The organism is Psychrobacter sp. AOP7-B1-25, from assembly GCF_052376195.1.
Taxonomy (GTDB): Bacteria; Pseudomonadota; Gammaproteobacteria; order Pseudomonadales; family Moraxellaceae; genus Psychrobacter.
Genome location: NZ_JBQSVK010000009.1, coordinates 1 through 115,343 on the forward strand (window position 1 = coordinate 1; position 115,343 = coordinate 115,343).

Sequence of the window (115,343 nt, forward strand, 5' to 3'; positions counted from 1 at the left end):
CCGCGGGCAACATGGACAGCATGATCAACCGTTATACCGCAGATCGCAAAATCCGTAGTGATGATGCTTACTCTCCTGGCAACGTGGCAAACAAACGCCCTGACCGTGCGGCTATCGTCTATAGCCAGCGCTGCCGTGAAGCCTACCCTGATGTGCCTATTATTTTGGGCGGTATTGAAGGTAGCTTACGCCGTATTGCTCATTATGATTACTGGTCGGACAAGGTGCGCCGTAGTATCTTGCTAGATGCGCGTGCCGATGTCTTACTATATGGTAATGCTGAGCGTGCTATCGTCGATGTGGTACATGGTCTGTCAAAAGGATATAGCTTCGAGCAAATGAGCAAGCTGCGTGGTACTTCTTACCTGTTGACACCGACTCGTCGCCATTGGCAAGCGGACATGACAGAAGTCGCCAGTAACGATGTCGATACTGTCGGCCGTGTCGATCCAATTATCAATCCTTACGTGATGACCGAGGATGTCGATCAATGCTCAATCGAGCAGGATAAACCATTAGACTCGCCTGTTGGGCAAGCCATGCCATCATCAATGTCATCACAGTATCAGGGTTTTGTCGCTGAACCAGTCACTGATAAAGTTATCAATGCCGAACAAGTAGATACCGATACCCAAGTAGTACAGATGCGCGGATTTGACAATGTTTTTGATAAGCCAAAGACCGCTCGTAAGCATAAGATCAAAATGCCACCACGTGAAGAGACGGTGATTCGTCTGCCTGATTATGAGCATGTTAAATCTGACCCTGTACTCTATGCCCATGCCAACCGCATCTTGCATCTAGAGACCAACCCGGGTAACGCGCGTGCGCTAGTACAGCGTCATAGTAGCGGTGCGGGTAACTCGCATACCTCAATTGATGTTTGGCTGAACCCACCACCGATTCCACTCTCAACTGAAGAGATGGATTATGTGTTTGACTTGCCGTATGCCCGTCTACCGCATCCAAGCTACGGTGACGCGCGCATCCCTGCTTATGACATGATTAAGTTTTCAGTCAATATTATGCGCGGCTGTTTTGGCGGTTGTACTTTCTGCTCAATTACCGAGCACGAAGGTCGTATTATTCAAAACCGCTCAGAAGACTCAATTTTGCGCGAAGTGGAAGCCATTCGTGATACCGCACCTAACTTTACAGGGGTTATCTCTGATCTTGGCGGACCAACAGCTAATATGTATCGCCTGAACTGTAAAGATGACACCATTGAGAAGAATTGTCGTAAGCCATCTTGCGTGTATCCTGATGTCTGCGAAAACCTGATCACCGATCACAGCAACTTGACCAAGCTGTATCGCAAAGCCCGTGACATCAAAGGCGTGAAAAAAATCCTGATTGCTTCAGGCTTACGTTATGACTTGGCAGTAAAAGATCCTGAATATGTCAAAGAGTTGGTTAGTCACCATGTCGGCGGTTACCTCAAGATTGCCCCTGAGCACTCAGAAGACAATGTACTGTCGAAAATGATGAAGCCTGGCATGGGCAGCTACGATCAATTCAAAGCCATGTTTGAGCAGTTCAGCCAGGAAGCAGGCAAAGAGCAATATCTGATTCCATACTTTATTGCTGCTCATCCGGGTACCAAAGATGAAGATATGATGAACCTTGCCCTATGGTTAAAGAGTCACGGCTACCGCGCCGACCAAGTACAGGCATTTTATCCAAGTCCAATGGCGACCGCGACCACCATGTATCACACGCACAAAGACCCATTGCATAAGGTCAGCCGTAGTGAAGGTGACATGGATATCGTCAAGTCTGGTAAGCAGCGAAAACTGCACAAAGCGTTCCTTCGCTATCATGATCCAAAAAACTGGGTACTGCTACGTAAAGCGCTGCAAGACATGGGCCGTAGCGACTTGATTGGTAAAAACCGTGGCTGCTTGATACCTCCATTTAATGCTCATCTAGAAGGCCGTGATGCAGCGCAAGACAGTTACCAGTCAGCGCGCAAAAAGAACAGCCGTCTTGGTAATGACTCAGTGAAGCGCAGTAACGGCTCGTCAAACCGCAATCCATCAGTGAAAGGTACAGCGGGTAAGAATACTGTCGGTAAAAACAGTAAGAAGAAAGTCAGCAAAGGCAACTTCCAGACGCAGCATACTGGTCTGCCACCGCGTAAAACCAAGTAGTATTCATAGTATAAAAATGCATGCTCAGCTTAGAGTATATGAAGCAGAATGTGTTAAGTAAACCAAAAAGCGCCTATCAGCCACTCGCTAATAGGCGCTTTTTTATGCGTCAAATCTCTACGCATAAAGCTTTATGGTCGCGGATTTCACGATGAACGTTGCTTACTTTTCATCATATTGCAAACTATAAGTTACATTAGACAGCGGTTGGGTAACGAAGCTAACAGGTAACAAACAATTTCTAACATTAAAATCGTTCCTTTTCGCTACTATAACCCTTATACGCTAAACGCATAATTAAGAACAAATAAACGACACCAGTGAAAAAATTCGGAGAGTACGATGAGAATGACAGCTAAGATTGCGACTACCCTACCAGTCCTTGCACTATTAAGCGCTTGTGCAACTACCGCCCCGATGAGCCAAGACACGACTGATACGCCAACTCCAGAAAGAGCAACCGCCGCCTACGATCGTATGGCTCCAGCACCATACACCTGTACTGACGACAGCAAAATCACGGCAAAGCAATCTATCAATAAAGAACAAGTCATGCTCAATGCTACTCTACCAAAAGTGCAATGGGCCGAGCAGCCAATCATCCTAAACGGTGAAGTAAAAGGCGAGGTCGCAAGCTATGTAAACGACTCAAACCCAGAAGTCGTTTACGCATGGCACATGAAAGGTGATAAAGGTATCTTTGCGATGAAATGGGCTGATGGTACAGAGTATCAAGTGAACTGCCAAATCTAATCAGCTAGAGATAAGCTCATCGTCTCAACAGACAAAAAGCAGTCATTAAATAGTGGCTGCTTTTTTATGCGTTTTCGTTCCATATGTATATAAAGATAGCTATAAAAAACAGTTCCAAGTAGATGGTTATATAGTCAGTTTAATATGATTTTGATATAAGGAAACCGAGTGCAAGTTATATATCAGTATGCTCAGCGAGGATGACGATGTAGCGGGTTTATATAGACTTGACTATATCGTTGATTCAATTTAAAAGTGGTACAAGGAAACCGAGTGCAGATGTAACTGTAATACTTCAAGCGAGGTTAGCACTGTCATTCTTTTATAGAGGATTGATGATATCAAAACTTGCCATCTGATGTATTTCGCTAGAGAAGCACAAAGAAAGCTGTCAAAATAGCAGCTAGGGCAAATCAATCATGATCGATAATCAAAAATCAAAAGGGTAACTCGATGGCAAAGCGTCTGATAAGTATGATGGTAATTGCAACAGCAAGCATGTGGGTGCTAACAGGTTGCGATAATGCTACCGATTCTGTCGATGCCACTGAGCAAGCTGCAGAGACAGCAACAGACGCATCAACGCCAACAGCCGATACCATAGACTGGTCACTGGTAGATAGTGGTGAAAAGCCAGCTGATCCTACCAACTATAAGTATCCGTTTGCCATCGATAGCCAAAACGTCCAAGATTATGCAGATTACTTCAAAGTGGATGCGGCGACCGCTCAGCATAATCTGACGGTGAGCATGGCAAGTAACGAAGCACTATCGAAAGCCTTGGATCAACTCAGCGAAACCTATGTCTCGCACGAATTAACTGATGGCAATGATATGACGCTTATCATTCATACCACGCCCGATGTCGCTGCCAGTCGCTATGATTATGTGCTGTCTGATGACTTTGCCAAAGGGTTGGTACTACCTATCGTGATTCAGCCAGACGGTAAGAAAGGTGACGTAGCAGCGCATGGTGAGATGGTGGAGTAGAAAGTTAATAGCGTGTGTTTTTATTTATATGACACACGCTACTGTTTTATTACGAAGTATGGCGGTAAGGATTGTTTGAGAGTTCGATTTTTATTTTTTTTCTACCTTTACTTTTGCAAAGCAATTTAGATAAATAAGGTTGATATTGAGTAGCGGCTGGTGCAATATATATTTTATCAAGATTGTCTCTTACATCCGCTTCATACTCAATATATAAAAACTTGCCAAACTCCATTTTCACTTTTTCATCGTCAAGCGAAGTCATATAAACCATACGGCACTCTTGCTCTTCTTGAAATGCTGAATGTTTGATAAGGTATTTCAGAGGTAAAAGAATTTCATTTAATAGAACTTCTATCTTACCTGACAAACTTGCATTTTTTTTCTCAATCTCAGCCACTTCTTCAGTAATAGTTCTATAATCACTTTGAAGGTCTATAAAGACACTTTTAAAATCTTCAGTTTTTTTATCAATAAAGCTTTTATAGCTTTTCCATTCGTGTTCAGCTTTACTTATCTGCTCACTTCCTATCTGCACAGACTCATCATTAAATTCCCGAAAAAAAGTTAGTCGATTACGCTGAGCTAAATGAACATAGTCGGAAGTAGGATCAAGATAAACACACCTCATTACTGGCTGCTTTTCTATTTTCTCTTCACTTAAATCAATTTCAGTTGCTTTTTCAAGTAAGTTAGAGCCAGTAATACTCGATCTATCTTCAAAAAGCACATATGACAATCCTCCGATAAAATTGTATTTTTGAAAAAAATCTTTTTCGAAAACTAAGCTAATTCCAGAAGCCTCTTTATTACCTTGCTTGCCATAGAGTCTGAATTGATTCAAGCTATCGTGATTAAAAGTGAAGCAACTAATAAAAGCATGTAAATTTTCATCAAATTGAGATTTATATGATAACTCCTTCTTGACTCCTTTTAGATAATTTAAAAGAAGTTTACCTTCACTAGGATCGTTTACATTATTTATAGTGTTCAGTCTAAATGAACTTGGAAGTTTTTTATTCTTATCATTAGCTAGTAGTAAATTGGTTGTGTCAGTCCCTGTGTAATGAGCTAGTTTACGCTCTACAGGTTTATCCTCAGTTAATCTGTGGCTAAAATCCACTTTGAGTATCTCTATAACCTTAGAAACATTAATAAGTAGTAATAACAAATTATTTCCAATACTATTGGTAGAATCATGCCTAATTAACCTACAAATTTTAGCCAAACAAAGTCTCTCGTATTGATACGCGTCTACAATTTTCTGGAGTGCATTTTCAGCCCTATCAATATTTTGATACTGTGTGTCTTCCATAGATACCGTACAGATATTATATTGAGCAAGATTGAATATTTCTAAGGAATTTTCAGATTTTATTCTTCCCCATATATCTAAAGCTTCATTAGTATTCCCTTTTCTATTTAACCTAACACCTAAGTTGAATTGTGCACGTTCATAGACCTCAGGGTCATCATTCTTTTCTATACTACTCCATGCCTTATCAGCATCTTCTTCATTACCTTCTTTGACGAGAAGATTGGCCATGTTGGATTTTGCCTTAGCATAAGCTTCCTTATTAGCATTTTGCTTAACATTATTCCAAGCTATTTTCGCTTCTTCAGCTCTACCTGCATCGGCTAATATAACGCCAATATTGTATTGTGCCCTAGCATATATGTCTGGAAAATCGTCCTCTCCTATTTTCGACCATATCTTTAGAGCTTCGCTAGTATTACCTTGTTCATCATAAACAGCAGCAATATTATATTGTGCTTTTTTATAATGTTCTCTATTGTCCTGAGGCTGAATTAAATTACTGACTCTAACAGCTTCATCCAAAAATCCATTCCTGTAGAATATTTCAGCCAGTTTTCTCTGAGCAAGTGAGAATTGCTCATCACTTTCACTCTCACGCGTCACTTTCATCAACTCTTCAATCTCTTTTCGAGCTGCTTCGTCTAGACCTTCCATGTCATCAATATTCATCATCTACGCCTTAACCATCGCCAAAAACTCATCTTCGCCCACCACTTTAACGCCCAGCTTTTCAGCCTTCGCCATTTTTGAGCCAGCTTTTTCACCTGCTAGTAATGCTGTGGTTTTTGCCGAGATGCTGCCTGAGACTTTTGCGCCAAGCGCTTGCAATTTGGCTTTGGCTTCATCACGCGCCATACTGCTCAGTGCGCCCGTAATCACCCACGTTTGACCATCAAGTGGCAGCCCTTCTGATGAAGTGGCTTCAACTTTGTCCCAATACACGCCCGCTTCTAGTAGTGAGTTAATCACCTCGATATTGTGCGGTGCGCGGAAAAACTCATAAGCAAGCTCGGCAGTAATGGTGCCCACATCAGGGGTTTTAATCAGAGTTTCGACACTGGCGGCCATCAGACTATCTAAGTCACCAAACTGCTGAGCAAAGTTTTGTGCCGTGCCCTCGCCTACACCGCGGATGCCAAGTGCATAAATAAAACGAGGCAACGTTGTATGCTTACTGGCTTCAATAGCATTGATGATATTCTGTACGGATTTTTCACCCAGTTTTTCAAAGGTAACCATTTCATCTGCATGATTGTGCAACTGATAGATATCAGCGACAGTTTTGACCAGACCATGCTCAAAGAAGCTAATGAGCCAACTTGCACCAAGTCCATCGATATCCATCGCACGACGTGAGACAAAATGAATAAGCGCCTCGGTCTGCTGCGCTGGGCAAAATAGTCCACCCGTACAGCGTGCCAATGCTTCATCTTCAGGCAGCACCACAGGAGAGTCGCAGACAGGACAAGTAGAGGGTAGCGTGACTGGTTCGCTATCAGCTGGGCGCTGATCGTGCCAGACACGAGTCACTTTTGGGATGACATCACCTGCCCGATGGACGCTGACCGTGTCACCTGCGCGCACATCTAAACGCTGAATCTCACCAAAGTTATGCAAAGTGACATTGCTGACAGTGACGCCGCCGACTTTTACAGGCTCAAGCTTACCGACTGGTGTTATCTGACCTGTACGTCCTACTTGCCACTCAATATCGTTGAGAAATGTCATCACCGTTTCGGCAGGGAATTTATAAGCAGTTGCCCAGCGTGGCTCGCGTGATAGGTAGCCAAGCTGCTGCTGTAACGCAAGGCTGTTGACCTTGATCACCATACCATCTATTTCAAATGGTAAATCGCTACGCCCTTCTATCACTGACTCATAATACGTCTGCGCGGTACGTGGATTTGCTACCACTTCTACAGCGCTGACCGTAAATCCAAGCTCGGTAAGCCATGCTAACGCCCCTGACTGTGTGTCGATATTCTCAGGCAAACCCTGATTGACCGAATAGCCATAGAATGCCAATGGACGACTGGCTGCTATCGCTGGATCTAGCTGACGTAAGCTACCAGCAGCAGCATTGCGCGGATTAGCAAAAGTTTTGCCCTCGTTCTCTTCTGCCAATCGATTAAGACGCTCAAACCCTGCTTTTGGCATCAATACTTCACCGCGCACTTCTAACAGTTCAATATCAGCAGCATCAGCTATCCATAGTGGCAAATTACGAATGGTTTTGGCATTTTGAGTGATATCCTCTCCTGTCTGCCCATCGCCGCGCGTGACTGCTTGGACAAATTTTCCGTGCTCATATTTCAGTGAAACTGCCAGTCCATCAAGCTTTAGCTCCATCTCGTACTCGGGATTTTGCTGCGAGTCACTGAGACGATCGTTGACGCGGCGCATGAAGGTATGTAGCTCGTCATAGTCGAAGACATTGCCCAGCGACAACATCGGAATATCATGCGTGACTTGTGTAAAGGCCGATAGCGGCATATCACCGACTTGATTGATTGGACTGTCTGGCTGTACCAAATCTGGGTATTCTTCTTCGATTTCAAGCAATGAGCGACGTAATTGATCGTACTCGCTGTCTTCTAATATCGGATTGTCGAGCACATAATAGGCATAGTTATGCGTTTTTAATGCTTCAATAAGTGCACGCATTTTCGAGACAATCTTTGTACTATTGTCTGTATTGCCATCGGTTGAACTAGATATGTTAGATGTCGCAGGTGCTTGGTTTTCTACTTGGGTAGATAGATTTTTGGAATTATTTGATAAGGTGGCGTCAGTCATAGTCGGTGTCTTTTTTGCAATTCAAGATGTCGATATGATAACAAGTTTGTAGGATACTCGGATAATATTTTGCAGAAACTAAAGGCCATTAAAAAAGGGCAAATAACGTTAATCGCTATTTGCCCTTTATATAACTTCTGATATTAATCAGCTTTTAACTTTCGTAGCTTGTAGCCTTTAAGCACCTAGCCCTCATAATCACGGACTTGGTTACGTAGTTGCTGCTTGTATTCAGGCGTGATTGGTTCATTCTCTTCATCAAGTATAATCGCGTCCAGATCGCTCGCCATCATATAAGCAATGCTCATCATACTATCAAAGCTGCGCACGGCTTGTGGATGTGGTAATGATAAGAATACGACGACACCGTTATAAGTGTTGGTCGCGACACTATGCGGATCAAATGGCGCGATACCGCTATCAGTGATACCCATCATGCTAAACCACAGCATACCTGTACCATCTTTTTGCTCATAGCGATGGAACATATTCATCGCGCCATAGCGTAGACCATATTTATCAATCAACGCTAGTAGGTCACGACCACGGATAATCGCCGCTGGACGGTCACGATATTGGTGCGGCAAGATAGTGATATTGATATTGTCTTTAGCATTAATCAGTGGGCCGTTTTGCGCGTCATCACCTGACTCTGATAGATGCTGATCCAATATGGGACTGTTGTCATCGAAGCTTGGCTCTTCTGCCGTATCGATGGTTGGCATCAGGCTATCAGTCGCTGACATTAGGCTAGAAAACGCATCGGGCTCTTGCTCGATATGCATCTGATCTGCGACTTCTACGAACTCAGTATTATCGGCGCGGCGTTGCTCTTCTTGCCAGCGCGCATAGTCAGCTTCATCGATACCATCATGATCGTCAGCTGCTACATAGTCACGCTCAGCCGTTAGTTGAGCATCAACGTTGGTATGCGCTTGCGTCAATGGATCCTCTTCAACGACGGCATCCAAATAACTACGATCAGGACCGATGCTCGTCTCGCCTGCGACTGTGTCATCAAGATCTGGTTGATCAACGATGTTGCGCTCGTGACGCGGTATGATCGGAATACCATTTTTATCATAATTGACCGCAGCAGCTTCGGTAGCACCGCGGCGCTTAAAGCTACGCATGACCATAAACAGCCCTGCGAGCACGATAAACGCGGCAATGGCAATCAATATAAACTGAATAACGGTCATGATAAATACATCCTAGTATATATAACAAAAGGGAATACACAAACGAGCATAAATGGCAATATTCTAGCATGGCTGACCTATATCGTCACCACATTGTGTACTTTATAACCAGTATGCTGGACTGAGGTCAAGCTTAATCGCATTTATGCCAATTGATTGATTATATTTGCATCGTGCTGATTCTCATAGTACTTTTGGTAACAACTATTTTATTCTTAGCTCTCTACGTAACGCGCGGCTTCATCAAGCGACACACTGACTAGAGTAGAAATGCCTGCACTTGGCATAGTTATGCCTTTTAGCTCATCAGCAATTTGCATCGTTAATTTATTATGACTGATAAAGATAAACTGTAAATCATCTGCTAGCTCATGAATAAGACTGGTAAAGCGCGCGACGTTGGCATCATCTAGCGGTGCATCAACCTCATCAAGCACACAGAACGGTGCAGGGTGCTGCTTAAATATCGCAAAAATCAAACTCAGCGCAGTAAGGGTTTTTTCACCGCCCGATAGTACTGCTAAACGACTATTACGCTTACCCTTCGGCTGTGCCATTAAGGTAAGCCCTGCCCGCCACTGTTCTGACTTTGGCGTATTGGCTGGCATCTCGTCAGTGTTCAACGTCAGACTAGCCTGTCCACCGCCAAAAACTTTGGCAAATAAATTGGCCAGTTCATTATTAACCGCATCAAGCGTCTGCATGAACAACGTCTTGGTCGTCTCATCAATAGAGGCAATCGCTTCCGTCAACGTCTGCATACTAGCGGCGATATCTGCTGTCTGCTGTGCGAGTGGTTCTAAACGTTCGTTTACCTCATCCAACTCTGCGACTGCTGCCAAATTGACTGGCCCAATCTTGCTCAACTGCTGAGTTAACTTGGCTTGCTCGGATTCCAGTTCAGCGATTTTGTCTGGACGGACGCGTCGATCATGAGCGATGAAATCTGCCAGCAGGTTTGAGACGCTCATGCTTTGTTGTGGTTGCTCTGCTTGCGCTTTATATTTATGACTTACTTGATAGTAGGCATCTAAAGCGCTTTGTGTGTGCGTACTGGCGTCTTCTAACCGTGCAGCACTCAGTGCCAGCTCAGTAGCATGACGGGCAAGCTCACTTTGCTGCGTTTGCAATGTATTTTGCAATTTATCAAGTGCTGTCTGCTGCTCAGCGTACTTTTGTTTCAGTGCTGTTAGCGCAGTATCACGCTCGGTCAATAGCACTTGCTGATCATCGCGTATTGTCTGTACAGACTGCAATGCTGCTTGTAGCTCTGGCAATTTAGCCTGCTGCTGCTCATGACGCGTCTGTAGGCTTTGCTCATTTTCTAACGACTTGTCATGTTGCTCAGTCGCACGAACTAAACTACTAACGCTATGCTCCAAGCGCGTCTCGTATTGCTGGATACGCAGTTGCAATGCTTGCCATGCGTCGTCATCAGCTTGACGGGCGCGGTTTAGCTCACTGCGCTCAGCTTGCAATTGCTGAGTTGTCGCTCGTGCCTCTGCTATTTGCGGAGTGAGTGTGGCGATCTCACTTTCGATATGCTGCTGCTCTTGCTCGAGGGTTTGTTGCTCTTGTGCCAGTTCTTGCTTTTCTTGCTCGAGCACTACTTTATCAGCGTTCAGACGTTGGCTATCTGCTTGCAAGCGCTCGACGTTGGCTCGCTCGGTCGTCAATTGCTGCTGGTATTTATGCTTATCACGGGTTAACTGCTCAGCTTGCGCACGCGTTTCTTCCAAGCTAACCATTAACGCATCATAATCGCGCTGATCTTTTGCAATAGATTTTTGCTGGTCTTGTATTTTGGTTTCCAGCTCATCAAGCAAGTCTTCTAACGCTTGTAAGCGCATACGCTGTTGCAGACGCTGCGTAAGGAATTGGCTATTGCCATCGTTCTGCTCGTCCTGTGCACTAGCAAATTTGCCTAAATTGATCGTTCCATGACGACTAATCAGCCAGCCATCTGCGGTAAGCAATATAGCGGACGGTGGCAATAACTTTAATACATCAATAAATGTGTCAATCTCAGGCTGCTGACTGATCTCAAACTGCGCCGTATATAGATAGCACTGCTGCCAAACCGCAAGCGTAGGTTGAATAATCAACTGCGCTAATGGCAATACTTTGTCAGCTATACCATTTGGCAATTCACTGATGAACGCATTTTCACTAGTATTACTTTGCGTAGCAGGTAACCATAAACTATGACCTGTCTCTACTAAAGCTTTATCTTTTGCACTAGTAGGTGTAGTTTGTGCGGTTTGATAAGCCAGTAAATCTGCAACGTCATGCTCAAGCGCTTGCCATAAGCTATTAGCTTGTTGAGAAATGCCGTTAGCGTCATTAAAGTCTGATTGCCTGGTTTGGTTAGCTTGTTGGTTAGCTTGTTGATTCGCTTGTTGGTTAGCAACCAGTACATGACTGTCTAACCATAATGCCAAGATACTATCGAGTAGCGGCGCATGCTCCTGTCCCTTCGCACTTAGCTCAATCTGCTCACGTAGCGTTACAATGGTTAATGGCTGATTATATATGCCATCGTTATTTGCATTATCTGTCGCGGTAACTTTCGACTTTTCTGATTGCTGCGGCGGCTGTGTAGGTTTCGGATGCAATATCTGATGCAGAGTATCGTACTCACCTGCTAGTAGTGCATGATGCTTTTCATCATTGCTCAACTCGCTCTGTTGTACGTTTAGTCTTTGCTGCAAACTATGCGCTTGCGGTTGTATCTCGGATAATCGTTCATCGACGGCTTCGCATTGACGCTCAATTTGCTGCAACTGCATGCTTAGCTCAGTGACTTGCTGTTCTAGTACTTGACTGAAGTCTTGCACCTTATCTGTCTTACTCACATTAGTACGGTCAGATGGTGCTATAGACTGCTGTAGTTGCTGCCACAGATTTTGCCAGTTTTGCTCGCGGCGTTGCCATTTATCATGACTTTGCTGATGGCGTTTTTGTGCTTGAGTGTTGATAGCTTGCTGCTGCTCAAACGAACGGGCTTTATCTTTTAAGCGTGACAGATTGTTTTGCGCTTCATGCCACGCGCGCTGCAATGGCTGCTCATTACGTTTATAGTCATCGCGCTTATCTGTCAGTTCAATAAGCTGCGGGCGTAATGCTTCTAGCGCTTGATTCTGCTCAGCTTGTTCAGACTGTAAACTCCCAATGTCAGCAAGTGATTGCTCGCGCTGCTGAGTCAAGCTAGTCAGTTGCTGCTCAATAGCGGTCAACTGTGATTTAGCATCACTTAGCTCATGTTCCGCTTGTTGATAGCCCAGCTGCTGCTGATAGTGAGCGCTTTGGGCGTCGTCTTTGAGCCATTGCTCTTGGTTGATACGAGCAGTGAGCTTGTCTTGCTGAGCTTTAAGCGTGTCGTAGTCAGCTTGAAGTGTCGATACCTCAGCGGCACTGCATTCATGCGCTACTTTCTGCTGCTGATGCGCTTGCTTAGCTTGATAGAGCTGCTGAATAGCGAGCTGCTGCTCGATATCAGCTAGCGTTAGAGCCAATTCTTCATAACGCTGCGCACTAGCTGCCTGTTTAGACAGTGTTTTCTGTTGGCGTAGTAGTTCGCTTTGCATATCGTGCAAGCGCGCTAGATTGTCTTTTGTCTTCTCTAACTTCTTTTGCGTCTCTCCACGGCGCGCTTGATAACGAGACACGCCTGCGGCCTCTTCGATAAACTCACGCAGCTGCACAGGACTAGACTCGACGATGCGCCCAATCATGCCTTGCTCAATCACCGCATAGCTACGCGCGCCCAGTCCTGTACCTAAAAACACATCGACCACATCACGGCGGCGACAACGCGTGCCATTGATAAAATAATCTGAGCGACCATCTTTATTTACCTGACGGCGAACAGACAGCTCTTGATACAAGTTAAATTCATGGCGAATGCCAGTCTGCTCATCTTGAGTATGCTCAAATGTCAGCTCAACACTGGCGACGCTTTTTGCTGTTTTGTCCTGCGTACCGGCGAAGATAACATCACTCATCGCCCCACCGCGTAACTGCTTGGCAGAGGTCTCGCCCAGCACCCAGCGGATGGCATCAATCACATTGGATTTGCCACAGCCATTCGGCCCGACGATGGCGGTGATACCATGACGAAAAGTAAAAGTGGTCGGATTGGCAAAGGATTTGAAGCCTGCCAGCTTTAGAGATTTTAAACGCATGAAGAGTCAATAAACTTAGCAAAAACAGGCGGCTATTCTACCTGAAATTGTACTGGTTTTTTAGGGTTAAACTGATAACTGCATAAACGATTTTGATTCGAGGCTTTGGTGGAACCCTCGTAGCAATTTTTGCTCCACTTGGCAGACATCATTTTCTGCTAAGTAGCGATTATTAAACTCTATAAAGGCTGACCAAGAGATACTTGCCACTTCTAAATGATCGACTATTTCTAACAGTTCTGTTCTTAATAGATATTGATACTTCCTTGGTCGTTTATGACATAGGGCAAGCTCCCGATCTACGAGCGTTTGCTTATTTTGCTTTAGCGCGTCACCGCCGATAAACAACAGCAAAAACTTTGCCCCTTTCTCGATAAAGCCCTTTTCTAATAAATGCTCATACATCAAACAGTACTTTAGGATTGGGTCTGGGTTTTTTCGGCCAGCGAGTTTTAACTCATTCGCTATCAATACATTCGCCTGATGGTTGTAGGCTAGATTGTCCATATACATTGCTTTTAGCTCTGTACTGTTTTCAAACATACCGCTATTACCATGTGTCGACCATGCCTCACTTGGCTCAAAGCTGATAAATTGCTGATAAAATAAGTTCAGATAAACATCACTGCACAAACTCAGAAAAATATCGAATTCTTTATTTAGGTAGTCTTCAGAAAAAAACTTAACGCGGCGAACGGCCTCTCTCGCATTACAGATACCCATCGTTTGCGTTGAATACGTCTCTAGCTGCTCAGTCTCATTCATTTTTGTATTGAGCTTTTTGATGACTGACTGCTCAATCTCTTCTATATTTTTATCCCTTACCTCTGGATGGGCCGCCCACTCAATGATTTGGCGTACGTATTGCTTTTTAGTGACACCTAAAATACGCTGCGGCTCCCATGCCAAAAACTCCACCATATTAGAGAGCCCAGTCGTCCATGATAACTGGTCTTTTAGATGATTCATTGATCCAAAAACTCGGCGATATTTTTCTGCAGCTTTCATACTAATAATGTCTCATGATTTGCATACTAATTTTATCAAAACTTATTTTCACTATAGAGCACCCAATCCACTCAGTAGCAATTGCACTCCAGCAAATATTAACAACACGCCAAACGCGCGCTTAAGCATCAGAGCAGGCAACACATGAGCCAGTTTGGCACCAACTTTTGCCATCGCAAAGCTGGCAACTGAAATAAATAAGAATCCTGTGACATGGACGAACCCTATCGTACCCTCAGGCAGATTGACCACGTCTTGACCGAACCAAGCAAACCCAGCAGCGCCAGCCAATGCAATCGGCAGACCGCACGCCGCTGATGTGCCGACCGATTGTTTTATTGGTAGTCCTGCCCAGTTCAAAAACGGTACGGTTAAGCTGCCGCCACCGATACCGAATATAGAGGACGCCATCCCAATGCCAGTACCAGCACCAAACTGAACGCCAGCCGATGGTAACGGTTTACCCACCTGTTCTTTATTAGAGAAGAACAGCATTTTTAAAGCGACCAATAACGCACCGAAACCGATGATAGCCTGTAGTGCTTGTCCATCAATCATATCCGCGATACCAGCGCCGACCAAACTCCCAATGACCAATCCAAGCGCCATCTTGCGCCATACTTCCCAGCGCACGCCGCCACGCTTGTTATGGGCAGTCAGTGAGCTGATCGAGGTCACAACGATGGTCGCCAGTGATGTCCCAATGGCCAAATGGGTGATTACTTCTGGCGAAAAGTCATAAGCGGTAAAAATCCAAACCAATGCGGGCACGATAATCATGCCACCGCCAACGCCAAACAAGCCCGCGCTGACACCCGCAAACGCGCCTGCAATCACAAACCACACATATAACATCATAGAACGAACCTTTTATAATACTGGCTGGCGCTATAGTACTCGCTTAGGCCTGCTTAATTGTATTTGCCAAATTTCAGCGTGACCTTTATGCTGTTTATTCGGTACTGTTTGACCAAAGCAATCGCTCAGTATATCAAAGTTTCCTTTAACCACATCGACTAAACTTATGCCGCCACTCACTAGTTTTTCTACCTATTTATCCGAGCTCAATCACCGTCATGTGGCTAGTAGCGCCTCGACCAATAGTGAGCTAATAGAAGCCTTACAAAACGGCTCGTTAGATGTCGCAACCGTACACGTTTTGACAGCGGAAACCCAAAGCGCAGGTCGTGGTCAGCATGGCCGCTCATGGCAATCACCGCGCGGTAATGTCTATCTGTCGTTATACCACCCTGTGCATATGCCGATCAGTGGCTTGCTATCGCTCATCATAGGTCTCGAACTGGCAAAGATGCCTGTGATCCAAACATTAAACGAGCAGTTACAAGCACAAGTATTGACGCCAATTGGGGTGAAGTGGGCAAACGACTTGGGGTTTTATCAGCAAGCTCAGAGACAATCTGAAAAGCTATCTGAAGAACAATCTACAACGGACAGCTCGGTATTGGATTCAGTATTAAATAATAATGTAGCAAATCAGCGTACGTTACCCTTTAATAAGCTGGCTGGAATTTTGATAGAGCCAGTGGCTCACTCTGGCAGGCTGGTTGGTGTGGTGATAGGTGTGGGACTTAATGTGCAAGCGACACCAAAACTCACAGCACAAACCGCTGAAGGCATGAGTTACCAAGCGATTAGTCTACAAGATATTAATGAGATGCGACCTTTAGAGACACAATCTGCGAGCCTACCAGACCTACCAATGCTCTATCAGCAGATGAGCAAAGCATTGATAGCGGCGATGACACGCTTTGAGCATTTAGGTATAGAACAGCCAACAGGTCATACTTATTATTTGGATGGTTTTTTGGAGCAGTTTGCGATGATAGATGCATTGTCAGGTCTGCGTTTACGCGTTACTCAAGACTATAGTAATCAACAAAAAGTCGTGACAGGAATTGCTTGCGGTATCGATACTCATGGGTGTTTGCAATTGCGTCAAGATAACGGTAAGATTTCTACGCTTTTTACTGGACGCATCGACGTTATTGATTAAAAACCGTCCTATATTTAGGCAACTATATTGATGAGTATCATCATCAACGAGCACTATATAAAGGGACTTTTATGCTCTGGCTTGACCTTGGAAATACCCGCCTAAAATACTGGCTAACCGATGATATCGGACAAATAGTCGCACATGATGCCAAACAGCATTTGCAAGCGCCTGCTGAACTACTCATGGGTCTGACAGATCGCTTTGAGCGTTATGCGCCTGATTTTATTGGTATCTCATCGGTATTGGGCGACAATCTCAATGCCAAAGTATCAGAGACGCTCAGTCGTTTGAATATTCCGTTTGAGTTTGTCCATGTCGATGCCGCACATGCACTGATGAAAAGTGATTACAATGATGAGCAGCTCGGCTGTGATCGTTGGTTACAGATGCTTGGGGCTGTTGATAAGAAGAAGCGCCAATGCGTGATTGGCTGTGGTACAGCGGTGACCATTGATTTGATTGATCATGCTGAACATTTGGGTGGCTATATCTTCCCCAGCATCTACCTACAGCGTGAATCACTGTTCTCTGGTACTAAGCAAATCACTATCTCAAACGGTACTTTTGATAATGTCAGCCAAGGCTTGACCACTCAAGACGCCGTACATCGCGGTATCTTGCTCTCTATTGTCGGCGCGATCAATGAGATCAGTCATCGTCACCCTAATTTTGAATTGATTATGACAGGTGGTGATGCAGCCATTATCTCCCAGCATGTTAATCGCCCCGTACGCTTGCGTGATGATTTATTATTAAACGGTTTAGCAAGATACTTTGATTACCGTAATAAGTCGTAGTCGATTATCGGTGACTAAATAGCACTAAGTCACATTGTTATGTTGGCGCAAAAAAGGCAGTACGTTTGAAACGTGCTGCCTTTTTATTTAGATAATGCTCTAGTCACTTCTTACTTGGTCTCGTTAAACAGCTCACGACCGACTAGCATACGGCGGATTTCACTGGTGCCTGCGCCAATTTCATATAGCTTGGCATCACGCCAGTAACGACCAAGTGGATACTCGTTGGTATAGCCATTACCGCCAAATATTTGAATACCTTCGCCTGCCATCCATGTGGCTTTTTCGGCACACCACAGAATCACACTGGCGCAATCTTTACGTACTTCTCGACTATGGCCAGCTCCGCGCGCGTCCAACATATCAAGATTTTTGCCAACAGTGTATAAGAAGCTACGCCCTGCTTGCAGTATCGTATACATGTCTGCGACTTTACCCTGAATTAGCTGGAACTCACCGATCGCTTGTCCAAACTGTTTACGATCATGGATATAAGGCACCACATTGTCCATCACTGCTTGCATGATACCGATAGGACCTGCGGCCAATACAGCACGCTCATAATCTAGACCACTCATTAATACCTTAACGCCCTCATTAAGACCGCCTAAGATATTTTCGCTTGGTACTTTTACATTATTAAAAGTCATCTCGCCAGTATGGCTACCGCGCATGCCTAGCTTGTCGAGCTTTTGCGCGGTACCAAAACCATCCATACCTTTTTCGACGATAAAAGCCGTCATGCCTTTTGCGCCCATTTCAGGATTGGTCTTGGCATAGACAACCATTACATCTGCATCAGGACCATTAGTAATCCACATCTTGCTGCCGTTCAACACATAGCTGCCGTCTTTTTCTTCGGCTTTGAGCTTCATACTAACGACATCTGAGCCAGCGCCTGTCTCACTCATAGCCAAAGCACCGATGAACTCGCCACTGATTAGCTTTGGTAAATACTTTTGCTTTTGTTCCTCAGAGCCATTACGTTTGATTTGATTAATACATAGATTAGAGTGTGCGCCATAGCTAAGCGCTACCGATGCCGAAGCGCGGCTAATCTCTTCCATCGCGACCATGTGTGCGACATAACCCATGTTAGAGCCGCCGTACTCTTCAGGAACGGTAATACCATGTAGACCGAGGTCACCCATCTTTTGCCATAGATCCATTGGGAACTCATCGCTACTGTCAATCTCCGCAGCACGTGGAGCAATCTCGTTTGCCGCAAACTGCTGCACGACATCACGTAGGGCGTCAATATCTTCGCCAAGTTGAAAATTCAATCCAGGTAAACTCATAACCATTCCTTGTATTTTAATATTTAATTTTTACGATAATTTTTAAGACTGACGTTTATTGATGATGGCACGCGCTACGTTTGAGCCGTTCGGGCGCTTTAAGAACTCACTGATACGCTCACCTGCCACAACCAATTTGTCCAAATCGATACCCGTGCTAATACCCATGCCATGCAGCATGTATACCACGTCTTCAGTCGCGACATTACCCGTTGCGCCTTTGGCATAAGGACAACCACCTAGGCCAGCGACGGAAGTATCAAACTCGCTAACACCCATTTGTAAGGCAGCCAAGGTATTGCTGAGTGCTTGACCATAAGTATCATGGAAGTGCCCAGATAGCATAGAGATATCAGCATGCTCAAGCGCCGCTTGTAGGGCACGCTGTACTTTGAGCGGTGTACCAACACCAATTGTATCCGCAATACCGATCTGCTCTGAACCGATCTCAACCAATCGTTTGGTGACGTAGGCTACTTGATTAGGATCAATCTCACCTTCATAAGGACAACCGACCGTACAAGAGATAACGCCTCGTACCTTGATGCCTTGTTCTTTTGCCGCAGCAGCCACTGGCGCGAACCGCTCAATACTCTCATCGATACTACAGTTGATGTTTTTTTGGCTAAAAGTTTCGCTGGCTGAGCCAAAAATGACAATCTCATCAGGACGATGCAAGATAGCATTTTCAAAGCCGCGCATATTAGGTACTAGTACCGAGTAGCAAACATCCGTCTGCCGCGTAGGCGCGAGTGCATCAAGCAACTCGCTGTTATCGCCCATTTGTGGCACCCATTTTGGCGAAACAAAACTGGTCGCTTCCAATTTTTTGACACCCGCCGCAATCAAATCATTGATAAGCATCTGCTTAACCTCAGTCGGTACCGTCATTGATTCGTTTTGTAGTCCATCGCGCGGGCTGACATCAACAATGGTGACATGGCTTGGATACGAGTGGCTCATACTTATTATCCTTTTCTATTCGCTTTCACTATCGATACATAATAGCTCATCACCATCAGCGACTAAGTCACCTGCTCCAAACAACAGCTCTGCCACCACACCATTCGTCGGTGCCGTAATAGTATGTTCGATTTTCATAGCTTCGATGACTGCTAACGGTTCACCTTTTTTCACAGTATCGCCAACGCCTACTTTGAATGTAACCACTTGCCCTGGCATCGGTGACTTCAAACTACCAGCCGCTGCTGTGTCTTCGCCCACATGTGCCATAATATCAATAAGCGTAATTTCATCACGTCCATTATCTGTGAATACGTAGACCGTCTCATTATTTACCCAGCTTTGAGCATTGATACGGGCACCTTCTAACCACAATGTATGATTATGCGCGTCACTACTATCATAGCTCACCTGACCTTCATAAACCGTTTCGGTCTGAGCGGCCACATTGATATTACTATCATCCTGCGTATTCGCAATTTCTTTGCCAATAACGAGCATAAAACTACTGAGATTATCGCTGCCCTTTTTACTATCAACACAACTCACATTGTACCAATTACTGATGCGAGCACTATAGGCTTGCTCATCATAAACCAAGCTAAATGAACGGGTATAATCGCTATAAGCACGGAAACCAGTTGACTTGCTAAATGGATCTGAGCCTTGCGTGGTCGCTTCGCTCGCTAATTGCTGCGTAATAGCTGTTACCACAAGCGTCGATAACCCAAGAGGATGCTGGTCAAAAAGCTTATCCTGCTCACGCTCTATCAATGCGGTATCGAGATTGGCTTTGCTAAATGAATCGGTATTTAAAATATAACGCAAAAATGCCACGTTGTTTGGCAGACCGACAATACGTGTCTGTGCTAATGCTCGATCAAGTCTAGCCAGCGCCTGCCCACGCGTAGGAGCATGGACGATAAGTTTGGCAATCATAGAGTCGTAAAATGGACTGATGACGTCACCCTCACGTACGCCATCGTCGATACGCACATCGTTAATGTTAAACGTACTATGCTCAGGCTTTTTATACGTAAATAACGTTCCTGTCGCTGGCAAGAAATTGTTATCAGGGTTTTCGGCACAGATACGCGCCTCGATTGCATGACCGTTAATAGCCAGATCATCTTGCGTTTTTGGCAATGGCTGACCCGCAGCAACCAACAACTGCCACTCGACCAAATCGACACCAGTAATAGCCTCACTGACTGGATGCTCAACTTGCAAGCGCGTGTTCATTTCCATGAAATAAAAATTCATAGCGTCTTCACGCTGCTCCACAATAAACTCAACCGTACCTGCACCAACGTAATCTACTGCACGTGCTGCTTCGATTGCCGCTGTACCCATTGCCTCACGCATGGCAGCATCAACACCCGGCGCTGGCGCTTCTTCTAATACTTTTTGATGGCGACGCTGTACTGAGCAATCACGCTCAAACAGATGCACATAATTACCATGCGTATCACCGAATACTTGGATTTCGATATGACGTGGTTTTAGCGCGTATTTTTCGACCAATACTTGATCATTACCAAAACTGGTAATCGCTTCACGGCGACACGAGTCGAGCAGGTCAATAAAATCGCTGCTTTGCTCCACGATACGCATGCCTTTACCGCCGCCACCTGCACTGGCTTTAATTAATACTGGATAGCCAATATCATCTGCCTGCTGCTGCAAAAACTGTGCATCTTGGTTATCACCATGATAGCCCGGTATCAGCGGCACGCCAGCCGATTCCATCAAGCGCTTGGACTCAGACTTGCCGCCCATGGCACGTATAGCATCGGCCGATGGACCAATAAATACCAAGCCAGCATCTTGGCAAGCCTGTGCAAAATCTGCATTTTCGCTCAAAAACCCATATCCTGGATGAATTGCTTGAGCACCGGTTTGCTTAGCGATAGCGATAATAGCATCACCTTTGAGATAACTGTCTTTCGGTGCCGAACCGCCCAAATAAATAGCTTCATCACAGACAGCCACATGCTTAGCACTGCGGTCCGCATCAGAATAAACAGCAACGGTACTGACGCCAAGACGCTTAGCAGTCGCAGCCACTCGGCAAGCAATTTCACCACGGTTGGCGATTAGAATTTTAGAAAACATAACTATCCCTGTGTCTTATCGTTATTATTTGACGTCTTGTCTATTTGCCCATTTATCTATCATTGTTCTGCTACTAGTTAGTCTGCTATTAGCCAATCAGGTTTACGCTTTTGCAAAAACGCCTGCACGCCCTCTTTACCTTGTTTTGATGAGCGGATATCAGCGATACCTTTGACCGTGTCAGCAATCAGCTCATCTGTAATAGGTGCACCAGCGACATCATGTAAAAGCTGCTTGCAGGTTTTTACCGCGTCAGGGCTGTTTTTGACGACTTTGTTACAGAACGCAGCCACTTCATCGCCTAGCCACTCTTCGCTAACACGCTCATGGATAAAGCCAAGCTGACGCGCCTTTTTGGCATCAAACACCTCAGCACTTAGGAAATAACGCTGCGACGCTCTAGCACCTAGCGCTCGGATAACATAAGGGCTGATAGTGGCAGGTGCCAACCCTAAACGGACTTCGCTGAGGCAGAAATTAGCAATCTTGACCGCAATGGCTACGTCGCAAGCAGCGACCAGACCCATGCCACCTGCATATACATCACCTTGAATGGCCGCAACTGTCGGCTTAGGACATTCATAAATAGTCTTAAGCATTTGCGCCAATTTATCAGCATCCGCTAGATTTTCTTCATAGCTATAATCTGCCATGGCACGCATCCAATTGAGATCAGCGCCTGCACAGAATGCCTTGCCAGCAGCTGCTAGCACAATGACACGTACTTCATCATCAGCACCCAACTTCGTGAAAGCCTCTGTCAGCTCAGCAATCATTTCATCGTTAAAAGCATTACGTATCTCAGGACGATTCAATGTCACTGTCGCCACATGCTGCTCGACGTTAACCAATAGGCTTTTATAATTTTTATCACTGTCTTTTTGCATAACTTTCTCTATATTTCCATGTAAATACTTAAACAAACTCTTGGTCAACTCATAATAATGTTAATACAAGGAAGCCGAATGTAGATGTACAAATCGTACTTCAAATGAGGTTGACTCAGTAGTCGCTTATTATGGGAAGACTTTAGAACCCTTACATTCTAAAGACACCAAATGTCGTCTCTTCGATCGGCGCGTTATATGCAGCACTTAGTCCTAACGCCAATACATTACGGGTATCAGCAGGATCAATCACGCCGTCATCCCACATACGTGCGGTAGCATAGTACGGATGACCTTGCTCTTCATACATTTCACGAATCGGTGCTTTAAATGCCGCTTCGTCCTCATCGCTCCACGCTTCACCTTTGCGATCAAAATTATCACGTTTGACCGTTGCCAGTACCGAGGCGGCTTGCTCACCGCCCATGACAGAGATACGCGCATTTGGCCACATCCATAAGAAACGCGGGCTATAAGCGCGGCCACACATACCGTAATTACCAGCGCCGAACGAGCCACCGACGATAACGGTGAATTTTGGTACTTTAGCATTGGCCACCGCCATTACCATCTTGGCACCATGACGAGCGATACCTTCGTTTTCGTATTTACGTCCTACCATAAAGCCAGTAATGTTCTGGAGGAATACTAATGGGATTTTGCGTTTACAGCACAGCTCGATGAAGTGCGTGCCTTTCTGTGCTGACTCACTGAATAGAATGCCGTTGTTAGCAATAATACCGACCGGCATCCCTTCGATATGTGCAAACCCGCACACTAACGTCGTACCAAAGCGGGCTTTGAACTCATCAAAGGCACTGTCATCAACGATACGGGCGATAATTTCTCTAATATCAAATGGCTTGCGCTTTTCTGTTGGAATGACACCATATAGCTCTTTGACGTCATAACGTGGCGGACGTGGTGTGATTTGATTAGGGATGTTTTTTGCAGGACGATTTAGATGACTGACGATATTACGGGCGATCGATAGCGCGTGCGTATCATTTTGCGCTAGATGATCAACCACGCCTGACAGCCGCGTATGTACATCGCCGCCGCCCAAGTCTTCTGCGGTAACTTCTTCACCAGTCGCTGCTTTGACCAGCGGCGGACCACCCAAAAAGATCGTACCTTGCTCTTTAACAATGATAGATTCATCGCTCATAGCAGGCACATAAGCACCGCCAGCCGTACAGCTACCCATGACCACAGCAATCTGCGGAATACCTGCCGCACTCAGATTGGCTTGGTTAAAGAAAATACGGCCGAAATGTTCTTTATCAGGGAACACATCATCTTGGTTCGGTAAGTTGGCACCGCCTGAGTCAACTAGATAAACGCACGGCAGATTATTTTCTTGCGCGATTTCTTGGGCACGTAGATGCTTTTTGACTGTCATTGGGTAGTATGTGCCGCCTTTTACCGTGGCATCGTTACAGACAATCATACATTCGATGCCATTGATACGGCCGATACCTGCAATCACGCCAGCCGCCGGAATCTCTTCGCCATACATATCATGTGCAGCCATCGGTGCCACTTCTAGGAACGGCGTGCCTACATCCAATAAACGCTCAACACGCTCACGTGGTAACAGCTTACCACGCGCTAAATGCTTGGCTCGTGCGCGCTCTGAGCCGCCTTGGGCAACTTTACGCAAGTGTACATACAGGTCATCGACTATCTCTTGCATCGCGGCACTGTTTTGCTGAAAGTCGCTTGAGTTTGGACTCAGTTTACTGGTTATGATAGCGCTCATGATATCCCTTTTTTTCTTATAGATAGATACATAGATGTGAGTGGCTTTCTATATAAATGATACTAACTGCTATTGTTAAGCGTTACTCACATGGTTGGTCTTATATTTTCAGAGTAGATAAGTAAGTTTATTACAAACCTAGCTCTTCTTTCATTTGCTCAATGATTTTATACTTTTGAATTTTGCCAGTGATGGTCATTGGATATTCAGTGACAAAGCGATAGTAAGTGGGCACTTTATAATGAGCGATATGTTCACTACAGAACTCGCGTACTTCCTCTTCAGTCAAGCAGCCAGGTTCTTTCGGAATAATCCAAGCTGCAAGTACTTCACCATAGCGCTCGTCTGGTATCCCGACGATTTGCACATCACGGATTTTCGGATGGCGGTAGAGATAATTTTCGATTTCTACTGGATAGATGTTTTCACCACCGCGAATCACCATGTCTTTACTTCGGCCGACGATTTTGACATAACCGTCTTCATCCATTGTGGCCAGATCACCCGTATGCATCCAACCATCTTGGATAGCTTCACGCGTTTTAAAGCGACTGCCCCAATAGCCTTTCATAATCGAGTAGCCACGTGTGAGTAGCTCGCCTGTCTCGCCAAGCGGTACAGTTTCACCCGTTGCGGTATCGACAACTTTGACCTCAAGAGCAGGCTGTACCAGACCTACCGTCGAGACCTGTTTATCAAGTGGCGTGTGCTCATTAGTCTGGCAAGATACCGGACTGGTCTCTGTCATGCCATAAGCAATAGTGACTTCGCTCATATGCATCTTATCGATGACGCGGCGCATAACCTCAATCGGACAGCTAGACCCAGCCATGATGCCTGTGCGTAGAGTAGATAGATCAAAGTTTTCAAATTCAGGATGGTCAAGCTCTGCGATAAACATCGTAGGTACGCCATGTAGACCCGTACACTTCTCTTCTTCAACTGCTTGCAATACGGTCAATGGCTCAAAGCCATCGTTTGGATAGACGATACAACCACCATGCGTAAGAATCGCTAGATTGCCAAGCACCATACCAAAACAATGATATAACGGTACTGGAATACACAGTCTATCTTCTTCCGTAAGGTTCATGGCCTCACCGATGAAGTAGCCGTTGTTAAGGATGTTGCGATGGCTCAGGGTTGCACCTTTTGGGGTACCAGTCGTACCACTGGTGAATTGTACATTGATAGCATCGGTGTTTTTAAGCTGTGCCTGACGCTCGGCTACACGGGGATCGTTGGCATCGCCCTCGCTCATCCATGCAGAGAATTTCTGCATAAAATCAAAGGTCTCGTCCGACTCTGGCTCATCAATCCAAATAATACGTTCAATTGTTGGAATTTCAACCAAATCAAGCTGAGTGTAGTCTTTATGGTAAATCTCAGGGCACAATTCACGAATTAAACTGGCATAGTCACTGGTTTTGAAATGGCGCATCAGTACGAGCGCTGAACAGCCCAACTTATTTAAGGCATATTGCAGCTCAAAGGTACGGTAGGCAGGATTGATATTGACGAGGATAACGCCGACTTTTGCCGTGGCCAATTGCATGAGCAACCACTCAGCATTGTTATGCGACCAAATACCGATACGATCGCCAATCTCAAGCCCCATCTCAATCATACTACTAGCTAGCTGGTTAACTTGCTGCTGTAACTCTCGATATGTCCAGCGGATATTTTGATGACGGACGACCAATGCTTCGCGCTCAGGATGTTTGGAGACAATAGCATCAAAAAAATCACCTATTGTCGCTTCAATCAGTGGTACATCAGGACCTTTGTCATAGCTTTGGGTAAGTGGTGCATTCGCTGAGCGTGCGCCCATATTGATACTAGGGATATTTTCTAAGATAGCATCGAAATCATAATTTTGAGTCATAACGAGTCCTTTCGTTTTACTTTTTATGGTGCTGATTAATGGCCTGTGGGTCAAACCCTCTTCCTTGAGCAGGTCTTACATAGCATTTAACTACTATAACGCCATAAACGAAAGCCTGTCAACAATATCAATACAGTATGTATCATTTAATTAGATAAACCGAATTTCTATTTAATAAAAGGTAACATAGAATCATGGCAAATATTTGACACGAAAAAGCCAGCCATATCATAGATAATGTGGCTGGCTCAAATATTGGTACTGTCTTTAAGCAGAATTTTCTGGAAAGGAATTGAATAAAGGACATTACCTATAAATGATAATTCAATACTTTTTTAAAAGACGGTCGCGCAATCGTTATACTTTAGGGACTGCAGGCGCTTTAATCGTTACCGTTGCACTCACCTCATCGCTGTCATTTAGTAAGTCCATCACCAACTCTTCATCACTTTCTGTCTTAACCTGCCAGTTGCCAGTCGCTTTTGGTACACCCGTAACCATGACAGAAATAGCTTTGTTTTTTAGACGAATCATTGGTGGCTTATGAGCATAGCCAGCATGGTCTAGGCCCAATACATCATCTGCAATAGTCGCAGCCTGCGCCCGTAACGGTGCCACATAACGGCACGGTACACCATCGATAGACATACAATCACCAATCGCATAAATATTAGGTGTACTGGTACGCAAAGTTGGCGCATCCACCACGATACCCGTGCGACGATCAAACTCTACACCAGCAGCAGCAGGTAATTGTTCGTTAACTGTCAAACCTGTACTGGCAATCACATGATCTACAATCAGTGGTTCGAGCGGCTGAGTATCAGTATTATCTGCATCCGTTGATAACGGTACATAGTCTACTTGTAGTTTCTCGCCATCTTCGCTGTCATTGTTATTAACACGAGTGACCGCTGATACTTGATAGCCGCCTAAGAATTGAATACCTTGCGACTCGATCGCTTTGGCAATACGTGCAGTTGCCTTGGTTGGTAGCATCTGTGACAGCGGCGCATCATTTAAATCAATGAGCGTTACTTTATGACCAGCCTTAAGCAAGTCTTCTGCAATCTCCGTCCCCACCATGCCCGCACCGACGATAGCAACGTGCTGACTACCAGTCGCCAGCTTTTCTTGTAGCTGACTAAAGCGCTCGATATGATTGACATGCCAGACTAGATTTTCTGGTAAGCTTTTTGGAAAAATAGGATTCGCACCCATGGCGAGCACCAGCTTGTCATAGCCAATCGTGGCGTAATTGGTATAAACAGGATCTGAGCGCAGTGCAGAGACAAGCTGTAACTGTTGAGTAGCAGCATCAACATCCGTTACTTGTGTATTGGCAAGTAGCTTAACATTTGCGGCTTCTGCGGCATCAACGCCAGTTGCTCTAACCAAGTCTGCCGCACTTTTCTTTTGGCTAATCGCCATGGTCAGCATCGGCTTGTGATAGCGATCTCCATTATCAGCGGTGACTAAAGTAATCGGAATGTCTTTATCTTTTGCACGGATCGCATCGATGACATGCCAGCCTGCCAGTCCTGCACCAACGATGACGATACCTTTTGTTGTTTCTGTATTCAATGCTACAGGTGGATTTTCTACGCTCATATGAACTCCAATGCGGTTTATGAATTATTTTAATTATCAAAAATATTGACCGCTATTGTATCAGTAAACAGCCATTCACTCACCTATCTAGCAGTGTAATCATGCAGGTAGGTATCTAACCTTACGTAAGCGCTTAAACTAAAAGGATAAATCTCATTATATTTTATTGGCACAAAAAAGCGCCTACTAATGAGACGCTTTTTTGTCAGAATTGATTATGGTTGCAAAGTTTAATATAAGTAAGGTCGATACTTTTAATGATTTAAAATCTTCGATAAGAACATCTGAGCACGATCACTTTTCGCCCCTTCAAAAAACTCATCCTTACTACAGTTTTCAACGATATGTCCTTCGTCCATAAAGATAATACGATTGGCGACCTGACTGGCAAAGCCCATTTCATGTGTCACGCACATCATGGTCATACCGTCACGAGTCAGCTCAACCATCACATCTAGCACCTCTTGAATCATCTCAGGATCAAGCGCGGAGGTTGGTTCATCAAATAGCATTGCTACTGGATCCATTGCCAATGCTCGTGCAATCGCGACGCGCTGCTGCTGACCACCAGACAGTTCTGCTGGATATTTGGCTGCTTGCGCCGTCAAACCCACACGATCTAGATACGCCATTGCCTTTTGTTTGGCTTCAGATTCTTTACGGCCCAATACTTTGATTTGCGCGACCGTTAGATTATCAATAATCGTTAGATGTGGAAACAGCTCAAAATGCTGGAACACCATACCGACGCGGCTACGCAACTTAGGCAAGTTAGTCTTTGGATCGCCGACAGAGATACCATTGACCATGATGTCACCTTTTTGAAAAGGTTCAAGTCCGTTAACTGTTTTAATCAAGGTCGACTTACCACTACCCGATGGACCACAAACAACGACGACATCACCTTTATGTACATGCGCCGTACAGTCAGTCAGTACTTGAAAATCTCCATACCATTTGCTGACGTTAGATATCTCCACGACCATCTCATCACTAGCATGACCACTATTGGTAACCAGCCCGCCAAAGGCATTTAAGTATGTATCAGCATTGCTCATCACTGGCTCCTAACCACATTATTTTCGATAATCATTATTTAAAAAGGTAAATCAAACACTCAACTCGAGGTCTCAACGCTAGCGTTAGCTGTATTCAAGTCGCTATATTAAAATCGCAAACGCTTTTGTAATTGCTGTACGCCAATAGAGGCACTTAAACTAATCACAAAATAGACAGCACCAGCACCTAAGATATAAGGCGTGAGTAATCCCATTAGCTCACCGCGAACGTATGCTGCGCGGAAAAAGTCGGTCAAACCAATGGCAAATACCAGTGTCGTATCTTGGAATAAGATAATACATTGCTGCAAAATGAGCGGCAGCATCTTACGAAAGGCTTGTGGCAAGATAACCAGACGCATGGTCTGCCCATAAGTCATGCCAAGCGCTTTAGCCGCATTGATCTGTCCACTACCAATAGACTGAATACCAGCACGAACTACTTCAGAAAAATAAGCGGCCTCGAACATCATAAAGGCAACCACACAAGATGCGAAAGCAGCATCGAGTTGCAAATATTTTCCCGTTACCCAAAGATAAATCATCGGTACGGCAAAATAAAACCATAGTAGTACCAGTAGTAGCGGTACAGAGCGGAAATAATTGACGTATAGCTTGGCGGGAATCTCAAGCGCTTTAATACCTGATAAGCGCATTAGTGCCAGTACAGTACCTAAACTAATACCGCCCAAAATAGCTAGAAATAGCACTTTTAAGGTGGTAATCATGCCGCCCATTAAACCAGGATAGGCTGTCGCCAATTCGGTCATATTCATTTCTGACCTCCCGCAATAAGCCCAGGCACACGCAGTTTGCGTTCAATCAAACCCATAATAGCGATTAAGGATAAATTGAAAACTAAGTAAATAATTGTCGCGTAAGTATATATCTCGATACTGTTTTGAGTGTATTCACTGATGGTCTTGGTTTGACTAATCAGCTCCATCACCCCCACAAGTGAGGCCACAGAAGCGTTTTTAAAGCAGTTAGTCAGCTCAGAGCTGAGCGGTGGTAAGATAATACGAAATGCTTGCGGTAGCAGAACTTCCTTATAGACTTGTGGGATGCTAAACCCTAATGCATAGGCAGCATTGAGCTGTCCCTCCGGCAATGACTCAATACCCGTCCGTACCTGCTCAACGATACGAGCAGCAGTAAATAAACCAAGACCGATACTGGCTGATAGCATGGCTGAGGTATTCGGAGACAAGTCTTTATACCACCATTCTTGTATCGTCGGCGTCAGCCAACCAGGCGCAATATAAAACCAAAAGAACAATTGTACAAGCAATGGAATATTACGAAAAAATGTCACATAAGCCGTACCGATTGCACGAGCAGTTTTGTTTGGCAAGGTGCGCATGATACCGAAGATGGTACCGACGACCATCGCGATGGCCCATGCGATACTGCCAATCAATAGCAGCCAGCCAAGACCAGTGATCATCCAATGGATATAAAGCTCGCTACCAATACCAGTCTGCTCAAAGAGCACACCCCAGTTCCAGCTATAATTCATGGTTGTCTCTCCGAGCAACGATTGATAAGCCTATACGTCAAATAAAATTAATGATTATCTGAACATATAGGCAAGCTATGTTGAGGGACAATGAGCGTTACTGCGCTGCTGCTTCTTTAGGCTGAGCACTGTCATGCGGATTGGCAATCAAGGCCTTTAGATTATCTGACATCTCAAAGTTTAGATTGACGTTCTTTGGTGGGATTGGGTTCAAGAACCACTTGTCATAAATACTATTGATTTCGCCTGAGCTAAAGACATTAGCAAGTGCTTCGTCGACTACAGCCTTGAACTCAGGATCATCTTTACGCATCATACAACCATAGATTTCAAACGATTGCGGCTCGCCAACGATAACCCACTCATCAGGATTTTTTGCTTTGGCTTTTTCGCCAGCCAGTAGTACATCATCCATCATAAACGCATCAGCACGACCATTTTCTAGCATAAGGAAGCCTTCGCCATGATCTTTTGCTGAGATGATATTGGTATCCATACTGTTTTCATCATTGTATTGACGGATATAACGCTCTGAAGTCGTTCCTGCTGTCGTTACAAGGGTTTTGCCTTTTAGGTCTTCAAAATCTTGAATACCAGAGTCTTTTTTGGTTAACAGACGCGTACCGATTTCAAAGAAACCATTAGAGAATGCGACTTGCTTTTGACGTTCTTCGTTATTGGTGGTTGAGCCACACTCAAAATCTACTGTGCCGTTTTGTACCAACGGGATACGAGTTTGCGAGGTAATCAAGTTATAACGAACGTTAAGGTCTGGCATATTTAGCTTTTGCTTAACTGCTTCAACCACTTTCATTTCCAAATCGTGCGCATAGCCAATCGGCTGATTAGGATCATCAGCAATATAAGAAAAAGGAATAGAGGAGTCACGGTGACCGACGACGATAGTGCCAGAGTCTTTGATTTTTTGTAGCGTACCGTTGGTGGTTTCTGTCGTCGCTGCATCATCTGCTGGCGCATCAGTGCTGGTTTGGCTGCTGTTATTACATCCCGCTAAACCTAATGCCATAACAGCAGCTAAAGTCAACGGTTTGGAAAATGAGTATGACATGAAATACATCCTTTTATCGCAAGATTGAGTGAGTGCTTGGACGATATAGGTCTAATTGACCCGTCTGCCCCGCATCCGTACGGATGTTGCTGTTGTTTATCACAATGCAACTTAATGTTACTGTACAACAATTTTGCAGTAGAGGGTACATTTTTTTCGAGAGAGTACATATTTATGAATATATTTATATTCCAACTATCAGATGATGGCTCATAGAGTTTATCTCTTTAGGCTTTGTATAAATAACTGCTTTGTTACATAAGCTTATTATCAGCTATTACTATTCATAAGCGTTAAAACAGTCTGCTAATTATGATTGATAAATCGGTAGTAATCCCCATAAAGCAAACAACTTCTCTATACTACAAATGACCTATGAATCAAGATATCCAAGTCCCAAATACGGACAGCCAAACTACTGGTAACCATGGCAGCAACGACATTCGCCAACGTTTTTTCGTTGAAGATTCTCCCGTACGTGGCGATGTGGTGCGCCTATCACGCAGCTATGCAAGCACAATTGCACAAAAGCCCTATCCTGAAGCCATCAAACGCTTATTGGGTGAGATGCTGACCGCAGCAAGTTTGCTAATCAGTACGGTCAAAATCAATGGTCGTCTATCTATTCAGCTACAATCATCGGACAGTGACAGTTTGCTAAACTGGGCGATGGCAGAATGCGATCAAGACGGTATCATTCGTGCGCTTGCTAGCTGGAAAGGTGAGACGGATGAACAAGTACAAGCGTGGGACAATATGACCCATGCTAAAGAAGCTTTTGCTGAGCTTGGTGCGATGGGACAAGGCGTATTGTTTATCAATATCCAGCCTGATGGCGGCGAGCCATACCAAGGTATCGTTGAGCGCAGCCATGACAATCTAGCGGACTGCTTGGCACATTATCAAAAGCAATCGGCGCAGATTCCAACATTGATTAACCTAGCATCGGACGGTCTGCAAGCAGGTGGTATCTTGGTACAAATGCTACCGCGTACTGCCGAAGAAACGTCTGAAGTTGAGCAAAACCAAGATGCAGGTATCGACGATGATTTATGGACACGCTTGTCTGTATTGACGCGCACGGTAAAAGCAGAAGAGCTAACAACGCTGGATGCTAACGAAATACTATATCGCTTGTATCATGAAGAGAACATCGTTGCCCCTGAGCCTGCCCCGCTAGCATTTGGCTGTACTTGCTCGCGCGAGAAGTGTGAAATGGCAATCGAGCAAATTGGTGAAGCAGAAGCACTAGATGTCGTCGAAGAACAAGGCGGGACGTTTGAGATGGATTGCGGATTCTGCGGTGAAATCTACAAGTTCAATAAAAATGATGTAGCAGCTATATTTGCTGAATAATTTTTTATCATCATAAACCATCATCTATAAAAACCCTCAAGTGTGATGCTTGAGGGTTTTTGTTTTATGATTAAGTCATTACACCACCAAATCCAAACTTCTAGGATAAGAATGTATGCGCGGACGCCCAGCGTAGTCACTTCGGCCATTATCAAGTAGCCATTTAACCACCTGCTCGCGCACCCGCCTGCTATGAATCAAGTTAATATGATTGACCCCATAAAACACTGCTTTATGACCATCTGGCACAAACAAAGCATGCTCCGCGTCATCTTCGCCCAACGCTGAAGCGACAGATACCAAGCTGTCTCCTAGCAGGTCCGTTACCTTAGAATCATAGTGCGTTTCAAGCAAAGCACTAGCGACAAAGTAAGTTTTAATATCACTTGGCAGCTGTGCAGGATGACGGAAATCTTGTGGCAACACGCTACGGCCCTCCAATGCCTTCCAGTCTGCATCACGAATACTGCCATGACGTAGATCGATAATACCGGCACTTCGCATATCGCCGAGCTTGGCCAGCGAGCCTGCAAACGGCAGTTTGGCAATGATATCTTGCACATAGTTACCGATACGCTCAAGGACTGCCCCGTGATGCGGCGAACCTAGCGTGATCAGGTTACCCACGCGTTTTATCCAATCTAGGCGATCTTGCTCACCATAAAACAATGCACTGCGAGCAACCAAACCGCCCATACTGTGTCCGACCAGATCTATCTGACTGATATTTGGGTTATCATCGACCAGCGCTTGTAGCAATTGAGAGAATTTACGGCCACTACGTGAGATACGGCGACCTGTGTTGTAATCCAAATACAGAACCGTGGTATCAGGCTGGCTGATGTGAATGGCCTTACCTAAATCATGATCCACTTGTGCTTGCCAACTTAAATGACTCATACATAAACCATGGCATAAAATAGCGATGCGTCCTGATAGTACGTCATTTTGTGGTTTGCCATCTTGAGTATAGAGCATCATCGGAATAGCAAGCGCATTCTGATTATTGACAAGATGATCGCCCATGACACCATTGAGTACATTGACTAGCTTTTTTAGTGAGTCTGGTAATGGCTGCACTGATTTTTGGATAATTAAGTTTTTGTATATGCGTAGTACAGATGCTAGATTGTTACCAACCATCTGCATGACATGACGTATCGTGCCATAGATACGTCCAGTAAATCCGCGCGACCATTTGTTTAAATGTTTGTCATTGAAGCGGCCTAGCGGACGCAAGATAACTTCACGGTGGATAGCCTCTACAATTTCTGTAATCTCAACCACACCCATGGTGGCAAGCTGCGCCAATCCTTCAAAAAAGTCAGTCAAAGACACAGGTGTTTTATTGATTTCATCGCTGTCATCCGAATCTGCTAGTAGCTTGACCAGTTCATCCATATCAATGGCTTCGAGTTGGTCGATTTGCTCATATAGGTGACTGTGTAGCGGTACACTAGCGTCGGGAATAAAATGCGCATCGAGCTCATGGTGGATACGAGTATAGCTGCTATCATTTTGAACGTCGCTGTCACTAACACTGTCGCTATAAAACACACTTGTACTGCTCATAGTATTTACACATTCAGCGAGAGAAGTTATTTTCTATATTATCCTGTAACTGTAGCAAATAGAAGTAAATGGTTCGACTCTACCACTGAATGGCGACCAGCAGAGCTAGATTACTGATAGACGGTTTCTTTAACAATCAAATCAACGTAATAATAAAAAATCCCAAGCCTTAACTTGGGATTTTTATAGTTGTGATCATTTGAGTAATTTTTATTGATCGCTTACAGCTTATTTAGCTATGTCGTACTATCAGCCGTATCAAACGATTCTGCCAGTATGACATCACCATCCTCACGAGTAATCATCACAGTCGCTGAGCGAGGAATACTACCACCAGCGACAGCGCCCCATGTGTTGCCAGGATGCTGAATGTTGATAAACAGCGTTTTAAAGTCTGGCGCCATGGTAATACCTGTCACTTCGCACCCTTCAGGGCCGACAAAGAAACGTTTGATATTGTCATTGCTGGCAGAGGTACCGACTCGGGTTGATTGCCCTGCTGATGTGGTCGTCATCGATCCATCACTGACTTTGCCTGGCAGAGCCGCGAGCAACATACAGCTACTGGTATCGGTATAAGCACCGTCATCTGTCTGAATCCATAAGACACCGCGTGGGTCAAAGTATAGGCCGTCAGGTGAAGAAAAGTCGTTATTATCATTTAGCTGGGAGAGGTTTTCTGCTGATAAATCACTTGGCGCACCAAACAAATAGATATCCCACTCAAAACTCGTTGCAGCATGGTCACCGCCCGCTTCCGCCCAACGAATGATATGGCCATTGTCATTACCAAGTGCCTTTTCGCTTGACTGATAACTACGCGGATTGGAAGCTGAGACAGGTTGGTCATCACGTACACCGCGATATTTATTATTAGTCAATGTCACATAGACATCGCCTGTCATAGGACTGACCGATACCCATTCAGGTCGATCCATCTTAGTAGCGCCAGCAGCATCAGCAGCTGCACGGGCGAATACCAACACTTCATCTTGACCATTGAATGGTAATGCACTATTAAAAGCATCCAGTCCATTCTGACCATGGACGAGTGCTTTCCACTCACCGCTACCATCTTCGTTAAATACTGCTACGTATAGCGTGCCTTCATTCAGATATTTATCACCTGCTTTTAGTCCGCCGCCGATATCTGAGTTTGACCACATCGCTTTGGAGACAAACTTATAAATGTACTCACCTCGGGCATCATCACCCATATAGAATACTACTGGCTTGCCTTGCTCGACAGGCGCATAAGCGCAATTTTCATGGGCGAATCGGCCAAGTGCAGTGCGTTTCTGCGGCATAGATTTTTGGTCAAATGGGTCAATCTCAGTAATATAACCAAAGGTATTAAAGCCATAGCGATAATCTTCAGCTGCACTGTCACCAACTGCGGTCATATCCCAGCGCGAGAACTCGTCTGCTATTTTGGCATCCTTTGCTTCTGGGGTATGCCATAGATACTCCCAACCTGGGAAGTCCTCTACTGCACCGTAGCGTTCGCGAGCATAGTTGTCATTAGCGCTCAATTGATTTGCATCTTGTCCACGGGCAAACACACCCAAGAAATTTTCTTCGGTAGTCAGATAAGTGCCCCAAGGCGACAGACCTGCGCCGCAGTTATTATTGATACCGCGAGTCTGATAACCTGTCGGATCAAACTTGGTCTTGACCAGAGCCGAACCTGCCACAGGGCCAGCCAATTGCGCTGTTGTACTACTGGTGATTCGGCGGTTGTATTTAGAGTCAGGCACCATCTCATAACCCATACCATCTGCACGGCGAGTTAACTCAACTACCGAGACACCATGACAGTTGACTTCGCGGCGGACGTCGCTTGCGAGACGACGATTTTGAAAGATAGGCGCAGCATCGTTATCTTGCGTGACGTAGTACCCAAATGGGCTAAGCTCACTGCTGTTAACGTATTCATGGTTCATGACAAGCAAGCTGTTTTCTGACGCTTTGGCATCGTAAGCATTACCGTTTTTGCCAAAGAACCACATCCCATCATGGTTGTCACCCATACGCCATTCAAATGACTCTGCTGATTGCTCGCGATTGTCTTTCCAATCCTCGATACCAGAGTTCAATGGTGTACCAAGTGGTAATATTATCTCTGCCTTATAGCCTGCCGCTACGGTCATCGTCTCCGCAGTTGAATGCGCGACTGCCTCAAACTTCAAGGTATCAGGACGCTTCAAATCACCCTGCGCAGGAATGGCTGCATTATTGTCATCACTGACCATATTTCTATCATCATCTTCACTACATCCAGCCAAAGGTAATGCGCCAAAAAAAGCGGCAGCCGTCAATCCTGTGCCACCTTTTAGAATACTACGGCGGTTCAATCGACGATTGATAATCGTCTGAAAGTCAGTATTATTAGTAGGATTTGAGTCTTCAACCACTTCGTGGGCAAGCGTTCGCTCATTGTTCAATAATGTCATTATCAGTCACCTTGCTATTAGGCTAGATTGGCAGAGAGTTGATCGCAGCTTTATAATTACGACCACAAAAATACGAATTCCGCTTAAGTCTACTCAACCTTTATGACAGCACGCTGAACAATAGGTGACAAACTGATGACAATCGACTTTGCTAATGATGATTAAGAAGTAAAGTGATTTAAAGATAGAATGGTTTTTCAGTTGGCAAATTTAAGAAATAAATATAAAAGCTTAAAAAAAAACCCCAAGCAATAGCTCGGGGTTTTAAATATACATCTGTTATTGCAAAAAGCTTACTGTACTTGTGATACCCACTCATGATCACCCAGTTTCAACTGAAGCTTGTCACCTGCTTGCAACACACCAACGCCGCTTGGCGTACCAGTCATAATCACATCACCTGCTTGCAAGTTAAATGCATGGCTAATATTGACTAGCAATTCATAGACAGGAAACAGCATTAATGCGCTATCGCCATCTTGCGTTAATTTATCATTGATAGACAGCTGATACTGTACATTCTGCAGATTGCCAAACGCTTGTGGGTCAAGCCAATCAGCAAGTACACAGGCCCCGTCAAAACACTTGGCACGCTCCCACGGATGACCTTTTTCTTTTAGCTTGCTTTGCAAGTCACGCAAGGTCAAATCCAGTCCCAATGTCACGCCGCCAATCGCTTGCTGAGCCTGCTCAATTGTCGCCATAGATAAGTCATCTGATAGCTGAATGCATAGCTCAGCCTCATAATGAGTCTCACCTGAAAGCTCTGGACTTGGGCGAACCACATCACCACGAATAGAGACCACTGAAGACGCAGACTTCATAAACAGTATCGGCGTGGTTGGTACTTCGTTGCCCAACTCTGCAGCGTGTGCTGCATAGTTGCGACCAACACAGACGACTTTACCAATAGAAGCACGCAGGCTTTCATTATGATTGATAGCACCCTGCTCGGCACTAACACCAGTTGCAATGGTGTTAGCTAATGACTCATGTGGTGATTGGCTCATACTAGACTCTCCCTGTAAATGATGGCTATTTTATCCGTAGTCCATACTATATTGTCTACAGTAACTGTGACGATTTTTAGTTGCTAACTGCTAACTGCTAACTGCTAACTGCTAACTGCTAACTGCTAACTGCTAACTATGAAATCGTATTGGTCACGACATCTGGTGGTACATAACTGGCATGACGGTTCATACGCTTTTCAAACAGTCTAAAACTAAACAAAATAACCCAAGACAATAGTAGGTAAACGATACCAGCGGCAAAGAATAGCTCCATCAAGGTATAAGTTCGCGCACTAATTGTACGAGCAACACCCGTGATATCCATCAATGCAATAGTTGAAGCTAGCGCACTACCTTTTAGCATAAAGATAACTTCGTTACTGTACGCTGGGATCACAATACCAAATGCGCGCGGTAGCGTCACACGTGTTAGCTTTTGCCATTTTGACATACCTAGAGCGTCAGCCGCTTCAAGCTCTCCAACAGGAATCGTCTGAATCGCACCGCGTATAATCTCTGCTAGATAAGCACTGGTATTAAGAGTAAAGGCGATAATGGCGCACCAATATGCTTGGCTAAGTACTGGTTCCCATAAAAACGACTCGCGTACAGCCTCGAACTGACCCAAACCGTAATAAATCAGGAATATCTGTACCAGCAGCGGTGTGCCACGGAAAAAGAAGATATACAGAAACGGTAGTATCTGTACCACCCAACTCTTAGACAGTCGTAGCAATGCCAAGACCAAACCGAACAGCAATCCAATCACACCTGAAAATAATACCAGCTGTACGGTCAATACCGCACCACCTAATAAATCAGGGATATGGTCAAAAATGACCTGCCAATTCCAATCCATAGTATCTCTCCTCTATCCTATGGTCGATTGACTGTGAGTGGATTGACGACTTATCTTTTTGGCATAGCGTGCCGCAGGATTGGCGCGCCACTCAAGCCACATCATGAAGCCAGTAATCAACATGGTCAGACCCAAATAAATAATCGCTGCTGCCATATAAAAGGTAAACGGCTGCTGCGTTGACTGTGCCGCACGCGATGATTGATACATGATGTCCTTGAGACCCACGACCGATACCAATGCGGTATCTTTGAGTAATACCAAAAACAAATTACCCAAACCTGGCAGTGCAATTTGCCATACTTGCGGCAACGTGATGCGATAAAAAGTCTGCAAAGGACGCATACCAATCGCTTGGGCAGCCTCTCGCTGTCCTACTGGAATCTCCTGAATGGACATGCGAAAAATCTCAGTCGCATACGCACCAAAAGCAATAGATAGCGCCATGACACCACCCCAAAAAGCGCTAATTTCGACATAGTCGTTGTAGCCGAACTTTTTGAGGATGCTCATCAACAAGATAGAGCCGCCATAATAAATAAAGAGCACCAATAACAGCTCAGGTATACCGCGCATCGTCGCAGTATAAACAGTCGCAAGTTTACGTAGCAACCAGATATTGGACATCTTGGCGGTTGCGCCGAGCAGGCCTAAACCCAGACCAATAATCAGACTGGTCACAGCTAGCTGTATGGTGACGGTAGCGCCGCTTAATAAAAGCGCGCCAAATCCTTGTAAGTCAAACACGATTATCCACTCAGTCTCTTTATATTAGCAATTTGCAAAATATGAGTTAAAAGAATCAGCATCAATAGCTGAACGCGGCAAAACACCGTATTTTATACCAAATCAATAGGGATGGTCGGCGTCAAAAAATGACGTCAGAAGAATACGATTAACGCTGCGATAATTGACACAGTAGAAATGAGCGCTGATTTTATCATATTCACTCGCTGTGATGTTAATACTGACACGTAAAAGCTGAGCCTAAGCTGTACTTAAACAGACACTTACCTCTAGAAGCATACAATAAACCAACTAAATTTGAGCAAAAATGATGGATGCCTACGATGTATATTCGATGATGTAACCGCTAATAAAAAAGGACATCGCCATGATGGCGATATCCTTTTATTAAACAAAACAATATTTTTTGACTGTTATCTTTGATTGCTGTTAGTTATTAACTAGCCGCTTCTGACGTTGGTTGCTCACTAGCATTTGGCTCTACGTCTTCACCCACTGTGCCCGTTTCAGACGCTGGCACCGCAAAGTACTTTTGATTTATTTTATCGTAAGTACCGTCTGCTTTTAGATTAGCAAGAGATTGATTAATCTTCGCTTGTAATGGATCGCCTGGGCGTACCGCTATCGCAAAGTTATCATTGATATCAATCTCATCACCTTTTAGTGCATATTTACTACCAGCAGACGAGCTCAGCCATTCTATTGCAGGCAGCTTATCAGAAATCATCGCATCGACACGGTTTGAACCAAGATCTAAAAACGCATTACTCAACGTATCATAAAGCTTCATATCGGCTTTTGGATACGTATCTTCTAGCCATTGCGATGAAATGGTCGAACGCTGTGCAGCAATAGAATGAGAATCGATATCGCTGTTGTTGCTAGGGTCAAAGCTGCTGTCTTTTTCTGCCAAGAAAACTAAGGCATTGCTAAAGTAAGGATCGGTAAAGCTGACCTGCTCTGCACGCTCTGGTGTGACCGACATCGCGGCGACAATTGCATCATACTTACCCGCTTTCAGACCGGGGATAATACCGTCCCAGTCCTGCGCTACAATCTCGCAGGTCACCTGCATATCTGCACAGAGTGCATTTGCTACCTCAACATCAAAGCCACCAAGGGTCCCATCAGCATTGGTATAGTTAAAAGGTGCATATGCCCCCTCTGTACCGATACGTAATACCTCATCTGTAGAGGCTGCCGTTACTTCGGTAGCCTCTGGACTGGCATCAGTCGCACTCTCTTGGTTATTGCTACAGCCAGCAACGGTAAAGGCTGTCGCTAGCGCAAGCAATGACATAGACAGACGTCTGATCATATTCACATTGAATTTGTCAGTCGTGGTATAGATTGGGGCACACTGGTTGCTCATGATCATCCTTGGTTTTTACTTGAGTAAACAACACGTTTTTAAACAATAGCAGTCAAACTACTAGATATCGTATTAGTTAGCTGGCGCCTCTTCTTCAGCGACCATTACTTCTTCGACATCATCAGTGTCCCCTGCTTTTTGAGCAGCAGCAGTGGAACTAGTACCAAAATAGCTACCAGTGATTTGATCATAGGTGCCGTTGTCTTTTATCTCAGCCAATGCCGCATTAAATTTAGCAACTAACGGATCGCCTTTACGGAATGCAATACCCATCGCATCATCATCAGTACTGATTTCGTCACCTTTGATTTCGTATTCTTGACCTGCTTCAGTTTTTAACCAATCAACGCCCACTACTTTGTCAGACATAAGCGCGCGCACACGGCCTGATGTCAGATCTAAATAGGCATTATCTTGAGTATCATATAGCTTGATGTCAGCATCGTCATGCTCGTTTTGCAAATACTGTGATGAAACCGTTGAACGCTGTGATGCAATTGGTTGATCTGTTAGCTCATCAACACTAATATCATCACCTTTTTTACCGATTAAGATAATACCACTGTGAAAGTATGGGTCGCTAAAATCGACCACTTCTTTACGCTCAGGTGTGATCGACATACCAGCAATAGCTGCATCAAATTTTTGTGCATTTAGCCCTGGGATCAGTCCATCCCAATCTTGAGAAATAACTTCACATTCTGCATTCATCTCTTCGCACAAGGCATCAACCAGCTCAATCTCATAACCAATTAGATTACCTTCAGCATCGGTGTAACTAAAAGGCTTAAAGCTTGATTCTGTAGCAATTTTAAGATCCAAAGGCGCTTCAGTAGCGGTATCAGCTTCAGTATTTTCTGCTGGTGCTGAGCTATCGTTACAACCTGCCAACATTAGCATTGCTGCGCTAAGTGGTGCTAGCCATAATACTTTTTTACCCATTGATGATGTCATTGAAATTGTCATTTTTACTATCCTTTACTATATTGGTTTATGTTCTCTAGACACACAAATTTATTGACCAAAATTGGCTTGTTCTAAACGTGCTAGCTCACCGTTGCTACGGATTTCGCTAAGCGCGTTATCAAACTCTGCTTTAAGTGAGTCATCTTTGCGGACAGCAATGGCAATATTGTCATCGTTATCAATCTCATCACCGACGATACCGAAGCCTTCTGAGTTATCTACTAACCATGATTTTGCAGATACTTTTTCAGCCAATACAGCATCGCTACGACCAGATTTTAGGTCTAAATAAGCGTTATCATAGTTATCGTATAATTGAACGGTATTGCCATCTTTACCTTCGTAGTTATCCTGTAGATAAGCACCTGGCGTAGTAGAACGTTGACCACCAAGCGTTACGTTTTCGATCGCCATAGGATCAAAATTACCATCAGTGTTGGTCAGCCATACCATCGTATTGGCAAAGTACGGCTCGCTGAAATCTACTTTTTCTTGACGCTCAGCAGTGATAGACATACCAGCAATTACCGCATCATATTTTTGTGCCAATAGACCTGGGATAATACCGTCCCAATCCTGCGCGACGATTTCACAACTGGCTTGCATTTGATCACACAAAGCATTGGCAACATCGATATCAAAACCTGCCAAGCTGCCATCGGCGTTGGTGTAGTTGAATGGAGGGTAAGCGCCCTCGGTGGCGATACGGATGGTTTTACCAGTAGTTTCTGCTGCAGGAGTGTCAGCATTGGTATCGGTGGTTTCATCGGCAGGTTGGCTACAAGCGCTCAACATCAATGCAGCAGTAACGGTCATCGACGACCACAATAGGCGAGAATTCGACATCATACGTTCCTTAAATTCTGATGGGTTTTAACATAAGTTTTTGACAGGATTTTCTGGCTTAGGATTCTGATATTTTGTTCTCTGACGTCCCTGCCAGACAAGCAATATAGATAGCAGAAAGGCAGACAGCCACGAGACGTGACGGTCTATAAACCTTTTGATAATACCTGAGTAAAATATCAAAAACAAACGTTTTGCATACTCATAGTTATCATTGGGCAATAAACAGTCAACAATGGTTACGTTACAGTGATTTTATATTTGGCAGGAAAGATGGTGGCAAAGGTATTGCCACCATAATATTAGACAGAAAACTAGACAAAAAATTAGGTAGGACGGTGTGACGCCATAAAGTCTTTGACGCGCTCAGAGGTAGGGTTATCGAAGACTTGCTCAGGTGTGCCAATCTCTTCAACCACCCCTTGATGCAAAAAGACGACTTTGCTTGATACTTCACGGGCAAAGCGCATTTCATGAGTAACAATAAGCATCGTACGCCCCTCTTCTGCTAGCTCGCGCATTACTGCAAGCACTTCGTTTACCAATTCAGGGTCTAGCGCAGAAGTTGGTTCATCAAATAATAGAACCTGTGGCTGCATAGCAAGCGCACGGGCAATCGCGACACGTTGACGCTGACCACCAGATAAATTCGCAGGATAAGCGTCTTTTTTGTCGAGCAGACCTACTTTGTCGAGCAGTTTTTCGGCATCACTGATGGCTTGGGCTTTTTTGATTTTTAGGACCTGCGTTGGTCCTTCGATGATGTTTTGTAGGATCGTCTTATGCGGCCACAGATTGAAGTTCTGGAACACAAACCCCACGCGAGCACGCAAGCTTTCTAATTGCTTCACTTCTGCCGCTTGTAGCTCACCTGATTTGGCAGGTTTTAGCATCAACTCTTCGTCACCGATCAATATACGACCATGATTGGGGTTTTCAAGAAGGTTAATACAACGCAGCAACGTCGACTTACCTGAGCCAGATGAGCCCAAAATAGATATAACATCACCATCATAAGCAGTTAGGGATACTCCCTTTAATACTTCTAACGAGCCGTAGCTTTTATGGATGTCTTGTAAGTCTAGGGCGATAGGCCGAGTCGGGTTTTTTGCAGTATCAAGCATGGTTCAGCAGACTTCCAATAAATATGAGTGAAAACACGAATAAAATGAGCGCTATATAGCTATACCTATATAGTATATACATCTAGAGCATTATCGTAATATGCCTGATAAGGCAAAGAGAAAAATGTCATATTGTCTCTTATTACGCAGTAAAAAGGCAAATACTGTCTTTAACCAATGGGTTAATCAGCATACGAGAAACCATTAATACAAAAAAAGCCCAGACTGAGTTTATCGCTCTGGGCTTTATTTTATCACTTTAGAATAAGAGACGTTGTGTTATCTGATAACTGTCTTTTAAAGTATGCAGTTAATGTACCCTATACTATGCAACTAGTACGTCGACACGTGCTCTGAGTCTTCGGTGCCATCTAGCATATCTGTGTCTTCTTCTGTTGCAACTGCCACATCGTCGTTATTAGTAACGTCAACACCCTCATCATCGGCACTAGCCACAGCCACATCATCAGATCCACTCGCTGACGCAGTTTCTTCTACAGAAGTTTGCGCATCCACTGCGGTATCTGTTTCAGTCTCCATTGGTGTTTCGTCTTGTTTACCGCACGCACTTAGGGCCAGTGCGCTCGTAACCAAGCCTACTGTTATCCAACTCTTAATTGTCTTGTTTGTAGTAGCCATGTTCATTCTCCATCATTCATTATAATAAGATTAAGTACTAGCTATAAATAGCCTTGCTGTTTAGTACTTACTATACTGAGGATATGCTGTAGCTACCTTAGTATTTACAACGCAATTCTGTTAAAAACACGTAAAGATATAGTGTAGTACTGATAACGCGCCTACTTTAAAGAATCTATTTAACATGAATAATATGTTTTCAATAGGTACGTATAAGATTATTGCAACGCGGGTTCTATTCACAAAATCAACTTTACTATCGACCTCATCTGCTCTATGTTAAATAGCATAATGACCTATCGCTATCTAAGTAGGCATTCAAAATTTCTTTTTTTGCGACATTTTCCGCCTGTTTAGAGACTTTTACCTATATAAACTGAGCGCCTTTATTTAAGAAAACCTGTATTACATAAGGAAAATAATTTATGAGTCAATCAAATACTACAGATATTACGACCTATATGCAGTCTGTCGGTAAGCAAGCAAGAGCTGCTTCTCGTGCACTCGCTGCTGCCAACACTGGTGATAAGAACTCAGCACTCATAGCCATTCATGATGAGCTGGTCAATGCCAAACAAGACATTTTGGCTGCCAATAAAATCGATATGGACAATGGTCAAAAAAATAATCTCGATAGCGCACTCCTCGATCGCTTGGAACTAAACGAAGCGCGATTCAACGGTATGCTTCAAGGTCTTAAAGACGTCGCTGGACTTCCTGATCCTATTGGTGAAGTCACTGACATGACCTATCGCCCATCTGGTATTCATTTAGGCAAAATGCGTGTACCACTGGGTGTGGTCGGTATGATTTATGAGTCACGTCCTAACGTAACGTTAGAAGCCGCATCGTTGGCGCTCAAATCAGGCAACGCGATTGTCTTGCGCGGTGGTTCTGAAGCATTTGAATCTAATCAAGCGATTGCCAAATGCATTATCAAAGGACTTAGTCATACTGACCTATCGGAACATAGCGTACAGGTGCTACAGACGACCGATCGTGCGGCCGTTGGCGAGCTAATTACCATGACTGAATATGTCGATGTTATCGTGCCACGTGGTGGTAAAGGTCTGATTGCACGTATTAGTAACGATGCTAAAGTACCTGTGATTAAGCATTTAGATGGTAACTGCCACACCTTTATCGATAGTGATGCAGATGCTGAGACTGCTATCAAAGTTAGTGTCAACGCCAAAACGCATCGCTACGGTACTTGTAATACGATGGAGACACTCCTAGTTGATGAAGCAGTCGCTAATGAGCTATTGCCTAAAATTGCAGAAGCTATTGTGGAAGCAGATGATGCCATGCAACTACGCCTCGATGACCAGTCACAAGCCATTTTAAATGAAAACGCCAAACTTGAAGGTCATCTATCAACTGCTACTACGGAGGACTGGGATACTGAGTATTTAGCCCCTATCCTAGCGGTAAAAGTAGTCTCAGGTATTGATGAAGCAATTGAGCATATCAATACGCACGGTAGTCATCATACCGATGTTATCATTACAGATAACTATACCAAGTCTCAACGATTCATCCGTGAAGTGGATTCGGCCAGTGTGATGATTAACGCTTCTAGCCGCTTCGCTGATGGTTTTGAATACGGACTCGGCGCTGAAATTGGTATCTCAACGGATAAGATCCATGCTCGTGGCCCTGTTGGTCTCGAAGGTCTGACTTCACAAAAATGGATTGTTTATGGTCATGGCGAAACTCGTGCGTAATTACGCCAGTATCGACTATCTGTAAAGGTAATCAGAAACGTCAGCAATTATGCTGGCGTTTCTTCGTTTAAATCATACGTATTTGAGTTATAGACGTTTACACTATAGGGAGCGTTACAAACATGCAAAGTGGCAAGATTAAGCACTGGAATGAAGATAAAGGCTATGGATTTATCGATGTAGATAATCAAAATGAAGATGTATTCTTTCATATTAGCAAAGCACGATTAGCAAAGCCTATAACGGTTGGACAAGGCGTCTACTTCAACAGTACCCGTAATGACAAAAATCAATTGAGAGCCACTGAGGTAACCTCATCTTCGCTGAGCCTTGATCAAGACACTGCATCAAATGCTCCAAACTATACACCTACTCACACTAGCAAAAATAGCCATCGCAGCATTCACAACTCAAACCGCAGCAGTCAAAATAGCAATCGAAACAAGAAAAGCCCGCTATCTACCTTATTTAGCCTCATTGCTATTATCGCAGTCGCGTTTTATTTCTTTGATGATATAAAGTCGACTGCTTTTTCGGATGGCGCAACGCCCACCGCTATATCTCAAACTTCATCAGGCAGCTCAAACCAAGCGCCAGCCTCTTCCGTCACGGGTGATGCACAAATAGATAAGACCATAATGCTGATCCAGCAAGGTGAACCCTTCCCTTATCCAAACAAAGACGGCACGACTTTTTATAATCGTGAAGGCCGATTGCCTACTCAGTCTCAAGGCTACTATCGTGAATATACCGTACCCACCCCTGGCGTATCACATCGCGGTGCACGGCGTATCGTCACTGGTGGCTATCCACCTACCGTTTATTACCTAACTGTTGACCACTATGACAGCTTCAAAAAACTGGACGTAAAATAATATGAGCCAAGCCATACATTATATTAAGCAAGACCACATTAACCAAAACGGTACAGCACTTCATGCCAGCATTCCAACTGAGGCTGTTACCATACGCGTGGGTGATTCACTTGATAAAACTGCCTTACTATCCAGTCTGGCTACAGCCTGTGATTTCCCCAGTTATTTTTCACATAACTGGGACAGTGCATGGGACTGTTTGACTGATAGTGATGTCCGTCATTTGATATTAGATCTGACAGTTATAAAAAAAATAAACACTGAGGATTTTAATGTCTTTAAAGACATCATTGAAGATGCTTATCAGACGTTTAGCAAGCCGCAGCTATGGATTATTGTGCCGCTTGAATAGAAACTGTCTGCATAGCTACTTGTCAGTGTACTGGCCGAGTGTTTGACACACCCACATACTCAATCATGAATACAACAACCTGAATTCGAGATAAAGCCACATTTATCCCGAATTCAGGTTACTTCATTTTATAGAAAGGATTAACCTATGGAGATTACCTTAAACGGTTATTACACTCTGATATTGGCCACCTTGGTGCTCTTGCTTGGGCGCTTTTTGGTAAGAAGAGTCAAGTTTTTAGAAGACTTTAATATTCCAGAACCTGTTGCTGGTGGTTTGGTCGCGGCAATTGTTGTCTATGCTCTCAATATGGTTTGGGGATATAGCTTTAATTTCCATCAAGGTTTACAGACAGCTACCATGCTGATGTTCTTTGCTTCTATTGGGCTAAGTGCTGATTTTAGTCGATTGAAAGCAGGTGGTACGCCTTTATTGATTTTCACTATCGTCGTTTCCTTGTTTATTGTCTTACAGGACATCGTTGGTGTCGCTATGGCAAGCGCGTTAGGTCTAGACCCACTGCTCGGTTTGGTTACAGGTTCTATCGCTTTAACAGGTGGTCATGGTACGGCAGGCGCTTGGGGTATTACATTAGAACAAGACTATGGTGTGGTCGGTGCAACGACACTTGGTATTGCGGTTGCTACTTATGGTTTGGTCGCGGGTGGTATCGTTGGTGGTCCTGTTGCCCGTCGCTTGATCAATCGACTTGGCCTAAAACCAACGCCAGCCAATCCTGATCCTAGTGATATCGAAAAAGTTGCTGGTGCGCAGTCGTTGTATAGTACCAAGCATGATGAAGAGTCTGCTAATAGCAATAAAGATATCTTTGAAAGACCTGATAGCATGCGCTTTATTACTGCTTCTTCCACCATCGAGACTTTGGCGCTATTTGCAGCGGCCTTGGCGTTTGCCGATGTGATGACCATGGTGGCTGAAGGTACATGGTTTGAGCTTCCTACGTTCGTATGGGCACTAGCAGGCGGTGTCATCATTCGCAATGTGCTAACGATGGTTTTCAATTTTGATATGTTTGACCGTTCGATTGATGTATTTGGTAATGCTTCTTTGAGCCTATTCTTGGCCATGGCACTGCTGTCTTTAAAACTATGGCAGCTCACTGATTTAGCAGGCCCAGTGTTGATCATATTGGTCGTACAGACCATTATTATGATTATCTACGTCTATCTGATTACCTTTAAAATTATGGGTAAAGATTATGACGCAGCTGTATTATCGGCAGGTCATTGTGGTTTTGGTATGGGTGCGACACCGACAGCGATTGCTAATATGCAGGCAGTCACCGATCGCTATTTGCCTTCGCCAAAAGCGTTCCTAATCGTACCAATGGTAGGTGCATTCTTTGTGGATATTGTTAATGCCACGATACTGCAGATATTTACCAAGTTGCCATTTATGTAATATGCAGGTTATATAACACCAGAAACTATTTAGTTGAACTTAAAAACTCAAAACCTCAACTTATATGGTTGGGGTTTTATTTTGCGTGCAGTTTTACTCAATGCGAGCAACACGCAAACGCTACCTGCCTGTTATGCAAACTATAATGTCTTAAAAATCGTGAACCATTATCAATAAATATAGCTAAAAAGGTGTGGTTAAAAAAGGAACATACTATGTTGATATTTGCAGTTATTATCGTGGTATCAGGTGCACTTATTGTAGGTGCGCTTTGGGGCTTATACGGTCATTTGCCTAGCTGGATGGAAGGCAACTTGCTCGCTATTGCGGGTGGTGCGCTAATGATATCCGTAGTGATTGAGTTGGTACAACCTGCTGTGGCAGGAAGCGGCATCTGGATAACAGCTGCTTTCACATTGATGGGTGCCTTGGTCTTTGCCAGTGTTGATTACCTTATCGATGAAAAAATGAACTCAAAAGGCGGCGGCGGACTGCTGGCAGCGATTACACTTGATGGGGTGCCAGAAAATTTGGCGCTAGGTGTGTCATTACTTAGCGGTAATGTGATGCAAGTCGCTGCGTTGGCTGGTTCTATTCTGTTATCGAATCTTCCAGAGGCAGCGGGCGGTGCCAAAGAGATGCGCAAGAATGGCTATAGCCACAAAAAAGTACTTATGCTTTGGGTTGGGGCTGCTGTTTTATTATCTCTTGCTGCCATATTAGGCAAAATACTGCTCAAGGATGTTGATAAAGGCGTCATCAGTGCCATTGATTGTTTCGCAGCTGGTGCTGTGATTGCGTCACTTGCGACTGAAGTATTTCCGACGGCTTTTAAACGGGGCAATCATTGGGCGGGTATCGGTGCAACTATTGGCCTGATATTGGCACTGGCATTAAGCCAGCTTAGTGGTTAATATTCTTCTATTATCCGTTTGATGGCTTACTTATAAACCCATATAACAAAACCGCCTAGCAAAAGCTAAGCGGTTTTTTTGATTATCAAATTATAATAGAGTGTTCCACCAAACCTATTATTTATACTTCTTGATTTCGCCACTCTTCACACGAGCAACGAAAGATTGAACCTCTTTTTTCACAACTGGCATTAAGAAGTACAAACCGATGATGTTAAAGATGGCCATGGCAAATAAAGCTGCATCTGAGAAGTCGATAACAAAGCTAAACTGTACGATGGTACCGATAATGACGAAGACCAAAAAGATAAGTTTGTATATCATTTCTCCAGCTTTACCTTCACCAAAGAGGTAAGTCCAAGCTTTTAGGCCATAATATGACCACGAAATCATCGTTGAAAAGGCGAACATTATTACAGCGATGGCTAAGAAGTACTGAAAAATTGGCGCTGTTTGCATAAAGGCGGCACGGGTTAGATCCACACCAGTAATAGCTTGCGTTTGCAAGTTTGCGGCAGTGTTTACCCCAGAGATAGTAATAACGAGCGCTGTCATAGTACAGATAATAACCGTATCAATGAAAGGCTCTAACAGCGCTACCAAACCTTCAGTAGCAGGCTCTTTGGTTTTTACCGCTGAGTGAGCAATAGCGGCTGAACCAACACCCGCCTCGTTAGAGAAAGTTGCACGTTTCAAACCTTGGATTAATGCACCAATAAAACCACCAGCCACGCCAGCACCCGTGAAGGCACCCGTAAAAATCTCACCAAAGGCGGCGCCGATATGGTTGAAATTTGCAACCAGTACGATGACACTCATCGTGATATACAATAAAGCCATAAAGGGAACGACTTTTTCGGTAACGGTTGCAATACGAGGCATACCACCGATGATAACCATACCAACTAAAAATGCTAAGCCAATACCAAAGAATATACTGTAATCCGTTGGAATGCTAAAAGTAGAGCTCATGACTGCAAAGGCTTGGTTACCCTGAAACATGTTACCAGCACCAAAGGTCGCCAATATAGTCATGAGTGCAAAACCAACAGCTAACAGCTTACCAAATCCGCCCATACCACGTTCAGCCATACCGCGGCTTAAGTAGTACATAGGTCCACCCGATACAGCACCAGAGGGCAATATCGTACGATATTTGACACCTAACGTACACTCTACAAACTTGGATGCCATGCCGAACAGGCCAACCATAATCATCCAAAAGGTAGCACCAGGTCCACCAATGGCGAGTGCCGCACCCACACCTGCAATATTACCAAGACCAACGGTACCTGATAGCGCAGTCGCTAAAGCTTGGAAATGACTGACTTCACCTTCTTCTTTAGTAGCAGGGTTTGGATCAGTATATTTACCTCTAACAATATCTAGAGATAGCCCTATGAGACGAAACTGAATAAAGCCAAAGTAGAAAGTAAATATGAGTGCTGCAACTAATAACCACCCTACAATGAGCGGAAAGCTGACATCGCCAAGAGGTACTGAGAAGAAAATAAGATCGACGAACCAGCCAAATATATTGGCCATAAAGGCATCAAGGCCAGCACCAAATGCGGCTAAACCTGATTGTTCTGCTGCTTGCGCAAAAGTAGTACTGAGCAATAGCATCGTTGTAACTAAATATTGTCTTTTCATGTAAATTCCTTTATTGAAAATAATATTCATATAATCATTTACAGCGACACTGATACAAAGTGTAATTATTTATTACACTTTGTATCAGCATTATTACTAAACTCTCAATATCGACTATATACTAATAGTTTTACATAAACAAAAATATTTTTATATTTTTCTAAAAAAATACCAACTTAGCGCTTTGAATTTGATAACCAAAATGAGTCAGGCTCACTATATTTATAGAAAAATATTGACATTTATTTTGAGTATAAATAACAAACTTAACTATAATTAAAAATGCTAGATGACAATAGCAGTAAAGGTTCACGTTAAATAATCTAAGATTTATAGAGAGTAACAACGAAAAAACCGCCTAGCAAAAGCTAGGCGGTTTTTTGTTATACGACGTTTAATCAACGCCGTCTAAACCAGTACACAATTAAACTTACTGGTTTTTTTCGTAAACTGGTAACTCTTTGCAGATTGCTTCTACTTTGCCACGTACTTCAGTAGCAACCGCTTCATCACCGCGGCTGTCGAGCACGTCACAAATCCAACCTGCCAAGTCGCCCGCTTGTGCTTCGTTGAAGCCGCGAGTAGTAATGGCTGGTGTACCGATACGAATACCAGACGTTACGAATGGTGATTTTGGATCGTTTGGTACAGCATTTTTGTTCACAGTGATGTGAGCTTCACCAAGCCATTTGTCCGCTTCTTTACCCGTCATTTCTTGCTTAACGAGACTGATCAGCATTAGATGGTTTTCAGTACCACCAGAAATGACTTCATAGCCGCGCTCTTGAACCACTTTTGCCATCGCTTGTGCGTTTTTCACTACTTGCTGCTGATAAGTAGAAAAGCTGTCTTCTAACGCTTCTTTGAAACAAACCGCTTTAGCAGCGATAACATGCATTAATGGGCCGCCTTGGTTGCCCGGGAACACAGCAGAGTTTAGTTTCTTAGCAAGTACTTCATCACGAGACAAAATCATACCTGAGCGTGGACCACGTAGAGTTTTATGCGTCGTCGTTGTAACCACATCAGCAAATGGTACTGGGTTTGGATACACACCGCCCGCAACTAGACCAGCAACGTGAGCCATATCGACCAATAAATACGCACCTACTTCGTCAGCGATATCGCGGAAACGCTGCCAATCGACCACTTGTGAGTATGCCGAAAAACCAGCAATAATCATTTTTGGCTTGTGCTCACGTGCTAGAGCATCTACTTGGTCATAATCAATAAGACCAGTACCATCTACCAAGCCATACTGAACCGCATTGTAGTTCAAACCTGAGAAGTTGATGTGCGCGCCATGCGTCAAGTGACCACCAGCGTCTAGGCTCATGCCTAGTACGGTGTCATTTGCTTCTAGCAATGCTAGAAATACCGCTGAGTTTGCTTGGCTACCAGAATGTGGCTGAACGTTCACATATTCTGCACCGAACAACTCTTTAGCACGGTCAATCGCCAATTGCTCAACCACATCCACATGCTCACAACCACCGTAGTAACGCTTGCCAGGATAGCCTTCTGCGTATTTGTTGGTAAGGTCAGTACCTTGAGCTTCCATTACTGCCTGTGAGCAGTAGTTTTCAGAGGCGATAAGCTCGATGTGGTTTTCTTGACGAACGCTTTCAGCGGCCATCGCTTCAGCAAGTACTGGATCAAAATCTTTGATAGAAATATCTTTAAACATAGTGATGTCCTAAGTAGTGACTGTCATTAAAAAACGTCATTGAAAAGAAGCTTATAGCCTGCCCACAATAAAACAACTACTGCGTCAACGTCGCTCGAAGTATGCTTGATACCTCTGCACGCTGTTTTTCTGTAATCTGTTTTATGGTATGACCATTATTGTGAATGGAGTCTATTAGCAAAGATTAAAATAAGAATAAATACAGACGAGTGACCTGTTATCAACTTGACTGATTCGTCAATAAAACCGATGTACATTTACGTCGATATCATCACGAAAGCTCAAGTGTAACATGAAAATTTGTACTGCGAACGCAAAAAAACCTCACCTTAAGATGAGGGAATTAAATGACCATATAACATAGATAAATAGCCAATAAAATAAAGTATTTACCTGCTTAAAATTTTCGCTAATTTCTCTTTCTATACTGATTTAGGCATAAAATATTTTTACAGGTCACCAGATAAAAAGGCTGGTAAGAACGTTTCGCTAATCATGAGCGTGCGGCCATACCAATCATAACGCGTTTGCCGTTGCCAACCGTCACTCATATGGCGGATAAAACGCTCATTTGGCAAGGTACGTCCACGCTTGAATAGCACGTAGCCGATAGGCATGTTTTTCAGATGTTGCAGACGGCGTGATTGACCTTTTAAGCTGTTCAAAGGAAAGATACTCTGTGCTTGCACCCACGGAGCTTCATCATTGCCATACAACTGAACTTCACGTACCCATGCCAGCAGTGGACGATTGAGCATCATACCTTGTACGCCCAGCTGCCTTTTCTGTCTTAAAGTTAAGGAACGATAGCCTTCAAAGCTGCGTTTTACACGCAGCGGCTGCCCTGCCTTCTCTTCTAATATAGCAGTGAGAGAGCCTTCGGCATTTAGCCAAGGTATAAGTTCAGTAGGAGGTAGATCGCTAATGGAGCTGAAAGAGTTGCTGGTCATAGTTTATGGCGAGTATTCTTTAATGATTGTTTGATAGTTAGAAGATGTTTGCAAATAGAAGCAAAGTTAATAAAAGCTGATTACCGTTATGAGTCCTTGCCATCAAATTCAGGCATGTTGTCTGCATTAAAAGGTAAAGCTTCGAATGCCTGCTGACGATACTGCGCCATATGCATCCGGTCTCTGGTACAAAAATCACCAATCGCTGGTACAAAACGCGGATCATAGATACGGTGGATAGAGTGTGTCGTCGTTGGAATGAAACCACGTACCAGTTTATGCTCACCTTGCGTACCTGGGTCGAAAGACATTAATCCTTGCTCAATAGCGAACTCAATACCTTGGTAATAGCACAGCTCAAAATGCAAGCTGTCATACTCGCCTAGCGCACCCCAATAACGACCATACAAGGTGGTATTATTATCAACATCAATACTATCGCTATCAGGTTTATCATATAAGAACAAACTACTCGCGATAATCTCACCACTGGCATCGAGTGCTTGCGCAAGCATTATATGCTCAGGCATGCTCGCTGCCAATGCCATAAAAAAGTCTACAGTCAAATAAGGTTGTTGTCCGCGTACTGCATAGGTCATCACATAACAATGATAAAAAGCCTTCCAGTCAGCATCACTAATAGCATCACCGCATTTTCGCTGACAGCTAATACCTTGCTCGGCAACTTTACGGCGCTCAGCCCGAATGGTTTTTCGCTTTTTGGCTCTTAAGGTCATTAAGAACGCATCAAAATCTGCAAATGGCTTGCTGTCATTAAGTAAGTCTTTATTTTGCCATAAGAACTGGCAGCCTTGTCGTTCAAATATCGGTAGCTCAATAGCAGCTGACTCTACGCCGCTTTCTTGAGCAGCTATCGCAAGCTCCACATCAATTTCAGTTGACATAGATGTAGTGGCAATAGAAGCTAAACCAGGTGTCACAAACAGTCCATGCCAACTTGAAGCACCTACTTGTTGAGCGATATCATCGATACCTGCCATGGCAATTTTTAGGATGTCTTCGCTTAAAGTTTCACCTTTTGCCAGCCAAATTCGCTGACCAGTAATCGGTGTGTATGGTGAACTAGTGACCAATCGCGGATAATAATCAACACCGTAGCGCGCATAAGCTTCAGCCCATGCATGGTCAAATACAAATTCGCCGCGATGATGACCCTTTATAAATACTGGCATGACAGCCACAGGTTGCAATGTATCTTCTGCCGCGCTAGCTACTAGCGTATCGGTGCTATCAGTAGTGTCGTCGACACGATGTACCAAAATAAATATTGGTAGCCACCCTGCTTGCTCACCAATTGCCCCTGTATCAGTCAGCGCTTGCCAAAAAGCGAATGACATAAAAGGAGTATCTGGCGTCTGCCATTCTGTTTGGCTCTGCCAGCTGGTATCATTAACTAGCGCATACTCTAAACTCATATTCACCGTCACTATTATAATCGCTATATATTTATCGATAACCAATCTATTGATGACCTAGACTAGCAAATTTTTACGACATTGCTGTCACAATTTGCAAAAACTTATCTGCATCAAATAAAAAACCACCAACGATAACGCTGGTGGTTTGTACAACTGCACTCATGAGCAGAAAAAACAATATAAAACGTCATGAAAAAACAGTAGTTGTATGGAAAAGATGATATCGAAGCCGATGACTGATAGAATAAGGTCGTTATTAGCTTAGTATAATTCGAAACCGTAGGATACGAGCTAAAACAGTATACTTAGTTCATGGTATACGATTGACATCCTATCAGATTTATAGTGGATTGGTTATAATGTAGCGTCAATGACTCACTTTTAGGCAATTTTGCACTGACTGTTAACGTGTTGCCTTGAAATGCTTTATTCATGAATATTATTAAAAGAAAATATCTTATCTGTCTTAAAAATTTCTAAGAAGCTACATATGAAGTACTTGTTCTAACCATATCATTGATTATTGCATAGTATCATTGACGCATATTCAGCACTATATTTGAGCTTTATTATTAACTACAGCCTAAAGGAAGATCTCACTAAAATGTCAAAAATTATTTATACAAAAACTGATGAAGCCCCAGCGCTGGCGACTCTGTCGTTCTTACCTATCGTCGAAGCGTTCACTAAAACGGCAGGCGTTGAAGTTGAAACCAGCGACATTTCTGTTGCAGCGCGTATATTGGCCGAATTCCCTGAATACTTGACCGAAGAGCAACGTGTTCCTGACAACTTAGCTGAGCTAGGTCGTTTAACTCAAGATCCAAATACCAACATCATTAAACTGCCAAACATCAGTGCTTCTGTACAGCAGCTAAAAGCTGCTATCAAAGAGTTACAAGGTAAAGGCTACGCAATTCCTGACTTCCCAGAAGATCCGCAAACTGATGAAGAAAAAGAGCTACGCAAGCGCTATGGCAAAAGCTTAGGCAGTTCAGTGAACCCAGTACTTCGTGAAGGTAACTCAGATCGCCGTGCTCCTAAAGCCGTCAAAAACTATGCACGTAAGCATCCACACTCTATGGGTGAATGGAAGCAATGGTCAAGCACGCACGTATCACACATGCATGGCGGCGATTTCTACGATGGCGAGCAATCTATGACACTAGATAAAGCTCGTACTGTACGTATGGAGCTGTTGCTTGATGATGGCACTCAAAAAGTATTAAAGCCTAAACTTGCTTTACTTGATAAAGAAGTCATCGATCTGATGGTCATGAGCAAAAAAGAACTGCTAGCGTTTTATGAGCGTGAAATGGAAGATTGCCGCGAAGCCGGTATTTTGTTCTCACTACACGTAAAAGCGACCATGATGAAAGTCTCGCATCCTATCGTGTTTGGTCATGCAGTTAGAATCTACTACAAAGAAGCCTTTGAAAAACATGGCGAGTTCTTTGATGAGCTAGGTATCAACGTTAATAATGGTATGGCGGATCTATACGACAAGATCTCAACGCTACCAGCTTCAAAACGTGAAGAGATTGAACGTGATCTACATGCATGCCAAGAGCATCGCCCACGTCTGGCTATGGTTGACTCTTCAAAAGGTATCACTAACTTCCATTCACCAAGTGATGTAATCGTTGATGCTTCTATGCCAGCAATGATTCGTTCTGGTGGTAAAATGTGGGGCGCTGATGGCAAAATGTATGACTGTAAAGCAGTTATGCCAGAGTCTACCTTTGCTCGTATTTACCAAGAAATGATTAACTTCTGCAAATGGCATGGTAACTTTGATCCAAAAACGATGGGAACGGTTCCTAACGTTGGCCTAATGGCTCAAAAAGCTGAAGAATATGGCTCACATGACAAAACGTTTGAGTCTAGTGATGCTGGTATTGCACGTATCGTCGATATTGATACTGATGAAGTACTGCTCGAAAAACGTGTTGAGAAAGGTGACATCTGGCGCATGTGTCAGACCAAAGATGATCCTATTCAAGACTGGGTAAAACTTGCCGTACGCCGTGCTCGTGAATCAGATACGCCTGTTATCTTCTGGTTAGACCCATACCGTCCACATGAAAATGAGCTGATCAAAAAAGTTAAAATGTATCTAAAAGACCATGACACTGAAGGCCTGCACATTGAAATTATGTCTCAGGTTCGTGCGATGCGTTATACTCTAGAGCGTGTTGCTCGTGGTCTAGATACTATCTCTGCGACAGGTAACATCCTACGCGATTACTTAACTGACTTGTTCCCAATCCTAGAGCTAGGCACCAGTGCCAAGATGCTATCAGTTGTCCCATTAATGAAAGGCGGCGGCTTGTTTGAAACTGGCGCTGGTGGTTCTGCACCGAAGCACGTTGAGCAGCTCACAGAAGAAAACCATCTACGTTGGGATTCACTCGGTGAGTTCTTAGCCTTGACGGTATCTTTGGAGCATTTAGCAAACAACGACAACAATGCTAAAGCTCAAATCTTGGCAGACACGCTAGATACAGCAACAGAAAAACTGCTGTTAAATGACAAGTCACCATCACGTAAGACGGGTGAGTTGGACAACCGTGGTAGCCACTTCTATCTATCGATGTACTGGGCAGAAGAGCTTGCAGCGCAAGATCAAGATAGCGAGCTGAAGGCGCAATTTACGCCATTCGCGCAAAAGCTAAAAGAAAACGAAGAAGCCATTGTTAAAGAACTTAACCAAGCTCAAGGCAAGCCAGTAGACATCAAAGGCTACTACTATGCTGATGAAGAATTGGCTAAGAAAGCAATGCGTCCAAGCGCTTTGTTTAACGAGACATTGGCATCGCTATAATTTTAAGTGATGGCTCTTAAATCATTAAGCGCAATCGCTTTTGGTCTTTATGGCTAGAAGCGATTATGTGAGTTTAAGTCTTAGTAGAAAACACCTCAACCGTCTTAAAACGTTGGGGTGTTTTTTATGTAATGTCTAAAAGCTTTATCAAGAGTGAAATAAAAAAACCACCTATATGAGCAGATGACTTTTAATGCATAACAAGAAAGTAGAATACTTAGAATTTAAGTAGTATTAGGCCTCCATATGCTTAATAATCGTCTTACCAAAAATAAAACTCCTTAGTTGTCTGTTAGATATCTCAAGCATCATTGGCATTCTGTTATGCTAGCTATTTTATTATAGTAATGTTTCAAATACTCACTTACTAAACGAATTTGAACACATCGACTGCTTGTAAGATAAAAATACAATCGTATTGACCAGTTCAAAGATTAGCAGGACTCACTTTCTAGGTTTTTGCAAAATAAAGCGTGAGCCGACAGTTACTTTTAGCTTATTTTTTTTATCAAATATCTGCTGCAATGATCCATTAATCATTAAAAACTAGGAAACACCGTTTTATGTCTGCTTCTAGTCTTATCCTATTCAACAAGCCTTACGGCGTGCAAAGTCAGTTTAGAGATGATAGTAATAACGACCACACCACCCTATCGCAATACTTTACTGATAAGTCTTTGCGAGTTGCTGGTAGGCTAGACGCCACTTCGGAAGGATTGCTGATTTTGACGGATGATGGTCGAGTGAATAAAGCCATTACTCATCCGCCAAAAGCCAATGCAGGGCGCAAACAAGGCAAAACTTACTTAGTACAAGTAGAAGGGGTTCCTTCTACTGAGCAACTCAATAAGCTCAAACGTGGCGTGGTTTTAAAAGACGGTAAAACACTACCTGCCGAGGTCAAGCACGTCAGTGAAGAAGAGCTACCGATGGTGCTATGGCAGCGCAATCCGCCAATTCGTGAACGCAAAAGCGTGCCGGACTCATGGTTGATACTGACTATTTATGAAGGTAAAAATCGCCAGGTTAGACGTATGACCGCGCATGTCGGTCTACCTTGTTTGCGTTTGATACGTTGGTCGGTTGCAGGGTTTGAGCTAGGTGAGTTAGCTGTTGGGGAGTTTGTGCACGTTCATCTAACTAACGAACACTGTCGTCAGCTAGGTATATCTGGCTAGCTTTATATTTAAGCGCTTTGGGTTCTGCATATCGTCTATTAGTTCATGCTACTTAACTGTGAATATCAAGCTCTAACTGTAATATATTACGACCTATTAAACATAGTGTCTCGAATGAGTAAGGTTTATCTGCTAACATTCAGCACGTAATTGATTATGTATAATAAGTATTATCCATTTATCGTTTGGTTTTTTCACAATAGGGATATGTCATGATTGCTTCTCGTCGTTTTTTTTCGTTGGTCGCTAGTATTTCTGCAGCGCTCCTATTGAGTGCCTGTCAACCAACGACAGAGGACAGCCAATCAACTCCTGAAGAAGAAACGTTACCACCAGTTACTGACATATCCCATGCCGAGCATGATGATATGGTAGATGATTCTGCGACAAATGATAGCGATGGCAGTGTCAGTGATGAGCCTCAAATGAGCGATATGCTCAGAGACTATACAAGATCAATGACTAGAATGCATGATGAGATGATGATTGGTATGGGTTACAACGACCCTGATACTGCCTTTGCTAAAGGCATGCTAGGACATCATCGCGGCGCGGTAGAAATGGCGAAAATAGAGCTCAAGTATGGCACTGACGAAGCGATGCGCCAACTTGCTCAAGAAATTATCACGGCGCAGCAAACTGAAATCGATGTTTTAAACAAATGGCTAGCTAGTCATCCTGACACTGCCAAACCTAAGCCAAATACTATAGCGATGCAGCAAGCATATGCCAACAGCATGGAAAACATGCATGGCGAAATGACTTTGGGCGTATCTGATCCCGTACCTGATATGGCATTCGCACGCGGCATGCTACCGCATCATGTTGCTGCTGTTGATATGGCAAAAGTTCAGCTCGAATACGGAACAGATGAAGAAATGCGTCAGTTAGCGCAAAACGTTATTGATACCCAGCAAATTGAAATTGATATGATGAAAAACTGGATTGCTGCGCTTGAGGCTACAAATAACAACGAAGATGATAGCTTTGTCACAAACGATATTGAAAATGATGTCACTGACGATGAAGACCTAGAGCATCAAGCTAAAGAACAATAATTATATATCATCAGCCTCTGACCCATCGAGTATTTGAGTTGCTTAGACATATCGACAATATTGAAATTATTAAAAAACCCTCTTCTAAGCATTATTGCTCGGAAGAGGGTTTTTATATGACTTGGTATCTACCATATTATCAAAGCTACCGTTTCATGACATTAAGCCATGTCTCCCATCCTGCATCACCTTTTAATTGCTCATTATCATTCTCCAAGGCCTTATCTCCTTTTGCTAAGCGTAAGCTTACTTTATGAGAAGGTACTGCCCCAGTCCTGCTAGTTTTTTCATCTTGTGGTTTGGCCTTAGTTGTCGTTTCGGGTTGAATCTGAACGCACATCAGCTCATCACGACGGAACAAATAGCACTCAACAGGATGTGCTTTATCGACCGAGGCGGTAAGTTGTTTCGTATCCGCTCTGATACCATCAATCGCGATAATAACGTCATGTGCTGAAATACCAGCTCTAGCCGCTATACTATCTCTCATCACACGATTGACCTTGAGCCCAGCTGGCGTTTCATTACAGCGCATACCCCATGGTACATGTTTGTCAGTAGTCTCTTTAGTATTCGCCTGTATTTTTACACCGTTTGCAATTAGCAGCGCTTCAATTGGAAGCTCTTCTACCCCATTGACGTAACGGCGTTCAAAATCTTCCCATTCTGCCAGCGGCATAAACTGCTTAATGACTAAGCCCATATCTGCACTACTGATGCCAATTCGCTTACTAGCGTTCTGCTTAGCTTGAGTATAAAAAGCTTTGACTACATCGAACAAGCGATAACGACCATCACTATTTTTAAGTAAGGTTAAATCCAAACATAAGGCTACCAATGCTCCTTTATTATAGTAGCTAATTCCCGCATTGCTTGTATTTTCATCAGTACGATACAGCTTAATCCAAGCATCAAAACTTGATTCTGCTACGCTTTGATTACCGCGCCCTGGGGTCTGATAATAGCGATTAATTTGCTCAGCTAGCAGCCGCAGATAATTGGCTTTATCAATCACACCCGATGCTTGCAACATAAAGTCATCGATATAAGACGTAAACCCTTCAAACACCCAAAGTAATGGAGTAAAGGCCTCCCGACGTAAATCAACATCAATCATGACATCAGGACGCACCGTTTTCACCCACCATGAATGAAAATACTCATGACTACATAAGCCTAAAAACCGCTGATAATCTGTACTTGGTAATTTTGGCTCACTGGCACTTGGTAAGTCATTGCGCGGGGTCACAAGGCTAGTAGAGTTGATATGCTCAAGCCCGCCATAGTCTTGACCACTGGCAAAGGTCATAAACGTATAATCATCAAATGGCGTATCGCCTAACCAATCTACGTAGGTCTGACAAATTTGAGTAATATCCTGCTGCAATCGACCTAGATTGGCACTCTGCTTACCTGATAGATAAAAACTGTGATGTATCGTCTGATGCTCACTATCATGAATAATAAAATCAAATTTTTCTTGTTCTGCGATTTCGAGTGGATAATCAATTAACTCGTGATAATTGGCTGCCTGTAATCTGTAAACGTGCTGACTGCCCGATTGGTTGCTATCTCTATTATGTTCATCGGACTGTAGATACGTAGCGTCCAAACCACAAGCCAATAGTACTTTACTAGTCTCTTTATCTGCAAAAAAAGTATCAGGCACAATCAAGCTGACTTGAACAGGCGCTTGCTCTTGTCCTTCGACAGCTAGCGCAAGTGAGGTGAAATTACCATAAAGTCGTTGCTGATCGACATAGGCTGTACGCACAGACAAATCATAGCAATAGACTTCGTACTCGACGATTACTTTCTGCCCTGCCTGCACGACTGGTAGCTGCCAAGTGTTTTTGTCCAATTTGTGCGCGCGATAAGTCTCTGGCTGCTTGTTACCATCTGTTGTTTGAGCCTCTACTATTTGATAATGTACCGCGGTGATGTTTCGAGCAAACTCGCGCATCAAATAACTACCAGGTATCCACGCTGGCAACCAAAGCTGCGGAGCATCAGATACTGCTGTAAAGCTCAATGATACGTCGACCAAATGTTCAAAAAAACGGGCAAAATTAAATTGATAGCTTATATTATCCGTCGGTTTAGCTTTAGCATCATCGTAATTGGTTGAAACATTGCTCGCTAGTTGTTTATCAATGGTATTGGCAAATGTAGTCATCGTATCTCTCGTCCTTATTTTTATAATTATGCTAGAAGTCCTGCTCTAAAAAAGCAACTCCTAAACCAAGAATAGCCAATAGCTATGCATTAACTATAGAAAATAGCAGTTATTATTGTAAATTGTGGCATTAATTGGCATTTTTTATGTTTTTTGCCTTGAAAGTTATATATGCCATCTCAATTAAAGATGCTAACTGCTAAAGTTACTTTAATAAACTGATGATAATTGACTAATGACGTGGCCTTTTGGCTTATAGATTGGCTTTTTTAGGTTTATTGCAACCGTATTTAATTTTTTACATAGATATATTTAGGATATTTTATGACTACTATCGCAAAAGACACTGCCGTCAAATTCAATTACACACTAAAAGACGACGAAGGCAATATCCTTGACCAGTCACCAGAAGGTCAGCCACTTGCCTATCTACATGGTCACAGCAACATCATTCCAGGTCTAGAAACACAACTAGAAGGTAAGTCTGCTGGCGAGAAAGTCAATGCAGTTGTTGAGCCTGCTGACGGCTATGGCGAGTATCAAGAACAAGCAGTACAGCATGTACCACGTGAAAACTTCCAAGGCGTTGAAGATATTCAACCTGGTATGCAGTTTCAGTCAGAAGCTGGCGGCCAAGTTATGTTGGTTACGGTAACTGCTGTAAACGATCAAGAAGTTACTGTTGATGCAAACCATCCATTGGCTGGCAAGCGTTTAACATTTGATGTTGAAATCCAAGAAGTACGTGCAGCAACTGAAGACGAACTAAACCATGGCCATGTACATGGCGCAGGTGGCGTTGAGCACTAATCTCTTCTAGAGAATAGTCAACATAATTAGATGATAAGTTATTAAATTTACTCTCTAATCTAAAAGGTCAGTAGCCGATGGGGTTACTGGCCTTTTTTGTGCTTATTTATCACATATACATTGTGATTCAACTTAAACACACCCGCTTAACTAAAGACTCTGCTATAAAATCACTAATGTCTAGACGTAACAAAGCCGCATAACGACAAGCGTCATGCGGCTTTTATTACCAACTATCCATGTTAGTGTTACGTGATACCTAATCCCGGGGCATCTCATAACTGACAGGCATCCAGCCTTATCATCCTTAATCAGCAAACTACTTATCCCTAGTGCGACCTTTAAGATACCAATCCCTAGTATCAATGAACCGTTTCGTTCAATCGTGCCGTACAGTTATAGTCGCAGATTGACCCATCATTAGTAAGAGGTCTAAACGTCAATCTATGTAAGCATATGCTTACATAGATTACGTAACGCTATAATAACTTCACATTATAGCTGCTCTTCAGGGCTAAGCATTGTTTTAGGTTCCGCGCTAAGCATGAGATAAGCGGCCTCATTGATAAACGCCTCATCCTCTGGTAGTTCTGGGCGCTCAGCTGCTTTCATACGGCTACGCTCTTCGAATTTTGCATCCATCGCTGCCTGATAAGTATTCCAGTTAGAGTATGGGCGCTCACCAGTTGCGATAAGACGTTTATTCTCTGCTTCTAGCGAGCGTTTTTCGATCAGTTGCATTTTCGCTCGGCGGCTATTGATATCTAAACGCACAGGTTTCTTTTCATCTTCCATATCACGAATATCATTCAACGTCGACAGATACGTAAACTGTGGATTTTTTTGTTGGCGAACTTTAGACTGCTGATTGAGCGTTGCCAACGTATCACTGGTGAACTTCCCTTCAGGCTTATACGGCGCTGTTTTGATCGTATCCCAAGGCAATGCTTTTTTCTGAGCGCGCTCGCCAAAGGTTGCATCATCATAAATATTGACTAGCTCAACGTCCGGTACGACACCTTTATTCTGTGTACTGCCGCCAGTGACACGATAAAACTTACGCTGAGTTAAAGTGGCAGAACCTAATGCTAAACTATCGAGCTGTATCTGCGCAGAGCCTTTACCAGTCGTCGTACTACCAACCACTAATCCGCGACCATAGTCTTGAATCGCAGCAGCAAAGATCTCGCTGGCTGAGGCCGATGCTAAGTTGGTAATGACCGACATTTTGCCATCATACAGCTGCTCGCCGCCATCATTGTCACGGTATACTTGAATATTACCGCGATTATCACGAATTTGTACTAGTGGTCCGCTCTTGATAAAGAAACCTAGCATCTTGGCAACTTCATCTAATGAACCACCTGGGTTGTTTCTTAGATCAACCACTAGGCCATCAATATCTTGTTTGTTTAATTCTTTTAGCGCATTTTCGGTATCGATACTGACACTACGGTAGTCTTCACCATTTCGACGAGCTTGATAGTTGAGATAAAAGCTTGGTATCTCAAGTACGCCAATACGCTTCGGCGTCTTATCAATATTAGGACGCTGAACCTCTACCACACGCTGAGTAACGCCTGATTCTTCTTGCTGAATAATATCACGTACCACTGTGACCGTACGGGCGCTAGCATCTGGCGTGTTAGGCTGACGTAGTTTAAGCGTGACCGACGTACCGCGTTTACCGCGAATTAAGCTAACAATTTCACGCGTCGACCAACCAACCACGTCCGTCATGGTCTCACCATCTTTTGCGATACCAACGATTAGATCATTGGGCTTGATTTGACCTGACTTGGCGGCTGGACCACCATCGACTAAGGTCACAATACGAGTATAGTCGGGATTTTTGCGGTCTGGACGAATAGAGACACCAATACCTTCTAATTGGAGACTGGACTGGATTTGTAACTCAGTCGCTTGAATCGGTGCATAGTAATTACTGTGCGGATCATAAGTCAGCATCGCCGTATTTAAGATAGTCTCCATGATTTCATCATCTTTGAGACGCTTAAACTGCTCTTGTTGACGTGACAAACGATTTTGTAAAATCTCATTTGGCGTACGCTCATCGTTACGTACCAAGTCTTGTCCACGAGTAATATCAGGATTGCTTAAAAACACTTTTTCTTTAGCTTTTTCGTCTTCTTGACCGAGCGTAATACTCATCAACTGAAACTTTAGCTGACGTTCCCAATAATCACGCTGCTCTTTTTTAGTTTTAAAATGGCCAAGTTTTTCACGATCAAGAATAATTGTGTCATCACCTGTCAGATCAATATCTGTTTTGAGCATCTTGGTGGCCATAGCAAAGTACTCGTTTGAGCGTTTGCGGTAACGATCATACACCTCTACCCCTGCGGACAGATCACCTTGCTTTAGACGAGCACCAAAGTCTTCAGCGTGTTTTTTCTTAAGCTCATCGACATCAGCCTGCAAAAACAGCGTATGGTTTGGGTCAAGAGTATCGATATACATTGATAGAATTTCACTACCAGTCTTGCTATCTAAAGGCTGATTGAGATAATGACTACGGTCCAGCAAAGCCGCTACTTGACGGGTTGTAACCTTTTGCTCAGGGGTCTGAACGAAACTTCCCGTATTGGTTTCTGCGACTGCAGTACCGTAGGTTTGGGTCAGGATAATACCAGCGATGCCCACTGACGCTGCACTGAGTAACCACTGTGCTGGTTGTTTTTTCATCATATGTACCTAGTTATTTGAAGTTAATAGTATTGGATAATTCATCAGCATCAGAAATGCTCGAATTTGTTGTGACCTATAAATGCTGTGTTTTTTATTCTTATACTGTATGTATTATTAAATACTGATATATAGTCAAAAATCAATCAATATTATCACGTGCATGAATACTGAACTGTCTCAAACTGTATAAGCAATCTTACACGCTACATCTGTACATACCAATCTTTCTATCACTTTTGTCGCATATAGCAATTGAAGGCTATCACCATCGATATGATGACTAAACTTAATGGCTACTAGCAAATTTATTTGAACCCAATAATCTGCCACATTATGCTCAATCAATAATAGCTGTCATAATAAGATATCTGAATCATGACTAATAAGCGATAAGATAGCCATATATCGACAGTCACGCTCACAATATAACGATTTATAAAATAATAAGGATTACGCAATGTACGGCGTCTTAATGATAGATATTGATAGTACCGCTTTGACCGCTGAAGATGTCAGTTTGATTAAACAAGCACAGGTCGGCGGAGTCATATTGTTTGGTCGCAATGTCACAGACGCTGCCCAAGTCAGAGCACTGTGCGACGATATACGTTATCACAATCAAGACATACTTATCGGTGTGGACCAAGAAGGCGGGCGAGTCGCGAGATTGCGTGAAGGTTTCACGCCATTACCCGCTATGGGTCGACTGGGTGAACTATTCAATCAAGACCCCAATCAGGCACTTAGCTGCGCCTATGATTGCGGTTATCTGATGGCAGTTGAAGTATTGGCTGTAGGTATCGATTTGAGTTTTGCACCCGTACTGGATAGAGACGGCATTAGCCAAGTTATCGGTGACCGCAGCTTTCATCATGAGCCGCAAGCCATCACTGCGCTTGCAACACAGTTTATGCGCGGTATGAAAGCAGCTGGCATGGCAACCACTGGTAAACACTTCCCTGGTCATGGTGCCATCGCTCCTGACTCTCACGTATCAGAAGCCATCGATACGCGTAGCTTAGATGAAATCATCAATAGCGATATGCAACCTTTTACCCAAACGCTACATCATCTGGACGCGCTTATGCCAGCACATGTGATATTTTCACAAGTAGACGACAAGCCAGCAGGTTTTTCTAAAATTTGGCTAAAAGATATTATTCGAGATGAGCTTAAGTTTGATGGCGTGCTTTTCTCTGATGATTTGTCAATGGCAGGCGCAAAGGCGGCTGGTGATGTCAGTGCTCGCGTAAAAGCGGCTATTGATGCTGGTTGTGATATTGCACTGGTATGCAACGATCGGGTGGCTGCTCATGAGGCTGCTAAAGCAGCGCAAGATCTACCTTACCCTAATCAGCAACGTATCAAAACCATGTGCGGCACTGTACCAACATGGCAGGGTGATCTTGAATCTACCTGCCAGCAGTTTGAGTACTGGCAGCAAGCCAAACAGAATGTCACTCAAACTTTTTTTAGCGCTCAAAATGATGCGCAGACTGCCAATCTTCAGACTACTCAAGAATCAACAGATCCTACGCTGTATAAATAATAGCTTGTTCAATTGTCATTAAGCAGCATATAAAAAACCGCATCTGATCAGATGCGGTTTTTTATATGCTGCTACTATCTAGCTATGTTCAAAATCAAAACATGTAGATTAGTTGGTTGGGTCTACCACGGTACCTTGGGTAGCATCATCGTTATTTGGCAACAAATCATCGTTGTTACTATCTAATGGGTTCATATCTGGATCTAACGAATCACCATCTACCATCATGCCATCGTTTGCATCGACAACTTCGTCATTAACTAAAAACTCAATACGGCGATTACGGAAGCGACCTTGTTCAGTTGAATTGTCCGCGATTGGTTCGGATTCGCCCATACCTTTGGTATTTAATTTAGCTTCATCAACTCCTTGAGATACTAGATACGCTTTTACTGAATCGGCACGCTCTTGAGACAGCTCCATATTATAGCTATCAGAGGCTTGGCTGTCTGTGTGACCGACAATCATAAGCTTCATATCAGGTACATTATTGATAATTTCTGCAGCACGGTCCAATAGCGCCTTATTGACTTCAGGAATAACCGCTTCATCTACTTGGAAATTAATCACTTGAATACTCAAAGCACGAGCAACATCACGTGGGTCTGGGTTTTCACCAAGATTGGTCATCGCAACGTCGGCAGCAGCAAGACTATCATCAATCTCGCCTTGTATGTCTAATGGGCCTTCGGCTTGGACTGTCATAGCAGGAGCAGCTGCTTGCAAGTCAGTAACCAACTTATCCAATGCATCTTTATCAGGCGCATTGACAGTGATATCATCGCCTTTGATAATCATGCTCGCATTCGGTACATTTTTGACAATCGGTAGTATCGTGGCCAATTGAGCGGACGCTGGCATATCTACTGCAAAGTTATCATCAACATCAGCGCGACACTTGTTTGCTTCGTCGCCAAACGCCCCAGTCAATGCATTCATTACGTTGGTTTGTAGTGTCTCATCGCCAACGCTCATACGACAAGCATACAGCTGGCTATTCTCACCAGTTGCGATGCTTAACGATGCAGGCTCTACATCTCCAATGACTGATGCCGATCCATCAGTGGCAGCTGCTTGTTGCGTTGCCGCGGCAGGCGTTGCGACAGGTTCAGGGTTTTCTTGACATCCTCTTAGCAACGCCCAAGCCAATGCCCCTAATATAATCAAACCAATAATCGGTAATAGCGCCTTCATAAAGCTACCCTGCTCTTCTTCCTCTTTCTGTAGCGGTGCAGTACTGGTAGTATCTGAAAGAGGGGCATTTGTCGCAGCAGCTGCGTTAGCCGGTAAGACGCTACCTGCCCATGCAGGGATATGGTGCTGATAGCTATTTAAATTATCATTCAAAAACTGCGGTACTGGTGTATTACCAGCTAAGCTTTTGATCTCATGAAAAGCCAGTGGGGCTGCCATCGTAATTAGACCCCGTGATGCGGTTGCGTCAACGTTATGTTTCCCTGCCAATTCACGAGAGATTTGGTCACGGTGTGCGTCTTCTGTCCATACACGGTCATAAAAGGCATTGTCATCACGAGCGATATTTTCATTAGCAAAACGGCTAAAAGTATCGTTGTCTGCAAGACGAGCCGCAAAAATCGCATAGAATTGTTCTAGTAAGTTTTTCTTAGCAGGACTTCCGCCATCTTCTAATACTGCAGGACTAACGGTACGTGTTAAATGACTAATAATATCCATAATATGATCCTCTCCTGATTTATTTCTTATTCAATTATTTAAGCGTTCATTTTACAAGGTCTTTGCAGGTGATCAGTTATAGCTCCAATATTAGCTACAGATCTAGCCAAGCCAAGACTCCTATTTCGCTACGTTTGTTTTTATTTATTATAAGACCATTAAGACAACGTTCACAGTCACCTCGTTGTTGTGTAAATGATACAGTAAGTAATATTTCGGTTGGCTCACGTAACTATAGTCTAGAACATATAAAAGGACACGCCATATAAAAGAGCGTGCCTTATAAACAGTTATCTAACTTGAGCTGGTTCAGCAACGATGATCGTGTTTGCCATTTCATCCACTTCGGAAGGTGAAAAAGGTCCTGGCGGTCTGGTCGTTTGATTATTCGAAGGAAAGTCTTTGGGAATATTACTTGCACCGTTAGTAGGCGGATCGCTGGGCGTATTGTTAAAGCTATTATTGTTAGGCAAAGGAGTTGGTATCAGACCATCTCCAGTATCATCGTCTGATGCTTGGTACTCGACAGAGTTGCTATCTGCTACGTTACTATTGAATTGATTATTGACCCCTTCACCATCATCTGCAAACTGGTTATTTTCGTTTGCCATGTTGTTTGTAGTATTACCAGTATCGTTATTATCAGGTAAAGGTAATGGCGCTGTACTTTCGACTATCATTGCTGGTGCCAAGTTGCGTATTTCTGTGACCAGTTTTTGCAGTAGCATATTGTCTGGCGCCTCTAGTGTGAGACGATCGTTTTGCACATGCAAACGTGCAAATGGTGTTGATCTGAGCATCGTCAAGACATTAGGCAATACCTCCGTAGGCATATTAGTGATTGTACTTGCTACCCCATCCTGTATGTTCAACTCACAAATACTTGCCTGCTCACCAAAGCTTGTATTAAGCGCCTGTTGTAACGAGCTTTGCAGTGCAGCATTGCCAACGGTCGCACTACATGTGTACAAATTGCCACCGTTATCTACACCGATAATCAGCTCAATAGGAGTGGTGGTTGGCATCTGAGGCTCGGGCGTTGATGGTGGCTCAACAGGTGCTGTGACCACAGGTTCTACTGGTATTTCATTATTGGGTTTCACTAATAACGCCCATGCTGCTAATGCAAGCGCAGCCAAAGCTACTATTAATAAAAACACACGTATTAGCAAATCGTTTCGCTGATTACGAGTACGCACCTGCGCACGCTTCAAGTTACTATTTTCTGACAAAAGATAAGCAGCTGGATTGGCATGAACAGCATCACTACTGGCAATCGTATCGTCACCCAATGCTTCAGTACTTGCGCGCTCAGCAATTGATATTGGCTCTATACTTTCTACATCATTATTCGTTATTGGTGCGACTATGCCAGTATCTAAAATAGCGTCGTCAAGTCTATTCGATATGTCGTCAATTACTGGCACATGTACTGGCACATAGTCATCATCTGAATTGAAGCTTGTTTGTACTTGCTGATGCACGTCTTGAGTAGCCGTAATCATAGCCGCCGCCCAAATAGGTAGATATGGTCGTAGGGTAGCTTGCTTCTCTTGCAAAAACGCTGGCAAAAACTGACCGTTGGCCAATATTTTTAGCTCACGATATGCCAATGGTGCAGCACTAGTGATTAATTGCTCAGTTGTCTGTGCATCAATGTGGTGAGAAGCTGCCAACTCTTGAACCATAGTTTCTCGAAGATTTTTGTCTTGCCATAGTTGTTCAAATAGAGAGCTTTCATTAATACTGCTTGTAGTGATTTGATCATTTCGCAACATCTGTGAATAAATTTGAGGCCCCGCTAATCTCGCTGCCAAAACAGCGTAAAACTGTTCAAGTAGGCTGACATAGGCGATATTATTGCTGTCATCATTACCCATTACGGCTGGGGTTACCGTTTGTTCTAGCTGGTCAATAATATTCATGGTTCACTACCTCTATCAGCCTTATTCGAATGTGCAAAAACTAAGTATTTATTTTATTTCTATGTACGGTACTGAGGTATGTCATTTTTTATCTAAGAGCACACTCATAGCGTATCTAGGTAGCAAGCCTAGACCATACTCTAATCACTGGTCTCTTCATTAGCTTCGCTCTAAAGGTTTCACCTATATAGCATGATACACTGCTACATTATTCACTATAACAGCGTAAAAAAGCATCGTTTTGTCACATAATAGGCGACCGCGTCATCTCAACTGCTGTTAGTATGGATCTATTGCTAATGGTTGGTACTTAATACGGATCAGACGTCAAACTTATTTTTTACTCAGCCGTAACGCTTAGGCTTTGAATATTGTCACTTGTTGCATTGTCACATATCAGGCACGGCCTAAGGATTTTCCTTTGTTAAACCATACAACGCTTATCATCATTATTACAGTTATTGTCAGCTTATTAGCATGGCAAAATAAGACGCTACTTAATCGATTGATTTTTTATCCGCCAGCGGTCAACAATGGGCAGTGGGATCGTTTTGTGACCCACGGCTTTATTCATGCTGATAGTATGCATTTGCTCTTTAATATGTTTACTTTATATTTCTTCGGACGTGCTATCGAAGGACTATATCGGCCGTTTGTGTTCGGTTACGGTTTTGTGGTTTTCTATGTATTAGCTATTATCGTTGCCATGATTCCAAGCTACGTTAAAAATAAGAATAACGCCAGTTATTTGAGTCTAGGTGCCTCAGGTGGCGTATCCGCTGTGCTATTTGCGTTCATTTTGCTAGCACCATGGGAGAGGATTTACCTCTTTGCCGTGATTCCGATTCCTGCAATACTATTTGCCGTGGCTTACATATTTTATAGTATTTACGCTGATAAACGCGGTGGCTCAAACATCAACCATATGGCGCATATGTGGGGCGGCGCATTTGGCGTTATCGCTACAATCGTTTTAGAGCCAAGAGTACTACTTCATTTTATTAATGCCTTGCTATCACCAGGTTTTTAGACATCTTTACATTCGTGGTAATTGATAAAAGTCTTGATAAAAAAGCTTCAATAGTTTGTTCGTAACGACCATTTAATGAAGCTAATAATTTAAAGGTAACTATACTTTATAAATTCTATTTTGCGTACGGTACACTTATACATTTGAGATTTAGTAATACATTATGGTTATAGATATTATCGGTGATATACATGGTTATGCAGACAAACTGGTCGGTCTGCTGCATCAGTTAGGCTATGAGTATAATGGTCAGCACTTTGTACCACCGGCAGGTCATAGGGCTTTGTTTATCGGCGATTTGATCGATCGTGGTTCGCAGCAATTAACCACGCTAGAGATTGTCTTTGCAATGTTGGATGCTGATGTGGCCGATGCAGTAATGGGTAATCATGAATATAATGCGTTGGCATATGCCACGCGTGATCCTGATAATACTAGTCAATATTTACGCTCACACAATGACATCCATAAACGCCAACATGAAGCGTTTTTGGTAGAGATACCGTTCGGCTCAGAGCAACATGAGTATTGGTTGCAGCGTCTATACGAAATCCCGTTATGGATTGAGAGTGACTATGCCTGTTTTGTTCATGCTTGTTGGGATACGGATAGCATGGCAATACTAAAGCCTCTATTGACTGATAATAACTGTCTGACCTCCGCAGGCTTAATCGAAACGGCTAAAGAAGATACCGTCGCTTTTGACGCTTTAGAGCGCGTGTTAAAAGGAGTTGAAACGGGTTTACCTGATGGCATTGTAATGGTAGACAAAGAAGGTACCGAGCGTACGCGAGTACGAGTACGCTGGTGGCTAGATGAACTAAATACGCGCACACTTCGTGAAGTATCACGTGCTCCATCATCCGCATTGGCACAAATACCATCTGATGCGCTGGCTGAAAATATTGACTTTGCGCTAAAAACTCATAAACCTGTGTTTGTTGGTCACTATTGGCTCACTGGCACGCCTGAGCCGCTCAGTCCACAAGTTGCCTGTACCGACTACTCTGCCGCAGTAGATAGCGGTTATCTGACCTGCTATCAGCTAGATACCGAACAACCATTACCATTGACTGCCAATCATTTTGTTCAGTATTATCACCATGAAAAAGCAGATATAAAGTCATGATATCAATGCGATTAACACCATGTATATATTAAAAGTCAAACTTGGCTTTACGAATGTAGCAAAATTTTTGTATGATGGTCTTTTTGAGGATATCCAATCATGAGCAACACGAACACTGCTGCTAACCAGAACGGCCCAATCACTTCCCCTGCTGGTCAACCAAAAGTTGGCATCATCATGGGTTCGCAGTCTGACTGGGCGACTATGAGTGCTGCTGCACAGTTGCTTGCAGACTTTGACATTGCTTTTGATTGTGAAGTTGTCTCTGCACACCGTACGCCTGATAGATTGTTTGATTATGCCAAAAGCGCAAAAGAAAATGGTCTACAAGTTATCATCGCTGGTGCAGGCGGTGCCGCTCATTTGCCAGGCATGTGTGCCAGTCAAACGCCACTACCTGTCTTTGGTGTCCCTGTAAAGTCATCTATGCTGAGCGGTTGGGACAGTCTGCTGTCTATCGTACAAATGCCAAAAGGCGTTGCTGTTGGCACCTTGGCGATTGGTACAGCCGGTGCTTATAATGCTGCCCTACTTGCAATTCAAGTATTGGCATTGCATGATGATATGATTGCTACTAAGCTCGATCAGATGCGCCAGTCTCAGACTGAGACCATTCTCGCTAGCCCAACACCAGGTATTATTAACCCTTAGATAAATATAAATCGACCTGCTTTTATAGTAGAGTCTTTTATGCTGATAGCTTAACGATTGAAACTATCACTGTATATTTTCAAGCAATTTCGATTAAAGATAAGGTGCATACAGTGCACCTTTTCCTATTTTCACCCATTGAGTTTTATATTTTAATATACCAAACACCTTATTCACTTTTATTCACTTTTATTCAAAGAGCCTGCCATGACTACAGCAAACGCTTATCCTGTTACCCAAACCATTCGTACCATCGGTATTTTAGGCGGTGGTCAGCTTGGTATGATGCTTGCCGAAGCCGCCATGCCATTGGGCTACCAATGCGTATTTTTGGAAGACAATTCAGAATGTCCTGCTAGCCTATATGGCCATGTCTTTCACAGTGATCAATTAGAAGACTTTATCGCAGCAGCGGACGTATTTACCTTAGAGTTCGAAAACACACCTACGTCTACTGTCGAACAGCTTACCGCTTTATCAAAATCTGGTAGCAAGCAAGGTATGTTCCCACCTTTGATTGCGCTTGATATTGCTCAAGATCGTCTAAAAGAAAAGCAGATGTTCAATACGCTTGATATTGCAACCGTACCATTTATGGAAGTCAATTCTGAGGCTGAGCTCAAGCACGCTTGCAAAGAATTGGGACTGCCTATCGTTCTAAAAACCAGCCGCGGTGGTTACGATGGCAAAGGACAGTTTGTTATCAAGCAGGACAGTGATATTAAAGCTGCTTGGCTAGATCTAAAAGACGCTGTCAGCGGTAAAGGATCACTCACGCCAACACCTGCACCATTGATTGCTGAAGGTTTTATTAACTTTAGCCGTGAAGTCTCTATCATCGCAGCAAGAGCGCAAAATGGTCAGGTACGCTGTTATGATTTGGTCGAAAATCATCATCACCATGGTATTTTGGCCAAAACTCAAGCGCCTGCTGTTGGTACGAGTCACCTGTTTCAGCAAGCAAAAGATGCCATCACCAAAGTCATGAACCACTTAGATTATGTCGGCGTTATGGCGCTTGAGTTGTTCGTCACTAAAGATGCTCGCGGTCACAACACGATACTGGCGAATGAGATCGCACCACGTGTACACAACTCTGGGCACTGGAGTATCGAAGGCGCTATCACTAGCCAGTTTGAAAACCATATTCGTGCCGTGGTCAATTTACCATTAGGCGATACAGATAACGTGCATCCTGCAATTATGGTGAATGTACTTGGTCAATACCCTGATATCAGTGCAGTGTTAAACATCGACGGCGCTCATTATCATAGCTATCATAAAGCTGAACGTGACGATCGCAAGATTGCTCATATCACCTTGATGCCTAACGACGTGACTGATTTAGAGCCTGCTATGGCAAAACTGGTTGCTGTCTTACCAAATAAGGTTGGTCTAGATAAAGAGTATGCCAGTATAGATACTCAATCTAATAAAGCGGATGTCGATGTTAAAGATAGTACTAAGAGCAATGTTCAGAACAATGCCACAGCTGATGATCTAGGCAACAAAGACAGCCAAACAGACAGCCTGACTTCTCCTTCATCAAAATCTGAGAAGGCCAAAAAATAATGCAGATTTGGGTGGACGCAGACTCGGTTCCATTGATTGCCAAAGACTTGATTATCAAAACAGCTGAACGCACCAAGACCATGGCTATATTTGTGGCCAATCAGCCGATTAAGCTACGCAAGTCGCCCCTACTTGTCATGACTGTCGTGCCGTCAGGATTTGACAAAGCTGATGATTATATCGTTGAGCAGATACAAGCTGGTGACTTGGCTATTACTAGCGACATTCCCTTAGCCAATGACATACTAGACAAAGGTGGTATGGTCTTGACGACACGTGGCGTGGTCTATGACAAAAACAATATCAAGCAAAAGCTCAATATGCGCGACTTTATGGACACCATGCGCGGTACTGGTGTCCTAGAATTGCAGGAAATGAGTGGTCAAAAGCCCTACGGCGATCGTGATAAAAAAGCCTTCGCCGACGGTCTCAATCGCTTGGTTCGTTAGTGCTTTTTATGGTTCTCTCTAACGCTTACCTATTCTGCTATCCATTACATACTGGCATCTGAGCAGCGGTTGATTCCTTGCAAACTGTATACACTCTATAACCAAACACTATTCAATCGGCACGCTTTATAACGAAGCGTGCTGCCTATTTTTGTTACTCTATATTCGGTTTTTAAGATAAATAAACTTATTGAATAATTCAAACAATAGAATTTAAATAAAAATAGGAGTGATTATGAAAATTTTAGTCGTTGGTGCAAGTGGTCGAGTAGGCGGTGATTTGGTTAAGCAGTTATTGGCTGATGATCATCAAGTTGTTGGCACGACTCGTCAGAAAGAAAAACTATTTGATAATAACAATTATACCCAGCTAGATTTAGACATTACAGCCAGTAAAGACTCTATTGAAAAACAACTAGATCAAGGTATCGAGGCTGTTTATTTCGTTGCAGGATCTGGTGGCAAAAATGTCTTGGAAGTTGACTTACACGGTGCGGTAAAAACGATGCAAGCGGCACAAGATAAAGGTATTAAACGTTATATTATGTTGAGCTCAGTCTTCTCATTGGAAACTGAAAAATGGGACGAAAACCCTGGTATTGCAGACTTAAAAGAATACTATATCTCTAAACACTACGCCGATCACTGGTTAGTGAATAACAGCTCGCTTGACTACACTATCGTACAGCCAGGCGCACTAAAAGAACGTGCTGGTACAGGCAAAATCACTGTTAATGATACCAGCTCTAGTGAGAATGCAATTGAAGATGTAGCGACAACGCTAGCAGCAGTGCTAACCGCAGATAACACCATAGGAAAAGTCTTCAATCTACACAATGGTGATATTGATATTAACGAAGCAGTCGCTACTGTATAAATAGATTTAAGATTAACAGAATTGGTTGTGTCCGCTAAATTTTAGAAGCAGCCAATACAAAAGGTCGTTATCGATTCGCCAATATTCAATTGGTAAATCGGCAACGACCTTTTTATTACATATTTAAATCACGGATAATATAAAAGATGCACATTCAATTATGCTTGTCCGCTAGGAAAAGGGATAACTTCTTCCAAGCTGTTTGCACCTGTCAAAACCATTAGCAACCTATCCATACCGACTGCGATACCACTACATGGCATCAAGTCATCAGATGCAGCTAATAGATGCTCATCGATTGGCATTTGAGGTAGATTATGACGCGCGCGTAACTGATTATCTTGTTCAAAACGATCTCGTAATGCTTGACCATCCGCTAGCTCATCATAAGCGTTGGCGATTTCAATGCCGTTGATATACAGCTCAAAACGCTTTGCTATCCTATTGCCATCTTTGTCCACAGCCGTCTTCGCGAGTGCAGCGGTCGCAGGTGGATACTCTATAATCAATGTCGGCAAATCATGGCCTAGGTTTGGCTCTACGGCATGACTAAATAACAAATCTAACCAGCTTTGGCGACGATTTTCTTCGCTGTCTTCAGCGTTGTTAAAATCAAATCCTACCAAACCCATATCTTCTGCCACAGCTTGTAATGCAGTTAAACTCGCTGTCAACGGATGTATGCCCACAAAATCCATAAAGGCATCGACATAGCGATAATGACTCATAACAATTGAGTGACCATAAAGCACCTCTAACAACTCATTAAGCTCAGTTGCTATCTCGTCTAAACTATAATCAGGTTGATACCATTCAAGCATCGTAAATTCAATATTATGACGCGCGCCTATTTCGTTATCACGAAAGACAGGACAAATCTGATAAATAGGCACTCGCCAGCTGGCTAATAAACGCTTCATCGCGAATTCAGGCGAGGTATGCAAGTAATAAGTGCGCGGATGGTCTTGATAGGTCACATGGGCTGCGACAGACTGCAAAAACGTGTCTGTATTGCCTGCTTGGGATAATAGCGGTGTCTGCACTTCCAGTACTTGTCGACTGGCAAAAAACTGCCGAATATTGCTAATAAATTGCGCGCGTTGTTGCGCCATCGAAAGTGTCATGGTTGGTGCGTAACTAAGCTTGGAAGTAATAGGCTTAGAAATAATAGGCTGCGAAGAAGTATTTTTTGCTTGAGTCATTAGGCTCTACTGCGACTGATGAATAATTGGTTGCTCGGTATCTTGTTTTTCAAAACTGCCACTCACGACGCAAATGGTAATCACGTCTCAGACCATCAAAGTCAGCACCATTTACCTGCTTATCAACTGCTTTATTTCGCAACGAGGTAACATCTTGCATAATGTCATAAAATTTTGGCAATCTGTCTGGATGTGATTTTAATTCAGACCATAAAAACATATTTAGCGGTAGCAGATTGGACATAGATTGCGCTGGAGGTATCGCTAGTTTTTCACACAGTGCATCATAAATGATTTGTGTGCCACGCAGCTTACCTTCTAGCGTATAGCCAGCGATATGCGGTGTGGCAATGGCAAGTTTAGATAGTAAGCTTGCTGCGATTTCTGGCTCATGCTCAAACACATCTAGCACCACTTGACGTTTAGTACGCTCAATATCAGCTTCAAGCGCACTTTCTTCAATGATAGGTCCTCGCGCGCTATTGATTAGCATCGTATCGGCAGGCATCATTGCCAGTGTGGCTTCGTTGATAAGGTGGCGTGTTGGATAATCACTACCTTTAGGATTCATCGCATTCTTTTCATTGGTTAAAGGCACATGCAAACTAACTACGTCGCTTTGGCTAAGTACCTGTTCAAGGCTAGCATTATTAGTTTTAGAGGCTGGTAACAGAGGATCATAACCTAACACCTGCCAACCCAAATCATGGGCATACTGAGCCAGCGTACTGCCGATATTACCAAGACCAATGATACCTAATGTTAAGGGCCCTGACTGCTGCCAATACTGCGGGCGCAACGTTAAGATAGCTGTCAACACATACTGAGCCACAGAGTGCTTGCTACAACCAGCTGCATTAGCGAAAGTGATATTGCGAGACGCTAGATAATTTTGATCTACATGGTCGGTACCAATAGTCGCAGATCCAACAAACTGCACACTATTATTATCAATTAATAGCGCTTCGCCTACTTTCGTCACTGAGCGTATTAGTAGCACATCTGGCTGTACTTCGGCCAGTAGCGCTGCATCAATATCTCGACCAACAACAGTAACAATATCAACTGTATGCTCAGTCAGCTGACCAAGTGTAGAATCATTAAAAAAATCATTCAGACTGGCAATATTGCTGTCCGCTAAAATAGTAATATTTTTATTCGTACTTGTTTTGTCGGTCTTACTATTTGTCTGTTCTGCCATATTTTTATTTGTCATTACTCATCGTCTCTATCGATAATTTTTACATCGTATTTGCAGTGACTCGTTACTCTGGTTCATGCATAGGATCTATAGCACGAGGGTCAGAAAGCATCACTTCTTGCTGAGCAAATATCTCATTTTTGTGTTGGGATATCCACTCGCGCCATACCGCAAGCCCGATAGCCAGTACGACAGGCCCGATAAACAAACCAACAAAGCCAAATGCTGTCAGACCGCCTAGTACACCAATAAAAATAATGATAAAAGGGATTTTGGTCGCGCCGCTAATGACGATGGGACGAATCAAATTATCCACCCAGCTAATTACTAATACACCCCATAATGCCAAGCCAATACCTTCTGCAGTATGTCCTTGACTCAATAGCCAAATCGATACACCGCCCCAAACAAACGGCGTGCCAAAAGGAATCAAAGCGATAATAAAAGTAACGATGGTTAATAAGATAGGGCTTGGTGCACCAGAGAAGTAATATCCGATACCTGCCAATGTCGCCTGTGCCAACGCCGTCAAGCCAATACCATATACCACGGCACGCGTGGTTGTACCTACAGAATCAATATAGCCATCAATACGATTACCAATAATATTGCGAAGCGCTTGGCGAATTTGGCGAATCAAACTGGTGCCATCTCGATAAAAAAAGAATAGCGTCATTAACGCCATACCCAGTTTAGCCAAACTACTGAACACCACATCAAATGCTACTTTGCCATAATATAAATGCGACTGAACCCAAATGCGAAAAGCTTCTAACGTTCCTTCTGGGTTCTTATTGATACGCCACAGTACGTCTTTGACTTGTTGGCCAATAATAGGCAAATCTTTAATAGAGTCAGGTACATCTAAGTAACCTACCTTGATACGGTAAATAAGATTACTAATTAAACTCAAAGCTTCTTGCTGCAAGATAAACACACCAATGACCAGTGGTACACCAATTATCAATGAGATGCTCACCGTCATAATAGCGGCACTAAAGTCTGGGCTCAGCTTCACCTTTTCATGGAAAAAGTTATAGATAGGAAAAGTCACATAGGCCAAAATCGCTGCCCACAGCGCTGGTACAATAAAAAACTGCACCACTTGAAAACACAATACGAACAGCACTACCAGCAACGTAATTGCCAATAAGCGCTGAATAATAAATTCTTTTGTCCAGTTTTCAATCATAGCGTATAAACCAAAAGCGGACAGCAAACGGTAAAGTTGCTGGCGAGTTTATAAATGTGTGATGAATATTAGCTTTTAGACACTGTCTGTCAGCCATATCCATTAGCGAGAGTTGCGAGTCATACAAAAAAGCATTGCATCGGATTTACGAAGTCGTATGACGATTAAATAACATGGTAATTAAACCGTATGACAGTTAAATAGTATGACTGTGCCCAGCTCCATACCGCGAATTCATAGCCATTTATTACTGTAAATAGAATAATAAAAGTGCAGTTAGCACACCTTATTATGCAATAAAGCATGTAAATTATATAACGCGTTGTTGTAACCTTTACTTACAACTTTGTCTATGCAAGCTTACTAGATGGCGACGATAATAACTAGCGCATAATGCATGAATTTAGTGTGTAAAAATGATGTATTGCAAACTGCTTTTATGTTCAGCTTTTAAACTGCTATCTTATAAGGGAATCCACTGGTGCGTTCTATTTGTCGCGACAATTGATGTTATACTAAAGCGATTATTTTAAGCTTTTCAGTGTAGTTAAGTTTATTTGCACAGATTTATTTACATCGTTGTACAGACATCAAATCCTCTAAGCCAGATTTCAACACTCGCTTATATCGTCTTCTTTTAGACTATCATAAGTTCTAATTTTAGAGTGTCGTTATCATTTAGAGTGAGTTGTTTGAGCAAAATGATAAGTCTTTTATAAAGCCTTATACGAGATTTAGACTCCGCATATCAGCTCAATATTTAAGCTTGATATGCAAGAGCGCAGTTTTGAGTTAATTTCGGATTTACTTTGATTTTATTTGAAATCAATACAGATACACCAAATTTTAATAATATATCGATAGGAACAATAACAATGTCAAAAGACACTGATAACCCCAACTCTAACACCTCAAACGAAGCCAGTAAGACCAACAAACCACAAGATACTGTCACTTTTGCCCTAGCCCAAACGCATTTTTTAGTCGGTGATATCGCAACCAACGTTGAAAAAATGCGTACCCTAGCATTACAAGCACGCGAACAAGGTGCTGACGTTATCGTATTCCCAGAGTTGGCTCTTTTAGGCTACCCTCCACAAGATTTATTGCTACGTCCAAGCTTGTCAGGCCGTGTTAAAAGCGCTTTATCTACTTTGAGTGATATTGATGATATCGTCATGATTGTCGGCTATCCGCATGTCGATCATCACGGTACTTTTAACTCTGCTGCCATCCTACATAATGGTCATCAAAAAGGCTTTTACCATAAGCAGATTTTGCCAAATTATGGCGTATTTGATGAACGTCGCTACTTCGATAAAGGTCGTAACCAAGTTTTATTCGACTATAAAGGTATCACCATCGGTCTGCTGATTTGTGAAGACTTATGGGAAAAAGGTCCTATCTCTGAGCTTAAAAAACAAGGTGCTGATTTAATCGTAAGCTTAAACGCCTCACCTTTTGAGATTGAAAAGCAAGACAATCGTAAAACCATGCTGGCCAAGCGTAGCCGTGAGAATAAACTACCAATCGTCTATGTCAACGCTGTCGGCGGGCAAGACGATCTAGTGTTTGATGGTGGCTCTATGGCGGTACAAGCTGACGGTAGCATTGCCCATGAAGCGCCGCGCTTTATGAACCAATTGCTATTGGCCACGTTAGATGTAAAAACGGCTAAATTTAATGAGCAGACCAAAGCGCCTCTAACCTTGAGCCGTGAATCTGAAATGTATCAGGCGTTAGTCGTCGGTCTACGCGACTACGTCAATCACTCAGGGTTTTCTGGCATTATTGTTGGGTTGTCAGGTGGTATTGATTCAGCATTAACGCTCTGTATCGCTGTTGACGCGTTAGGCGCTGACAAGGTATATGCAGTCATGATGCCATACGAGTATACCTCTCAAATCAGTCTAGAAGATGCTCAAGCACAGGCACGTCGCTTAAATGTTTCTTACACCGTCTGCCCTATTTTTGACGCTGTCGAAGGCATCCGTCATACGCTAGCACCGTTATTCAATAAGTCGCCAGCGGACACGACCGAAGAAAACATCCAAGCGCGCGCTCGTGGTGTTATTTTGATGGCATTGTCTAATAAATTTGGTCATTTGGTCATTACGACTGGTAACAAGTCAGAATTGGCAGTTGGTTATTCAACGCTATATGGCGACATGGCTGGCGGCTTTGACGTATTAAAAGACGTATATAAGTCTCAAGTTTATAAATTGGCAAGCTATCGTAACCGTTTAGAAGACACCCCTGTTATTCCTGAACGTGTTATTACTCGTCCGCCATCGGCTGAATTACGTCCAGATCAAAAAGATCAAGACAGCTTGCCTGATTATGATGTGTTAGATGGTATCTTGACGTCATATATCGATGAAGATATGGGCTATCAGGAGATTATTGATAAAGGCTTTGATGCTGAGATGGTTGCCAAAGTCATTAGAATGGTAGACAACACCGAATACAAACGCTTGCAATCCCCTATCGGCACAAAGATTAGCCACAAAGCTTTTGGACGTGAACGCCGTTACCCATTGGTTAATAAGTGGTCAATCAAAGGTTAATTACTACACACCTCTCGATTTCTACTAGTTATAACTTGAGAGGTACTAGTTAGCCAGTTTTAAAAGATATCGAATTTTTTACTATTAGCTGGGTGCTTGCCCAGCTTTTTTGGTTTTTATCTACCAAAAAAGCTTATACCTAACCCTATTCTTTTCCACACAGCTTCAATAATTATTTTGCCTTAATTATCTTTATTTCTTTTTCGAGTACGTCATGAGTTTGCTAACCGCTAGTGTTTTTCTTCTTTTATTGCTTGCCTTAAGTGCCTTTGTTTCTGCTGCTGAGATTGCCATCGCCGCAGGACGTAAAATCAAGCTCCAAATTATGGCAAAAGAAGGCGATGTTCGCGCACTTGATATTCTTAATATGCAAGACCATCCTGGTAGCTTTATCACTGTCGTACAAATAGTGCTAAACGCGGTCGCTATCTCAGCTGGTGCCGTGGGTGAGTCAGCCATCAGTCCTTATCTCAAGCAATTATTTAATAATGAAACGGTAGCATCGGTTATATCGTTTGTACTGATCACAAGTTTGTTTTCACTACTCGCTGATCTCATGCCTAGGCGTTTGGCCATGTCAAATACTGAAACGATAGCGGTACGACTCGTACGCCCAATGATGCTGTTAATATTTATATTAAAGCCCATTATATGGGTGTTCGATGGAGCCGCGAATATCCTGTTTAAACTTTTTGGCATTTCAACCATACGCCAAGATGATATGACACCAGAAGATATTTATGCAGTGATGGATGCTGGTGCCGAAGCAGGTGTACTAAAGAAGCAAGAGCATCACTTGATCGAAAATATATTTGATATGCAGGAGCGTACCGTCACCTCAGTGATGAACCCTCGCGAAAATATCGTTTATTTTGATACGAAAACAAGTACCGAAGACGTCGTAAATATCATGATTGAGCAGCCACACAATAAATTTTTGGTCTGCCATGACGATGATTTAGAGCATATCGTCGGTTATGTGGAGTCTCGTAGCTTTCTAGCTTTGGTTTTGAACCAACAAGAAGTTAGCTTAACGAACAAAGCTCTATTGAAACCAGCACTTTTCATTCCTGATACGTTGTCTTTGTTTGAAGTGTTAGAGATGTTCAAGTCTACTGGTGCTGACTTTGCGGTTATCGTGAACGAATATGCACTAGTGGTTGGCGTTATCACGCTGAAGGACGTAATGAGTATTGTAATGGGTGAGCTGGTAACGTTAGAGGAACAACCTATTGTCCAGCGCACTGACACCTCGTGGCTAATCGATGGCATGACGCCTATTGAAGATGTGATTCGTGCATTAGATATTGTCGACTTACCACGCAGTCAAAATTACGAAACTATCAGTGGATTTATGATGTATATGCTCCGAAAAATCCCTAAAAAAACCGACACAATTGAGTATGCTAATTATCGGTTTGAAATTATTGCGACTGACAATCTTAAAATTACGCAGATGTTAGTAACCCAATTAGAAGATATCCTTTAATTTACAGGCCAGTTAAATTATTCTTAACTAGCCTATTCGCAACATATCAAGCACGCTGACCAAAGATAGCAGTGCCGACACGTACCATCGTTGTGCCATTTCCTATCGCCTCTGTCATATCACCACTCATGCCCATACTAAGCGTATCCCAATGTTCTAACTCTGGATAGTCTGCTTTGACTTCATCAAACAATTGCTTAGTACGTGCAAAAGCATCTGTATTGGCTTTAGCGGGGATAATCATCAGACCCCGTAACTGTAAACGCTCATACTCTTTCATTGTCTTTATTAATTCTGGTAACTGAGATGGTAGACACCCAGACTTACTGTCTTCATTATCGATATTAAGTTGGATCAACACATTTAATGGTGGTAGCTCATCTGGTCTTTGGTCGTTTAAGCGTTTGGCGATGATATCTCGCTCAACTGTTTGTACCCAATCGAAGTGCTCTGCAATGTCACGTGTCTTATTACGTTGGATACTACCGATATAGTGCCAAACAATATTCTCACCTACAGGTTGCATTTTGAGTGCGGTGATTTTTTCAATGGCTTCTTGTAGATAGTTTTCACCAAAATCACGCTGTCCTTGCTTTGCTAAAGTTGTAATCATATCGGCAGGTTTTGTTTTCGAAACAGCCAACAACATAACATCATCAGCCTGTCTATCAGCATGAGCGCATGCTTGCTTCATTTGCTTACTAACTTGTTGCCAGTTATTGATAAGTGTCATTTCATCGATATTGTCATTTATTTCATTCATACTCAACCCTTATTACTTGGTTTATTTTTTCTGCAATTTTTATTATAAAAAGAACGCAATCATCCAATTCTCTGAAATGAATCAGGGATAACTCTTATAAGAGTTATTTTAAAACGATACAGTGCTGACTTTTCTCAATTTAGTAGATGGTTAAATACACACAGTCTTGTTATGATATTGTTACATACTTTAACGTATGCTGCTAAATATGCTCGCGATGGCAAAGATCTGTACGGGCCAGCCTTTCATCGCTATTTGTGAAATTATTGATAGATAGTTTACCACGTACTTTTATAATGTTTTGTCTGACCTAGACTAAGCGATAGGAATATCAAATTATGGCTGCAAAAAACAACCTCAATATCGAAGACTTGCTACGCTTTACGGTTAAACATAAGGCATCAGATTTACATATTTCAGCGGGCATGCCAGCAATGATACGTGTCGATGGTGAAATGACGCGTATCAATATGCCAGAGATGACTCATCAAGTCGTGCATCAGCTTATTTATGACATTATGAATGACAAGCAGCGTGCCGACTTTGAAGAGTTTTTTGAAACAGATTTTTCTTTTGAAATTCCTAATTTAGCACGTTTTCGTGTCAATGCTTTTAATCAAAACCGCGGTGCAGGTGCTGTATTTCGTACCATTCCTTCCAAAGTATTAACGATGGAAGATTTAGGTATGGGCGATGTATTCCGACGTATCTCAGACCTTAAACGTGGGGTGGTGTTGGTGACAGGTCCAACAGGTTCAGGTAAATCGACAACACTTGCGGCGATGATTGACTACATTAATGAAAGCCGTAAAGAGCATATTCTAACTATCGAAGATCCGATTGAATTTGTCCATCAGTCAAAGAAAAGTCTGATCAACCAGCGTGAAGTCCACCGTGATACTTTAGGTTTCGAGCCAGCATTACGCTCTGCCCTACGTGAAGATCCCGATGTTATCTTGGTTGGCGAGCTACGTGACCTTGAAACCATTCGCTTGGCTCTAACAGCGGCAGAAACTGGTCATTTAGTATTCGGCACCTTGCATACCAGCTCAGCCGCTAAGACGATTGACCGTGTCATTGATGTATTCCCAGCTGCTGAAAAAGACATGATTCGCGCGATGCTATCAGAATCGTTACAAGCCGTTATTTCACAGACTCTGTTACGTCGTCAAGCAGGTGGCCGTGTGGCTGCTCATGAAATCATGATAGGTACACCTGCCATCCGTAATTTGATACGTGAGAACAAAATCGCTCAAATGTACTCTGCTATTCAAACGGGTGCTGGCGATGGCATGATTACCCTTGATCAGACGTTAAAGAACTTGGTAGGCAAAGGAACTATTAGCAAAGATGTTGCGCGTCCTTATGCAAAACAGCCTGAAGCGTTTCTATAGTATATATAGACCATCAGAAATGAATAATTGGTGATATCCACTATTATCTAGTAGCAATCTACTGACGAACTTTACAGTATGATTTTAAATATTTTCTTAATTGAGTTACCTCTAGTGCAGGTGCGATATGGACATTGATAAACTATTACAGTTAATGATCAGCAAAAATGGATCTGACCTTTTTATTACGGCTGACGTAGCACCTTCCATGAAAGTGAATGGAAAAATTTTACCGGTCGGTAGAACCCCTTTAAGTGCTGAGCAAACCATGAGACTGGTCAAAGGTGTAATGACGCCAAGCCAGCAAAAGGAGTTTGAAGATACTAATGAGTGTCAGTTTGCTATCTCTGATGAAGCACAGCAAGCTCGTTTTCGAGTCAGTGCGTTTGTACAGCGTGATATGGCAGGAATGATTTTACGGAAAATTGAAAATAATATTCCAACGGTCGAAGAGTTACGTTTGCCGCCAACGCTAAAAGAATTGGCTATGAAAAAACGCGGTATTATTCTATTAGTTGGTGCAACGGGTACGGGTAAATCCACCACTCTTGCAGCAATGATAGGACATCGCAATCAAAACTCTCATGGTCATATTATTACGATAGAAGATCCTATTGAGTTTGTTCACAAACATCGTGGTTGTATTATTACCCAACGCGAAGTTGGTATCGATACCCATTCATTTGAAGCAGGCCTAAAAAACACGCTACGCCAAGCACCCGATGTCATCCTAATCGGCGAGATTCGTAACCGTGAGGTGATGAGCTATGCTATCCAGTACGCAGAAACAGGCCACCTAGTGTTTGCAACATTGCATGCAAACAATGCCAACCAAGCAATCGATCGTATTATTCATTTCTTCGAAACCAATCGCCATAATCAGTTGTTTATGGATTTGTCGTTGAACTTACAAGCAATTATCGCTCAGCAACTTATCCCCACGCCTGATGGTAAAGGACGACGCGCTGCGATCGAGATTTTACTAAATTCGCAGCTGATCAGTGACTATATCCGTAAAGGGGAAGTCCATGAAATCAAAGATGTAATGACACGCTCACGAGACAGTGGCATGCAAACCTTTGATCAAGCGCTTTTTGATTTGTACGAACAAGGGGAGATAACCTATAAAGAAGCGATTCTACATGCTGACTCTCCTAACGATCTGCGCCTTAAAATCAAGCTCAGCAGCAAAAACGGTAATACCAATTTAGATGAAGGTGCCGATAGTTTATCGTTAGATGTTAGCTAATATTCTTCAGCTTCCCATACAGAGTAAACATATAAAAAAAACCCTCGTTATAAATAACGAGGGTTTTTTTTTATTGGTCGACACAGCATTGTCAGTGGTTCGCTATAACATTATTAGCAGAAATAAGCATTTTTGTTTACACACTAGATAATTATTTCGCACTGTCTCTACAAGCTTGCTCCGCACATATACCATATAGCACAAGAGAGTGCCCAGATAGTTTGAAGCCATGTTTTTCTGCTACTTTCAGCTGTTCTTCTTCGATGACTTCATTATGAAACTCTATAATCTTGCCACATACATCACAAACTAGATGGTCATGATGCTCTTCTTGTGTAATTTCAAACACAGATAGATTGTTTTCAAAATTATGACGCTCAACGATACCCGCTTGCTCAAACTGTGTCAGTACACGATAGACAGTGGCAAGACCTACGTCTTCACCTTGGTCAATAAGTGCTTTATATACTTCTTCTGCGCTCATGTGATGCAGCTCTGCGCGCTCTAATAGTTCTAAAATTTTGATACGAGGCAACGTGACTTTGAGTCCTGCTCTACGTAAATCTTGATTGGTAAAAGAAGCCATAATATCCCTCTTGACTGTGGAAGCCTTAGCAAATAAAAAATATGTGATAAATAATCAAAGATGATTATTTTCGTAAAATGTAGAGTAAATGATTCATAACAAACTGACTGAGCTTACGCAGACATCACGCTTATTATTTTATAATTATCGAGATGCAAGCCTATGAATTTAAAATATAATTAATATCACTCTTCAGATTGTGTTTGGTAAATAATGTCGTAAGTGGTAGGCAATTGCAAGTAAATGACGTATCATTTGTCCAAGATTGTCGGTCAGACTGGTACGACCTAATGCTGGCCACACCTAATTCATTTCTTATGAGTCATCTTACCATGATAAAGACATTAAATTTCCGTCCGTTAAGCCCCACAAGCGCATTACGTAAGATCGTTATCACCAGTATGCTTGGCGCTACTGTTGCTATGTCTGGCTGCTCATTATTGAGTGTTTATAAGATTGATTTGCCACAAGGCACAGCGATTACTCAAAACCAAGCCCAGAAGCTAAAAGTAGGTATGAATCAAAACCAAGTTCTTTATGCGCTTGGTAGCCCTGCAATTCGAGATACGCTTGAGCCTAAACGCTGGGATTACATCTATGACTATAAAGCAGGTACTGAAGGTAGCCGTAAAGGTATCGCAGATGTCAAAAACGCTAGCCAGCATTTAGTGATTTATTTTGATGATAATGGTTTGGTCACGCGTATCGAAGGTATTGAGAGTCTGCCAACGTCATAGTCAGTAAACCCTATCGGTCTAGATAGCTAATGGTTTAGCTGCGAGATTTACTTTTGCGCTGAGACATAGGATCAGCGCTTAAGCTGCGATACACCTCGATACGGTCAAAAGGCTGTAGCAAATAGCTTAATGGCTGTTTTTGTGCGTAAATTCCCACATGCCAACGTTTTGCAGTTGGCGTGGTAATATCTATGACTTGCTCACACCACTCTGCCAGTTCTGCAAACTTCTCAAGCCATCCCGCTTGTACCAATGCTTCATACAAACTAACACCTTGTTTAACCTGCAAAGCTACATAATGCTGGCGCTGCTCATCTTCAGCATACGCCAGATATACCGTCATTAACTTAGCTTGAGTAGCCTGTAGCACACTGCTGTCACGGCCACTAACTGTTAGCTCAACCACTGCATCACCCAACCTATCAATGCTAATAGCAATGCTAATGGTACGACTAAACGTATCGCAACTCGCCACAAGTTATAAACAGCTTCATTGCTAAAATTTAGTGATTTACGCAAATGACTGATTTTCATCTGCCAACCGGTAAATACTGATAATACTAGTACAGCGATGCTACTAATAATGACCAAGATACCTACTAGCCATGCTGTCGGAATCGCAACTACTAATAATAACGCCACAGCAAAAGTGATTATCAAACTAACTAACAATCCAAACTTATGCGTTAACTGTTGAATACTATAATGTAGCAAGTAGCTAGCTACAAACAATACCCCGCCCCAATATAGTAACTGTCCAATTGGTGGCAATGACAGACCACTAGTAAATAAAGCCACCACTCCTATCAGCAGTTGCAATACCCAAATCGGTAATACTAGCTTGGTTGCATGGTACTCACGAGTAGCAGCTCTGTTCTTTGCTTGCTGATTGCTTGATTCTACAGCTGTGACTGTCTGCTTACTCACCAAGTTCTGACCGAACCAGTATAGTCCTGTACCCGCACCAACACTCACTAATGCTAACGCAACTGCACGTGCCCACTCCATCAAACTGACATCAGTCATGGCGAAACCAGTATTTGGCACACCGTTTGCGAGCCCTAATAGCAGTCCTATTACCATTAGTCCTAAACCAATAGGTAGAGGCGCACCACCTAGCAAGCTTAAAAGCACCGCAATGACCATTAGGCCTGCAGCAACCGCGAAGTTAGGTACATCAGGTACGCTATTTAGCTCAGTTAATGCAGACAATATCCCCGTACTTGCGCCAGATATCACCAACGCTGCAATCACAATAGAGACTAACGCCGCCGACCAACCAAAGCTGCGCCATATCGGACTGACGTCTGCCTCACGAGTAAGCTTTTGCATGCCTGCTAGAGGTCCTTCGACACTACGATAGGCCAATGCTATCTCAGCATAAACAACAGGTAGCGCAACCAATACCATGGCTAATAGCCATAGCAACCAAAAATCAATCTCACCAATTGACGCAGGTGCAAACCAACGAAATAGCAATAGTGGTAGTATCGCCGCGATAAAATAAGAGGCATAACGGATCATCATAATTTCAATCCAAACGATCTAATACCATTCACAAAAACTAGCTCAGCAAACCAAACAAGTGCTAATACTACGCATAGTAGATTGAACATATTTGACACAGCTGATCGTGTTTTGAGGTTGGTATAAAGTGAATAACGATAATTTGTAATTATACAGAGCAACGACTGGCTTCTGTAAATGAATTCATCTAAACAATGTCTTAATATAAGGGACAAACAGTTATAAAAAAACCCCGAAATCGGGGTTTAGTCATTCAGATATAAATCAATACGCGGTTCAGTACTCAGTGGCTTTACTTAATGATCTTCTGTGCAAAGCAAAGTATCAGGTCTTGAATCAGTACGACTCAATTAGTGAATAGCACTTACATAGTCTGACAGGATACGAATGTCACGATCTGACAGTTTTGATGCAACCGTTTGCATCATACCCATCTCGCCTTCTTTGGCTGCGTCATTGACTCGTTTTTGATCATCGCTATCGATATCATCAACACGTCCAGCGGCACGGAATAGTTTTAGCTGAGTTGAAATATACTCAGCATGCTGACCGCCTAACTTTGGAAATGCAGCCCAAGTGTTACCTGCAGCATCTGGACCATGACAGCCTGCACAGCCAATAACGCCGCGTGACTTATCACCGCCCAAGAATAGCTTAGTCGCTTCTTGGTTGGTCACAGGATTACCATAGCCAACACCCCAAGGCGCTTGAGTAGCATAATAACCTGCTACGTCAGCTAGGTCTTGCTGAGATAGGTTAGCAACTTGTGACTGCATGATACCGTTTTTGCGATAACCTGCTTTAAAGTTGACTAGCTGTTTATACAGGTACTTTACATTTTGGCCGCCAAGGTTTGGCTGTGCAGGAACAACACTGACGCCATTAAGACCATGACAAGCAGCACAAACGGTTTCTGCAATTTCTTGACCTGCATTGACGTCATATTCAGGAACAATAATAGCAGCTTGTACGCTGAAACTTGCAACGCATAAGCTGGCAGCAGCGATTAACTTTTTCATTGATACAAATCCTACTAGCTCGGCGTAAGCATTATTTAGAGTGATTGCACGGGTAAGATACCTGATATAGCCACCCCTTTAATTATGAGAGTAGCATATATTTTAAGGTCTTGGACACAAGCAGTCTGAAAGTACTTACTAACATCAGGGTTTATTTTAGATTATTATAGCAAGACTTTGTATCATTTGCCTACTTAATCATAGTATCCGTCAGTTTTCTGGCAACACTATACACAATATGACGCAAAAATAAAAAGCGCAGATAGGTTGTTAACCCGGCGCTTTACTTTATATTTTTATGAGCTAATTATTTGCTCATATACTCGATAAGTTGGCGATAGTCGTCATCACTACAATTGTCACAAAGTCCACCTGCTGGCATTTGCGGCATACCACCTTTGACAGACTTAATGAGCGTCGGCATGCTTTTTTGTTTGATCAACTGTTGCCATTTGGCACTATCACCTTTTTTTATGGCATTTAGCGCCCCACTATCGTGACAGACTGCACATGAGTTATTATAGGTTGTGGCAATATCCGCCGCACCTGCGCTGTTAATCATAATGCCACTTAGTAATAGTGCAGCACTGCTAGCCGTTATAGCGCGATAACTCGTGCTAAGAAGTTTACTGATTGAAAACATAGAGCACCTCCTCGTGATATTTCACGTGTCTCATCAATCGTTCTATTAAACGTCTCTCGTTAAACATTGTAACAATATATGTCATATAAACATAGAGGATTTGGATATAGCTTTGTTAAAGCTGAGAACTTGTCTTAATGACTGACCAACTTTAATGCTATCCTACTATTTATATGATGCTAATCGCAGTTATTTCAATAAGTAAGACACGGAATAGTATAGAATAGCCAGTAATATTAAATAGCTACTTTTATGATTTACACATAACTGTATCAACGAAAAACAGTCTTTTACTTTGTTTTACCTATTGCTTTACTAATTACTTGACCACACCGATGACTTGAATCATCAGCTGACTAAAATTTTATAATCGCATCCAATTTTTTAAGATTAATGAGCCATTTATGAGTACCCCGTTTAACGATGTCGCCGCTGAACACACCTTGTTCAATACCAAATCTCGTCAGAAAATTCAGCAAACTGAATTTTTGATGTCAGCCCCTACTTTTCGTCTTTGTCCTCCTGATATGGGATTAGAAGTTGCTTTTGCAGGGCGTTCAAACGCTGGCAAATCATCGGCTATCAATGCTTTAACCAATCAGCGCCAATTGGCTCGGTCGTCTAAGACACCTGGACGTACGCAGATGATTAACTTTTTTAGTATCGGTGATAGCGACAGACGATTGGTCGATTTGCCTGGTTATGGTTATGCCGCTGTACCACTTGAGATGAAAAAGGAATGGCAGGTTGAACTAGAGGAGTATCTGGTATCACGCTCAAGCCTTGCAGGTCTGGTATTGATGACAGATATTCGTCATCCGCTTAAGTTTTTTGATGAGCAGATGCTACACTGGGCAAAAGATGGTGAGCTACCAGTGCATATCCTACTGACCAAAGCAGATAAGCTAAAATACGGTGCTTCCAAAAACGCCCTACTTGAGACTCGTAAACGTCTGAAAAAACTGGGCTTAAATTGTACCATTCAGTTATTTTCGGCCCTCAAAAAAGAAGGTCTCGAGGAGTTGGCTGGGATAATGGGCCACTGGTATGAGTATAAACTTGATGCAGACAAAATCGTTGAGTCATCTTTTGCGTTGCTAGAAGGCGCTGAGTTAGAAGACGCTATTGAGAAAGAGAGCGGCGAAAAAGAGAGCAAATAGTTACTAAACTCTCTAATCAAAAGGGTTTATCGCTATTACGATAAACCCTTTTTTGTTGTCTGTTTTTTTAATTCATTATTGTTATCGGTATGCTAACAAAACAATGAAGATTATAAAAATAGCGCTACCTGCATAACAAATCAACTAGCGCTTGTGGAGTATCCACTTGATAGGTTGGATTTTGCGCAGCAAGCTCTACACTTGTTGCCGTACCATAGTCTACCGCTATACTAGTCATGCCTAATGCTGTTGCCATCTGAATATCATAGATACTGTCGCCAATAAACACAGCGTCAGCAATCTGCTGCTGCGTATAGTCCAAGATATCAGTCAACATCTGAGGATCAGGTTTTGATCCTGACTCATCAGCACAACGCGTAATCGCAAAATACTCATGGCTATCTGAAGCATCTAATACACGCTCCAACCCTTTTCTTTTTTTACCAGTTGCTACAGCGAGCGTTTTACCTTGCTGTTGCAAAGTTTGTAACATATGCTCTATCGGCTCAAAAAGTGGTGTGCTGTGACTATTGGCAATATAGTGCTCTGCATAGGTTTGCTGAATGGCAATCAACTGCACGTCGTTTGCCTGAGGATATAAAATTCTAATTCCGTTCATTAAGCTCAGACCAATGATATCTTTTACAGCTTTATCAGTCGTCTTAAACCCGTGTGCCTCCCCAGCCACATGCATAGATTCAACGATTAAACCAATTGAATCCATTAGCGTGCCGTCCCAATCAAAAATAATCAATGTCTTATCTGACAAACGATGTTCTGCTAATGGTTGAGCCTTTATAATACGCTCTGAAGTTGTCGTTGATTTAATCATGAATTTACCTTAATGAATAATAAATAGCAGATACTAAAACGTCACGGCGACTTATTCGTAAAAATAAGAGTTCGTGACGTTTAGGAGTATATAAAATAGTTTGGCTTTAGAGTTTGTTTTTAACAGCTACTCAGGTAACTTCGTTGTCTCTGGTAGCCAATCTGCCATGTCGTCTGGTAATGGTGCAGTAATAGTCTCGTAGCCTGGAATATCTAAGCGCCATGCGTGTAGACATAGACGATGGACGCCTGATTTGTCATGAACGTTATATTTATCATCACCTAGGATGGCATGACCAATATGGGCTAAATGCACACGGATTTGATGAGTACGACCCGTTAATGGCTTGGCTTCGATTAAGCTTACTGGCTGATCATTAATCGTAAAACGATCATGGATAATGATATCGGTTTGGCTTTCCTTTGCTTGTTCGTCTTGAGCGTCGACTTTAACTCGGCGCTCACCGCTAGCAAGCGTATAACGTAGCAACGGCGCATTGATACGCTGCTCATTAAGCGCTGGTTGCCCTTTGGCAAGACATAGATAGTGCTTTTGAATGGTCTTATCTACCAAATATTGCTGCAATACTTTAAGCGTTGAGCGTTTTTTGGAAATCATCAGTAGCCCTGATGTATCTTTGTCGATGCGATGTATCAGCTCTAGGTATTTTTTACCTGTCACTTCACGCATTGCTTCGATAACCCCAAAGTCTAAACCACTGCCACCATGTACGGCGATGCCAGACGGCTTATTTAATACAAGCAAACCGTCGTCTTCATAGACCACACGAGCCAGCAGGCTGTTGGCAAATTCGGTACTAATAATTGGTTTTTCACGCGTCGCCAGCTCTACAGGGGCAATACGTACCACATCTTCACGCTGCACTCTATCGTGTGCTTTGCAGCGTTTATTGTTAACACGTATCTCATCTGAGCGAATCATTTTATAGATATGCGATTTTGGCAAACCTTTTAAGCGGTTTAACAAAAAGTTATCCAAACGCTGATCATGTTGATGGCGCGTTACTTCAAGGTAGTTCACTTTACCGAAGTTGCTAATCTCATCATCAGCGCTTTGCGGGCGTGTTTTGCTATTGAAAATAGCAGGGGCTTCATGAGTAGGAGCGTCGTCAGTCATTTTTGAGTTTGTCATTTTTAGTTAGGTATTTACACAAAGATTTGCTATAGTTTAGCATGTTGAGCGACAATTAAGCAGATGCGACAGCAATAATCATTGTTGTTACAAATAGTTGACCACCGTTTTACTACTTGTCAGTTTACTACTACTTGCTAGCAAAGAGGTTAACACTATCTATTCTGCTGACATGACACGTTTCATCTGATTTTAGGGCACATTATTTACTTAGAGGTACTACTTACCAAATATAGCCCTATAAATTAAAAATACTGTACTGAATGTTATTCGGTACCATAAAATAAATAGTGACACTAAATACCATCGCGTTAATAACGCTGACAATAAATCAGCTTATTGACCGATTACAACACCACATTGACTCACTAATTGCATGACAACGACCGTACTCGATAACCAATCATTATTTAATGACTATTTATCTGATGGTTCTTTATGCCAGCATAGTTGAGCAAGTATGGGTAGTTTAGCGTTAGAATCGAAAAGTAACTCGATAGCTGCCTAAGTATCGGTGGTCAAACAGATGACGATAACAATGTAAATACGACACCACGCTGATAAGCTGGTCCATTATTCTGTTTGCCAAGTACGCCCCGCTGATAACAAAAGCTGCGACACCTAACCTTGAGATACCCGAGATATTATTGACGTTATACAAAGAACGATAAACAAAGAGTAACCAATTGCTTCGCCTGAACAGACAATCGCTGAATGACGCCACTATATAGTAGTAATCATGACCGCGATATTATTGTTAGACTTTGATGGATGAATGGCAACAGCACCATACCTTTTTAATATCAGTATTTTTTAGAACTGTAAATGACCCTCGCTCACGCCTACAACGTGCGCTGAAATCACTACCAATAGAATGTACTGAGAACAAGAGCGCTTTGACTTGCTGACATAGTCATATATGTACCAAGTTTACTGATGATAAGATATATGTACCATAGCCTTACGCCCTATATTACTGATATTAACATGAGCACTGCTCATTACTTCAGGTAAAAAAGAAGCCATTGAAAAAGCCCCCTGTGCTTTATAAACCCACGATTTACGTTCTATCGTTAATAAACATCTACACATGCTAATCACAATATTAGCCACACTTGCCACTATGTCTTAAAGACTGTCTTATTGTTGTCATGCGTACTCATAGGATACAAATATGAAACGCATTTTAATCAACGCAACTCAAAACGAAGAGATTCGTGTCGCCTTATGTAAAGGCAATCATTTGTACGATTTCGACCTAGAAAACCGTACTCGCGAGCAAAAAAAATCTAACATCTATAAAGGTCATGTGACTCGTGTTGAGCCATCGCTTGAAGCTGTATTTGTGGAATATGGCTCACAGCGCCAAGGTTTCTTGCCAATTCGTGAAATCTCTGCCGAATACCTAAGCGGCAATCCACGTGATGAGAACATCAAAAAACTGATCAAAGAAGGCGACGAGCTAATCGTTCAAGTTGAAAAAGAAGAGCGTGGTAACAAAGGCGCTGCTCTATCAACGTATGTATCGTTAGCTGGTCGCTATCTAGTATTGATGCCAAACAATCCTCGCGGCGGTGGTATCTCACGCCAAATCTCAGGCAAGCTACGTGAAGACATGAAACGTATGCTGGGCAATCTGGATCTGCCAAAAGGCATGAGTGTCATCATTCGTACTGCTGGTATTGGCAAAACCCAAGAAGACTTGCAGCATGACTTGAACCATTTGCTTAATATCTGGCAAGCTATCCAAGAACAAAACCAAAAATACCCATCACCGCGCTTAGTTCACCAAGAAGCTGGCGTTGTTACACGTGCGGTTCGTGATTATCTGCGTGATGATATCGCTGAGATTTGGATTGATAACGAAAATGCTTATATCGAAGCAGCTGGCTTTATTGATGCAGTAATGCCAAAACAAGCTGAAAAGCTACGCAAATATACTGATTATGAGCCAATGTTTTCGCGTTTTAATATCGAAAAACAAATCGAAACCGCTTATCAGCGCGAAGTTCGTCTGCCATCAGGTGGCTCGATCGTTATTGACCAAACAGAAGCGTTGGTTTCTATCGATATCAACTCAGCTAAGTCAACCAAAGGTTCAGATGTTGCTGAGACCGCTTACCATACCAACTTAGAAGCAGCTGATGAGATTGCTCGTCAACTACGTTTGCGTGATATGGGTGGTTTGATTGTTATTGATTTCATTGATATGAATGATAACAAGCACCAAAAAGAAGTAGAAAAACGTCTAATCGACGCGACCAAATATGACCGTGCACGTGTCCAGTTTGGTGATATTTCTAAATTTGGTCTAATGGAAATGAGCCGTCAGCGTCTACGTCCTTCGTTAGAAGAGTCAACTGGTTATATCTGCCCACGTTGTCATGGCAATGGTATGATTCGTGACCTGCGTTCATTGTCGCTATCTATCATGCGTCAAATTGAGCAAATCGCCCTTAAAGAACGCCAAGGTGAAGTCCAAGCTGAAGTGCCAACAGACATCGCCGCATTCTTATTAAACGAAAAGCGCGATAGCTTGGTTTATCTTGAGCAAGACAGTGGCACGCGCATCACGATTTTGCCACATGCACATTTAGAATCCCCAAACTTCAAACTACACTTCAACCGTGATGGCTTTGCTCCATCGAGCTATGAGCGTATCACGGATACACAGCAGCAAGAGCACAGTGACCTTGGCTATAACGTTGACTGGCAAACTGCTGAAAAAGAGCGTCCAGAGCAGCAACCTACTCGTCAGCCTCGTAAAACAGCAAATGGTAATAATAAGCATAGCCGCTCAAACACACAGCAGAATACAGCTGCGCAAACGAAAAACGATACAGTAAATCATAGCAATGACCGTCGTAATCACAAAAACACCAACGACGTTTCGTCTGCGCAGGCACCGCAAGCCAGTAAAACCGCTAGTGTTGCTGCACCAGTAGCATCGCAAACACAGAGCGTCGAAGCTGCTGCTCAACCGAAAGCCGTTGCATGGTTATCAAATCTATTTGCCCAAGCACCGCAAGCGACTACGACACCTAGTGTTACTAGCCGAGATGCTGCTGAAGCAATCGAAGCAATCGTAAATACTGGTGCGCAAAGTTTAGGCTCTTTTGGTCAAGTTGATAGCAATGCATTGAATAACACTGATTCAAACCGTGAGCAGTCAAATCAACAAAACAACAGCCAAAGAAACGACAACCAACAGTCAGATAACAACGCTAATCGTCAGCAAGCACGTCGCAATGAAAGCGATACTGACGACAACAGCAATGAAGATAGAAGAAGACGTAAGCCGCGTAAATCTAGATCTTCTAAACCACGTCAGAGAAAAGAAGCAACTGACGACACGACTAGTAACGCAAACAGTAGCTCAGAAAATGCTGATAACAAACCGTCTGATACTCAAGACCAAAAACAGCAAGACAAGCGTCAGAACGATAGTAGACGTACAAACGAGCGTAATCGTAATAACCGTCAAAACAGTAATCGTAATGCAAGCGAGCGTAATGATACTGATGATGAAAACAGCTCTACAGCAAGTGAGCAAACCCGTTCTAAGCGTAAATCGCATAGCCAACGTGGCTCACGCGGTAAACTAGAGCGCGGTGAGACACTAACGGCTGACAACGTCAAACACAGCAAGCAGCAGAATGCTAGAAATAACGATACTACCAATAGTAAAAATCAATCTAGCGCACGCCGTAATCAAGACCCTAACGAAGTTGTGCTACAAGTTAATGAAGCGCCAACTGAACTAAAAGCTTCTGAAGTGGTTCACCTATCTTTAGACGATAGCAAGTCCGCGCAGGCTAAGACTCAATCTAGTGAGAAGCGAAGCGCGACAAACAACGTGGTAAAAGATGAGCGTTCTGATAAGCGCAGTAGCCATGGGCAGAACACTGATAAGCAAACCACCAGTACTCAGAACGCTGATAGTAAAGTTGACAACGACAAGAGCACGGTAGAAACTCATGCTAGTCAGACAAATGATGATAAGCATAAATCTACCGAACAAGCTAAAGTGCAAAAGGATGCACCTAAGCATGAGCAGGCTGCTGAAGCTAAAGAAGCGGCTGGCGCTGTAGAAGCACCATCGACTTCTACGAGTAATACAGAGAATCAGTCAGAAACGCCCACGTCAGTAGCAGCTGATGTAGCAGAAACTACAGAGACCTCAAAACAGCAGGAAACTAAGACTGCTAACGATGTAAGTAAGAGTAGTAAAACTGAAAAAACTCAGTCTGATAGTGATAGCGCGAACGCAAGTAATGTGAGCAACTCAGCATTTGAGCTGACACATGAAGCATTGTTTGGTGCACGTTATGTGACTGCAGAGAAATTTGGGCAAGCGAGTAACGATCCACGCGCAGTACTTGGTCAGCAATCCGCTCAAGTGAACAAACCAACTGCTACCAGTGTGCCAGCAATACGCGGTACGGTTGGCGAGTTCATTCGTGCAACGCTACCAGAAGCACAAGCCCGCTTAGCAGAAGAAGGTGTTATCAATTGCTTTATCGCGACCATTGCGTTGCATAATGAGCAAGTTCAGAACGCTGATAATAGTTCTGATGCTGCTAGCCAGAGCTTCGACTTTAGCAACTATGGCTATCAACCATTGGCTGCCGATTACCTCACACGCTTTGAAATGATGACGCAAGCGGTCAGTCAATTTGCAGCAGTACAGGGAAAGACAGACGTTGAGCCACGCGCTATTGCTAAGCGTGCTAGCAACGATCCACGCGGTCAGCACCCTGATTATCAGGAACCAGCTGTATTGAGCGTAACAGCTGCACAGGCAAGTGACGCAGAGCAAGCTGATAGCGCAGTGGATGCGCATGACGTTGAAGCGACTGCCCTTGCGAATCAGGTTCAAACTGATGATATCAGTTCTGATAGTGAGCAACTGCTAGAAATCGAGCGTGCTCAGTCAGAAGCTAAGGATGCAGAAAACATAGCAGCAGAAACTGAGCAAATGACTGACTCAGCAGTAGAAGACACTGCTACAGAAGCGGACAAAGATGACAGTCAGGCAGCTAAGTCTAAGACGACCATCGCCAGCTATAAAAACATGATCGAAAATGTGGCTGAGCAATTACTACCACAGACTGGTATGTTTAATCTGACTACGCCAAAAGTACCAAAAGCGCGCAGTCGTAAGCCTAAGTCAGATCATAAAAAACCGACACAAGTAGAAAAATCGGAAACTGATGTTACCAGCGACGATAGCTAAAAAGCCATAATATAAAAAAGGTAAGAATACAAAAGACAAAGCCCCGATACTTATAAGTATCGGGGCTTTTTATATTATTGGCTTGATAGTGATAGGTAACTGACGATGCAATGATACACTAACCAGTCTATTGTTGACGCCTATACTCTTTGGCGCATTTATCCTGATTTAGTGCGCAGTAGAATCACTACCACGCATTTTGCCAATGGTTGTAATAATGGCCACTACAATAGCACCAACAATCAGCCCGACCAGCCCGTTCAATAATGAAGCGGTCAATCCTTCAAACACACCAGTAAGATGAGCAATGTCTTCTACGCTATGATGTAAAAAGCCAATACCGTGGACGATAATACCGCCACCAACTAGGAACATCGCAATCGTACCTGCTATCGATAAGAACTTCATAAGCTTTGGTGCAGCTGCAAGCATAAACTCACCAAACTTGCGCTTGCTATCACCTGACTGAGAATTCTCGATCAGATGTAGACCTGCATCATCAATTTTGACAATGCCTGCAACCAAGCCATAGATACCGACTGTTACCACAGCAGCTACAATCGAGAGCACGATACCTTTTTGGACAATATCGCCACCAGCAGCTGTGACCGCGCCTAAGGAAATAACAATAATCTCAGCTGATAAAATAAAATCAGTACGTATCGCGCCTTTGATTTTGTCTTTTTCAAAGGCAACTAAGTCTATATCATCATCCGCGTTGGCTTTTAGGCGGGCGTTTTGCTCTTCATCATGAGGCAGCAGTTTTGGCCAAAATTTATGAATGACCTTTTCAGCCCCTTCATAACTCAGATACAGTCCTCCGAGCATCAACAGCGGGGTAATCAACCACGGAATAAAATAACTGATCAAGAGCGCCGCTGGTACTAAAATCACCTTATTCACGGCCGAGCCTTTGGCAACCGCCCAAATGACAGCAAGTTCGCGACTTGGCTTAACCCCTGTAACCTGCTCTGCATTGAGCGCCAAATCATCACCAACTAAGCCTGCGGTTTTTTTGGCGGCGACTTTGGTCATGACGCCTACATCATCCATTAAGATACTGATGTCATCGAGTAAGGTTAATAAACTGGCACCTGCCATGCGTGCTCCTTAAAGCAAATTTGTTAAAGTAAGTCGTTCTCAGATGGTTCGTAAAAAGTATTTTATATAATATTTTATGAAAATAATGCGATTAGCTTTAGACTACAAGTTCAAGCAACTATATTAAATAGCACAAATGTATCTTATTTTTTAAATTTATACTGATAGCTATTCTTTAAAGTTGGCCTGACTTATACTTCTTGGCTACCTTCCCTTCACTACTATTTAGCACAAATATGGTAATATGAAGGCTATTACTGCCTATCTTTTATTATCAATAAGTTGTAAAAACTTCTTTAATGTTAAACCTTTAAAACAGTACTAAGACACATTACTATATAGAAAAGTTCACAGCGCTTTTTACAACGAACTCATGATTAGGCGAGACGCCTATAGGAAACCCGTATGCCGTTCCCCACTATCAAAAATACCACCTTACGTAACCCTCTTTCTCGTACCGTTCTATCTCGTTTTATGATGAGTGCTCTGCTGGTTGGTATCGCTGCTGGCTGCTCAAACAATGCCGCTGATGCAACCAGCAATACCAGCGTTGTAAACGCTGTACAGACAAAAACCACTACTACTAAGCCCTCAGCTGATAATGATGCAACCGTGGTACAAGCTTTACAGGCGAATCTAAAAAGCTCTGGTATTGAGGAAACTATCGTTTCAGCTGTACCGACAGATATGGATGACATTTATTGGGTGACTGCTGAAGGCCTACCTCCTTTCTTTACTGATAAAGCGGGTAAGCATATTATTCAAGGTCAGATTATCGCTGTGGGTGATGCCGCTCCGGTCGATATCAGTGCCGCCTTAACTGCTACGACCGCACAAGAAGCACTAAAAGCCGTCGATAAAAAAGACATGGTAATTTATCCAGCTCAAGGTGAAACCAAAGCCGTCATTTACGCCTTTACCGATGCAGACTGTGGCTACTGTCGCAAACTACATTCAGAAATGGATGATATCAATGCACGTGGTATCGAAGTTCGTTATTTAGCTTGGCCACGCAGTCAACAGTCTGTTCCAAAGATGGAAGCTATCTGGTGTAGTCAGGATCGTAAAGCGGCGATGGATCAAGCAAAAATCGGTGCCAATGTGCAAGCCCCTAGCTGTGTCAATCCTGTCCAAGAGCATATGGCTTTAGGGTCAAAACTTGGTGTGCGCGGCACCCCTGCTGTGTTTACCGAAACAGGACAGCAAGTAGGGGGCTACCTACCTGCAGCAGAATTGGCACAAGCCGTAGGCGCTAACTAACAACTTGAGTTATTAATATTAGTTACTCATATTAAAGTGACTAATATGAGCCACTAAGCATAAATGACATATGCATATGCCAAACAAGATTGAAGCTAACACTTTTGTACAATCGTCAGCTGATATAACCTTGATAATGTTGTCTTTATAACATTGATATTTATGACATGACCTTTATGACATTTGTAGACGTCACAACGCCTTGTCGGTATGATACGATAAAGCACGATGCAAAATGAGTAACACCCTTTTTATTTGCGCTTTTTTTATTCAACTATGATGAAGTAAATAAGCAGACAGGACTAGACAATGCACACAAACGCTATGTTTTTTGTTGCAGCCTCATTTGATACTGTCATTGCTTATACTTACTTTATTGTATTTAACCTCTTGAGGATACTGTGAGTAATTCCATCAAACTAGCGATACTTGGTCTGGGCACCGTCGGAACGGGCGTGATCAATCTGATCAACGACAATTTAAATGAGCTAAAACGCCGTAGCGGACGCGACATTATTATTACCGAAGTGGGTACGCGTCGTCAGCGTGATGATATTGATGCCAATATCATGCAAAACAGCGATCTGATGGCAATTGCCGCAAGCGATAACGTCGATATTGTTATCGAAGTGATTGGTGGTACTACCTTAGCAAAAGACGTCATTATGCAGGCTATCAAAAACGGCAAGCATGTAGTCACGGCAAACAAAGCTTTGCTTGCTGAACATGGTAATGAAATTTTTGCCTTCGCTGAAGAGAATAATGTACACGTCGCTTATGAAGCAGCGGTGGCAGGTGGCATTCCAATCATCAAAGTGATGCGTGAAGCACTTGCTGCCAACAAAATCGACTGGCTCGCTGGCATCATCAATGGTACTGGCAACTTTATCATGACAGAAATGCGTGACAAGGGTCGTCCTTTTGCCGATGTATTAAGCGAAGCGCAAGAGTTAGGTTATGCAGAAGCGGATCCTACTTTTGATGTTGAAGGTATCGATGCTGCTCATAAATTAGCACTACTCGCCTCTATCGCCTTTGGTATTCCACTACAGTTTGACAAAGTATACTGTGAAGGTATCACTGGTATTACCCTACAAGATGTAAACTACGCTGAAGAACTTGGCTACCGCATCAAACATTTAGGGTTTGCCGTACGCCGAGATAGTGAAAAAGCTGGTGACGCAGGTGTTGAATTACGGGTACACCCGACACTTATCCCGCAAGATGCGCTACTGGCTAACGTCAATGGTGTGAAAAATGCCGTACTGGTCAACTCACACCCACTTGGGCAAACGCTCTATTGCGGCGATGGTGCCGGTGCTGGTGCGACAGCCTCTGCAGTGATGGCTGATGTCATGGACTTGATTCGTGTACTCGGTAGCAAAGACAGCAACGATCAGAGTAACAGCGATCAAAATAACCATGGTCATCATGTTCCGCATTTAGCATTTATTCCTGAACAGCTATCAGACACGCCTATATTACGTGCTGATCAGATGGTGACTGGATATTATTTGCGGGTGCATGCTTATGATAGCCCAGGTGTACTGGCAGATATTACTCGCATCCTAAGTGATGCTGGTATCAATATCGATGCCATCTTGCAAAAGCCTGCACATAAAGTAGGTCAGGTACCTGTGATTATTCTGACGCTACCTGTGGTCGAGAGTCAGATGAATCTTGCTATCGAAAAAATTGAAAAATTAGAAACCATTACTGATAAAGTGGTACGCATACGATTAGATGAGCTAGCATAAACCAAACACTGAAGAAGACAGATGCTTATAATATAAACAGAAGCTAGCCAATTGGCATCTGATTTCTTGGGTAGATACTTAATCAAAAAACACAACAGGGAATAATAACGATGTCAAATGATGCAATTGTAATCTTAAACGGTGCACGTACACCAATGGGTGGCTTTCAAGGCGCACTAAAAGACATGAGTGCTACCGAGCTGGGCGGCGCTGCTATTAAAGCGGCTGTTAAACGTTCAGGTGTTAGTGCTGACAGCATTGATGAAGTCATTATGGGCTGTATCCTGACTGCAGGTCTAGGTCAAGGCCCGGCGCGTCAAGCTATGCGTAAAGCAGGTCTACCGGATGCAACTGGTGCTGTTACGATCAATAAGCTTTGTGGCTCAGGCCTAAAAGCAGTCATGCAAGCGCATGATGGTATCAAAGCGGGCAGCTTCAACGTCGCTGTTGCAGGTGGTATGGAATCAATGACCAATGCACCATACATTATGCCAGGATCACGTGGTGGCTACCGTATGGGCCACAAAGAAGTTAAAGACCATATGTTCTTGGACGGTCTAGAAGATGCCGATACTGGTAAGCTTATGGGCATGTTTGCTCAAGAAATGGCAGATGAAAAAGGTTATACACGTGAGCAGATGGATGAGTTTGCTATTGAATCGCTGAATCGCGCTTTAACTGCTATCAAAGACAATCATTTCAAAGATGAAATCGAACCTGTCACGTTTAAAACTCGCAAAGGTGAGCAAACTGTCGATACCGATGAGCAGCCTGCCCTTGCTAACGCTGATCGTATTCCTACGCTGCGCCCAGCATTTGCTAAAGACGGTACCATTACCGCCGCAAACGCTAGCTCAATCTCAGACGGTGCTGCAGCTGTCGTGGTTATGAAAGAGTCACAAGCAAAAGCTGAAGGTCTTGATTACCAAGCTCGCATCGTCGCTACTGCCTCAAACTCTCGTCATCCGAGCGAATTCACTATTGCGCCAATCGGTGCCATTGAAAAAGTATTAGCAGGTGCTGGTTGGTCAGTAGAAGACGTAGATTTATGGGAAATCAATGAAGCCTTTGCGATGGTTACCATGGCTGCAATGGACGAGCTGAAAATTGACCATGCTAAAGTCAATATCGAAGGCGGTGCCTGCGCGCTTGGTCATCCAGTAGGCTGTTCAGGTGCTCGTATCCTTATTACGCTTATCAACTCTCTAAAGCGTACTGGCGGTAAAAAAGGTATTGCCACGCTATGTATTGGCGGCGGTGAAGCGGTGGCAGTAGCTATCGAACTGCTTTAATAGCGCAGGCTTAGATAAGCATCTAATCATCAGACTACAGTCCGTCTAAATAATTTAATTGAATACTTTCTAAAACCGCTTGGTATCAGACCAAGCGGTTTTTTATATTTATCTACTTGAAATACATAGAAAATATTGCAAATTGTAAGCTGACGTTAATTTGCACCCTTGATTCTGTTATACCGTTTACAGCCTCTTACATGCCATTACGGCAAGTGCACACTTTGCTACCTTGCTCCTATATCTCATCAAAAATCACGATGATAGAGTAGTTACAAGTTGATAGGGAAGCTATTTACTTGGTCCACCGTTAACTGTAGTACATATTACTTTGCACGAAATTAATAACGACATTAACTATTAAATTATAAAAATAAACTCGCGAATAAGGAATACAATAATGAGTCAACTAATCCGTTTAAAAGACATTCAAGCAACTCACCAAGAACTCATTGGTGATGATTATTATGATCCAACACACAAAACAGCCTATGGTATCAATGAAGAAAAAATCGGTAAAATTGAAGGTGCATTAGTAGAAGACACTACTGGGCGTATCCGTTATTTGATTGTCGATGCTGGTGGTTGGTTTAGTTCAAAAGAGGTGTTGGTACCAGCTGGTCTAGCACGTATTGTAGGAGACGATGTATTCTTTGATAGCTTAACCAAAACACAAGTAGAAGCTATGGATGTATACGATCATGATTACCAGTACAGCTATAAAGAGCAGTATGAGAAGGATCAACAAGCTTTTACTGCAGATGCTTTACCAGTTGAAGAGCGTATGGATATCACAGACAACGCATATGAAGCGCCAAACACGTTGGAGCTACTAGAAGAGCGACTTACTGTGAATAAAGACCGTATTGTTGCTGGTTTGGTAAAAGTAGGCAAACATGTGGTTACTGAAGAGCGTAACGTTAATGTAGACCTGGAAGAAGAACATGCGAATATTCAGCGTACAACTGTAGATCGTCCAACAGAGCGCCGTATTGGTGATTTAGGCGATAACGAAACTGTCGAAGTAGAGCTAGAAGCTGAACGTGCTCGTGTAAATAAAGACACCTATGTTGCTGAAGAAGTGAGCGTTGGAAAAACAACTGAACATCACACCGAAACTTTGGTTGAAACCATTCAGCGTGAAGAGCTAGATGTAGATAACGATGGTAACGTGGTTGATCGTGAAGGCAATTTGGTAGATCGTGATGGCATTACAGCAGATGATGTACGACATGCTCGTGGTATGTAATCTATTGAAGCAACGTAACTTGATGACGTACTAGATAAAAGATAGTGAAATACTGCTATCTGATAAAAGGACCGGAGACTCTCTCTGGTCTTTTTTATTGATCGGTATTTTTTAACGTGACTGAATGCATTTTGTTGCATGATTCATACTGATAAACGGTCACTATATTTAGTATCTTAAACCGTATAGATAGCTTTAAAAATTTATAATCCATGATGCCTATATAATAAGGAAATACTTATGTCTACTAACGACAATAAAATTACTGATAATAATGGTAGCCTATACAGAGATAATTTAGATCATACAGGTGATAGTAGTGTAGAAGGAAGGAAGGAAGCAGGCGATATTAAGAATACCGTCAACGTTGGTCATCTTGAATTATTAGAAGAACGACCTGTTATTAACAAAGAGCGTTTAGATGTTGGTAAAGTTACTGTTACCAAACATGCTCGTACCAAAACCATCGATGTACCTATCGAGCTGATAGAAGAGTATATTACTGTACGCACCGACTATCACGATGCGGAGAGTCAAGACCTGCTATCTGGCAACTATGATGAAAAAGATATTCTACGCCATGTAGAGCCATCGCTTGACAGCAAAGCTGTGGTTACTATTAATGGTAAACAAATAGAAGTGGGCGATGAACCCATTGAAATCGTACTATCACGTCAGGTAGCCACTATTACCAAAGACACTTATGCTATTCAAGATATCGAAATAAACAAAAGCACCCATATACATACTGATAGTATTCAAGTGGAGCTCAAGCATGAAGAGTTAGACGTAGTGGAAGAAGGTCTGCTAGCTCGTGGCTCTGATAAGACAGAGTTAAAATAAGCGCTTATAGCTTAGTCACTACAAGCTTATATTAATAAAGACTATTCGGAAAAATAAAAAAGCAACGCTAGCTTAGCGTTGCTTTTTTTACACTTACTATTTGCCAATTATTGCAGACAAGGTATTGCAGACCAGTTATGAAACTTCATTACACTCGAATGTATTAACATTTGACTCATCTGCACCAGCGGTACGCATAACGCCAGTTTTACGATCTTCGTGCCCTACACGCCATTGTGTGAAGCCTTGACCGCCATCAATTGCGGTTGCCACTTCAAACGCTTCAGGATTACTACCTTCATTGGTCTGATTCAAAGTGACTGTGCCCATATCAGTTGCGACAACAACTTGGTTGGTATCTTCTTTATAAGTCGCCTCAATTTTTAGTTCGGGTGTACATAGATACGACATCTGCATGACGCCGCTGTTTACTGAAGCGGTCGTATCACCTTCTACCTCATTAAGCGAAGCGTCTTCGGTATCGACGACGACATCATTAGGTTCAGCAGGCTCCGCTGACATTGGAACAGACTCTTCTGTATTGACGCCTTCCATACCCGCTTCTGGCTCTGGTTGCTCTTGACAGGCACTAACCGTCAAGGCGCCAGCCAACAAACTTGTTAAAACTACTGAGCTGCGTACTTTTTTTAAGAATTCTACACTCATAACACTCTCCCAAATAAATATGTTAATCACTATAGCGTGTCCATAAATTCACGCCTATGTTGAATTTGTAAGTAATCAATACAAAGTGTTTGTGGGTCTTAGTCTAGCAAATTTTAACATTGGATAAATTAACTAGCAGATATAAAAAAGCCCCCATCTATTTTAGATAAGGGCTTCTTCAAACAAGAACTTTTTTAGTACATAGCTATCATCTTGCCATGATTAGTGACTATATTTTACCATGACACTGCTTGTATTTGAGACCTGAACCACAAGGACAAGGCGCATTGCGGCTAATATTCATACCTGCGTATGGGTTTGGCTCACCGGCTGTGCTACCTGCTACTGAAGCCGCTGCTGCTGCGCTAGCTACAGAACGATTTTGAGGTTGCGGCTGTGCAGCTGAGTTACTTGCTCCACTGTCTAAATTATCTACATCGTCATGCTCAAACTGCATTTGCATATGGGCAGCGTTCTCACGTTGCTGAGCTTCTAATGCTTCTAGCTCCTCCTTAGTTGGAATATGCACACGTGACAAGTCTTGTACGGTCTCAGACTTAATCGCACCAAGCATCATTTGGAACAGTTCAAACGACTCACGCTTATATTCTTGTTCAGGGTTTTTTTGTGCATAACCACGCAAATGAATACCTTTACGTAGCTGGTCCATCTGCGTTAAGTGCTCTTTCCAATGCTTATCTAGACTCTGTAGCATGAAATGACGCTCAAGTTGGGCGGCATCCTTTTCACCCATTTGCTCACGGCGACTGTGATAGCGATCTATCGCCGTTTGAACGATTTTTTCACGCAGGCCTTCTTCATCTAGACGACGATCTTCATCCAACCAATCGTTAATTGGCATTGAGATTTTGAACTCGTCTTCTAATTCGTCTTCTAATCCGTCAATATTCCACTGATCATCAATAGAGCCAGGTGGAATAAACTGATTGATCATCGCGTTATATACTTCGTGATGCATCACCTCGATGGCTTCTAATAAATCCATCTCTGCTAATAGATCATCACGCTGACCATAGATCACTTTACGCTGCTCATTGGCCACATCATCGTATTTCAGTAGGTTTTTACGAGCGTCAAAATCGCGACTCTCAACTTTGCCTTGCGCGTTTTCAATCGATTTGGATACCATTTTATGTTCAATGGCTTCGTCTTCTTTGAGACCCATCGCACGCATCATATTGACCACGCGATCGCCTGCGAAGATACGCATTAAGTCATCTTCGAGCGATAAGAAAAAGCGCGACATACCAGGATCGCCTTGACGACCGGCACGACCACGCAGCTGGTTATCAATACGGCGTGATTCATGGCGCTCAGAACCAATAATATGCAAGCCACCAGCTTCAACCACTTTGTCATGCTTGACTTGCCATTGATCCTTTAGGCGCTGCATCTCTTCTGGACTGACCGCGTCGATATCTTCGATAAACGACTGCCAGTTACCGCCAAGGATAATATCCGTACCACGACCGGCCATATTAGTCGCAATAGTGACTGATGTTGGACTACCCGCTTGGGCGATGATTTCTGCCTCACGCTCATGCTGCTTAGCATTCAAGACATTGTGTTTCACGCCTTCTTGGTCGAGCAAATAAGACAACTCTTCACTGGCTTCAATCGTCGCTGTACCGACCAGTACTGGCGCACCTTTGGCTTGAATTTCTTTGATCTCGCGAATGATACCTTTATATTTACCTAACTTAGTCAAGAAAATCTGGTCATCCATATCGATACGAGCAATTGGCTCATGCGTTGGAATAACAATGACATCTAGGTCATAAGTAGATTTGAACTCGGAAGCTTCAGTATCAGCTGTACCTGTCATACCAGACAACTTTTCATACAGACGGAAGTAATTCTGGAAAGTCGTTGTGGCGAGCGTTTGGTTCTCTGCCTGAATTTCGACGTTTTCTTTGGCTTCTACTGCTTGATGTAAGCCTTCTGACCAACGACGACCAGGCATGGTACGGCCTGTGTTTTCATCAACGATGATGACTTCGCCTTCATCCACAATATAGTGAACGTTTTTGACAAATACATGGTGGGCACGAATCGCTGCTTGAACATGCGCCAACAATGGTAGACGACTTGGGCTATATAAGCTTTCGTTTTCACCAAGTTCGCCCACTTCAATTAAGAAGCGCTCAATTTTTTCATAGCCTTTTTCGCTAATCTCAATTTGGCGATTTTTTTCATCGATCCAGAAATCTTCGTCTTCATTGTTCTTATTTGCTTCTTCGTCTTTTGAGCGGATCAACACAGGAATAATCGTATTAATCAGCGCGTACATGCGCGAAGAATCTTCGGCTTGCCCTGAGATAATGAGCGGTGTACGAGCCTCATCAATCAAGATTGAGTCAATTTCATCGATAATACAGAAGTTTAGCGGGCGTTGCTTTTTCTCAGCAAGACTAAAGACCATGTTATCGCGCAGATAGTCAAAGCCGTATTCGTTATTGGTACCATAGGTAATATCGGCTTGATAAGCTTCGATCTTTTCTTGCGGCGGCTGCTGTGAGTAAATCACACCAACGGTCATGCCCAAGAACCCGAACAGCGGACGGTTTAGCTCAGCATCACGCGCGGCCAAATAGTCATTTACCGTAACTAGGTGAACCCCTTTACCACTGATAGCGTTTAGATACATGGCCAAGGTTCCCATCAGGGTTTTACCTTCACCAGTTTTCATCTCAGCGATTTTACCTTCGTGTAGGGTGAGACCACCGATCAGCTGCACATCATAGTGACGCATATTGTTGACACGTAATGATGCTTCGCGGCAGACAGCAAATGCCTCTGGCAACAATGCATCTAAGCTCTCGCCTTTTTGATGACGAGCTTTAAACTCTTCGGTTTTTTGTTGTAATTGCTCATCAGACAGGGCTTGAATTTCAGCCTCTCGTGCGTTGATCTTGCTGACCACTTTACGCATGCGTTTTAATTCGCGGTCATTTTTGGTGCCAACCACACCGCCTATAATCTTTGATAACATAATTTTTTGACCTATGGAATATTCGATAATTAGTACGCATTAGCCAAAGCTTAGCTCACGGCCTTGTCCTCATTCGACTAAGTACTACCTAATTTAGTATCGCCCAATTAAGTGTGCCGTCATTATATATGGTTATGGCGCTGATGGATACAAGGGCAACGAGTGGATATTTACCACGGTAAAAACCCAGTATGACGTGTTAAAATAGCGAATACTTTCTTAAATTTCTTAGCTTTTTTAGCGACTTTTTTATTTGTCGTAGTTTGATTCTTATACCTTGCTATCGCTGCATATTAGCTCAATATTTATTGTTGAGCCATTTATCTACAAGTGACTGCCGTATTGATAAAGCCAAAGCGATATATCAAGCTCATACATAAGAAAAACGACCCTTTAACGCTCCCATCAAAAACTATTTATTACCATTCATTAAAGCACTATAAGAGACTCTGCATGACCGTAAAGCCATCTGTAAAAAATCAGTCGTCCAATCCTAACTCATCAGAAAAACCCTTACCAAAACAAGAGAACTCTGACTGCTTAAACATAGGCGATGCCGTCTATAACCTAGCAGACCATACGCCAATGATGGTGCAATATCTAACCATGAAAGCCAACTATCCACAAGCATTGCTTCTGTACCGGATGGGTGACTTTTATGAGCTGTTCTTTGACGATGCTAAGCGTGCGGCGCAAATATTAGATATCACATTAACGCGCCGTGGTACGGATAAAGCAGGTAATACAATCGCAATGGCTGGCGTGCCCTTTCATGCAGCTGATAGCTATATGGCACGATTGATCGCTGCTGGTCAGACGGTGGTTGTATGTGAACAAATTGACGAATCGTCAACTGGCAATGCTAGCAATAAATCCAACACTCCTGCGATGGGCGACAAGCAGAAGAAAGACAAAAGCAAATCTGCTGCTGGTAGCATCATGCGACGTGAAGTGGTTAAGACGCTTACTGCAGGCACTATTACTGATGACGCATTGATTGGGCCCAATCATACGCCGACTGTGGTCGCTATCGATATTGCAGTTGTAAAAACGCAAGACAATAGCCAGACCTTACAAGCAGCCGTTAGCCAAATGGATTTGGCCGCTGGTACACTGACTACCCAGACACTGATAGCAGATAAAAACGATATCGATAGTTTGCAAACTCAAATGCTTACTGTATTGGCGCGTTTTGCGCCCAGTGAATGTATCATTAGTGAATCACTCAGCGATAGTATTGGCGGCACTGATACAGAGTGGCTACTGTGGTTACGACAAAATCTGGACTGCCCTATTATAGAAGTCGCTGCCAATGATTTTCATCGTGAGCATGCCAGTGACACGCTTTGTCAGCAGTTCGAAGTCCAGCGTCTCGACGGGTTAGGTATTCATGAAGCTCCATTGGCTCAATCAAGCTGTGCCGCGTTGATTCACTATGCGCGTCAGACTCAGCAACGCCACGTACCTCAAGTCAACCAACTCATCGTCGAGTATAGTGATGACTACTTAATTATCGATGCCAATAGCCAGCAAAACCTTGAGCTATTTACCTCTGTTAGTAGCAACGGCACTTCTTTAATATCTGTGCTAAATTACTGTCAAACGCCGATGGGCAAGCGCTTACTTGTGCAGCAAATGAAGCGTCCACTGCGGCAGCATTCACGTATCAATATGCGTCTAGATGCGATAACTTGTTTGCTAGCCCCAAAGAGTGACTCAATTGAGTCAAACCAAGACTTGGAAAATGGCTCACTGGTGACACGTTTACGAGAAACGCTGAATACTATTGGCGATATTGAGCGAATCAGCAGTCGAATCGGGCTCATGAGCGCTAAGCCTCGTGACTTACGTAAGCTCGCCGATGGTATCGCTAGTAGCGCTCAGCTTACTACTCTATTGACAGCATCGGGTATCAGCCATGAAGACGCTGGCCTGTTACCAATGCTGATGCAGCAATTGCCAGCGCAACTACCTGCTGTTCAATTCGTCGCTGAGTTAATCGAGCGTGCTATTGTCATAGAGCCACCCGCTCATACCCGTGATGGTGGAATGCTGGCGGCGGGCTTTGATGAAGAGTTTGATCGCCTTATCCATTTGCATGACAATATCCAAGCGACGCTAGACGAGATGGTCGAACGTGCCCGTCAAGACAACCAACTACCAAGTCTAAAAGTCGGCTTTAATAAAGTCAGTGGCTTCTATTTTGAATTGCCCAAAATGCAGGCGAAGAATGCCCCAGCCCACTTTATCCGTCGGCAAACACTCAAAAGTAGTGAGCGTTTTATCACTGATGAGCTAAAGGAAGTCGAGACAGAATATCTAAGTGCCCAGTCCTTAGCATTGGCGCGTGAAAAGCAGCTGTATCAAGAGCTGCTCACTCAACTAAACCAACACTTGGCTGATCTACAGCAGCTTAGCGCGGCTATCGCCCAGTTAGATGTGCTAAGCAATTGGGCCCAACTTGCCATGATGTATAACTGGCAACGTCCAATCATGGGTCTGCATGCAGAAGACCAAAGCGAATCAATGGTTAAAAACAAAACCAACATTGATATTCGTCAAGGTCGTCACGTTGTGGTTGAAGTGGCATTAAATCAAACGAATGCGAACAATAGGAGTAGTCATTCCTTAAGTACAAACCACTTTGTTGCCAATGACTGCGTGCTAGGTAGCTCCAATGCTAATGAGGGACATCCTGAAAGGCTGCTTCTTATTACTGGCCCTAATATGGGTGGTAAATCGACCTATATGCGCCAGACCGCACTAATTGTACTGCTCGCTCATTGTGGAAGCTTTGTACCAGCAGCCAGTGCTCATATTGGTGATATCGATCGTATCTTTACCCGTATTGGTTCAGCTGATGATTTGGCTGGTGGTAAATCAACTTTTATGGTAGAGATGATTGAGACGGCTAACATCTTAAATCAAGCAACCAATAAATCACTGGTATTAATGGATGAAGTCGGACGCGGTACTGCCACCACTGACGGTTTAGCCATTGCCCATGCCTGTGTCAATCGCCTAACTGAGATTGGCTGCCTGACATTATTTGCCACTCATTATTTTGAGCTGACCCAATTGACGAAGGGTACTGGCAATCACCATACTAATATCCGTAACGTTCATGTCGCAGCCAGTGAAGTTGATGGTCAATTGCTACTACTTCATCAAATTAAAAAAGGTGCAGCAAGCTCTAGCTTTGGGTTACATGTTGCAAAAATGGCAGGCATTCC

At 43.2% G+C, this 115,343-nt stretch carries 84 protein-coding genes (1 of these 84 running past the window's edge); 35 read left to right on the forward strand and 49 right to left on the reverse strand.

Features of this window, described 5'->3' with window-relative positions; translation table 11 throughout:
- From ACT3QR_RS08710 to ACT3QR_RS08720, 3 genes are all read left to right on the forward strand, one after another.
- A partial coding sequence (locus ACT3QR_RS08710; RefSeq protein ID WP_444520958.1) for a YgiQ family radical SAM protein occupies positions 1-2,150 on the forward strand: 2,150 nt, incomplete at its 5' end.
- Positions 2,151-2,492: 342 nt separating this feature from the next.
- Complete coding sequence (locus ACT3QR_RS08715; RefSeq protein ID WP_444520959.1) at positions 2,493-2,903, forward strand: hypothetical protein; 411 nt, start codon at positions 2,493-2,495, stop codon at positions 2,901-2,903.
- A gap of 453 nt (positions 2,904-3,356) precedes the next feature.
- The gene (locus ACT3QR_RS08720) at positions 3,357-3,893 is read left to right on the forward strand and encodes a hypothetical protein (protein WP_444520960.1); all 537 of its coding nucleotides are present in this window, start codon (positions 3,357-3,359) and stop codon (positions 3,891-3,893) included.
- Positions 3,894-3,942: 49 nt separating this feature from the next.
- Here ACT3QR_RS08720 and ACT3QR_RS08725 read toward each other — a convergent pair whose 3' ends face one another.
- The 6 genes from ACT3QR_RS08725 to ACT3QR_RS08750 all read right to left on the reverse strand — a co-directional run bounded on the left by ACT3QR_RS08725 (position 3,943) and on the right by ACT3QR_RS08750 (position 15,256).
- Positions 3,943-5,883 carry a tetratricopeptide repeat protein gene (locus ACT3QR_RS08725; RefSeq protein ID WP_444520961.1) on the reverse strand — a complete coding sequence of 647 codons (1,941 nt, stop codon included), beginning with the start codon at positions 5,881-5,883 and terminating at the stop codon, positions 3,943-3,945.
- Complete coding sequence (gene ligA / locus ACT3QR_RS08730) at positions 5,884-7,875, reverse strand: NAD-dependent DNA ligase LigA (protein WP_444521039.1); 1,992 nt, start codon at positions 7,873-7,875, stop codon at positions 5,884-5,886.
- Positions 7,876-8,192: 317 nt separating this feature from the next.
- Positions 8,193-9,209 (reverse strand): cell division protein ZipA C-terminal FtsZ-binding domain-containing protein, encoded by a 1,017-nt coding sequence (locus ACT3QR_RS08735; protein WP_444520962.1) that lies wholly within the window; start codon positions 9,207-9,209, stop codon positions 8,193-8,195.
- Positions 9,210-9,424: 215 nt separating this feature from the next.
- Positions 9,425-13,393, reverse strand: a complete 3,969-nt coding sequence (locus tag ACT3QR_RS08740) for an AAA family ATPase (protein ID WP_444520963.1) — start codon at positions 13,391-13,393, stop codon at positions 9,425-9,427.
- A 66-nt stretch (positions 13,394-13,459) separates the two neighbouring features.
- Positions 13,460-14,401 carry a hypothetical protein gene (locus ACT3QR_RS08745; RefSeq protein ID WP_444520964.1) on the reverse strand — a complete coding sequence of 314 codons (942 nt, stop codon included), beginning with the start codon at positions 14,399-14,401 and terminating at the stop codon, positions 13,460-13,462.
- Between the two features lie 51 nt (positions 14,402-14,452).
- Complete coding sequence (locus ACT3QR_RS08750; protein WP_444521040.1) at positions 14,453-15,256, reverse strand: sulfite exporter TauE/SafE family protein; 804 nt, start codon at positions 15,254-15,256, stop codon at positions 14,453-14,455.
- A gap of 169 nt (positions 15,257-15,425) precedes the next feature.
- Between ACT3QR_RS08750 and ACT3QR_RS08755 the strand changes: the two genes are divergently transcribed.
- Positions 15,426-16,415, forward strand: a complete 990-nt coding sequence (locus tag ACT3QR_RS08755; protein ID WP_444520965.1) for a biotin--[acetyl-CoA-carboxylase] ligase — start codon at positions 15,426-15,428, stop codon at positions 16,413-16,415.
- Positions 16,416-16,486: 71 nt separating this feature from the next.
- Positions 16,487-17,215: a pantothenate kinase gene (locus ACT3QR_RS08760; RefSeq protein ID WP_444520966.1), complete on the forward strand. Its 729-nt coding sequence runs from the start codon at positions 16,487-16,489 to the stop codon at positions 17,213-17,215.
- A gap of 110 nt (positions 17,216-17,325) precedes the next feature.
- On the opposite strand, the gene ACT3QR_RS08765 is transcribed toward ACT3QR_RS08760, so the two are convergent.
- The 11 genes from ACT3QR_RS08765 to ACT3QR_RS08815 form a co-directional block, all read right to left on the reverse strand.
- On the reverse strand, positions 17,326-18,513 hold the full coding sequence (locus tag ACT3QR_RS08765) for an isovaleryl-CoA dehydrogenase (RefSeq protein ID WP_444520967.1): 1,188 nt from the start codon (positions 18,511-18,513) through the stop codon (positions 17,326-17,328).
- 42 nt (positions 18,514-18,555) lie between these two features.
- Positions 18,556-19,476: a hydroxymethylglutaryl-CoA lyase gene (locus ACT3QR_RS08770; RefSeq protein ID WP_444520968.1), complete on the reverse strand. Its 921-nt coding sequence runs from the start codon at positions 19,474-19,476 to the stop codon at positions 18,556-18,558.
- 15 nt (positions 19,477-19,491) lie between these two features.
- A complete protein-coding gene (locus ACT3QR_RS08775; protein ID WP_444520969.1) occupies positions 19,492-21,591 on the reverse strand; it encodes an acetyl/propionyl/methylcrotonyl-CoA carboxylase subunit alpha in 2,100 nt (699 codons plus the stop codon).
- A gap of 77 nt (positions 21,592-21,668) precedes the next feature.
- Positions 21,669-22,478 carry an enoyl-CoA hydratase/isomerase family protein gene (locus ACT3QR_RS08780; protein WP_444520970.1) on the reverse strand — a complete coding sequence of 270 codons (810 nt, stop codon included), beginning with the start codon at positions 22,476-22,478 and terminating at the stop codon, positions 21,669-21,671.
- A 151-nt stretch (positions 22,479-22,629) separates the two neighbouring features.
- The gene (locus ACT3QR_RS08785; protein WP_444520971.1) at positions 22,630-24,240 is read right to left on the reverse strand and encodes a carboxyl transferase domain-containing protein; all 1,611 of its coding nucleotides are present in this window, start codon (positions 24,238-24,240) and stop codon (positions 22,630-22,632) included.
- Between the two features lie 130 nt (positions 24,241-24,370).
- Positions 24,371-26,125: an AMP-binding protein gene (locus ACT3QR_RS08790; protein WP_444520972.1), complete on the reverse strand. Its 1,755-nt coding sequence runs from the start codon at positions 26,123-26,125 to the stop codon at positions 24,371-24,373.
- Positions 26,126-26,482: 357 nt separating this feature from the next.
- Positions 26,483-27,736 (reverse strand): FAD-dependent oxidoreductase, encoded by a 1,254-nt coding sequence (locus ACT3QR_RS08795; RefSeq protein WP_444520973.1) that lies wholly within the window; start codon positions 27,734-27,736, stop codon positions 26,483-26,485.
- Between the two features lie 254 nt (positions 27,737-27,990).
- Positions 27,991-28,722: an amino acid ABC transporter ATP-binding protein gene (locus ACT3QR_RS08800; protein ID WP_444521041.1), complete on the reverse strand. Its 732-nt coding sequence runs from the start codon at positions 28,720-28,722 to the stop codon at positions 27,991-27,993.
- A 179-nt stretch (positions 28,723-28,901) separates the two neighbouring features.
- The gene (locus ACT3QR_RS08805) at positions 28,902-29,570 is read right to left on the reverse strand and encodes an ABC transporter permease subunit (RefSeq protein ID WP_444520974.1); all 669 of its coding nucleotides are present in this window, start codon (positions 29,568-29,570) and stop codon (positions 28,902-28,904) included.
- Complete coding sequence (locus tag ACT3QR_RS08810; RefSeq protein ID WP_444520975.1) at positions 29,567-30,313, reverse strand: amino acid ABC transporter permease; 747 nt, start codon at positions 30,311-30,313, stop codon at positions 29,567-29,569. The genes ACT3QR_RS08805 and ACT3QR_RS08810 overlap by 4 nt, the downstream gene beginning before the upstream one ends.
- A gap of 97 nt (positions 30,314-30,410) precedes the next feature.
- Complete coding sequence (locus ACT3QR_RS08815) at positions 30,411-31,382, reverse strand: glutamate/aspartate ABC transporter substrate-binding protein (protein ID WP_444520976.1); 972 nt, start codon at positions 31,380-31,382, stop codon at positions 30,411-30,413.
- A gap of 375 nt (positions 31,383-31,757) precedes the next feature.
- Between ACT3QR_RS08815 and hslO the strand changes: the two genes are divergently transcribed.
- Complete coding sequence (gene hslO / locus ACT3QR_RS08820) at positions 31,758-32,738, forward strand: Hsp33 family molecular chaperone HslO (RefSeq protein ID WP_444520977.1); 981 nt, start codon at positions 31,758-31,760, stop codon at positions 32,736-32,738.
- Between the two features lie 78 nt (positions 32,739-32,816).
- Here hslO and ACT3QR_RS08825 read toward each other — a convergent pair whose 3' ends face one another.
- The 10 genes from ACT3QR_RS08825 to ACT3QR_RS08870 form a co-directional block, all read right to left on the reverse strand.
- The gene (locus ACT3QR_RS08825; protein WP_444520978.1) at positions 32,817-34,310 is read right to left on the reverse strand and encodes an alpha/beta fold hydrolase; all 1,494 of its coding nucleotides are present in this window, start codon (positions 34,308-34,310) and stop codon (positions 32,817-32,819) included.
- 236 nt (positions 34,311-34,546) lie between these two features.
- Complete coding sequence (locus tag ACT3QR_RS08830) at positions 34,547-36,763, reverse strand: PhoX family protein (protein WP_444520979.1); 2,217 nt, start codon at positions 36,761-36,763, stop codon at positions 34,547-34,549.
- Between the two features lie 293 nt (positions 36,764-37,056).
- Complete coding sequence (locus tag ACT3QR_RS08835; RefSeq protein ID WP_444521042.1) at positions 37,057-37,686, reverse strand: fumarylacetoacetate hydrolase family protein; 630 nt, start codon at positions 37,684-37,686, stop codon at positions 37,057-37,059.
- 223 nt (positions 37,687-37,909) lie between these two features.
- Entirely contained in the window at positions 37,910-38,635 is a 726-nt protein-coding gene (locus tag ACT3QR_RS08840; protein WP_444520980.1) for an ABC transporter permease, read from the reverse strand.
- A 12-nt stretch (positions 38,636-38,647) separates the two neighbouring features.
- Complete coding sequence (locus ACT3QR_RS08845) at positions 38,648-39,382, reverse strand: ABC transporter permease (RefSeq protein ID WP_444520981.1); 735 nt, start codon at positions 39,380-39,382, stop codon at positions 38,648-38,650.
- Between the two features lie 436 nt (positions 39,383-39,818).
- Complete coding sequence (locus ACT3QR_RS08850) at positions 39,819-40,700, reverse strand: ABC transporter substrate-binding protein (protein WP_444521043.1); 882 nt, start codon at positions 40,698-40,700, stop codon at positions 39,819-39,821.
- Positions 40,701-40,826: 126 nt separating this feature from the next.
- On the reverse strand, positions 40,827-41,720 hold the full coding sequence (locus ACT3QR_RS08855; RefSeq protein WP_444520982.1) for a transporter substrate-binding domain-containing protein: 894 nt from the start codon (positions 41,718-41,720) through the stop codon (positions 40,827-40,829).
- A 48-nt stretch (positions 41,721-41,768) separates the two neighbouring features.
- Positions 41,769-42,569, reverse strand: coding sequence for a transporter substrate-binding domain-containing protein (locus ACT3QR_RS08860; protein ID WP_444520983.1), 801 nt, complete (start codon positions 42,567-42,569; stop codon positions 41,769-41,771).
- 323 nt (positions 42,570-42,892) lie between these two features.
- Entirely contained in the window at positions 42,893-43,690 is a 798-nt protein-coding gene (locus ACT3QR_RS08865; RefSeq protein ID WP_444520984.1) for an ABC transporter ATP-binding protein, read from the reverse strand.
- A gap of 333 nt (positions 43,691-44,023) precedes the next feature.
- Positions 44,024-44,329, reverse strand: coding sequence for a hypothetical protein (locus ACT3QR_RS08870; RefSeq protein ID WP_444520985.1), 306 nt, complete (start codon positions 44,327-44,329; stop codon positions 44,024-44,026).
- 425 nt (positions 44,330-44,754) lie between these two features.
- Here ACT3QR_RS08870 and ACT3QR_RS08875 point away from each other — a divergent pair, with 425 nt between their 5' ends.
- The 5 genes from ACT3QR_RS08875 to ACT3QR_RS08895 all read left to right on the forward strand — a co-directional run bounded on the left by ACT3QR_RS08875 (position 44,755) and on the right by ACT3QR_RS08895 (position 49,619).
- Complete coding sequence (locus tag ACT3QR_RS08875) at positions 44,755-46,056, forward strand: glutamate-5-semialdehyde dehydrogenase (RefSeq protein ID WP_444520986.1); 1,302 nt, start codon at positions 44,755-44,757, stop codon at positions 46,054-46,056.
- A 122-nt stretch (positions 46,057-46,178) separates the two neighbouring features.
- Entirely contained in the window at positions 46,179-46,931 is a 753-nt protein-coding gene (locus ACT3QR_RS08880; RefSeq protein WP_444520987.1) for a ribonuclease domain-containing protein, read from the forward strand.
- Between the two features lies 1 nt (position 46,932).
- Complete coding sequence (locus tag ACT3QR_RS08885; RefSeq protein WP_444520988.1) at positions 46,933-47,283, forward strand: barstar family protein; 351 nt, start codon at positions 46,933-46,935, stop codon at positions 47,281-47,283.
- A gap of 147 nt (positions 47,284-47,430) precedes the next feature.
- Positions 47,431-48,705 carry a sodium/glutamate symporter gene (locus tag ACT3QR_RS08890; protein WP_444520989.1) on the forward strand — a complete coding sequence of 425 codons (1,275 nt, stop codon included), beginning with the start codon at positions 47,431-47,433 and terminating at the stop codon, positions 48,703-48,705.
- 215 nt (positions 48,706-48,920) lie between these two features.
- A complete protein-coding gene (locus ACT3QR_RS08895; RefSeq protein WP_444520990.1) occupies positions 48,921-49,619 on the forward strand; it encodes a ZIP family metal transporter in 699 nt (232 codons plus the stop codon).
- Between the two features lie 117 nt (positions 49,620-49,736).
- Here ACT3QR_RS08895 and ACT3QR_RS08900 read toward each other — a convergent pair whose 3' ends face one another.
- The 4 genes from ACT3QR_RS08900 to ACT3QR_RS08915 all read right to left on the reverse strand — a co-directional run bounded on the left by ACT3QR_RS08900 (position 49,737) and on the right by ACT3QR_RS08915 (position 55,345).
- Entirely contained in the window at positions 49,737-51,272 is a 1,536-nt protein-coding gene (locus ACT3QR_RS08900) for an alanine/glycine:cation symporter family protein (protein ID WP_444520991.1), read from the reverse strand.
- 430 nt (positions 51,273-51,702) lie between these two features.
- Complete coding sequence (glyA, locus tag ACT3QR_RS08905) at positions 51,703-52,959, reverse strand: serine hydroxymethyltransferase (protein WP_444520992.1); 1,257 nt, start codon at positions 52,957-52,959, stop codon at positions 51,703-51,705.
- A gap of 449 nt (positions 52,960-53,408) precedes the next feature.
- Positions 53,409-53,909, reverse strand: a complete 501-nt coding sequence (locus tag ACT3QR_RS08910; protein WP_444520993.1) for a chorismate--pyruvate lyase family protein — start codon at positions 53,907-53,909, stop codon at positions 53,409-53,411.
- 86 nt (positions 53,910-53,995) lie between these two features.
- On the reverse strand, positions 53,996-55,345 hold the full coding sequence (locus ACT3QR_RS08915) for a GNAT family N-acetyltransferase (RefSeq protein WP_444520994.1): 1,350 nt from the start codon (positions 55,343-55,345) through the stop codon (positions 53,996-53,998).
- A 607-nt stretch (positions 55,346-55,952) separates the two neighbouring features.
- Here ACT3QR_RS08915 and ACT3QR_RS08920 point away from each other — a divergent pair.
- The 3 genes from ACT3QR_RS08920 to copM all read left to right on the forward strand — a co-directional run bounded on the left by ACT3QR_RS08920 (position 55,953) and on the right by copM (position 60,408).
- The gene (locus tag ACT3QR_RS08920) at positions 55,953-58,172 is read left to right on the forward strand and encodes an NADP-dependent isocitrate dehydrogenase (RefSeq protein WP_444520995.1); all 2,220 of its coding nucleotides are present in this window, start codon (positions 55,953-55,955) and stop codon (positions 58,170-58,172) included.
- Positions 58,173-58,735: 563 nt separating this feature from the next.
- Positions 58,736-59,350: a pseudouridine synthase gene (locus ACT3QR_RS08925; RefSeq protein ID WP_444520996.1), complete on the forward strand. Its 615-nt coding sequence runs from the start codon at positions 58,736-58,738 to the stop codon at positions 59,348-59,350.
- Positions 59,351-59,562: 212 nt separating this feature from the next.
- Complete coding sequence (gene copM, locus ACT3QR_RS08930; protein ID WP_444520997.1) at positions 59,563-60,408, forward strand: CopM family metallochaperone; 846 nt, start codon at positions 59,563-59,565, stop codon at positions 60,406-60,408.
- Between the two features lie 145 nt (positions 60,409-60,553).
- On the opposite strand, the gene ACT3QR_RS08935 is transcribed toward copM, so the two are convergent.
- Positions 60,554-62,584 carry a M61 family metallopeptidase gene (locus ACT3QR_RS08935; RefSeq protein ID WP_444520998.1) on the reverse strand — a complete coding sequence of 677 codons (2,031 nt, stop codon included), beginning with the start codon at positions 62,582-62,584 and terminating at the stop codon, positions 60,554-60,556.
- 324 nt (positions 62,585-62,908) lie between these two features.
- Between ACT3QR_RS08935 and ACT3QR_RS08940 the strand changes: the two genes are divergently transcribed.
- Positions 62,909-63,394: an FKBP-type peptidyl-prolyl cis-trans isomerase gene (locus tag ACT3QR_RS08940; RefSeq protein ID WP_444520999.1), complete on the forward strand. Its 486-nt coding sequence runs from the start codon at positions 62,909-62,911 to the stop codon at positions 63,392-63,394.
- 495 nt (positions 63,395-63,889) lie between these two features.
- Here the strand turns inward: ACT3QR_RS08940 and ACT3QR_RS08945 are convergent, their stop codons facing one another.
- A complete protein-coding gene (locus ACT3QR_RS08945) occupies positions 63,890-66,100 on the reverse strand; it encodes a carboxy terminal-processing peptidase (protein ID WP_444521044.1) in 2,211 nt (736 codons plus the stop codon).
- Positions 66,101-66,560: 460 nt separating this feature from the next.
- On the opposite strand from ACT3QR_RS08945, the gene nagZ reads away from it, so the two are divergent.
- Complete coding sequence (gene nagZ, locus ACT3QR_RS08950; RefSeq protein WP_444521000.1) at positions 66,561-67,652, forward strand: beta-N-acetylhexosaminidase; 1,092 nt, start codon at positions 66,561-66,563, stop codon at positions 67,650-67,652.
- 108 nt (positions 67,653-67,760) lie between these two features.
- On the opposite strand, the gene ACT3QR_RS08955 is transcribed toward nagZ, so the two are convergent.
- Together ACT3QR_RS08955 and ACT3QR_RS08960 are read right to left on the reverse strand one after the other, a co-directional pair.
- Positions 67,761-69,347, reverse strand: coding sequence for an OmpA family protein (locus tag ACT3QR_RS08955; RefSeq protein ID WP_444521001.1), 1,587 nt, complete (start codon positions 69,345-69,347; stop codon positions 67,761-67,763).
- Positions 69,348-69,637: 290 nt separating this feature from the next.
- Complete coding sequence (locus ACT3QR_RS08960) at positions 69,638-71,272, reverse strand: hypothetical protein (protein ID WP_444521002.1); 1,635 nt, start codon at positions 71,270-71,272, stop codon at positions 69,638-69,640.
- A gap of 421 nt (positions 71,273-71,693) precedes the next feature.
- On the opposite strand from ACT3QR_RS08960, the gene ACT3QR_RS08965 reads away from it, so the two are divergent.
- The 6 genes from ACT3QR_RS08965 to ACT3QR_RS08990 all read left to right on the forward strand — a co-directional run bounded on the left by ACT3QR_RS08965 (position 71,694) and on the right by ACT3QR_RS08990 (position 76,980).
- Positions 71,694-72,302: a rhomboid family intramembrane serine protease gene (locus ACT3QR_RS08965; protein ID WP_444521003.1), complete on the forward strand. Its 609-nt coding sequence runs from the start codon at positions 71,694-71,696 to the stop codon at positions 72,300-72,302.
- A 163-nt stretch (positions 72,303-72,465) separates the two neighbouring features.
- Positions 72,466-73,431, forward strand: coding sequence for a metallophosphoesterase (locus tag ACT3QR_RS08970; RefSeq protein WP_444521004.1), 966 nt, complete (start codon positions 72,466-72,468; stop codon positions 73,429-73,431).
- 99 nt (positions 73,432-73,530) lie between these two features.
- Positions 73,531-74,082, forward strand: coding sequence for a 5-(carboxyamino)imidazole ribonucleotide mutase (purE, locus tag ACT3QR_RS08975; RefSeq protein WP_444521005.1), 552 nt, complete (start codon positions 73,531-73,533; stop codon positions 74,080-74,082).
- 207 nt (positions 74,083-74,289) lie between these two features.
- Complete coding sequence (locus ACT3QR_RS08980) at positions 74,290-75,654, forward strand: 5-(carboxyamino)imidazole ribonucleotide synthase (RefSeq protein WP_444521006.1); 1,365 nt, start codon at positions 74,290-74,292, stop codon at positions 75,652-75,654.
- A complete protein-coding gene (locus ACT3QR_RS08985) occupies positions 75,654-76,103 on the forward strand; it encodes a YaiI/YqxD family protein (RefSeq protein WP_102093310.1) in 450 nt (149 codons plus the stop codon). The genes ACT3QR_RS08980 and ACT3QR_RS08985 overlap by 1 nt, the downstream gene beginning before the upstream one ends.
- Before the next feature lie 235 nt (positions 76,104-76,338).
- Positions 76,339-76,980: an SDR family oxidoreductase gene (locus ACT3QR_RS08990; RefSeq protein WP_444521007.1), complete on the forward strand. Its 642-nt coding sequence runs from the start codon at positions 76,339-76,341 to the stop codon at positions 76,978-76,980.
- A 158-nt stretch (positions 76,981-77,138) separates the two neighbouring features.
- Here the strand turns inward: ACT3QR_RS08990 and epmA are convergent, their stop codons facing one another.
- From epmA to ACT3QR_RS09005, 3 genes are all read right to left on the reverse strand, one after another.
- On the reverse strand, positions 77,139-78,182 hold the full coding sequence (gene epmA / locus ACT3QR_RS08995) for an EF-P lysine aminoacylase EpmA (protein WP_444521008.1): 1,044 nt from the start codon (positions 78,180-78,182) through the stop codon (positions 77,139-77,141).
- A gap of 49 nt (positions 78,183-78,231) precedes the next feature.
- Positions 78,232-79,383 carry a 4-phosphoerythronate dehydrogenase gene (locus ACT3QR_RS09000; RefSeq protein WP_444521045.1) on the reverse strand — a complete coding sequence of 384 codons (1,152 nt, stop codon included), beginning with the start codon at positions 79,381-79,383 and terminating at the stop codon, positions 78,232-78,234.
- A gap of 64 nt (positions 79,384-79,447) precedes the next feature.
- Positions 79,448-80,575 carry an AI-2E family transporter gene (locus ACT3QR_RS09005; RefSeq protein ID WP_444521009.1) on the reverse strand — a complete coding sequence of 376 codons (1,128 nt, stop codon included), beginning with the start codon at positions 80,573-80,575 and terminating at the stop codon, positions 79,448-79,450.
- Positions 80,576-81,450: 875 nt separating this feature from the next.
- Here ACT3QR_RS09005 and ACT3QR_RS09010 point away from each other — a divergent pair.
- Together ACT3QR_RS09010 and ACT3QR_RS09015 are read left to right on the forward strand one after the other, a co-directional pair.
- Entirely contained in the window at positions 81,451-83,142 is a 1,692-nt protein-coding gene (locus ACT3QR_RS09010; protein ID WP_444521010.1) for an NAD+ synthase, read from the forward strand.
- 214 nt (positions 83,143-83,356) lie between these two features.
- Positions 83,357-84,631: a hemolysin family protein gene (locus tag ACT3QR_RS09015; protein WP_444521011.1), complete on the forward strand. Its 1,275-nt coding sequence runs from the start codon at positions 83,357-83,359 to the stop codon at positions 84,629-84,631.
- Positions 84,632-84,677: 46 nt separating this feature from the next.
- Here ACT3QR_RS09015 and ACT3QR_RS09020 read toward each other — a convergent pair whose 3' ends face one another.
- Positions 84,678-85,394: a YggS family pyridoxal phosphate-dependent enzyme gene (locus tag ACT3QR_RS09020; RefSeq protein ID WP_444521012.1), complete on the reverse strand. Its 717-nt coding sequence runs from the start codon at positions 85,392-85,394 to the stop codon at positions 84,678-84,680.
- A 338-nt stretch (positions 85,395-85,732) separates the two neighbouring features.
- Here ACT3QR_RS09020 and ACT3QR_RS09025 point away from each other — a divergent pair, with 338 nt between their 5' ends.
- Both ACT3QR_RS09025 and ACT3QR_RS09030 read left to right on the forward strand, forming a co-directional pair.
- A complete protein-coding gene (locus ACT3QR_RS09025; protein WP_444521013.1) occupies positions 85,733-86,788 on the forward strand; it encodes a type IV pilus twitching motility protein PilT in 1,056 nt (351 codons plus the stop codon).
- Positions 86,789-86,915: 127 nt separating this feature from the next.
- Positions 86,916-88,037 (forward strand): PilT/PilU family type 4a pilus ATPase, encoded by a 1,122-nt coding sequence (locus tag ACT3QR_RS09030; protein WP_444521014.1) that lies wholly within the window; start codon positions 86,916-86,918, stop codon positions 88,035-88,037.
- Positions 88,038-88,188: 151 nt separating this feature from the next.
- Here the strand turns inward: ACT3QR_RS09030 and fur are convergent, their stop codons facing one another.
- Positions 88,189-88,623: a ferric iron uptake transcriptional regulator gene (gene fur / locus ACT3QR_RS09035; RefSeq protein ID WP_444521015.1), complete on the reverse strand. Its 435-nt coding sequence runs from the start codon at positions 88,621-88,623 to the stop codon at positions 88,189-88,191.
- A gap of 317 nt (positions 88,624-88,940) precedes the next feature.
- On the opposite strand from fur, the gene ACT3QR_RS09040 reads away from it, so the two are divergent.
- The gene (locus ACT3QR_RS09040; RefSeq protein WP_444521016.1) at positions 88,941-89,360 is read left to right on the forward strand and encodes an outer membrane protein assembly factor BamE; all 420 of its coding nucleotides are present in this window, start codon (positions 88,941-88,943) and stop codon (positions 89,358-89,360) included.
- A gap of 34 nt (positions 89,361-89,394) precedes the next feature.
- On the opposite strand, the gene ACT3QR_RS09045 is transcribed toward ACT3QR_RS09040, so the two are convergent.
- From ACT3QR_RS09045 to ACT3QR_RS09060, 4 genes are all read right to left on the reverse strand, one after another.
- Complete coding sequence (locus ACT3QR_RS09045) at positions 89,395-89,766, reverse strand: RnfH family protein (RefSeq protein WP_444521017.1); 372 nt, start codon at positions 89,764-89,766, stop codon at positions 89,395-89,397.
- Positions 89,754-90,887: a hypothetical protein gene (locus ACT3QR_RS09050; protein ID WP_444521018.1), complete on the reverse strand. Its 1,134-nt coding sequence runs from the start codon at positions 90,885-90,887 to the stop codon at positions 89,754-89,756. Before ACT3QR_RS09050 ends, ACT3QR_RS09045 begins: the two co-directional genes overlap by 13 nt.
- Positions 90,888-91,237: 350 nt before the next feature.
- Positions 91,238-91,906, reverse strand: coding sequence for a c-type cytochrome (locus ACT3QR_RS09055; protein ID WP_444521019.1), 669 nt, complete (start codon positions 91,904-91,906; stop codon positions 91,238-91,240).
- Positions 91,907-92,213: 307 nt separating this feature from the next.
- Positions 92,214-92,549 (reverse strand): c-type cytochrome, encoded by a 336-nt coding sequence (locus ACT3QR_RS09060; RefSeq protein ID WP_444521020.1) that lies wholly within the window; start codon positions 92,547-92,549, stop codon positions 92,214-92,216.
- 404 nt (positions 92,550-92,953) lie between these two features.
- On the opposite strand from ACT3QR_RS09060, the gene yihA reads away from it, so the two are divergent.
- Positions 92,954-93,709, forward strand: a complete 756-nt coding sequence (yihA, locus tag ACT3QR_RS09065) for a ribosome biogenesis GTP-binding protein YihA/YsxC (protein WP_444521021.1) — start codon at positions 92,954-92,956, stop codon at positions 93,707-93,709.
- A gap of 124 nt (positions 93,710-93,833) precedes the next feature.
- Here the strand turns inward: yihA and ACT3QR_RS09070 are convergent, their stop codons facing one another.
- Together ACT3QR_RS09070 and ACT3QR_RS09075 are read right to left on the reverse strand one after the other, a co-directional pair.
- Positions 93,834-94,541: an HAD family hydrolase gene (locus tag ACT3QR_RS09070; protein WP_444521022.1), complete on the reverse strand. Its 708-nt coding sequence runs from the start codon at positions 94,539-94,541 to the stop codon at positions 93,834-93,836.
- Positions 94,542-94,667: 126 nt separating this feature from the next.
- Positions 94,668-95,678, reverse strand: a complete 1,011-nt coding sequence (locus ACT3QR_RS09075) for an RluA family pseudouridine synthase (RefSeq protein ID WP_444521023.1) — start codon at positions 95,676-95,678, stop codon at positions 94,668-94,670.
- A 1,189-nt stretch (positions 95,679-96,867) separates the two neighbouring features.
- On the opposite strand from ACT3QR_RS09075, the gene ACT3QR_RS09080 reads away from it, so the two are divergent.
- The gene (locus tag ACT3QR_RS09080) at positions 96,868-100,929 is read left to right on the forward strand and encodes an Rne/Rng family ribonuclease (protein WP_444521024.1); all 4,062 of its coding nucleotides are present in this window, start codon (positions 96,868-96,870) and stop codon (positions 100,927-100,929) included.
- Between the two features lie 168 nt (positions 100,930-101,097).
- On the opposite strand, the gene ACT3QR_RS09085 is transcribed toward ACT3QR_RS09080, so the two are convergent.
- A complete protein-coding gene (locus ACT3QR_RS09085) occupies positions 101,098-102,030 on the reverse strand; it encodes a DUF808 domain-containing protein (RefSeq protein WP_444521025.1) in 933 nt (310 codons plus the stop codon).
- Between the two features lie 405 nt (positions 102,031-102,435).
- Here ACT3QR_RS09085 and ACT3QR_RS09090 point away from each other — a divergent pair, with 405 nt between their 5' ends.
- The 5 genes from ACT3QR_RS09090 (at position 102,436) to ACT3QR_RS09110 (ending at position 108,431) form a co-directional block, all read left to right on the forward strand.
- On the forward strand, positions 102,436-103,290 hold the full coding sequence (locus ACT3QR_RS09090) for a DsbC family protein (protein WP_444521026.1): 855 nt from the start codon (positions 102,436-102,438) through the stop codon (positions 103,288-103,290).
- A gap of 401 nt (positions 103,291-103,691) precedes the next feature.
- Complete coding sequence (locus tag ACT3QR_RS09095; RefSeq protein WP_444521027.1) at positions 103,692-105,047, forward strand: homoserine dehydrogenase; 1,356 nt, start codon at positions 103,692-103,694, stop codon at positions 105,045-105,047.
- Between the two features lie 110 nt (positions 105,048-105,157).
- Positions 105,158-106,339 carry a thiolase family protein gene (locus ACT3QR_RS09100; protein WP_444521028.1) on the forward strand — a complete coding sequence of 394 codons (1,182 nt, stop codon included), beginning with the start codon at positions 105,158-105,160 and terminating at the stop codon, positions 106,337-106,339.
- A 400-nt stretch (positions 106,340-106,739) separates the two neighbouring features.
- Positions 106,740-107,588, forward strand: a complete 849-nt coding sequence (locus ACT3QR_RS09105) for a DUF2382 domain-containing protein (RefSeq protein WP_444521029.1) — start codon at positions 106,740-106,742, stop codon at positions 107,586-107,588.
- Positions 107,589-107,828: 240 nt separating this feature from the next.
- A complete protein-coding gene (locus tag ACT3QR_RS09110; RefSeq protein WP_444521030.1) occupies positions 107,829-108,431 on the forward strand; it encodes a YsnF/AvaK domain-containing protein in 603 nt (200 codons plus the stop codon).
- Between the two features lie 135 nt (positions 108,432-108,566).
- Here ACT3QR_RS09110 and ACT3QR_RS09115 read toward each other — a convergent pair whose 3' ends face one another.
- Both ACT3QR_RS09115 and secA read right to left on the reverse strand, forming a co-directional pair.
- Complete coding sequence (locus ACT3QR_RS09115; protein ID WP_444521031.1) at positions 108,567-109,097, reverse strand: hypothetical protein; 531 nt, start codon at positions 109,095-109,097, stop codon at positions 108,567-108,569.
- 229 nt (positions 109,098-109,326) lie between these two features.
- On the reverse strand, positions 109,327-112,110 hold the full coding sequence (secA, locus tag ACT3QR_RS09120; protein WP_444521032.1) for a preprotein translocase subunit SecA: 2,784 nt from the start codon (positions 112,108-112,110) through the stop codon (positions 109,327-109,329).
- A gap of 453 nt (positions 112,111-112,563) precedes the next feature.
- On the opposite strand from secA, the gene mutS reads away from it, so the two are divergent.
- Positions 112,564-115,343: the 5' portion of a DNA mismatch repair protein MutS gene (gene mutS / locus ACT3QR_RS09125; protein ID WP_444521033.1), read on the forward strand. Its footprint extends 322 nt past the window's final position; the window shows 2,780 of its 3,102 coding nt (coding positions 1-2,780); it begins with the start codon at positions 112,564-112,566; its stop codon lies beyond the right edge, outside the window.

Excerpts from the sequence above, each read along its gene's own strand:
- ACT3QR_RS08795 (WP_444520973.1), bottom strand. The coding sequence starts at position 27,736 with ATGAGCGTAGAAAATCCACCTGTAGCATTGAATACAGAAACAACAAAA.
- ACT3QR_RS08805 (WP_444520974.1), bottom strand. The coding sequence starts at position 29,570 with ATGAATATGACCGAATTGGCGACAGCCTATCCTGGTTTAATGGGCGGC.
- ACT3QR_RS08935 (WP_444520998.1), bottom strand. The coding sequence starts at position 62,584 with ATGACTACATTTGCCAATACCATTGATAAACAACTAGCGAGCAATGTT.
- ACT3QR_RS08990 (WP_444521007.1), top strand. The coding sequence starts at position 76,339 with ATGAAAATTTTAGTCGTTGGTGCAAGTGGTCGAGTAGGCGGTGATTTG.
- secA (WP_444521032.1), bottom strand. The coding sequence starts at position 112,110 with ATGTTATCAAAGATTATAGGCGGTGTGGTTGGCACCAAAAATGACCGC.
- ACT3QR_RS08970 (WP_444521004.1), top strand. The coding sequence starts at position 72,466 with ATGGTTATAGATATTATCGGTGATATACATGGTTATGCAGACAAACTG.
- ACT3QR_RS09000 (WP_444521045.1), bottom strand. The coding sequence starts at position 79,383 with ATGGCAGAACAGACAAATAGTAAGACCGACAAAACAAGTACGAATAAA.
- ACT3QR_RS08785 (WP_444520971.1), bottom strand. The coding sequence starts at position 24,240 with ATGAGCGCTATCATAACCAGTAAACTGAGTCCAAACTCAAGCGACTTT.
- copM (WP_444520997.1), top strand. The coding sequence starts at position 59,563 with ATGATTGCTTCTCGTCGTTTTTTTTCGTTGGTCGCTAGTATTTCTGCA.
- ACT3QR_RS09050 (WP_444521018.1), bottom strand. The coding sequence starts at position 90,887 with ATGATGATCCGTTATGCCTCTTATTTTATCGCGGCGATACTACCACTA.
- ACT3QR_RS09010 (WP_444521010.1), top strand. The coding sequence starts at position 81,451 with ATGTCAAAAGACACTGATAACCCCAACTCTAACACCTCAAACGAAGCC.
- ACT3QR_RS08740 (WP_444520963.1), bottom strand. The coding sequence starts at position 13,393 with ATGCGTTTAAAATCTCTAAAGCTGGCAGGCTTCAAATCCTTTGCCAAT.
- nagZ (WP_444521000.1), top strand. The coding sequence starts at position 66,561 with ATGTACGGCGTCTTAATGATAGATATTGATAGTACCGCTTTGACCGCT.
- ligA (WP_444521039.1), bottom strand. The coding sequence starts at position 7,875 with ATGCGTGCACTTATTGAAGCATTAAAAACGCATAACTATGCCTATTAT.
- ACT3QR_RS08955 (WP_444521001.1), bottom strand. The coding sequence starts at position 69,347 with ATGGATATTATTAGTCATTTAACACGTACCGTTAGTCCTGCAGTATTA.
- ACT3QR_RS08765 (WP_444520967.1), bottom strand. The coding sequence starts at position 18,513 with ATGAGTTTACCTGGATTGAATTTTCAACTTGGCGAAGATATTGACGCC.
- ACT3QR_RS09115 (WP_444521031.1), bottom strand. The coding sequence starts at position 109,097 with ATGAGTGTAGAATTCTTAAAAAAAGTACGCAGCTCAGTAGTTTTAACA.
- ACT3QR_RS08980 (WP_444521006.1), top strand. The coding sequence starts at position 74,290 with ATGACTACAGCAAACGCTTATCCTGTTACCCAAACCATTCGTACCATC.
- ACT3QR_RS08720 (WP_444520960.1), top strand. The coding sequence starts at position 3,357 with ATGGCAAAGCGTCTGATAAGTATGATGGTAATTGCAACAGCAAGCATG.
- ACT3QR_RS08810 (WP_444520975.1), bottom strand. The coding sequence starts at position 30,313 with ATGAATTATAGCTGGAACTGGGGTGTGCTCTTTGAGCAGACTGGTATT.
- glyA (WP_444520992.1), bottom strand. The coding sequence starts at position 52,959 with ATGTTTAAAGATATTTCTATCAAAGATTTTGATCCAGTACTTGCTGAA.
- ACT3QR_RS08735 (WP_444520962.1), bottom strand. The coding sequence starts at position 9,209 with ATGACCGTTATTCAGTTTATATTGATTGCCATTGCCGCGTTTATCGTG.
- ACT3QR_RS08880 (WP_444520987.1), top strand. The coding sequence starts at position 46,179 with ATGCAAAGTGGCAAGATTAAGCACTGGAATGAAGATAAAGGCTATGGA.
- ACT3QR_RS09075 (WP_444521023.1), bottom strand. The coding sequence starts at position 95,678 with ATGACTGACGACGCTCCTACTCATGAAGCCCCTGCTATTTTCAATAGC.
- epmA (WP_444521008.1), bottom strand. The coding sequence starts at position 78,182 with ATGACTCAAGCAAAAAATACTTCTTCGCAGCCTATTATTTCTAAGCCT.
- ACT3QR_RS08825 (WP_444520978.1), bottom strand. The coding sequence starts at position 34,310 with ATGAGCAGTACAAGTGTGTTTTATAGCGACAGTGTTAGTGACAGCGAC.
- ACT3QR_RS08725 (WP_444520961.1), bottom strand. The coding sequence starts at position 5,883 with ATGATGAATATTGATGACATGGAAGGTCTAGACGAAGCAGCTCGAAAA.
- ACT3QR_RS08940 (WP_444520999.1), top strand. The coding sequence starts at position 62,909 with ATGACTACTATCGCAAAAGACACTGCCGTCAAATTCAATTACACACTA.
- ACT3QR_RS09085 (WP_444521025.1), bottom strand. The coding sequence starts at position 102,030 with ATGGCAGGTGCCAGTTTATTAACCTTACTCGATGACATCAGTATCTTA.
- ACT3QR_RS08920 (WP_444520995.1), top strand. The coding sequence starts at position 55,953 with ATGTCAAAAATTATTTATACAAAAACTGATGAAGCCCCAGCGCTGGCG.
- ACT3QR_RS08925 (WP_444520996.1), top strand. The coding sequence starts at position 58,736 with ATGTCTGCTTCTAGTCTTATCCTATTCAACAAGCCTTACGGCGTGCAA.
- ACT3QR_RS08715 (WP_444520959.1), top strand. The coding sequence starts at position 2,493 with ATGAGAATGACAGCTAAGATTGCGACTACCCTACCAGTCCTTGCACTA.
- ACT3QR_RS08830 (WP_444520979.1), bottom strand. The coding sequence starts at position 36,763 with ATGACATTATTGAACAATGAGCGAACGCTTGCCCACGAAGTGGTTGAA.
- ACT3QR_RS09060 (WP_444521020.1), bottom strand. The coding sequence starts at position 92,549 with ATGTTTTCAATCAGTAAACTTCTTAGCACGAGTTATCGCGCTATAACG.
- ACT3QR_RS08800 (WP_444521041.1), bottom strand. The coding sequence starts at position 28,722 with ATGGTCGTGGAGATATCTAACGTCAGCAAATGGTATGGAGATTTTCAA.
- ACT3QR_RS08850 (WP_444521043.1), bottom strand. The coding sequence starts at position 40,700 with ATGATCAGACGTCTGTCTATGTCATTGCTTGCGCTAGCGACAGCCTTT.
- ACT3QR_RS08895 (WP_444520990.1), top strand. The coding sequence starts at position 48,921 with ATGTTGATATTTGCAGTTATTATCGTGGTATCAGGTGCACTTATTGTA.
- ACT3QR_RS08790 (WP_444520972.1), bottom strand. The coding sequence starts at position 26,125 with ATGACTCAAAATTATGATTTCGATGCTATCTTAGAAAATATCCCTAGT.
- ACT3QR_RS09005 (WP_444521009.1), bottom strand. The coding sequence starts at position 80,575 with ATGATTGAAAACTGGACAAAAGAATTTATTATTCAGCGCTTATTGGCA.
- ACT3QR_RS08870 (WP_444520985.1), bottom strand. The coding sequence starts at position 44,329 with ATGGCTACTACAAACAAGACAATTAAGAGTTGGATAACAGTAGGCTTG.
- ACT3QR_RS08750 (WP_444521040.1), bottom strand. The coding sequence starts at position 15,256 with ATGTTATATGTGTGGTTTGTGATTGCAGGCGCGTTTGCGGGTGTCAGC.
- ACT3QR_RS08860 (WP_444520983.1), bottom strand. The coding sequence starts at position 42,569 with ATGATGTCGAATTCTCGCCTATTGTGGTCGTCGATGACCGTTACTGCT.
- ACT3QR_RS08770 (WP_444520968.1), bottom strand. The coding sequence starts at position 19,476 with ATGAGCCACTCGTATCCAAGCCATGTCACCATTGTTGATGTCAGCCCG.
- ACT3QR_RS09020 (WP_444521012.1), bottom strand. The coding sequence starts at position 85,394 with ATGAATGAAATAAATGACAATATCGATGAAATGACACTTATCAATAAC.
- ACT3QR_RS09055 (WP_444521019.1), bottom strand. The coding sequence starts at position 91,906 with ATGAAAAAGTTAATCGCTGCTGCCAGCTTATGCGTTGCAAGTTTCAGC.
- ACT3QR_RS09040 (WP_444521016.1), top strand. The coding sequence starts at position 88,941 with ATGAGTCATCTTACCATGATAAAGACATTAAATTTCCGTCCGTTAAGC.
- ACT3QR_RS08840 (WP_444520980.1), bottom strand. The coding sequence starts at position 38,635 with ATGGATTGGAATTGGCAGGTCATTTTTGACCATATCCCTGATTTATTA.
- ACT3QR_RS09110 (WP_444521030.1), top strand. The coding sequence starts at position 107,829 with ATGTCTACTAACGACAATAAAATTACTGATAATAATGGTAGCCTATAC.
- ACT3QR_RS08875 (WP_444520986.1), top strand. The coding sequence starts at position 44,755 with ATGAGTCAATCAAATACTACAGATATTACGACCTATATGCAGTCTGTC.
- ACT3QR_RS08815 (WP_444520976.1), bottom strand. The coding sequence starts at position 31,382 with ATGTCATACTCATTTTCCAAACCGTTGACTTTAGCTGCTGTTATGGCA.
- purE (WP_444521005.1), top strand. The coding sequence starts at position 73,531 with ATGAGCAACACGAACACTGCTGCTAACCAGAACGGCCCAATCACTTCC.
- ACT3QR_RS08885 (WP_444520988.1), top strand. The coding sequence starts at position 46,933 with ATGAGCCAAGCCATACATTATATTAAGCAAGACCACATTAACCAAAAC.
- ACT3QR_RS09105 (WP_444521029.1), top strand. The coding sequence starts at position 106,740 with ATGAGTCAACTAATCCGTTTAAAAGACATTCAAGCAACTCACCAAGAA.
- ACT3QR_RS09100 (WP_444521028.1), top strand. The coding sequence starts at position 105,158 with ATGTCAAATGATGCAATTGTAATCTTAAACGGTGCACGTACACCAATG.
- hslO (WP_444520977.1), top strand. The coding sequence starts at position 31,758 with ATGAATCAAGATATCCAAGTCCCAAATACGGACAGCCAAACTACTGGT.
- fur (WP_444521015.1), bottom strand. The coding sequence starts at position 88,623 with ATGGCTTCTTTTACCAATCAAGATTTACGTAGAGCAGGACTCAAAGTC.
- ACT3QR_RS08760 (WP_444520966.1), top strand. The coding sequence starts at position 16,487 with ATGCTCTGGCTTGACCTTGGAAATACCCGCCTAAAATACTGGCTAACC.
- ACT3QR_RS09025 (WP_444521013.1), top strand. The coding sequence starts at position 85,733 with ATGGCTGCAAAAAACAACCTCAATATCGAAGACTTGCTACGCTTTACG.
- ACT3QR_RS09070 (WP_444521022.1), bottom strand. The coding sequence starts at position 94,541 with ATGATTAAATCAACGACAACTTCAGAGCGTATTATAAAGGCTCAACCA.
- ACT3QR_RS08855 (WP_444520982.1), bottom strand. The coding sequence starts at position 41,720 with ATGACAATTTCAATGACATCATCAATGGGTAAAAAAGTATTATGGCTA.
- ACT3QR_RS08910 (WP_444520993.1), bottom strand. The coding sequence starts at position 53,909 with ATGACCAGCAACTCTTTCAGCTCCATTAGCGATCTACCTCCTACTGAA.
- ACT3QR_RS08865 (WP_444520984.1), bottom strand. The coding sequence starts at position 43,690 with ATGCTTGATACTGCAAAAAACCCGACTCGGCCTATCGCCCTAGACTTA.
- ACT3QR_RS08775 (WP_444520969.1), bottom strand. The coding sequence starts at position 21,591 with ATGTTTTCTAAAATTCTAATCGCCAACCGTGGTGAAATTGCTTGCCGA.
- ACT3QR_RS08960 (WP_444521002.1), bottom strand. The coding sequence starts at position 71,272 with ATGAATATTATTGACCAGCTAGAACAAACGGTAACCCCAGCCGTAATG.
- ACT3QR_RS08745 (WP_444520964.1), bottom strand. The coding sequence starts at position 14,401 with ATGAAAGCTGCAGAAAAATATCGCCGAGTTTTTGGATCAATGAATCAT.
- ACT3QR_RS09090 (WP_444521026.1), top strand. The coding sequence starts at position 102,436 with ATGCCGTTCCCCACTATCAAAAATACCACCTTACGTAACCCTCTTTCT.
- ACT3QR_RS08755 (WP_444520965.1), top strand. The coding sequence starts at position 15,426 with ATGCCGCCACTCACTAGTTTTTCTACCTATTTATCCGAGCTCAATCAC.
- yihA (WP_444521021.1), top strand. The coding sequence starts at position 92,954 with ATGAGTACCCCGTTTAACGATGTCGCCGCTGAACACACCTTGTTCAAT.
- ACT3QR_RS08780 (WP_444520970.1), bottom strand. The coding sequence starts at position 22,478 with ATGCAAAAAGACAGTGATAAAAATTATAAAAGCCTATTGGTTAACGTC.
- ACT3QR_RS08985 (WP_102093310.1), top strand. The coding sequence starts at position 75,654 with ATGCAGATTTGGGTGGACGCAGACTCGGTTCCATTGATTGCCAAAGAC.
- ACT3QR_RS08900 (WP_444520991.1), bottom strand. The coding sequence starts at position 51,272 with ATGAAAAGACAATATTTAGTTACAACGATGCTATTGCTCAGTACTACT.
- ACT3QR_RS08915 (WP_444520994.1), bottom strand. The coding sequence starts at position 55,345 with ATGAGTTTAGAGTATGCGCTAGTTAATGATACCAGCTGGCAGAGCCAA.
- ACT3QR_RS09015 (WP_444521011.1), top strand. The coding sequence starts at position 83,357 with ATGAGTTTGCTAACCGCTAGTGTTTTTCTTCTTTTATTGCTTGCCTTA.
- ACT3QR_RS09030 (WP_444521014.1), top strand. The coding sequence starts at position 86,916 with ATGGACATTGATAAACTATTACAGTTAATGATCAGCAAAAATGGATCT.
- ACT3QR_RS09080 (WP_444521024.1), top strand. The coding sequence starts at position 96,868 with ATGAAACGCATTTTAATCAACGCAACTCAAAACGAAGAGATTCGTGTC.
- ACT3QR_RS08945 (WP_444521044.1), bottom strand. The coding sequence starts at position 66,100 with ATGAAAAAACAACCAGCACAGTGGTTACTCAGTGCAGCGTCAGTGGGC.
- ACT3QR_RS08890 (WP_444520989.1), top strand. The coding sequence starts at position 47,431 with ATGGAGATTACCTTAAACGGTTATTACACTCTGATATTGGCCACCTTG.